Origin of the sequence: Chromohalobacter sp. 48-RD10 (assembly GCF_029889785.1) — a bacterium.
Taxonomy (GTDB): Bacteria; Pseudomonadota; Gammaproteobacteria; order Pseudomonadales; family Halomonadaceae; genus Chromohalobacter.
Map to the genome: position 1 here is coordinate 1 of NZ_JARANX010000011.1, position 96,692 is coordinate 96,692.

Genomic DNA, 96,692 nt, shown 5'->3' on the forward strand with positions numbered 1-96,692 from the left:
GGCGGCAATGTCGATCGCGCTCAAGGATAACCGTCTGATGCGTCAGGCCGGAAAGGATGGGCAGGTTCCCACCCCTATCGCTGAACAGGTTCATGATCTGCTTCATGATGCAAGTGAGGGAACCGATGAGGGAGGTTAATCGGCGGCGCCCGCACTATGGTTTGCCGTTAGTACACTACCACAGTTCCAAAAACCGCAAAGTCTGTCTACAGTCGTAGAACAATTTGCATAACAACGCGCTGCACCTGACCGCTATTCCGCTAGCGCTCCATAGCGGCAGGTGAGCTAAGGCGTTAGGCAACGGAATTGAGTATGGATCTGACCAGTACCGAGCGAGAAGCCATAGGGTTATGCATCTGCACAGAGGTGGTTAACGAGATAATTAATCATGCCTTGCTAGACGTTAGAAAAAACTCGAGATCAGCTGGCGAAGCGCTTGTTTGTTTCAAGGATTTTGTTCATCGGTCGTTGTTCATTATTCGATTCCTTGATTTCGCCAAAGAAGCTGGAGACAGTCGATTGACCGGCGTTTCTGGATCTTGTGTTGATATACTCGATACGGTTTGCACCAATAAGAACCTTGGCATTGATGGCAGTAGTTGCAAACTTTAAGGTGCGATTCAGGAATTGAAAGATTGGTTAAATCAAAAGGCCCCTGTGAAACTTTGGTTGCCCACACTGGATGTTAATGCAGAAATAGGAGTATCAAGAATTGAGTTTTTGAAAATTTCCGGAAATAGTTCAAAGCACAATATTTAAAGATTAACTGGTGTTTCCAAAGGCATTCATAGAATTTTCTCTGAGCACGGCTACAATGTTCCTGTTGAGTTGATTCCTGTCGCGTTAGAAGATTTTTAGGAGTATCTGGAGAAAAACTATTTCATTTACTATGCAACCTGGATGGCGGAATTGTTAAACGAGGTGCGCTGGGGTGTTCAGAGATACTTGGAGCCCTTGTTCGCAGTTTCATACAAACCCGAAAATGATGGGTTGTCCTATCGGGTCGATTATCCAGATGGGATCACTCAGGAGATTGCTAAGCAATGGTTTTGGCGCTTGATGAATCATATCAGGTCTGGCCCATATGTGGATCGTTTTCACACACCCTATAGTCTTAAAGAACAGAGCTCGCCTGAGTGGGACTTATGAGTCCAGTGCCTAACAATCGCAGGCACGGCGACGTCTGTTCCATTGCGGTTTCGCCTCCATTCCAAAGCCGTGCATGCTGCGGGCGTTGGCCTGTAGAGAATCCCACTGACGGCGAAGTTTTGATAGGATCGGGTAAATAGACACGGAGTGGCTGTCATGCCCCGCTTCACGCCTTCAACCACGATCAGAGCGCCACGCTGGCGACCTTCGTTCGCCGCCATGCCGAGGTGACGTTGGCCTCTATAGCTTTTGGTCCCTATGGTTTTTGGCCTCCCACAGTATTTTCACCGGCTCAGAAAGCCTTTCCGGTCGGCGAGGTATTGCCTCGGCAAAGCCTTCGTAAAGCTTCTGCATGTCCGCTTCGATATCTTCGGTAGGCTGCAGGATGATAGGGAAAGTGAGCTGCTTTTTACGATAATCGGCCACTGCCAGAACTATCGGTACGCCGGCTTGTCGTGCAATGTGGTGAAAACCGGTTTTCCACTTCTTGGCGCTCTTCCGTGTTCCCTCTGGGGTAACCACAATTGCCATATGGTCATCTGTTTTGAACTGCTCAACGGCTTGTTCGACGACACCGCCAGCTTGCGTACGATCTACCGGAATGGCTCCAAGTTTACGCAAAAGCCAACCGAAGGGCCCTTTGAACAGGGTGTGCTTGATCATGAAGCGGGCATCAAGTCCTAGCGCAATGCCACAGGCTAGCCCCAGAACACCGTCCCAGTTCGATGTGTGCGGCCCGGCGACGACCATGGCTTTTGGAGTGTCCGGAAAAGGGTGAATATTCCAGCCCGCCATGCGTAGCAATCGTGAAGCTAATCGTTGCATTAGCGAAGGTTTGACATCGACGTTGTTGGGTTGTTTGTTAGCTGTCATTCGTGATTGACCCTTTTGATTCTGATTTTAATTCATACCGCGCCGCTGATTTTCGGGGTTGAGGCCGTAGAAAGCCGCTGACGAGCTGGTGCTGGCGTAAGCACCGTACCACCTGCCCGATTGTGCCACGACATCAAGCCCTTACGTACGCCTCCCGGATACATGCAACCAAAGTCGTGCCTCTACCGAGCGAAAAGAGAGTGATTGGGGGTTGAAAGTCTTTATGCGAATCATTTACATTCCCTATCAGAGTGATCAGCGAGGTGATGGAATGTACGTGTGCATATGCCGAGGCGTGACCGATAATGCCATTCGCGAGGCCGTTGAAGACGGCGCGCGTAGTTGGGATGAAGTGCGCGAGCGCACCGAGTGTGCGACTCAGTGCGGTCGTTGTGCCTGTACGGCCAAGGCCATCACGCGTGATGCCATCACTCAGGAAATGATGCCGAGTGCGGATCTGGCCTACGCTGTCTAGGATGGCATCGCTTAACCACGCGCCGCTGCGTCGCGTCGCTGCATATCGAACATCATCGCCAAACGCCGCTATCCCATTGGATAGCGGCGTTTTAGTATCTGGCGCTTGGCGCAGGCGGAGTGGCAATCGTTCTCGCCTGTTATTTCCAATCCTTCACAAATGCGGCCTTTTCACGGCAAGATCTTGTCTTAATTCGACTTTTTCGGCGAAATAGTCGATACTCCCTATATTCCATGGCAGGGGTGGCTGGGTTACGATTGGTTGGTCATCATTGCTTTAAAACTAAATGGATCTTCAGGGAGACGTGACGATGAAAGGTGATACCAAGGTCGTTCAGTACCTCAATACCGCATTGGGCAACGAGTTGGTGGCGATCAACCAGTACTTCTTGCATGCCAAGATGTACAAGGATTGGGGGCTGGCCAAGCTCGGCAAGTGGGAATACGACGAATCCATCGAAGAGATGCGTCATGCCGATGAGTTGATCGAGCGCATCCTGTTCCTCGAGGGCATTCCCAACCTGCAGGATCTGGGCAAGCTGCACATCGGCGAGAACACCAAGGAAATGCTCGAGTGCGACCTCGCCATCGAGAAGACGGGCTGGCAGGACCTGGTCGATGCCATCGCCTATTGTGAAGAAGTGCGCGACTACGTCAGCCGTGATCTGTTCCGTCGTATCCTCAATGACGAGGAAGAGCACATCGACACGATCGAGACCGAACTCGGCCTGATCGACAAGGTGGGTATCCAGAATTACCTGCAGCAGCAGATGAACGCCGACGACGAGTGATCGCGTCGCTGCCATGCCGATACCTGATGCCCGCCGATTGGCGGGCATCTTACGTTACGGCGGATGGCGCGAGGTGGGGGCTCAGCCCAGGTCGTTGACCAGTAGCGCTTCGACGTCGGCGGTGCGTTCGGCTAGCGTGGCCGCGTCTGGGGCGAGGACCGTGACATGGCCGATCTTGCGGCCGGGGCGGGGCGCCTTGTGGTAGTCGTGCAGGTGCGCACCGGCGACGCTGAGCACGGCGTTGCGATCGGGCAAGGCGCCGATGATATTGAGCATGGCGCAGGGCACGAGTCGTGTAGCCTCGCCCAGTGGCAAACCAGAGATGGCGCGCAGGTGGTTCTCGAACTGGCTGGTCGTCGCGCCTTCGATGCTCCAGTGCCCGGAGTTGTGCACGCGCGGGGCGATTTCATTGGCCAGTAGTTCGCCGTCGCGGGTGACGAAGAACTCGAAGGCCATGACGCCGACGTAATCCAGCGCCTCGAGCACACGCGTGGCGTAATCGGTGGCTTTGGCCTGCAGCGGGTGGTCGGGCTGCGGCTCGGTGCGATGCAGAATGCCCTGGCGATGCTCGTTGCGCGACAGCGGCCAGACCCGCACCTCGCCGTCGCGGCCGCGCACGGCGATGGCCGAGACTTCATGATCGAAGTCGACGAAGCCTTCCATGATCAGCGGCACATCGCCTAGTGCGGCGACGCTACCGGGCACGTCCTCGGCATTGCGCAATACCTTCTGGCCCTTGCCGTCGTAGCCGAGCGTGCGGGTCTTGAGCACCGCCGGCAGGCCGATCTCGGCCACCGCACGGTCCAGGTCGGTCTGGTTCTCGATCAACGCGATGGGCGCGATGGCGATATCCAGTGACTGGAACAGCGATTTCTCGGCGCCACGGTCACGCGCCGTTTCCAGCGCCTTGGCCGGGGGAAAGGCAGGGCGCTGCTCGGCGAGCTGCGTCAGCGCCATCGTCGAGACGTTCTCGAACTCGAAGGTGATGACGTCGCTGGCTTCGATCAGCGCCTGATGCGCCTCATCGTCTTCCCACTCAGCGCAGATATGGACGCCGTGGATGGCGGCGCAGGCTTGGGTCGACGGATCGAGAAAGGTGAAGCGCATGTCCAGCGGTGCGCCCGCTTGTGCCAGCATTCGACCCAGTTGGCCGCCGCCCACGATACCGATATTCATTCATGCCTCCTGCGTGTCGTCGGTGGGACGCGGATCGGGCGCGTCGAGCACCTTTTGTGTCTGTGCGTCGCGATAAGTCTCAAGCGCCTGACGAATATCCGGATACTTGTTGCCCAGCATGGCGGCGGCCAGTAGTGCCGCGTTGATAGCGCCGGCACGGCCGATGGCCAGGGTACCGGTGGGAATGCCGGCAGGCATCTGGACGATAGAGAGCAGCGAGTCGACGCCGCTGAGCATGCTCGACTGCACGGGCACGCCAAGCACCGGCAGGGGCGTCTTGGCGGCGGCCATGCCGGGAAGATGCGCGGCACCGCCGGCCCCGGCGATGATGACTTCCAGCCCGCGCTCGGCGGCACCGGCGGCGTAGTCGAACAGCAAATCCGGCGTGCGGTGGGCAGAGACGACCTTGACCTCGTGCTCAATGCCCAGTGCCTCGAGCGTGTCGACGGTGTGGCACAGGGTCGCCCAGTCGGACTCCGAGCCCATGATGACACCAACCAGTGCGCTCATGCGTTCTCTCCTTCGGATGTGTGGCAACGTCATGGCGTCGCGAAACGAGAAGCGCGGCATTGTAGCATCGCAGGCCGCGTGGGGCAGCGACGTGCTTATTTCAACGTACGTATCTCGAGGTGCTCATTTTGCTCGGCGTACGCCGCTCAACGGAAGGCAGCCTCGAGCTCGAAGCGCGGCACTGGCTCGCCGGCGACCTCGACGGTCTCGCAGAACATCGTCAAGGGGCGCACCCAGAGGCCGTAGTCACCGTATAGCGCGCGATAAACCACCAGCGATTCCTCGGTTTCGCTGTGCTGCGCGACGCCCAGCACTTCATAGCTGGCGCCCTTGTAGTGACGATAGATGCCGGGAACCGGGCGTGTCTCGTGGCTCATGTGGATGTCTCCGTGACGTGAGGATCGGCCGGTTCGTGCTCGGCCTTGGCGGCGAGGCGCGCGAGCGTGCGCGAGGCGGCCACGAAGCCGAAGGTGCCGGTGACGAAGGTGGCGGCGCCGACGCCGCTGGCGCAGTCGAGGCGCGTGGACTCGCCATTGCCGGGTTTTTGCTGGCAGACTTCGCCATCGGCGTCGGGATAGACGAGCTGCTCGTCGGAGTAGACGCATTCGACGCTGAAGCGTCGCTTGGGATTGCGCGAGAAGCCGAAATCCCGCCGCAGGCGCGCGCGTACCTTGGCCAGTAGCGGGTCGTGTTCGGTGCGCGTCAGGTCGGCGACGCGGATCCGCGTAGGGTCGGTTTGGCCGCCCGCCGCGCCGGTGACGCTCAGGCCGATTTTGCGGCGCTTGCACCAGGCGATCAACGCGCTCTTGGCGATGACGCTGTCGATGGCGTCGATGACGTGGTCGGCGTCCTCGGGCAGGCGCTCGGCGAGATTGGTCGGCGTTACGAAGGCGGTGTCCGCGTGCACCTTGATGCCCGGCTGAATGGCGCGGCAGCGCTCTGCCATCACCTCGACCTTGGGGCGCCCGATGGTGCCGTCCAGCGCGTGCAACTGGCGGTTGACGTTGGACACGCAGACATCGTCGAGATCGATGAACGTCAGGGTACCGATGCCGGCGCGGGCTAGCGCCTCGGCAGCCCAACTGCCCACGCCGCCCACGCCGATGACGACCACATGAGCGTGGCGGAAAAAGATCGCGGCGCGGGTGCCGTAGAGGCGGCGAATGCCCCCGAAGCGGAAATCGTAATCGTCGTGCATGTGATCTTTCCTCGTTACCGGGCGTTACCGGTCGTGGCCGGCGGGCCATAGCGAAACAGGGCGTGTCTCGTGCCAGTCGACACGCGTCGCCGGGGCGTGGCCCTGCCAGCCGAAGCGCGCGAACAACGTGCGCATGTCATCGGCCAGGGGCGCGTCGATGTGTAGCGTGCGCTGGTGCTCGGGGTGCCAGAGCGTCATGCCTACGGCCGCCAGCAACAGGCGCGGGCTTTCCAGATGATCGCGGAAGAAGCGATTGTGGGCGCCCTTGCCATGCTTGGCGTCACCGATGATCGGGTAGCCGCGCCGTGAAAGGTGGCGGCGAATCTGATGCCGCCGGCCGGTCCAGGGCTGGGCCTCCATCAAGGAATAGCGCACTTGGGGATAACGGTCGATGCGTACCGGCAATTCGACGCTGTCCAGGCGGCGCACGGCGGTCCAGGCGGCCAGTTCGGGCATTTCCGACTTGGGACGTTTGCCATCTTCCTCGCGCAGGCCGTAATCGAGCACGTCTTGCTCCGGGCCGACGCCGCGGACCACCGCCAGGTAGCGCTTGTGCACGCGGTGTGTGGTGAATTCCTCGCCCAGCGCCTTGGCCATTTCCGGGTCCAGCGCGAAGAGCAAAAGCCCCGAGGTCGGTCGGTCGAGCCGGTGTACCGGATAGACATGGCGCCCGAGCTGATTGCGCAGAGTTTGCAGGGCGAATACCTGCGCATCGGCGGCGATCGCGCTGCGGTGGACGAGCATGCCCGAGGGCTTATGCACGGCAACCATGCGCTCGTCCTGATAGAGTACGGGCAATTCCAACGTCATGAAGGGGCCTTCGGCTCGCTCGAAGGGCGCCTATTGTCGACGTTGCCACGTAGGATGTACAGCCGATGACGAAGTCGACGCAACCACATCAGGAGGCAGGCATGAGCGAGCATCAGGCACCGCATCTCGTCGTCCTCACCGGGGCGGGCATCAGCGCCGAGAGCGGCCTCAAGACGTTCCGCGACGGCGATGGCCTGTGGGAAAACCACCGCGTGCAGGATGTCGCCACGCCCGAGGCCTTTGAGCGTGATCCCGAAAGCGTCCTGCGCTTCTACGACGAGCGCCGCGAGCAGACCCGCCAGGCATCGCCCAACGCCGCGCATCACGCGCTGGCCGAACTCGAACGGGCCGGATTTCGCGTCAGCGTCATCACCCAGAATATCGACGATCTGCACGAGCGGGCGGGGTCGCGCGATGTATTGCACCTGCATGGCGAGATCCTCATGGCGCGCTCGAGTGCCGATGCCAGCTTGCGCTACCCGGTGGGGCGGCAGGGCATCCGGATGGGAGAGTTATGCGACAAGGGCAGCCAATTGCGCCCGGACGTGGTGTGGTTCGGCGAGCCGGTGCCGGGTTACGCCCAGGCCTGCGATGTCGTTGCCGAAGCGGATTTCGTGCTGGTGGTGGGCACCTCGTTGGCGGTGATGCCGGCGGCGATGCTGCTCGATCAAGCGCCAATCGAGGCGCCGTGCCTGCTCGTCGACCCTCAGGCCGAGTCGCTCGCGCCCCGCGGCGTACGCGCCATTGCGCAACCGGCAAGCCAAGGCGTGCCGACGCTGGTCGAACACTGGCGACAAGTGGATAGCCTATGGGTGCCGGACTGGGCCTGAAGTCGATGCACTTCGCCTGTGCCACGTTTTACGGCACACTACGTGCTTCATCTTTCATACATAAAAAGGTGCATAAAGTACCGACGCGACACGCTAGGACACGCACATGCCAATCTTCGAACGTATCAATCGTCTATTTCCCGTCTGGGCCATCTTGCTGGCCGCCATTGCCGCCTTCGTGCCGGAGCTTTTCACTGGCCTGGCCGATTATATCAAGACGCTGCTGGTGATCATCATGTTCGCCATGGGGCTGACGCTCGCCAAGGGTGATTTCGCGCGCGTGGTGAAGTCGCCCAAGCCCATCGCCGTGGGCGTCATACTGCAGTTTCTGGTCATGCCGCTGGCGGCGCTACTGGTGTCGCGGGTCCTCGGCCTGTCGCCGGAATTGACCATCGGCATGGTGCTGGTGGGCGCCACGGCGGGCGGGACTTCGTCCAATGTGATGACCTGGCTGGCCGGCGGACATGTGGCGCTTTCGGTGTCGATGACCATGGTCTCGACGCTGATCTCGGTGGTCGCCACACCGCTGATCACGCTATTGCTGCTGGGCCAGAGTATCGACGTGCCAGTGCTGGGCATGTTGATCAGCATTGCCCAGTTGGTAGTCGCGCCCATCGTGGTGGGTGTGGTGATCCATCACCTGCTGGGGACGCATATTCAGCGCGTGGAACCGGCCCTGGCCACTCTGGCCATGGCGGCCATCGTCTTGATCATCGCTATCGTGGTCGCACTGAATGCCGGGCGGCTGAGCACGCTGGGGCCGATCGTGGCGCTGGCGGTTATTGCGCATAACGGCATCGGCCTCGCGGCGGGGTACGGCCTGTCGCGAGCGCTGCGCTTCGATACACGCACCGCGCGCACTATCGCCTTCGAGGTCGGCCTGCAGAACTCCGGGCTGGCGGTGACCCTGGCCAATCAGTTCTTCACTGCGAGTTCGGCGCTGCCCGGGGCGCTGTTCTCGGTATGGCACAACGTCTCCGGCTCGCTGCTGGCGGGTTATTGGAAGCGCCGCCACATTTCGAATGCGCCGCCTGCGGCCTCGACGACGCGTGGATAAACGCCCGGCCGGGCATGCTAGAATGCCCGGCCTTTTCGACCCAGCCTGATACCTCATGCATGAATCCCACGATACGCCGACCGATTCAGCCACGGTGGCGACCGGTTATGACCCCGAAGCGCCGCGCAAGCCGTTCAATGCGCGCGGTAGCTTCGTCTCGCGTTGCCCGGACTGCCGGCTACCGGCGCTCAACTGCTTGTGTCCGTATCGTGTGGTGGCTGAGAGTCGCGCCCACTTCTGGCTGCTGACGCATCCCATAGAGCACTACAAGCCGACCAATACCGGTCGTCTGATCAGCCATATCCTGCCCGAGACCGAGGTTTTTACTTGGTATCGCACCGAGCCTGACCCGCGGCTCCTGGCGCTGCTCGACGACGACCGCTTCGCGCCGTTCGTCGTCTTTCCCGACGATCAGGCGGACTACACCGAGCGCGTGGTAGGGCCCGACGCGGTCGATGAGGTGCTGGCCACGCCGCGCATACCGGTGTTCATCCTTCTCGATGGTACCTGGCGTCAGGCGCGGCGGATCTTCCGGCGTAGCGAGTACCTGGCCTCGCTGCCGGTGCTACCACTCAAGACGTCGCGACAGACGCGCTACCGGCTGCGCAAGTCGGCCTCCAGCGAGCATCTGTGTACTGCCGAAGTCGCCGCCGAGCTGTTGAGCCTCAGTGGTGACGTTGAGGCCTCAGCGATCCTCGACGACTACTTCGAGGTGTTCAACGAGAACTACGCCTCCAGTCGGCGTGATCGCCAGGTCGAAGCGCCTTCCGGCGCGATGCGGCGTTTGCTCGAGCGGCGTGGCAACGCGGATGGCGCGAGTGATGTGAGTTACACATGATCGGCGACCTTGTCTGCTTTTACGGCGCCGGACGCGCGTGATCTTGAAGTTTCGATTTGCCGTGTTCGATGAAGGTCGGTAGGGTGCGCCCTTCACGCGACTATCGGAACCGAAAACAGATGACTCAACACGACGCGAGCGCCACGCGCTCGGGCACGCGTTTTGGCGACCCGACGGTGATGGGGCTGACGATTGGCTTCATCGTGCTGTTTGTGGCGCTTTCGCTGATCGATGCCGACGCCATGACGGCGGTGATCGGCGCCGGGTTTGCCTGGACGGCGAAAACCCTGGGGGCTTATTTCCAGCTGCTGTTGCTGCTGACCTTCCTGATCGCCGTGGGCGTGGCTGCATCGCCTGCGGGACGTGCGCGTATCGGCAATCGAGAACATCCGGACATAGGCACCTTCAAGTGGGTGTCGCTCATCCTGTGCACGCTGTTGGCTGGTGGTGGCGTCTTCTTTGCTGCCGGGGGACCGGTTTATCACTTCGTGGTCACACCGCCGGCGTTTTCCAGCGAGCCGGAGACTGCGGCAGCCATTCCCAATGCGTTGGCGCAGTCCTTCATGCACTGGGGCTTTCTGGCCTGGGCGGTGCTCGGCACTCTGGCGGCCATCGTGCTCTCGCATCATCACTATGATCGTGGCTTGCCGCTGCAACCGCGCACGCTGTTGGCACCGTTGTTGGGTGAGACGCGCATGCGTGGCGTCTTCGGTGGCGTGGTAGACGCCGTCTGCGTCATCGCCGTGGTGGCTGGCACCGTGGGGCCCATCGGCTTTTTGGCCACGCAGATGAGCTTCGGCTTGCATACGCTGTTCGGCGTGGCCGAGGGCTATAGCACGCAGTTGATGATCCTCATCGTGCTGGGCGGGGTCTATGTGAGTTCGGCGATCACCGGCATTGACCGAGGCATCCAACTGATGAGCCGTTTCAACGTCATGCTGGCGTTGGCGATCGGCGCTGTCATCCTGCTCTTCGGGCCGACGCAGTTCCTGTTCGATAGTTGGTTCCAGGGCTTCGGCACCTATGTGGGATCATTCTTCGAGATGGCCACCATGACCTCGCAGACCGCACCGGATTGGTGGATGAAATGGTGGACGGTGTTCTTTTTCGCCTGGTTCATTGGCTATGCGCCGTTGATGGCGATCTTCGTGGCGCGTATCTCACGGGGTCGCACCATCCGTCAGATGGTCGTCGCCGTGGCCGTGCTCGCCCCCGTGGCCACGTCGGTGTGGTTCACTCTGCTGGGCGGTTCGGGCATCTTCTACCAGATGAGCGGCGCTATCGATCTGAGCGAAGCGCTCCAAAACTTCCAGTTTGATGTCGCTACGTTGACGGTGGCTCAGGCGCTACCGGGTGGCAAGTTGATGGCACTCGCGGTACTGATACTGACCACGATTTTCGTGGCCACCACCGGCGACTCCATGAGCTACGCGATTTCCGTGGTCAATGCCGGCCATGACGATCCCCAGCCGGCGTTGCGCGCGTTCTGGGGCTTGGCCATGGCGTTGATGGCGGCGATTCTGCTGTACATGGGCGCGGGGCAGATCAGCGTCTTGCAGCAGTTCATCGTGATCACCGCGATCCCCGTATCGCTGGTGCTGCTGCCTTCGCTGTGGCTGGGGCCGCGCGCCGCGCAGGCCATGGCCAAGCGTCAGGGAGTCGTCGCGTCATAACCGACGTTCGATGCCTTGCATGAAAAAGCGCCCCGGCATATCGCATGTCGGGGCGCTTGTCGTTATCGGCGGGGTGTCATGGCTCGGATGAAATACACGGTGTGCATTGCATATGATTGGTGACCTTGTCTTCTTTTACGGCGCTCGGCGCGCTCGATGTTGAAATTTCGATTTGCCGTGTTTGACGAAGGTCGGTAGGGTGCGTCCCTCACGCGATGACCGGAACCGGAAACAGATGACTCAATATGAAGCGAGCGCCACGCGCTCGGGCACGCGTTTTGGCGACCCGACGGTGATGGGGCTAACTATCGGCTTCATCATTCTGTTTGTGGTGTTGTCGTTGACCGATGCCGCCGCCATGACAGCGGTGATCGGCATCGGATTCGCCTGGACGGCGAAGAATCTGGGAGCCTATTTCCAGCTACTATTACTGCTGACCTTCCTGATTGCCGTGTGCGTGGCCGTATCACCTGCGGGTCGCGCGCGCATCGGCAATCGACAACAGCCGGATATGGGCACCTTCAAGTGGGTGTCGATCATTCTGTGCACGCTGCTGGGCGGCGGCGGTGTATTCTTTGCTGCCGGCGAACCTATCTACCATTTCGTGGTGACGCCACCGGCGTTTTCCAGTGAGCCGGGCACGCCGGCAGCGGTGCCCAATGCGCTGGCACAGGCCTTCATGCACTGGGGATTTCAGGCTTGGTCGGTGCTGGGTACTTTGGCGGCTATCGTATTGTCGTATCATCACTACGATCGCGGTTTGCCGCTGCAACCGCGCACGCTGTTGGCGCCGCTACTGGGCGAGGCACGCATGCACGGTGCCTTGGGTGGCGTGGTGGATGCCGTCTGCGTCATCGCCGTGGTGGCCGGTACCGTAGGCCCCATTGGCTTTTTGGCCACGCAGATGAATTTCGGTCTGCATACCCTGTTTGGCGTGACCGAGGGCTATGGCACCCAGTTAATGATCCTCGTCGTACTGGGCGGGCTCTATGTGAGTTCGGCGATCACCGGTATCGACCGAGGCATCCAGTTTCTGAGCCGTTTCAACGTCATGCTGGCGTTGGGTATCGGTGCCGTGATCTTGCTGTTCGGATCGACCCAGTTCTTGTTCGATAGCTGGCTTCAGGGCTTCGGCACCTATCTGGGGTCGTTCTTCGAGATGTCCACCATGACCTCGCAGACTGCGCCGGACTGGTGGATGAAATGGTGGACGGTATTCTTCTTCGCCTGGTTCATCGGCTACGCGCCGCTGATGGCGATCTTCGTGGCGCGTATCTCACGGGGCCGTACCATCCGTCAAATGGTCGTCGCCGTGGCCGTGCTCGCCCCCGTGGCCACTTCGGTTTGGTTCACGCTGCTGGGTGGCTCGGGCATCTTCTACCAGATGAGCGGTGCCATCGATCTGAGCGACGCGCTCCAAAACTTCCAGTTCGATGTTGCCACGCTGGCGGTGGCCCAAGCGCTGCCGGGCGGCAAGCTGATGGCGCTGGCGATTCTGCTGCTGACCACGATCTTCGTGGCGACCACCGGCGATTCCATGAGTTATGCGGTTTCCGTGGTCAATGCCGGTCATGACGATCCCCAGCCGGCGTTGCGAGCGTTCTGGGGCTTGGCCATGGCGTTGATGGCGGCGATTCTGCTGTACATGGGGGCGGGACAGATCAGCGTCTTGCAGCAGTTCATCGTGATCACCGCGTTCCCCGTGTCGCTGGTGCTGCTGCCTACGCTGTGGCTGGGGCCGCGCGCCGCGCATGCCATGGCCAAGCGTCAGAGAATCGTTACGTCGTAATCGACGTTCGATGCCGTGCATGAAAAAGCGCCCCGGCATATTGGATGCCGGGGCGCTTGTCGTTGTGGGATGCTGGAGAAAGGCGGTTAAGAATTATCTGATATTTCGACAGGCGATCAGAAGTTCTAACGTCTAGTCTCCCCATGTTCGACCAGGCGTTGTGCCTGTTGATGTCGCGAGGCCTGTATCTCGGCCATGTCGGCGACGACATGGTCGTGGATGGTGGCCGGGGCCGTCTCCGGGCGTCCGGCATCAAACGGCGGCGCGGGCGCATATTCGAGAGTCAGTTGAGAGCGCTGAGCGGTCTCGTCATCGAACAGTACTGCGATGACGGTCAGCGCGAAATCGATCCCGGCGGTGACACCGCCGCCCGTGATGATCTCATCATCGCGCACGACACGCGCCGGGTCCGGGGTGGCGCCGAACAATGGCAGCATGTCGCGCCACGCCCAGTGACAGGCGGCTCGTCTTCCGTGGAGCAGGCCCGCCGCTCCCAGAATCAATGAGCCGGTGCAGACCGAGGTCACGAACTGTGCGGTACTGGCCAGATGTCGAATGGCGTTGAGAAAACGGCTGTCCTCGGCTGCATCGAGGCAGCCCAGGCCACCGGGAACGCAGAGAACGTCGCAAGAAGCGATGTCTATCAGGTCGTCCAGGTTGGAAAATGTCAATCCCTGGGCGTCGACGGGCTCCCCGCCGATGGAGGCGACCACCACGTCGACCTGCGGCGTACGCGAGAAGAATTGATGAGGACCGGTGAAATCCAGGTGCGTTACACCGGGGTAGATCGGTATGACAATACGTAGCTTTGAGTCCACGATAGTTTCCTCTGTAGAACGAGTTGGAGGTTTAGATTAGCCTGTACCGTGATAGTCTCAAATGACCTATAACCCTCGTTTTCCGCCATGACGCTATCGATCGGTTTTTTCGTTTATCCGAATCATCAAACGCTGGACCTAGCCGGGCCGATGTCGGCGTTTGGTCTTGCCGGACGGGTGGATGAAATATCGCCCTACGAATTGCACGTATTCTCGGAGCAGGGTGGTCGGTTGGAAAATAGTGTCGGCGTGGAGATCACCACTCGTGCGCTGAATGAATGCTCGGTGGATACGCTGATCGTGGTGGGCGGTGGTCACCCCGAAAAACTACCGGATAGTAGCTTCGAGGCTGTGAAGCAGGCAGCGTATCGCGCTCGGCGTGTGGCCAGTGTTTGCACAGGGGCTTTTGTTCTCGCTGGCGCCGGGCTCTTGAGTGGTCGGCGTGTGACCACGCATTGGCGCGGTGCTTTACGATTGCAGCAGTCTTATCCCGATATTCACGTCGAGGCGGATCGGATCTATGTTCGCGATGGGCACATCTGGACGTCGGCCGGCACTAGTGCCGGTATCGATCTCGCGTTAGCCTTGATCGAGGAAGACTGTGGTCATGATATCAGCCAGGCCGTCGCCCGTGAGCTGGTAGTCTATTATCGTCGCCCAGGCGGGCAATCACAGTTTTCCACGCTCTCCGATCTCGAGCCCGATTCCGATGGGACTCGACTCGTGCTCGACTACATACGTCGTCACTTGGATGCTTCGCTGACAGTGGATGTTCTGTCTAGCGTTGCTTGCCAGAGTCCGCGCCAGTTCACACGAATATTCAAGCGCGAAACCGGCGAGACGCCTGCACGCGCCGTTGAAAGGCTGCGGGCTGAAGCCGCCCGCTGGCGTGTCGAGCAGACTCTAAAGCCTGTGGAGACGATCGCTTGCCTCGTCGGGTTCAATGACCCGGAACGCATGCGTCGTGCCTTCCTGCGTTGCTTTGGCCAGACACCACAGGCGCTGCGCCGTATAGCGTCGGATCATCGGCATCCCTGATGACTGTTCTGCAGTGCTAGCCTTGCATCGAGCGACCATCCCTGCTTAAACCCGGCGTTGGCTAGCGCTTTGGAACATAACAGCGTCCAGGCTTACCCAAACAACTGCCCCGCGATACGCAGCCCGGCGATCCAGGTGCCGGCGGCGGAGCCCAGCGTGGCGAGCAGGAACACCAGCAGCGTGCGGGCGACGCGGTTTTTCCACCAGCCGCGCGGTGTGCTGACGTCATGGCGTAGGCGTGAAAAGTCGCCCACCGTGGGGCGGCGTATGGCGAGTTCCACGCCAGCGGCGACGAAACCGGCACCGATGGTGGGGTTGAGTGAGGTCAGCGGCGCGGCGATGAAGGTCGCGATGATGGTCAGTGGATGGGCCAGCGCAATGGCGGTACCCAGCGCCGAGAGTGCGCCGTTGATCAGAAACCATTCGCCGACCAGCGACCAGCCGAGTCCTGAATCACGGGAGAAGCCGATGGCGAAGCCGGTCAGTACCAGTGCGACGATGACCCATGGTAGCGCTTTCCAAAGTTTGGAGCGGGCCGGGGTGACTTCCAATGAGCGCCGCTCCTCGTCGACTTCCTCGGCGCTGGGCGGTTGTTGCCCTAGCGTTTGAAGATGCTTTCCCAGACCTTTCATGTGGCCGGCGCCGACGACCACCAGGATATTCCGTGGCGCTTGCCCGGCGACTTCCTCGCGCAGGCGTAGTGCCATGTAACGATCGCGCTCACGGATCAGTGGCGCGTAAAGCGACTCCGACTGTTCGGCGAACTCGGCGAAGGTCGACTCGAGCACATCGCCTTCCTTGAGGCGTTCGATCTCCTCGCTGGAGACTTTCTTGCGCGAGACCACGCTGCCCAGAAGCCCTGAAACCAGGCTCATACGTTGCCACCAGGGCACATTGTGATAGATGCGCTTGAGGGTCACGCCAATGTCGCGATCGACGAGATACAACGGCAAGTCCGCACGCTGAGTTTCCTTGATTGCCATCTGCATCTCGGCACCCGGCGTCACGCCGGACTGCTCGGCGACGCGCTGCTGGAAGGCGCCTAGCGCAAGGCTGGCGGCGACCATGCCGGCCTTGCCTTGGCGCAAGACCTGGAAGAGATCCATCTTGGCCATGGCGTCTGGCTGCGTGGCGCTTTGGTGGCGTGTGGGGCACAACTCGATGGCCACGGCGTCGAAGTCGCCAGAGCGGATCAGCTCGCGAACCTCGTCGGCGCTGGCGCGCGAGACGTGGGCGGTCCCCAGGAGGGTATAACGGGTCTCACCCTGATCGATGACCTGGCGAGGGCCGGCGTGAGTATCGGGCATGCGGCGTTTCGCTTCGGTGGCAGAAAAGCTCGATTATCCACGATGGCAGGGGGCGGGCCAAACCCGGCCCCGCTCGATGATACGGTGAGCGGGGCGTCGAATGTACGAATCAGCGCTTGGCGCGGCACGCCGCAGCAGTGAACAACACATCGGTGGACGAGTTCAGCGCGGTCTCCGTGGCATCCTGCACGACGCTGATGACGAAGCCGATGGCGACGACCTGCATGGCTACGTCATTGGAAATGCCGAATAGGCTGGCGGCCATCGGGATGAGCAGCAGAGACCCGCCGGCCACGCCGGAAACGCCGCAGGCAGCGAGCGAGGCGACGATGCACAGCAGCAGCGCCGAGGCGAAGTCCACGCCGATCCCCAGGGTATGGGCGGCTGCCAAGGTGATCACCGAGATGGTGATGGCGGCACCGGCCATGTTGATGGTGGCGCCCAGCGGAATCGAGATCGAATAGGTGTCGGAGTCCAGATCGAGGCGCTCGCAAAGCTCCATGTTGACGGGAATGTTGGCGGCGCTGCTGCGTGTGAAAAACGCGGTGATGGCACTGCCGCGCAGGCAGGCGAAGACCAGTGGGTACGGGTTGCGCCGGGTGGCCAGGAATACGATCAAGGGATTCGTGACCAGTGCCACGAACACCATGCAGCCGACGATGACGGCGAGCAGATGGGCGTAGTCGAGGAGAGCATTCATACCGGTATCCGCGAGCGTGCCTGCGACCAGCCCGAAGATGCCCAGCGGTGCGCAGCGGATCACCAAGCGTACGATGTTGGAGACGGCATCGGAGAAGGCGTTGAGCATCCCGAGCGTCGTCTCCGAGGAGCCGCGCAGCATCATGCCCAGCCCGATCGCCCAAGCCAGAATACCCACGAAGTTGGCGTTCATCAGCGCATGAACGGGATTGTCCACGACGTTGAGCAGCAGGTTGCGCAGGATCTCGGCGATGCCGCCCGGCGGCTCGCCGCTCGCCTGGGGTGCATCGATGATCAGCGTGGTGGGAATTGCGAAACTGGCGACGACGGCCACCAAAGCGGCGCACAGGGTGCCGACAACGTACAGCACCAGTACACCGCGAATATGCGTGCGCTGGCCGCGACGGTGGTTGGCGATGGCTGCCATGACCAGCAGGAAGACCAGCACCGGTGCCACCGCTTTCAGGGCTGAGATGAACACCTCACCCAGAAGCGATATCGAGGCGGCAGCATCGGGCCAGGCGGTGGCCACGACGATGCCAAGCACGATGCCGATGACGATTTGCGGGATGAGCCCTAGGCGGGTTACCGCGCGTAGAGGGCTTGCGAGGCTGGTGGACATGACGCTTTCTCGATGCTGAATAACGGATAAAGGCCCGTCGCGGTGGGCCGGGAAGCGCGCATGGTAGCATTGCCGCCATCGCGATACCCGACGAATCGACCTCGCTGGTTTTATCCTTTAGTTAAAAGAGAGTGTGAAGTTCCGCTCATATAGCATGAATCGGAGAGATTTCGCTATTTCATGGTGAATAGTGCCGTGTTGGATCAGCGTCGCCAGAAGGCGGGTGTAAACAGCACCAAGATAGTGAAGATTTCCAGGCGCCCGAACATCATTGCCATTACCAGGGTCCACTTGGCGAGATCCGGCATGTCGCCGTAATGCGTGGCCACGCTGCCCAGTCCCGGACCCAGGTTGTTGAGGGCCGAGCCCACCGCCGACCAGGCCGTCACCTGATCCAGCCCGGTGGCAAGCAGGATCAACAACATCAGCACGAAAAGCAGCATATAAGCGGAGAAGAATCCCCACACAGCTTCGGCCACGCCCCCGGAGATGCGCATCTTGCCGACCTTGACCGAAAACACCGCATTGGGGTGAATCAGGCGGTGAATCTCGCGCAGGCCTTGCTTGAGGATCAACAGGATGCGAATCACCTTCATGCCCCCGCCGGCGGAACCCGAGCAGGCGCCGACGAAAGCGGCGATGAATAGCATGAACGGCAAAACCCCCGGCCAAGCGGTGAAGTCGGCGACGCCGAACCCGGTGGTGGTGGCTATCGAGACCGTCTCGAACAAGCCGTGGCGCAATCCTAGAGTATCGTCGTAGGTGCCGCTCAACATGAGCGTGGCGATGGTGACGCTGACCAGCAGCGCCAGGAAGATCACGAAAAAGCGAAATTCGGGGTCGAGCAAATAATGGCTCAGGCGCTTTTCGCGCCACACCGCGAAGTGGAGCCCGAAGCTCAGCGACGAGACGATCATGAAGAACGCGCAAATCAGTTCGATGGTCGCGCTGTCAAAATAGCCGATGCTGGCGTCGTGGGTCGAGAAGCCACCGACGGCGACGGTCGAGAAGCTGTGACCGATGGCGTCGAACCAGCTCATGCCCGCCAGCCAATACGCCAGGAAACACGTCAGGGTCAGGGCGGCATAGATGTACCACAGGGCCTTGGCGGTTTCAGTGATACGCGGCGTCAGCTTGGAGTCCTTGAGCGGACCGGGAATCTCGGTGCGGTAGAGCTGCATGCCACCGATGCCCAGCGTCGGCAGGATCGCCACCGCCAGCACCACGATCCCCATGCCGCCTAGCCATTGCAGTTGCTGGCGATAGAAGCGGATCGACTCGGGCAGCAGGTCGATGCCGGTGAGAATGGTAGCACCGGTGGTAGTGAGGCCGGAAAACGACTCGAATACGGCATCGGTGAACGATAGTGACGGGTCTGCGGCAAGCATCAGCGGCAGCGAACCGAACAGCCCCAGTACGCTCCAGAACATCACGGTGATCAAAAAACCATCGCGAGTACGCAGTTCGCGTCGAGCATGACGTGCGGGCCAGTAAAGCAGCGCCCCGGTGATGAAAGTGATGCCCAACCCAATGACGAAGGCATCCCAGGTGGCGTCGTCGAAAATCAACGAAATCACCACCGGTGGCACCATGGTCAGGCTGAACAGCATGAGCAACAGCCCGACGATCCTCAGGATCACCAGAAAGCTCATGGTAGTCGCCTTGTAGAAACGGGAGTCGTGGGTAACCGATTACTCATCAGAAGAACGTCAGCCCTACCTGGAAAAGGCGTTCGACGTCGCGGATGCGGCGCTTATCGATGACGAAGAGAATCACATGGTCGCCGCTTTCCACCATGATATCGTCGTGGGCGATGAGAACCTCCTTGCCGCGCACGATGGCACCGATAGTGGTGCCGTTGGGCAAGTCGATCTCGTCGATGGTGCGTCCCACCACCTTCGAGGAGCGCGAATCGCCGTGGGCGATGGCCTCGATGGCCTCTGCCGCGCCACGTCTCAGCGAGTGTACGTTGACGATGTCGCCGCGCCGTACATGCGTGAGCAAACCACCGATGGTGGCTTGCTGCGGCGAGATGGCGATATCGATCTCGCCGCCCTGGACGAGATCCACATAGGCGGCGTTGTTGATCAACGTCAGAACTTTCTTGGCCCCCAGGCGTTTGGCCAGCATCGACGACATGATGTTGACCTCGTCGTCGTTGGTCAGCGCGCAGAAGATATCGCAGTCCTCGATGTTCTCTTCCAGCAGCAAGCGCTTGCTGGTCGCGCTGCCGTGCAGCACCACGGTGCGGTCGAGGCGCTCCGAGAGTACCGTGCAGCGTTCCAGCTCATGCTCAATGATCTTCACCTGGTGGCTGTGCTCGAGTGTCTCGGCGAGGCGCTCGCCAATGTTGCCGCCACCGGCGATGATCACTCGGCGGAAGTCACGGTCGACCTTGCGCAACTCGCTCATCACTGCACGGATATCCTTGCGCGCAGCGATGAAAAAGACTTCGTCGTCGGCTTCGATGACGGTGTCGCCGTGAGGGATGAGTGCTCGGTTGCGGCGATAGATCGCTGCCACGCGGGTATCCACATTGGGCATGTGGCGCCGCAGGAAGCCGAGTTCCTGACCCACCAGCGGGCCGCCGTAGTAGGCCTTGACCGCCACCAGTTGGGCCAGGCTGCCGGCGAAATCGAGCACCTGCAGCGCGCCGGGATATTCGATCAGGCGGCGAATATGGTCGGTGACTACCTGCTCGGGGCTGATCAGCACATCGACGGGAATCGCATCGTGGGAAAACAGCCCCTTGCGCGTCAGATAGGCGGTGGCGCGGACGCGGGCGATCTTGGTCGGCGTGCGAAAAAGCGTATGCGCGACCTGGCAGGCGATCATGTTGACTTCGTCGGAGTTGGTCACCGCGATCAGCATGTCGGCGTCCTCGCCCCCGGCCTGGCGCAGCACCATGGGGTAGGACGCCGTGCCGACGACCGTGCGGATATCCAGACGGTTGTGCAGTTCGCGCAGACGCTTGGTATCGACATCGACGACGGTGATGTCGTTTTCTTCGCTGGCCAGATGTTCGGCCAGTGTGCCGCCGACCTGGCCGGCGCCGAGGATGATGATCTTCATGCGAGGGAATCCGCGCTCAGTGACTGGCGCGTAGCATAAACCAGGCGGCGCCCCCAATGACAGGGGCGCCACGGCGCGTGGGCACGAGCCCGGTCAGTCGAGGGAGAGGCCGACCTTGAGGGTGACTTGCCAGTGGCCCACGCGGCCGTCCTCGAGATGGCCGCGAGTGTCGATGATCTCGAACCAACGCATGCCGTGCAGGCTCTCGCGGGCCTTTTCCAGCGCCTTGTTCACGGCATCCTCGATACCGTGCGGCGAGCTACCGGTCAGTTCGATGTGCTTGTAGACGTGATCGCTCATGGCGTTCTCCTTGCGCTTCAAGTGCGATGGGTTGGCTCAAGCGCCGATGATCTCGATACCGAGCCGAGTGAGACGCTGCCGCGTGGCGGCGTCCGTGTCGTGGGTGACCGGGCGTGTCAGCGGCCACAGAAAGCGTGTCTTGAAACCCGCGGCGACGGCGTCCTCGGCGCTCCATAACGCACATACGTCACGCGCCAGGCCGCAGAGATAGACGCTGTCGACACCACGTTCGCGTAGCCAGCCGGCCAACCCCGTAGTGGGACGTGTGCCATCGGGCCCCAGGTTGTTGCGAAAGGCGCTGTAGGAATCGACGCGAGGATCGCATCCCTTGCGCACGATCAGATCCACCGGCGCCCAGTCGAGCTCGGGATGCAGGCGGGCACCAGGCGTGTTTTGCACGCAGTGATCGGGCCATAGAGTCTGCGGCTCGCCGTACAGGTCGAGGGTGTCGAAGGGTTGATAATCTGCATACTCACTGGCGAAGGAGACGTGCCGAGCGGGATGCCAGTCTTGGGTCGCCACGACATGCGCGAAACGTCGCTCGCCGAGCAACTGGCTCAATCCCGGCAGGATGGCGTCGCCGTCGGCACAGGCCAGGGGGCCGCCGGGCATGAAGTCGGGCTGTACGTCGATGACGAGCAGGGCACAGCGCGTATCGATGATCTCGAGGGCATCCTGCAACACGAGGGCTCCACTTAGGGGTGCGATACCTACAGTATCGAAGCCGCGTACGCCGCTGGCAAGGCGGAAGCGGCGTAGGCCGGCGGTGACGCCTCAGTGTTGCGCAGACGTGCTTTTGTGCAGACGCGCGTAGAAGAAGCCATCGTGACCTTCGATGTGCGGCAGGAGCTGGCGCCCGGCACCGGCGGAGCGGCCCCAGGCGACGTCGAGTTCGTCGGCGCTGGCGTCCGGGGTACGGGCGAGGAAGGCTGCGATCTGGTCCTGGTTCTCTTCGGGCATCACCGAGCAGGTGGCGTAGAGCAGCGTGCCGCCGGGGGCGAGGGTCGTCCACAGGGTGTCGAGCAGACGCGCCTGTAGGGCGGCGAGTTCACGAATATCGCGGGGGCGGCGCAAGCGCTTGATATCCGGGTGGCGGCGAATGACACCAGTGCCCGAGCAGGGCGCGTCGAGCAGCACGGCATCGAAGGCTTGGTCGTCCCACCAGTCGAGGCGGCTGGCGTCGGCGGCCACTGTGGTAGCCTCGAGCCCGAGGCGTGCCAGGGTGGCGTCGACGCGGTCGAGCCGCTCGGCGTCGCTGTCCAGGGCGGTGAGTTCGAGATCGAAGGTTTCGAGCAGGTGGGCGGTCTTGCCGCCGGGGGCGCTGCATGCATCCAGCACGCGGGCTTTGGATGTCGTGGCCAGGGCCGGCTCGAGCAGTGATGCGGTCAGTTGCGCGGCCTCGTCCTGCACGCTGACTGCGCCTTCTTCGAAACCGGGCAGGGCGCGCACGTCGCAGGCCTCGTGCAAGGTCACGCCATCCGCCGCGTACGGCGTGAGCTCGGCGGCCAGTCCGGCGTCCCGCAAGCGGGCCAGGTAGCCTTCGCGGTCTGCATGGCGACGATTGACGCGCAGCGTCATGGGACCGGGCTGGTTGTTGGCCTCGGCCAATGTGCGCCAGTCGTCGGGCCAAGCCTCGCGCCAACGCGTGAGCATCCATTCGGGATGCAGCAGCGCGATGCTGGGATCGCGATCGACCTGCGCTTGAAGTGTCTGGGTATCGCGCTGAAAGCGGCGCAGGCAGCCATTGAGAACGCGCGTGGCCCAGCCCTTGCCCAGCGTGCGGGCGGCGCCAGCGGTTTCACCCACGGCGGCGTGCTCGGGGACACGCATATACAAGAGCTGATAGAGGCCGAGCAGCAGCAGCGCTTGGACGTCCTGGTCGCGGCGCTTGAATGACTGGCGCAGCAGGATTTTGGAGAGTGCCTCGAGACGCGGCAGCGTGCGACAGACCCCGAAGCACAGCGCCTTGGCCAGGCCGCGATCGCGACCTTCGACACCCGCGGATTCCAAGGTGCTATCGAGGGCGTTCAGCGATCCCTTGCCGTCGAGTACGGGAGACAGGGCGGAGGCGCAGACGGCGCGAATGTCCGGTGTACTCATGAGTTGGTCTCCTGACCCAGTCGCTGTCCCGGAGCGAAGCGCTCGCCACGGGCATTGAGCAGATCGCGCACCGCGAGCGGCTTGCCGCCGGGAAGCTGGGCGCGAGTGATGTGCAGCACCTGGGTGCCGTCGGGACCGCAGGCAATGCGCAGGGCGTCCGGGGTACTTTCCAGCAGCGTGCCGGGGACCTCGGCGGCGCCGGTTTCGGGGGCAGGGTCGGCCAACCACAGACGCAGTGCGTCGCCTGCGAGGCGCGTCCAGGCCACCGGCCAGGGATTGAAGGCACGCACACGGGCGGCGAGTTCGGCGGCAGGGCGCGTGAAGTCGAGTTCGGCCTCGGCCTTGCTCAGCTTGGTGGCGTAGGTGACGCCCTCCGCCGGTTGAGGCGTCGCGGTCAGGCCCGTGTCCGCCAGGGCGTCGAGCGCCTCGACGATGGCCTTTCCACCCAATGTGGCAAGACGGTCGTGCAGCTCGCCGCTGGTCGTCGTCGCGGTGATAGGCGTGTCGCGTACCAGCAGCATGTCGCCGGTATCGAGGCCGGCGTCCATCTGCATGATGGTCACCCCGCTTTGCGTGTCGCCGGCTTCGATGGCGCGCTGAATGGGCGCCGCACCGCGCCAACGGGGCAACAGCGAGGCATGCACGTTGAGGCAGCCCAGATGCGGGATATCGAGTACCGCTTGCGGGAGTATCAATCCATAGGCGACGACGACCAGCACGTCGGCATTACAGTCGGCGAGTGTTTGCCGGGCATCGGTGTCCTTGAGCGTGGTGGGCTGATGGACGGGCAGCGCGTGTTCGAGCGCCAGCGCCTTGACCGGGCTGGGCGTGAGCTTGCGTCCGCGTCCTGCACCACGGTCGGGTTGAGTGTGCACCGAGACCACCTCGTGGCGGCTTTCGAGCAGCGCCGCGAGGCTGGCGGCGGCGAAATCGGGCGTGCCGGCGAATGCGACGCGCAGAGATTGGGACATCGGGCGGACTTCCGTAACGGCTTGCGGGATCTGGATGATAGCGGATACGGCGGCGATGGCAGAAGCCGCATTGCGCTGGCGGGCATGTTCGTTCAATGCCACGGGCCGGCAAGTGCCGGCCCGTTTGGCGAGTGCGAGGCGAGAGGTTTGCGTGGCCTCAGGCGTCCTGCATGGCCTTGTGGCGTTTCTGCATCTTTTTCATGATTCGGTCGCGCTTGAGCGGCGAGAGATAGTCGACGAACAGCGTGCCCTCGAGGTGATCGCACTCATGCTGGATGCAGTGAGCGAGCAGGCCATCGGCCTCCAGCTCGTAGGGCGTGCCATCGCGATCCAGCGCCTTGAGCGATACCCGCAACGCACGCGGCACCTCGGCGTAATGGTCGGGGATCGACAGGCAGCCTTCCTGCATGGGCTCGCGTTCTTCACCCAGCGGCGTGTATTCGGGATTGATCAGTACGCGGGGCTGTGAGCGATCGTCGCTGACATCCATGACGATGACGCGGCGATGCACGTCGACCTGGGTCGCGGCCAGGCCGATGCCCTGGGCGTCGTACATGGTGTCGAGCATGTCGTCGACCAGCGTACGGATCTCGTCGTCGACGGTCTCGACGGGCGCCGCCTTCTTGCGCAGGCGTCCATCGGGAAATTCGAGAATGGTCAGCTTGGCCATGGCGTTAAGAAAACCGTTATGCTGTCACGTGAAATTTGTCCGCTAGTGTAATGCGCCGTCGGCGGGAACGGAACCGAAAGGACGCCGATGCCCCCGAGAGCGAATGACTAGGCGATGCGCCGCCAGCAGCGGTGAAGCAGGGCGACGGAATATGGGAATAGTATAGCAGTGCGTCCTGACGCATGCCGAGGGCCCAAAGCCTCGGTGCGGTGCAGGTTGACGTGCTGGCAATCAGAAGAAGAGACGATCATGTGGGCAGGATATGGCGGGAGCGCTGCTGGACGGTGGTGTGGCGGCATGCGAGTGGGACTCGGCTTGGCATTGGTCGCTATTTTCGGCACGGCCTACGCTGCCGAGGGACGCGATGAACCGCGTGAGGTCGTGCATCTGTCCCCACGTGTGCGTGAAGTGCCGCTGAGCGAGGCGGTCCCCACCATCGAGCGTCAGACGGTGGCGCCCTTCCTGCACGAATATCGTCTTGTCGACTCGCAGGCCACGTTGGACGCTACGCCCTACGTCGTTGCGGGCGAGGAGGGGCATCAACTGATCGGCAACGGCGACCGTTTTTATGTCCGTGCAGCCGAGGAGGCCGCGCGCTCGCGTGATGCGCGGCGTGTCATCTATCGCCCCGGCACGATCTACCATGATCCGGAAAGTGACGCGCTACTGGGCATTGAGCTGCGCGCAGTGGGCGAGGCCGGCTGGGTGAAGCGCGACGGCGACCTGGATGTCTTCGAGGTGCGCAAGGCACGTCAGGAAATACGCCCCGGCGATCGCCTGCTGCCGTATCGCGAAGAGCGTCTCTCACTGACGTTTTCTCCCCATGTTCCAGACCATGTCGTCGATGGTGAGATTCTGGGCGTGCCCGAAGGCGTGAACTATGTCGGCCGACACACCATCGTGGCGCTCGATCTGGGACGTACGAATGGCATCGCGCCGGGCACTGTGCTGACCCTGGATGCCGCGCCGGCGCAGGTAAGCGACCCCCTCGAGGATGACACCCTGCACGTGGCGGGCGAACCCGGCGGTGTGGCGATGGTGTTCGAGAGCTTCGAGCGGGTCAGCTACGCGCTGGTCATGGAGGCCTCGCGGCCACTGGAAGTGGGCGATGGCGTGAGCACGCCCGAACGGCGTGTGTTGACGTCATTGGAAGCACGGTGAGGAAGGCGCGCATGATGACAGCGAAAGAGTGGTGTGCCCTGGCGCATTTACCCAAACTCGGCGCGCGGCGTCTGGCGGTCATCCGCCGAGAGCTGGCCGCGCAAGGTTTGGCGGATGATTGGCCCGAGGCCTGGCTAGCGGCGATGCCCGCTGAGCCACGCGACACGCTGCGGCACTGGCTCGACCACCCCGCGAAGAGCCCTCTGGAGGCGCCGGTTACGGCGGCTCTGGCGTGGGAGTCGAGCCAGCCATCGCATCATCTCTTGTATCCTGGTCATCCGGCCTGGCCTGCCTTGCTCGATGAAATCGTCGACCCGCCGGCGCTGCTATGGGCCAAGGGCGACCTGGCTGCGCTCGATCTGCCGGGTTTGGCTATGGTCGGCACGCGGCGACCGACCCGTGAAGGCCGCGACAACGCGGCTTTCTTCGCCCGAGAACTCGTAGATGCTGGCTTCGGCATCGTCAGCGGCATGGCACTGGGTGTCGACGGCGTGGCCCAACGCACGGCGCTGGAGGCTGGCGGACGCAGCGTCGCGGTGCTCGGCTGCGGCGTAGACGTGATCTATCCGCCGCGTCATGCCGATTTGTATCGCCGTCTGCTCGACGAAGGCGGCCTGCTGCTCTCCGAACATCCCGCCGAGACGCGGGCCCATGCGCGCTATTTTCCACGCCGCAATCGCATCATCACTGGGTTGTCACTGGGCGTGCTGGTCGTCGAGGCGGCCGAGAAGAGCGGTTCGCTGGTCAGCGCACGGCTGGCGATGGAACAGAACCGCGAAGTCTTCGCGATTCCCGGCTCGCTGCACAACGTGCAGGCACGCGGCAATCTGGGGCTGATCCGCGACGGGGCCTGCCTGGTACGTGGACGCGACGATATTCTCGAGCAGTTCGGCCATTGGCAGGCGTTGAACGCGGCATCGTCTGAGGCCGATACGGCGACGCCACCGATGGATGAAGACGCTCCGGCGCCCCTCGATGTGCCCCAAGACCCGTTACTGGCGCTGTTGGATACGGCCCCTACGCCGCTGGACGTGCTCGTCGAGCGCAGCGAGCTGGATGTCGGCGGATGCCAGATGCGCCTGCTGGAACTGGAGCTCGCCGGCCAGGCCGCGCAGGTGAGTGGGGGTTGGGTACGCCGCGCCACACGCTAGGCCTGCGACAGCGTGGCACGGCGTCTCGCCCTGCGTGCGTGATAAGATGACTGCATCTTGTATCGCCGTGAAGTGAAATCCTTCGTCATGTCAGAGACGTCCGACACTCTTAGTCACGCCGTGGCGGCATTGCGCCGCGGCGCCATCGTGGCTTATCCCACCGAGGCAGTGTGGGGGCTGGGCTGCGACCCTGATGACGATGCCGCCTTGGCGCGGTTGATCGAACTCAAGCAACGCGATCCTGCCAAGGGGCTGATCCTGATCGCTGGGTCGGTGTCGCAACTGGCGCCTTGGCTGGAAGGGCTCGACGAGGCGCAACGCGCGCGTCTGGCGACCAGCCAAGCGGCGCCCACTACCTGGCTGGTGCCGGACAACGGCCGGGCACGCCCGTTGTTGCGCGGCGAGCACGCCACCCTGGCGGTGCGCGTCAGCGATCATTCCTTGGTACAGGCCTTGTGCAACGCCTTCGGCGGCCCGCTGGTCTCGACCTCGGCCAATCGTGCCGGTGAGCCGCCCGCGATGAGCGCCGATGACATACGCGCGGCCTTCGGCGAGGCGGTGACGCGTGTCGATGGCGCGCTGGGTGGGTACGCGCGGCCGAGCACGATCCGCGATCTGGCAAACGGCGAGGTCCTGCGCGATTGAGGCGTGTCGGTGTGTCGTATGCCTGGCGTCATGGCCGGGCGCTACATGAGTCAAACCAACCGAAAATCCGAGGAGCGTGACGTGGCACACCCACATCTCGACAAGGTGAAGGAGTATCTACTCGACTTGCAGGAACGTCTCTGTGAAGGCCTGGCCGCCGAGGATGGCGAGGCCTTTCGCGAAGATAGCTGGACACGCGAGTCGGGTGGTGGCGGTCGCTCGCGGGTGATCGAGAACGGTAACGTGTTCGAGAAGGGCGGGGTCAATTTCTCGCATGTCTTTGGCGAACAACTGCCGGCCTCGGCATCGGCTGCGCGGCCCGAACTGGCCGGACGCAGCTTTCATGCCGTGGGTGTGTCCTGGGTGCTGCATCCGCATAACCCGCATGTGCCCACTGCGCATGGCAATGTGCGCTTCTTCATTGCCGAAAAAGAGGGGGCAGAACCCGTCTGGTGGTTCGGCGGTGGTTTCGACCTGACGCCCTTTTACCCGGTATTCGAGGACGTGGTCCACTGGCACCGTGTGGCCCGCGATGCCTGCACACCGTTCGGCGATGATGTCTATCCGCGCTTCAAGCAGTGGTGCGACGACTACTTTGTCCTCCATCATCGCGGCGAAACGCGTGGCGTCGGCGGGCTGTTCTTCGATGATCTCAACGAATGGAACTTCGAGCATTGCTTCGCGTTCCAGCAGGCGGTGGGCGATGCCTTCCTCGACGCCTATCTGCCCATCGTGCGGCGGCGGCGCGAGACGCCTTATGGTGAGCGCGAACGCGACTTCCAGGCGTTCCGGCGCGGCCGTTACGTCGAGTTCAATCTGGTCTGGGATCGCGGCACCCTGTTCGGGCTGCAAAGCGGTGGGCGTACCGAATCGATCCTGATGTCGATGCCGCCGCTGGCCCAGTGGCAGTATTGCTGGTCGCCTGAGCCGGGCAGCGACGAGGCGCGCCTGGGCGATGAGTTTCTGCACCCACGCGAGTGGCTCGAGGAGGCCGAGGCATGAGCGATCGTTATTGTGTCTTCGGGCATCCCATCGGGCATTCGCGCTCGCCGCGCATTCATGCACTGTTCGCCGAGCAGTGCGGGCAGACCATGACCTACGAGGCCATCGAGGCGCCGCGCGAGGACTTCGTCGGCGCCTGGCGCGCCTTCGTGGCGGCGGGCGGTCTGGGTGCCAATGTCACCGTGCCGTTCAAGGAAGAGGCGTATCGCGTGGCGGACGTGCTCAGCCAGCGTGCGCGTAGAGCGGGAGCCGTCAATACGCTGGTACACGGCCGCGATGGGCGCACCTATGCCGATACCACCGATGGCGTGGGCCTGGTACGTGATCTCGAGGCGCACGGCGTGACGCTCGACGATGCGCGTGTTCTCGTGCTTGGTGCGGGCGGCGCCGTGCGCGGCGTGCTCGATCCATTGCTGGCGGCGGGGCCACGAGCATTGCATATTGCCAACCGTACCGCCGAGAAGGCGGTTGGCCTGGCCGCTGACTTCCAGCAGGAGGGGGACGTGACGGGCAGCGGCCATGATGCCCTGGAAGGCCCTTTCGAGGTGGTTATCAATGGCACCAGCGCCTCATTGAGCGGTGAGCTGCCGCCCTTGCCGGAGACGCTATTGGCGGCTGATGGCGTGGCCTACGACATGATGTACGCCGCCGATCCGACCGTCTTTCTGCAATGGGCGAGCGCGCGTGGCGCGCGCACGATCGATGGCCTGGGCATGTTGGTCGAGCAGGCGGCCGAGTCGTTCTTCCTGTGGCGGCACGTGCGCCCAGACACTGGGGCGGTACGCGATACGCTACGCCACGAGCTTTGACGGCCGTGCGCCGGTCCGTTCGCAGACGCCGGCCTGCCAGAGGCGGCGTCTCGATTTTCAGAGCGCGGTCAGCGTTGGCAGTTGGGGCGCTTGCCGTTGGCCCGGGCCTGCTCGTAAAGCGGCGTGGCTTCGTCCAGACGATCTTGCAAGCCTTGAATGCGTGACTGGTTGCTGGGGTGGGTGGAGAGCCATTCCGGGGGCGCGCCCTGGCTTTGTGAGGCCATGTTCTGCCATAGATCGATGCTGGCGCTGGGGTTGAAGCCGGCTTCCGCCATCAAGTCCAGGCCGAGCTTGTCGGCTTCCGATTCGTGCTTGCGCGAGAAGGGCAGGATCACGCCGTATTGGGCGCCCGCGCCGAGAAGCCCCATGAGCTGTTCGCCAGTGGCGCCTTCCAGCCCCGCGGCCGACTGCAGGATCGAGAGTCCGGTCTGTGTGGCGGCTTGCGTCGACACGCGCTCGTTGGCGTGATGCGCGAGGACGTGTGCTACCTCGTGGCCGATGACGGCGGCCAGTTGGTCCTGGCCCTCGGCAATATCCAGTAAGCCGCTATTGACCCCGATGTAACCCCCCGGCAGTGCAAAGGCGTTGGCCGAGTCGTCCTTGAAGACCTTGACTTCCCAGTCTTCGACCTGCGCATCGGCGGGCACCTCGGCAGTAATGGCATTGGCGACGCACTGCACGTAATCGTGCGTAGCGCCACCGACCTCGGGCAATTCTTCCTGATATTGGGTGAAGCTTTGCTGCCCCATCTGCTCGAGTTCATCGTTGGAAAACAGCGCCAACTGGTTGCGTCCCAGGGGCGAAGTACTGCAGGCGGCAAGCATGAGGCCGACCATGGCGATGGCGAGCGGCGTGCGCAGGCGAGACGGCAACGTCCTTTGCATGAGAATCTCCTGATGGGCTCTGGACCCGGCAACCAAACGGCTCCAAGATACCCCGATGCTCCGTTGGGTCAACCAGCGATATATAGGCAGGATTCTGAAATCAACAGTGAAGGAGGTAAAGATGGACGCCGACCTAGCGCAACGTTTGCACAAGGTGCTGGACCGGGTCGAGGCATGGTTGCCGCCGGAGCCGGAAGCTGTCGATTGGTCGCGTGATGTGGCGGCAATCTGGCAGCGTAACGCGCTTGGCGGCCAACTGGTTCCGGTGGCCGCGCGCGATAGCGTCAGCATAGATGACCTGGTCGGCATCGAGCGTCAGAAGACGGCGCTTTTGAACAACACGCGCGCTTTCTTGCATGGGCGTTCGGCGAATCATGCGCTGCTCTGGGGCGCACGCGGTAGCGGCAAATCGTCGATGGTTAGAGCCTTGCTTAACACGCTGGCATCGGAAGGACTGCGTTTGATTCAGGTCGACCGCCACGACCTGGTTGGCTTGCCAGCGTTGGTGCAGCGGCTGCGCGGCTCGACGCATCGTTTCATCGTGTATTGCGACGACCTATCCTTCGAAGGCCACGACGACGCCTATAAAGCGCTCAAGAGCGTGCTCGATGGAACCTTGACCGGCCCGCCCGAAAACGTGTTGTTGTATGCCACATCCAACCGGCGCCACCTGTTGCCTGAGTCGCTCGCCGACAATCAGGACTCGCGGCTGGTCGACGGCGAGCTCCATCATGGCGACGCGGTGGAGGAGCGCATCTCGCTCTCGGACCGCTTCGGGCTGTGGCTGGCCTTCCATCCTTTCAATCAGGATGCGTACCTGACGGCATGTCAGCATTGGGTACACTATCTGGGCGGTGAAGACGCCTGGAGCGATGCGGCCCGCGAGGACGCGGTACGCTTTGCCACCTTGCGCGGGGTGAGAAGCGGGCGTGCCGCCTGGCAGTTTGCCTGCCAATGGGTAGGTGCGGAGCAAGAGGCGCAAGAGTCGTGATATTCAGTGCTGCGAGGCGGACTTACGGTCAGGGGGTGGGCGGATATGCAAGAGAGCGGACGCAGTCGGCGCCTCGAGGCATTATGCGTGCAATACGTCGAGAGGTTGCATGACGACTTGCAGGCGGTAATGGCGCAAGTCGAGGAGATGAGTACCCGCGATAATGCTGCATCGGGGGTGGAACTGGAGGCAGTCTGCGAGGCCCTGCAACGTATCGCGGATTCCGCCGGTCGCTTCGGCTATGACACCTTGAGCGAAATATGCGGCGAAGTGGCACGCCAGACCCGTCAGTGGCTCGATGGAGACGTGTTGCCCGCTCCCTACACGTTGGCGGCGCTACAATCGCGTCTGCAATACGGGGCGGAGCAACTGCCCAATCTCGACGATCTACTGCCTGCACACGCCACGACGGCCCAGCGAGAGATCGCGTCGGTGCGTGTCGCCTTGCTGGGTGACGAGCCACTACGGCGACGCGCGCTGGGTGAGGCATTGAGCGCGTTGGGGTATGTATGTCGCGCGTATGCCATGCATGATGTCGACGCCCTCACGGCATGGCAACCCACCGCCGTGCTGATCGATGAGAGCAGCGTGCCGCGTTCGCGCTGGAGCGCCTGGTGGAGCGGATGGCAGTCTCCGCCGCATCTTCTGGTATTCGCCGATGAGGACGATTTTGCGGCGCGACTCTCGGCGATTCGCCATGGTGCGGCGGGTTATTTCGTGCCGCCGTTGGACGCCTCGCTGATCGACAGGTGCCTGGATCGTTTGGTGTCGGGGCCTATGCCGGAACCACTGCGTGTGCTGATCGTCGATGACGATGTCGAACTGGCCGAACATTATCACCGAGTGCTGGACGGCGCGGGGATCGGTTCATGGGTGGTCAACGTGCCGGCCGAGACCCTGCTCGCACTACGCGATTACCGCCCTGACCTGGCCTTGATAGACACGCGCTTGTCCATGTGCACAGGACGCGAGATGGCCCGCGTGATGCGCCTTGATGGCGCTTGGCGGGACTTGCCCGTGGTGTATCTGGCGGCCGGTGATGACGTGCGTGAGCAGGCCCTGACGCGTAGCGGCGATGCTTTTCTCGGCAAGCCGGTGGATGACGATGCCCTGGTGGCCACGGTCTTGTCACACGTCCACCGAGCGCGTGGCTCCCGGCGCTCGGTGGCGCGCGATGGCTTGACCGGCGTGCTCACCTATGCCGCCTTGCAAGAGCTGTTGGAAGTCGAATTCGCCCGCACGCAGCGTAGTGATACGCCGACGAGCCTGGCGCTGATCGATATCGATCATGTGGGGGCCTTGAATGCTCATCATGGGCATGCCAGCGGCGACTACGTGATCCGTCTCCTGGCGGAGCACTTGACGCAGAAGCTGCGTTTCATCGACCAAGTGGGACGTTACGCGGGGGGAGCATTTTGTGTCGTGTTGCCGCACTGCAACCCCGAGGACGCGCAACGCGCGATCGAGCGCATACGCTTGCAGTTCCAATCGCAGATGCAGACGAACAACGAGCGTTGCGATGTCGACGTGACGTTTTCCGCCGGGGTGGCGGGCCTGCATGATGCGTCCAGCGTCGAGGCAGGGCTCGACATCGTCGATCAAAGGCTCTACCGCGCCAAGCTGGCGGGACGCAATCGTGTGCTTGGTAATGGCGACGAGTGAGACGCCTCAGCGACGGTTCTTGCGCGCCTCGCGCGTGCGGTTCAGCTCGCGTTTCTTGGCCTTCTCGCGGTCGCTGGCGCCGGCATTTTCGTCGTAAGGGTTGTTGCCCGAGCGGAATTCGAAGCGCATCGGCGTGCCGCGCACCTTGAGCACCTTGCGGAAGGTGTTGATCAGATAGCGCTTGTACGACTCTGGCAGTGAGCTGGTCTGATTGCCGTGGACCACGATGATGGGCGGGTTGCTGCCGCCCTGGTGGGCCATGCGCAACTTGATACGGCGACCGTGGACCAGCGGCGGCTGATGCTCGCTTACCGCATCCTGCAAGAGGGTGGTCAGGCGGTTGGTCGACCAGTGACTATTGGCCGAGTCGAAGGCCCGCGTGATGGACGGATAGAGATCGCCCACCGCCGTGCCGTGCAGCGCGGAGATGAAGTGCATTTCGGCGTAATCGGCGAAGCCCAGACGGCGCTTGATCTCCGTGCGCATCTTGTCCTTGGCTTCTTGCTCGAGGCCGTCCCATTTGTTGACCGCCAGTACCAGCGCGCGCCCGCTGCTCAGGGCATAGTCGAGCAGGTGCAGATCCTGTTCGACCAGGCCGCTGCGTGCGTCGAGCACCATGACCGCCACATGGCAGTCCTTGATGGCTTCGAGTGTCTTGACGATCGAGAACTTCTCGGTGGTTTCCTTGACGTTCTTGCGTCGCCTCACGCCGGCGGTGTCGACCAGCACATAGGGCTTGCCGCGGCGTTCGAAGGGGATCTCGATGGCATCGCGCGTGGTGCCGGCCTCATCGAAGACGACGACGCGCTCTTCACCCAGCAGGCGGTTGACCAGTGTCGACTTGCCGACATTGGGACGACCGATGACCCCGATGCGAATGCCGTTGCTGATATCCGGCGGTGCGGCGTTGGCCTCGCGCGGAGGAAAGGGCGCCAGCACCTCGTCGATCAAGGCGGTCACGTTGCGTCCATGCTCAGCGGCGACCGGGCGCGGATCGCCCAGGCCGAGTTGCCAGAAGTCCGCTGCAGCCGAGTGTTCTTCGAGCCCATCGGTCTTGTTGACCACCAGCCAGGTTTTCTTCTGATTGACGCGCAAGTGATTGGCGATGGCTTCGTCGGTGGCGCTGAGGCCGCTACGCCCGTCGACCATGAACAGCACGATGTCGGCTTCGTCGATGGCCAGCAGCGACTGCTCGGCCATGGCGGCGTCGATGCCTTCTTCATTGCCGCTGATGCCGCCGGTGTCGATGACCGTGTAGGTCTTGTCGCCGAGTGCACCGTTGCCGTACTTGCGGTCACGGGTCAGGCCGGCAAAGTCGGCGACCAGTGCGTCACGCGTACGAGTCAGGCGATTGAATAGGGTCGATTTGCCGACATTGGGTCGGCCTACCAGGGCGATGACAGGATTCATGTTATCTCGTAAACCGGCGCACAAAAGCGTTGAGTGAGGCTGGGCATGCGACGAGGTCGCTTCAAAGGAGACATGACGCAAGCGTCACGTTGTCGTGGCGTGATTCTAGCATTGCTGATCGTTAAGGGCCCACAAATGACGCGGGCACCTCATCGCGAGGTGCCCGCTCATGAGCTCAATTGATGTCTCTCAATCGTTGCTTGCGTCGATATCGTAGGCCGCCAGTTCGCCGTCGTTGGTGAGGGTGTAGACTCGTTGGTCGTTAGCCAGCAAGGGCAGGCTGATGCCATCGCCGCCGAGTTCTGTGCGACCCACGAGTTCACCATCGCTAGCGTTGAGCAGGTGGACATAACCCTGATAGTCGCCCAGCGCCAGCTTGCCGTCGACGAAAGTGGGCGCGGTCAAGTCACGTCCTTCGAGGGCGTCGGATTCCCACAGTACATTGCCACTATCGACGTCGAGCGCCAGGACATGGCTGGCTTCGTTGACGGTAAAGAGGTAGTTGCCGACGCGTAGCGGGGTCAGATAACTGGATTCGTCGCGCGACCAGAGTACTTCGCCGCTGGTGGCTTCCAGCGCCATGACGCGGCCGTTGTAGCTGGTCACGAACAGGCGACCGTCTTGAGACAGCACCGGCTGGCCATTGAGATCGACGAGCTGCTCCACTTCGGTACGCCCTTGCGGCACGGCGACGCGCATGTCCCAAAGCGGTTGTCCGCTACGGTTATCGAGCGTCACCAGGCGGCCATTGGAGAAGCCGACAAACGAGACGGGCTCAATGACACGCGGCGTACCCGTACCGCGCAGAGTCAGCGAAGGTCGGTTGCTGCTGTAGGTCCATTCTTCCTGCCCGGAGGTGCGATCCAGGGCTGTCACCGTGCCGTCGACACTCTGCACCACGACCAGTTTGCTGTTGACCTGAGGGGCGGCCAACACTTCGCTGGAGACCTTGGAGCGCCAGGCTTCGCTGCCGTCCTCGCGGTCGATGGCGACGACGGAACCGTTGCGCGTACCGGCATATAAACGCGCACTATCGCGGGACATGCCACTGGAAAGCGGCGTGTCGAAGCGTACTTCCCATTGGGTGTCGCCATTATCGGCGTCGAGCGCGCGTAACAGGCCGCTTGCGTCGGCGGCATAAAGGGTGCCGTCGGTGAGTAGGGGCATCAAGGGGTAACGTGCCCGCCCTAGACCGTCGCCGACCGAGGTGGACCACCGCTCGTCGAGGGTCACCGAGGCCGAGAAGTCCTGGAGTTCCTTGGGCGGATATTGCGGCTCGACGTCGCCGGCACAGCCCACCAGCAAGGTGGACAAGGTAAGCGCGGCCGGTAACAGTAGGTGGTTCAATTTCATCAGCTGGCGTCCTCTACACCGAGATTGTCGAGCTTGAGTCGTACGCCGGAAAGCGGTTGATCCTGCTCTTCGGCGCGGGCGAGCGCGTCCTGATAAGCTTGGCGTGCCTCACCGGGTTGATCTAGCGCGGCGTGGGCATCGCCGCTGATCTCGGCGGCTTGCGCCTCTAGCGCGGTGGGAATATCGCCCTCGAGCGTGGTCAGGGCGCCTTCGACGTTGTCCAGGGCAAGCTGCACGCGTGCCAAATTGAGGCGTGCGAGGCCGTTGAGATAGGCATGTTCGCTACCATCGATGAAGGACGACAGTGTATCGCGTGCACCCTCCAGGTCATCGGCGTCGACGGCCAGGCGGGCACGCATCAGCTCGGCAAGCTCGGCGTATAGGGTGCCACCGTGCTCGCTTTCCAGACCATCGATCATGGTCGTGGCTTGTTCGCGTTGCTCGGCACTCATCTGCGGTTGCTGCATCAGCATCGTGAGCTGTTGGTAGCGTTGCGACGCCGCTTCCGCTTGAGAAGTTTGGTAATCCTGCCAGGCGTTCCAGGCGAAAACGCCAGCGCCAGCCAGTACGATGCCGGCGATAATCGCCTTGCCGTACTCTTTCCACCAGCGCTTGAGCGTCTCAAGCTGTTCATCTTCGCTAGTAATAAGCTCCGCCACGGGCGGTCTCCTTCAATGGCTATGCGTATAAAACGGCGCCTTGTTTTTCAAGTCCGTTCTTCAAGTCCGCTCTTCAAGCCTCCGCGAGAAGCGTCTGGAGACGCGCCGCGAGCGCATCGAGGGCCACGCTTTCTTGATCGCGATCTTCACGCAGGAATTTGATCCCCACCTGACCGCTGGCCAGCTCATCCTCGCCGAGTAACAGTGCCATGCGAGCCCCGCTCTTGTCGGCTTTCTTGATCTGGCTCTTGAAGCTGCCGCCGCCGCAATGGAGTTGCAGGTGCATGCCGGGCAGGTCGCTACGCAGACGCTCGCCCAGCAGCATCGCTTCGCGGCTGGCGGCATCGCCCATGGCCGTCAGATAGACGTCGGTGCGCGGTCGCGCGGCCTCGGGGATCAGGTCGAGCGTTTCGAGTAGCAGGATCAGCCGCTCGACGCCCATGGCAAACCCTACGCCAGGCGTGGGCTTGCCACCGAGCTGTTCGACCAGGCCATCGTAGCGACCGCCGGCACATACCGTGCCCTGGCTGCCCAGCACTTGGGTGGTCCACTCGAACACGGTTCGACTGTAATAGTCTAGCCCCCGCACCAGGCGCGGATTGATGACGTAGTCGATACCGGCCGCCTCGAGCATGGCGGTGAGCTCGGCGAAGTGCGTCCGCGATTCTTCGTCGAGATGATCCATCAAGCGCGGCGCGTCGGCGAGCACCGGCGCCATGTCGGGATTCTTGGAGTCCAGGATGCGCAGCGGGTTGGTGCTTAGACGGTGCCGGGAATCCTCGTCGAGGACATCGGCATGCGCCTCGAAGTGAGCGACCAACGCATCGCGGTAGGCGCCGCGCGCCGCGTTGGAGCCCAGCGAGTTGAGCTCCAACTGGACGTGGGGCATCAGCCCGAGCGCTTCCCAAAGCCGGGCACTGAGCAGGATCATCTCGACGTCGATGTCCGGCCCGTACATGCCATAGGCTTCCACACCGACCTGGTGGAACTGGCGATAGCGTCCCTTTTGCGGACGCTCGTGGCGAAACATCGGGCCTTGATACCACAGGCGTTGCGTCTGGTTGTAAAGCAGACCATTCTCCAGCGCCGCGCGCACGCAGCTGGCGGTACCTTCGGGCCGCAGTGTGAGGCTATCGCTGTTGCGATCCTCGAAGGTGTACATCTCCTTCTCGACGATATCGGTCACTTCGCCGATCGAGCGCTTGAACAGTGCGGTCTGCTCGATGATGGGCGTGCGGATTTCGCTATACCCATAGCGCTGCATGAGATGCTGGATCTGACGCTCGAAGTATTGCCAAACAGGCGACTGCTCCGGTAGCAGATCGTTCATGCCACGGATGGCCTGGATCTTGTTGCTCAATGCTGACTCCTGAACCGGTACGGGGCGCGCGAGCGGCGCTTTATGCCTCGCGGGCGATGGTATCGCGTTCGCGGGCCTCTTTTTCGCGGACCTTATCGCGGATCAGCGCTTCCAGGTCGTCGACCAGATGGTCGTTGCGAAGCTTGTTGGCCGGCTTGCCGTCGACATAAACGAGGTTGGCCGGGTCGCCGCCGGTGAGGCCGATATCGCTTTCCTTGGCCTCGCCGGGGCCATTGACCACGCAGCCGATGACCGACACATCGAGCGGCGTCATGATGTCGTCGAGGCGTTCCTCGAGGGCATTCATGGTGCCGATGACGTCGAAGTTCTGGCGTGAGCAACTCGGACAGGCGACGAAGTTGATGCCTTTGGAGCGCAGGCGCATGCTCTTGAGCATGTCGTAGCCGACCTTGATCTCTTCGACGGGGTCGGCGGCCAGCGAGACACGAATGGTGTCGCCGATGCCTTCCATCAGCAGCATGCCAAGCCCAATCGAGGACTTCACGGTCCCCGAACGCAAGCCACCGGCTTCGGTAATGCCCAGATGCAGGGGCTGGTCGATGCGTTGCGCGAGTTGGCGATAGGCAGCCACCGCCATGAACACGTCGGAGGCCTTGACGCTGACCTTGAAATCTTTGAAATCGAGGCGGTCGAGGTGCTCGATATGCCGCATGGCGGATTCGACCAGAGCTTCTGGCGTCGGTTCGCCGTATTTCTTCTGCAGATCCTTTTCCAGCGAGCCGGCGTTGACGCCGATGCGAATCGGGATGCCGTTTTCGCGGGCGGCATCGACCACCGCGCGCACGCGGTCTTCACGGCCGATATTGCCGGGGTTGATGCGCAGACAGTCGACACCCAGTTCCGCCACGCGCAGGGCGATCTTGTAGTCGAAGTGGATGTCGGCGACCAGCGGGACCGTGACTTCGCGCTTGATCTGGCCGAAGGTCTCGGCGGCTTCCATGGTGGGCACCGAAACGCGCACGATATCCGCGCCTGCGGCCTCGAGCTGGCGGATCTGTGCCACGGTGGCGGCGACGTCCAGGGTGTCGGTGTTGGTCATGCTTTGAACGGCGATGGGCGCGCCACCACCGACGGGTACATTCCCGACATGAATCTGGCGAGATTGACGGCGTTGAATCGGAGATTGCATATGCATGGACGTATCACTCTCCCAAGGTGAAGCGGGCGACATTGTTGCCGCCGGTATGCTGGCTCAGGTCGATATCCTCGTCCTGATAGCGGAGCTCGACGCCGGTGGCGTTGCCAATGGTCAGGCGAAACGGCGGCGTTCCTTCTAGCTGGGTGTTGGTTCCGGGGTCTTGAAGCCCTGCCAACAAGCGTTGATCGTCGGCATCATAGATCTCGGTCCATGATTGTTCGTTGAAGGTCAGTGTCAAGCTATTGGCGCCGTTAGCGCTGGCATCGTTACTAGCGCCATCGCGGTCGTCGTCTTGCGTGGCGGATGCGGCATCCGCCGAGGTGCCGCTGGCGGCGACGTTCGTGCCCTGCGCGTCGACATCGTCGCGGCTGGTGGCATCATTATTCGAGGTGCCATCAGCGCTCGCGTCGTCGCTACCGACCAGCCCCAAGCTGTCATCTTCGTCGGGTAGCGGCGGCAGGTTGTCCTGTTCGCCCACGTTATCTGGTTCGTCCGTACCGGCCTGCGATGCGACATTGTCGCGTTGTGCCTCGTCGTCCGGGGAAACGTCATCGTTGGAGGCCGTTTCGTTCGCCATGGCGTCGTTCCCCGCGCTGCCCTCAGGAGCGCTAGCGCCATCCGCACTTTCCATGGCGGCAGGGTCGTCGCCGAGGCCGAAGAATTCGTTGCCTTCGCGGCTTTGCCACCAGAGCAGCGTCAAGCCGATCAAGCCGACGATGATGACTAGCGTGACCAGCTTGAAGATCCAGGCACCGATCCGTGAGGGCGGTTGCGAGCGGTACGATGGCGGCGTGACTTTGCGGTCGAGATCATCACGACCATGCAGAGCGTCGTAGTCTAGCGCCACACGATTGTCGTCGAGCCCCAGCAGCTTGGCGTAGGCACGCAGATAACCTCGACGATAGGTGGCGATGGGCACCTGATCAAAACGGTCTTCTTCCAGGCCGGTGACCACGGCGGGCCGGAGGTTGAGCTGCTCGGCGACTTCTTCCAGCGACAGCCCCTGTTGCTCGCGCTCGCGCTGCAGACGAGTGCCCGGAGGTTCATGACCCTCGGTGGCAGCGGGGGAAGTGTGTTGTTCGTGAGTGTCGCTCATACCAGAGCATCCTTCTCGAATTCGTGTGGTCGGATCATGCCTCAGGAATCGTCATGCTGCCGATGATAAAAGGCTGCGGCTTCCTCGTCGCCCCGTGCGCGAGCGATCTCGCTCGCCAATTCGAGACTTTCTGGGGTCGCCTCGGCCAAGGTAAAGAAACGCTGCAAGCGTTCCCAGGCACGTTCATCATGACCCTGCGTATGGTCGAGTCTTGCCAGCAGGAGCAGGCTCTGTGCAGCGCGTGAGTCGGACGCGATGGCCTGTTCCAGCGGGCGTCGCGCGGCATCGAGATCGCCTTGCTCGAACCGGCATCGGCCCAGATTGGCAAGCAACTGGGCGCGATTATTATACGTGGTGTCTTGTGTTGCTTGCTGCAGTTGCGTACAGGCGGCGTCGAGCTTGCCTTCATCGTACAGGAAAGCAGCGTAGTTGTTGCGCGCGCGAGTATAATTGCCGTCGGCATCCAGCGCACGCTTGAAATATTCCTCGGCGAGTCCCGGCTCATCCTGACGTTGATAGAGAAGAGCCATGCCTTCCAGCGCCCGTGGGTCGTCGGGCCCCAGTTCCAAGGCGTGTTCCAGCGCATCGCGGGCGCGCGTCAAGTTATCGCGTTTGAGGTAGGCCAGCCCCAGCTCGGTATATGCCGACACCGCTTGACCGTTGTCCGGCGATGCGTAAGAGGAGTTGCTTTCGACCTGGATGGCGCAACCGCTCAATAGCCAGACGAGCGACATCGCGGCACTCAACGAGCGGATCGAAGGTGGTCGATGGCGGCGCGTCATGGAGCCCTCTCGAAACAATGGCATCAATCGGTGCGATGAGACGGAATTCGTCGTCTGGAAGTGTCCCATCAAAGCGCCGCACCTTAGTGAAGTCAAGGCAAGGCTCAATCAGCGTCGATCTGAATGGATTGAATGTAACGCTCGTGACGCCTGGTGCGGTCCTTGACGCGCCCCACCAGCTGGCCGCAGGCGGCATCGATGTCATCGCCGCGCGTCATGCGAACGGGGGCGGTATGGCCCAGCTCTTCGAGCCAATGCTGAAAACGCATGACCTGATTGCGTGAAGGCTTCTCGTAGCCCGAGTGCGGGAACGGATTGAAAGGAATCAGATTGATCTTGCTCGGCAGCCCTTCGAGTAGCGTTGCCAGCTCTTGGGCATGGTGCTGCTGATCGTTGACGTCTTTCATCAGCGTATACTCGATGGTCAGCATGCGCGTGGCATCGCATTTATCGAGATAGCGACGGCAGGCATCTAGCAGCGTAGCGATGTTGTACTTGCGATTCAGCGGTACCAGCTCATTGCGCAGCTCATCGTTGGCAGCATGCAGCGAAATCGCCAGGCTCACGTCGAGTTCGTCGGCGAGCTTGTCGATCATCGGGACTACGCCGGAAGTAGAGAGTGTGACGCGGCGCTTGGAAAGACTGTAACCGTTGTCGTCGAGCATGAGCTTCATGGCCGGCACGACAGCGTTGTAGTTCATCAGCGGCTCGCCCATGCCCATCATCACGACGTTAGTGACCGGGCGGTTGGTGTCTCGCCGCGCGTCGAAGCTGTTGCTGGCCACCCACACCTGACCGATGACCTCGGCACTGGTGAGGTTGCGCTGAAAACCTTGCTTACCGGTAGAGCAGAAGCTGCAATCCAACGAACAGCCTACCTGAGACGACACACAGAGCGTGCGGCGCTTGCCGCCCTCGGCGGGAATCAGCACGGTTTCCACGTGACTGCCGTCCTCCACTTCGAGGACCCACTTGCGCGTGCCATCTTTCGAGGCGCCTTCGTAGACCACGCGTGGACCACGCACTTCGGCGACCTCCTCCAGGCGCGTACGCAGTGCCTTCGAGAGATTAGTCATCGACTCGAAGTCGTCGCAGCCTTCGTGGTGAATCCACTTCATTACTTGGGCGGCGCGAAATTTCTTCTCGCCCAATGAGACGAAGAAGTTTTCCATCTCCTCGCGCGTTAGGCCGAGAAGGTTGGTACGGGGCGTGGTGGTCTCGAGGGTCATGGTGGGTCGTACGCTCGGTGGATGGCGGTGCGGGGGCCTTGCGGCCCCCGCGGGAAGCGATCAGCGTGCGCAGATCTCTTCGCTGCCGAAGAAGTAAGCGATCTCGCGCTCGGCGGATTCCGGCGAGTCGGAGCCGTGCACGGCATTGGCATCGATGGACTGCGCGAAGTCGGCGCGGATGGTGCTGGCTTCGGCTTCCTTGGGATTGGTCGCGCCCATCAGGTCACGGTTGGTAGCGATGGCGTCATCGCCTTCCAGTACCTGCACGATCACCGGGCCGGAAGTCATGAAGCCCACCAGATCGCCGAAGAAGGAACGTTCCTTATGCTCAGCGTAGAAGCCTTCGGCCTGGACCTGAGAAAGCTGGAGCATCTTGGCGGCGACGATCTTGAGGCCGGCCTTCTCGAAGCGGCTTTCGATCTCACCGATGACGTTCTTGGCGACGGCGTCGGGTTTGATGATGGACAGGGTGCGTTCGTTGGCCATGAGGTCAATGTCTCCGTGACTGAAATCGAGGGTCTTGATCGATACGCTAACGCGCCGCTCGAGGCGACGCGTTGCATTAAACTCGACGGATGTCGAAAAAAGCGCGCCATTGTAGCGTGTCGCCGAACGTGGCGCACGCTTGATGGAGGGACGCCTTTAGACGCTGAAGCTCTCCCCGCAGCCGCATTCGTCTGTAGTATTAGGGTTGTTGAAGCGAAAGTAACGGTTAAGCCCTTCGTTGACGTAGTCCACCTCGGTGCCGTCGAGCATGGTCAAGGCCTCCTTGTCGACGAGCACCTTGACGCCGTGATCCTCGAAGGGTACGTCGTTGGTGCCCACTTCATCGGCGATGTTGAGCACGTAGCTGTAGCCGGAGCAGCCACTGGGCTTGACCGCCACGCGCAGGCCGAGGCCATTGCCGCGCTCGGCGAGCACATGCTGGATCTGTTCGGCAGCAGCGGAACTGATACTTATATTAGCCATGTTGACCTCCTTGCTTGGGTCGCGATGCGCAGTGCGGCGACCTCGAATCATTGGCGTAGGGCGCCGAGTGCATGTCTGAGCTCGGCGCTTGCGGTGTCGATGTCCGCCTCGGTAGTGAAGCGGCCGAAACTGAAGCGAATGGACGCCAAGGCGCGAATGCGATCGGTGCCGATGGCCTTCAATACATAGGATGGCTCGACACTGGCCGAATTGCACGCCGAGCCGGTCGATACCGCCAGCGCGCGCAGCGCCATCAGCAGCGACTCACCGTCGACGTCGTCGAAAGCCAGGTTGACGATCATGGGGACCGAGACGTCGAGCGTTGTGTTGCAGTGCACGCCTTCACATGCCTCGAGGCCGTCGAGAAAGCGCTGGCGCATGGCTAGGCCATGGGCGTGATCGGCTTCCCGTGCGTCGACCGCCAGGGCGAAGGCTTCGCCCATGCCCGCGATCTGATGCGTGGGCAAGGTGCCCGAGCGCATGCCACGTTCGTGACCACCGCCATGGATCAGTGCGTCGAGGCGAATGTCGGGGCTGCGGCGTACATAGAGCGCGCCGACGCCTTTGGGACCGTAGGTCTTGTGCGCTGACATCGACAACAGGTCGATGCCCATGGCGTTGACATCCAGCGCGATTTTTCCAGTGGCCTGGGCGGCATCGACATGGAAGACCGCGCCGGCCGCGTGGACGACCCCGGCCAATGCCGCCAGCTCGTGGATGCTGCCCAGCTCGTTGTTGACGGCCATCAACGAGACCAGAACGGTATCTTCACGTATGGCGTCGTTGAGCTGCGTGGGCGTCACGCGGCCATCCGCACCGGGCGTCAACCAAGTCACGTCGAAACCTTCGGCCTCGAGCGCGATAGCGGTATCGACAACAGCCTTATGTTCGATACGCGAGGTGACTAGATGTCGACCGCGCGTGCGGTTGGCGCGCATGAAGCCGATCAACGCAAGGTTGTCGGCCTCGGTAGCGCCACTGGTCCAGACAATCTCTCGCGGATCGGCGGCGATCAAGTCGGCGACTTGGCGACGGGCACTTTCCACCGCCTGTTCGGCAAGCCAGCCTGGCATATGGCTACGCGACGCCGGATTTGCGTAGACGCCATCGAGTGTCAGGTGACGCGCCATCACCTCGGCGACGCGTGGGTCGACGGGGGTGGTGGCGGCATAGTCAAGATACACGGGTGAGGTCATGACGGCTCGTATCGATGATGGCGCTGGCGTCTACTGCCCTGCACAATCATTGCTGGGCAATGCTGATGGTATCAGTGCTGATCGTCTCCGGCGCGACGCGCTGCTGGCGAGCGGCGATATCGCGGACCTCCTGGCGTTCCACCAGCTCGGCGAGCGTGATGGCGTCGAGGAAGCCATGGATCTTGTCCGACAGATCGCACCACAAATGGTGCGTCAGGCAGGTGTCGCCCTGCTGGCAGTCCGAGAGTCCCTGGCAGCGCGTTGCGTCCACGGACTCATCTACCGCGCCGATGACCGCAGCCACCGAAATGGCGCTGGACGCATGCGCGAGCATATAACCGCCGCCCGGGCCGCGTACGCTCTTGACCAGCTCGGCACGCTTGAGCCGCGCGAATAGCTGTTCCAGATAGGACAGCGAGATCGTCTGGCGTTTGGAAATGTCGGCGAGGCTGATGGGGCCGGCATCGGCATGTAACGCCAAGTCCAGCATCGCGGTGACGGCATAGCGTCCCTTGGTCGTCAAGCGCATAAGTCGAGGTGATCGGGCGTCGGTGATGAAGCGATTGACCAGGCAGGACATACAATCCGTATGGAATGCTTGCCTGAAATGTGTTCGTATTATGGGAAAACCCAGTAACGCGGTCAACCATTCCCGTCGTGGCTCTCCTGGCGTGCCAATGCCCGGCTTTGCTTGTTCACGGCCCCGAGAATGCCGCGCAAGATATTCATTTCCATGCTGTCGATGTGGCTGCGCATGAAGAGTCGGCGCAGACGCGCCATCAGTTGACGCGGATTGTCGGGATCGTGGAAGTCGATGTCGATCAGCGTTCGTTCGAGATGGTCGAAGAAGCGCTCCATGTCGTCATGGCTGGCCGGCGGGTTGTCCCACTCGACACCGAACGGCGTCTCCGGGGCATCGTCCGCGCCCAGCGCTGCCAGTCGACATTCATAGGTTAGCACCTGGACCGCAGCGGCCAAGTTGAGCGAGCTGAAGTCAGGATTGGTGGGGATGTGCACATGGGCATGGCAGCGCTGCAGTTCGCCGTTGGTCATGCCGCTGTCCTCGCGCCCAAAAACCAGCGCCGCCTGGGCGGCCTCGGGTGCGCACTCGCCGGGAAGGCGTTCGCCCAGCGCGCGCGGGGTGAGCATGGGCCAGGGGAGGTGGCGTACGCGGGCGCTGGCGCCGACCACGAAGGTGCAGTCACCGACAGCCTCCTCGAGCGTGGCATACACCGTGGCATTGCTCACCAGGGCATCGGCACCGGACGCACGAGCGTGGGATTCGGAGCCGTATACTTCGCAACGCGGCGCGACGAGGGCCAGATCTGCAAGACCCATATTGTGCATGGCGCGGGCGGTGCCGCCGATGTTGCCAGGGTGGCTGGTGCCAATGAGAACGATACGCAGTTTGTCGAGCATGATGATAGGCGCGCGGCTGAGAAACGAGTGGCGAGTCTATCATGGCTTGAGGCCGTGAAACTTCCCGTCGTGGGCGCTTTCTGCTAGGATGCGCGACGTTCTTTAACAGTTTCCGAGATTCAGGCCCGTATCATGCATCCCATGGTTCAATTCGCACTGCGCGCCGCGCGTAGTGCCGCCGAGCAGTTCGTGCGTGCTCGCGACCGCATCGAAGTCGCGCGTGGCGACCGGCAGCTCGATCAGCTGCTGGAAGATACTGCGCGTAACGCAGAAACACTCATCGACGCGCAGTTTCGTCGCAGTTACCCCCAGCATGGCCTTTCCGGTCGCTATACGGCGCACCGTGACGGCGAAGGTGAGGGCGCTGATTTCCACTGGCGTATCGAGCCGTTCCACGGCTATTCCAACCTGGCCGTGGCATCGCCCAGCTTTGCCATTTCCGTTGTCTGTTTGGTCAAGGGCAAGCCCGAGCATGCGGTGATTGTTTGCCCCTTCAGCGACGATGAATATCTCGTCAGCCGTGGGCGTGGTGCGCAGCTCAATGGACGCCGCATTCGCGTGCCCAATCATATCGCGGTCGAGGGTGCGCGCATTGCTGTCGGTTTGCCGGAGCCCTGGCTGCGTTCGCGCCATCTCCCGACGTATTTAGCCTTGGTTCAAGGCCTCGGGCCGCAGGTCGAAAACTTCCTCAGCAGCGGTAGTGGCCTTCTGGATCTCGCGCAACTCGCTGCTGGCCGTGTCGATGTCGCCTTCGTGCTGGGGCTCGAAGAACAGGATCAAATGGTTGGCAGCCTCCTCCTCAAGGAGGCCGGTGCACTGCTGGGCGGTCCAGACGGTAGTCCCACGGTCAGCATCGAACAGAATCTCATGGCCGCTACGCCACGCCTTTACAAGACACTGGTACAGCAGCTCAAGCCGCGGATGTAAGCTCTTTGGGCTTGTCCGCATGAAATACCCCGCCGACATCGCGTTGACGGGGTATTTTTCATTGTGCGGCTCGTGTCGGTCAGTCCGTCGGGCCGATCAGATGCTTGACCTCGAGATAGGCAGCTAACCCCCAAGGTCCGAGCTCGCGGCCGATGCCGCTATGCCCGAAGCCGCCCCAGCTGGCTTCCGGCATAACGATTTGCTCGCTGTTGTACCAGATGTTGCCGGCACGCAAGGCCCGTCCGACGCGCTTGGCGCGTTGAGGGTCGCCGCTGATCACCGTGGCGGCCAGGCCGAAGTCGCTGGCGTTGGCCAGCGTGATGGCGTCTTCGTCGGAGGCGACACTGCGTGCGCACAGCACCGGGCCGAAAACCTCCTCGCACCACAGGCGGCTATCGGTGGGCACGTCGCGATACAGCGTTGGGGCGATGAAATAGCCTTGATCCGGCAACTGCCGATGACGGGCGTCGCGTACTGGCTGAAGCTCTTCGCGCTCGGCGATGGCTAGGTAGTCGTGGACCCGGTCGCGCTGACGCTGGCTGGTCATCGGTCCCATATCGGTGTCCGCGCCCAGCGGATTGCCCAGGCGGATCGCGTCGATGCGTGTCGCTAGCGCCTCATAAAGCGCCTCGGCAAGCGATTGATGCACGATCAAGCGTGAGGTCGCCGAGCAAATCTGCCCGCTGTTGAAGTATATGCCAGCCATGACCCAGTCGGCGGCTTGTTCGACTTCGGCATCGTCGAGCACCAGGATCGGCGATTTGCCGCCGAGCTCCAGCGACACCCCGCGACTACCCTCGGCGGCGGCCTGCATCACGCGTTCGCCCACGGCGTTACTGCCGGTGAACGACAGCTTGTCGATGCCGCGGTGATGCGTCAGCGGTATGCCGATGCCATCACCATCGCCATGCAACAGGTTGAGCACGCCCGGCGGCAACGCGATCTCCAGGGCGATCTCGGCGAGGACCTGTTCCGGCAACGGTGTGACCTCGGAAGGCTTGAAGACCACCGTGCAGCCCGCTGCCAGGGCAGATGCGATCTTCCAGGCGCTGGTCACCAGCGGGAAGTTCCACGGCGTGATCAGGCCCACCACGCCGGCGGGGTCTTCATAGCAATAGGCGTCGACACCTTCGATGTCATGCGTGATACGGCGACCCTGCCGGGCTTCCAGCTCGCGTGCCTGGCGTGCGTAGTAACGATAGCAGGCGATGGCGTCGTCGAGATCGATGCCGGCCTCGGCGAGGGCCTTGCCATTGTTGGTCGCAGAAATCTCCATCAGCGCTTCACGACGCGCCGTCAGGGTATCGGCCAGCGCCTCCAGATACGCTCCGCGCGCCTCGCCGCCCAAGGCGTTCCAACCGGGAAAGGCGCGACGTGCGGCGTCCACTGCCGCGTCGACGTCTGCGGCGTCGCCAGCCGTGACCTCGGCGACCTGGCGCTCATGATACGGGTCCATCACCGCCAGGCGCCGTGTGCCCTGGCTGGCTACCCAGCGATTGTCGATGAACTGATGATCGAGTTGTTGCATGAGGACTCCTTCAAAGGGCGTGCTCACGGCGCCAATCATCGATCATGGCGTGCAAGCGTGACCCGGAAAAACTGGGAAAATGGCCGCCGTGAACGATGCGCGTCTGCATAGGATTTGGTGGCCATGTTATCTCTATGGGTGGAAGCGTGTCTCGGCAGAGCGCTCATCCGAGTGCCGCCTGCCAGCGTTCGGCATCGATCTCGATCAGCGTGGGTGCGTTGCGCGAGACGTTACTGAGGACGAGATCGAATTCGATGGGGGATTCGACGCGATGCGAAGCGAGACCGAATCCTTCCGCCAGGCGCTGGAAATCGGGCGGCGTGGGATCGACGCCGATGCGAGCGACGCCATGCGCGTCCATGTAGTGACGGATTTCCTCGTAGCCGGCATTGTTCCAGAGTACCACGACGACCGGCAGTCCTTCGTCGACGGCGGTGGCCAGCTCGCTCAGGGTGAACATTGCGCCGCCATCGCCGATCAGGGCCACGACCGGCGTGCCGGGCTGGGCCAGCTGGGCACCAAGCGCCGCCGGCAGGCCGTATCCCAAGGTCCCGTAACCGGTCGAGGCGTTGAAGTAGTGCCGTGGCGCTGCACGCTCGACGAGATGATTACCGGCGTAGACCGGGGCGGTAGAGTCGCCGACGATGATGGCCTCGGGCAAGGCGTGATCGAGCGCGGCATAAAGCGGCACGAACGGCGCCATGTCGGGACGCGTCTTCAGCGCCAACGCTGCATGGATGGCGCGGGTGCGCTCCGCGCCCTGACGCTCTAGCGGGGTGGGGAAGTGCGCTAGCAGAGCCGAAAGCGCGGTGCCGGCGCCGCTGACAAGTCCCAGCGCCGTGGCCTGATTGCGTACCAGCTGCTCCGCTTCCAGGTCGATGCGAATCAAGCGTCCCGTCAGGGTGAACCCGTCGTCGAACACCACGTCGTAATCGGTTTCGCCAAGCTCGGTGCCCACGGCGAGGATGACGTCGGCGTCGCGAGCCAGTGCACGCACCTCGGGCCAGGTGGCGTTAGCGCCCAGGTTGAGTGGATGCCCGCGCCCAAGTACCCCCTTGGCGTTGATGGTGGTCACGGTCGGCGCGTCGAGGTGCTCGACCAGCGCCCTAGCCGATTCTGATGCATCCGCACAGCCGCCTCCCAACAACACTAGCGGGGCACGAGCCTCGCGTAACCACTCGGCGGCGAGTGTCACGCCGTCGGGATGCGGCGCGGGGCGATACAGCCGCGCTGGCGAGCGATTATCGGGTAGGGAGATAGGCGCATCGAAAAGATCGATGGGGATCTCTATATGTACCGGCCCCGGCCGTGCGGAACGAAAGACCGCAAAAGCGCGCGCCAGGACTTCCGGCAAGGCGCTTGGGTCGAGCAGTGTATGGCTAAAACGACTCACGCCCGCCAGCACGTTCTGCTGGCTGGGCAACTCGTGTAGCCGCCCCTGGCCGCGTCCCAGAGTATCGCGGCGGTTGACGCTGGAGATCACCAGCATGGGCACGGAGTCGGCCAGCGCCTGTCCCATGGCGGTGGCGATATTGGTCATTCCCGGCCCGGTGATGATGAAACAGACCCCGGGCTTGCCGCTGGCACGGGCATAGCCGTCTGCCATGAACCCCGCGCCCTGTTCGTGGCGCGGCGTGACATGGCGCAGGCCGCCCGCTTCCAAGCCACGATACAGCGGCACGGTATGCACGCCGGGAATGCCGAAGACGGTATCCACGGCGTAATTGTCACGTAGCAGGCGAACCAGCGCCTCGGCGCAGCTGATCGAGCGAGGAGAAGGTGCGTTCGTGTCGTTGGTCATGGGGAGCTCCTTAAGCCACCAGCCAGTGGCCCATCACGACGATGATCGGCAACGTGATGGCGGTACGCAGCAAGAATATGACGACCAGTTCCCAGAGCTTGAGCGGAATCTTGGACTTGAGCAGCAAGGCGCCGATTTCCGACATATAGATCAACTGTGTCAGCGACAGGCAGGCAATCACGAAGCGGGTCAGTTCGCTCTCGATATCGCTGGCCAGCACGGCGGGCAGGAACATGTCAGCGAAGCCCACCAGCGTGGCCGGCGCGGCGGCCGCCGCCTCGGGCACGTTCATCCACTCGAGGATCGGCACCATCGGGTAGGACAGCCAGGTGAACAGTGAGGTGAACTCGGCGAGGATCAATGCCACGGTGCCGATGGCGATGACCAGCGGCAGCAGTCCGAAGAAGATATCGGCTACGTTAAGCAATGCGTGGCGCAATAATTGACGCGGTCCCGGCGCCTTGTCAGCACGTTCCACAGCCATGTCCAGGCTATAGCGAAACAGGCCTTGAGTGCCGGTGCGTTCCTCGGCAAGGCGGCAACCCACCGGCTCATGGTAGGTGTTCGGCTTGCGAGAGAGTGGCGGTAGGCGCGGGACGACCACCGCAGCCACCAATCCCGCCACAACCACGGTGAGATAAAACGGCACGAAGAGGTGATTGATGCCGATGAAGTTGGTCACCAGAAGTGCAAAGGCAATCGAAACGATGGAGAAATTGGTGGCAATGGCCGAGGCCTCGCGCCGATTGTAGTAGCCCTGCTCGTATTGCTGCGTGGTGATCAGCACCCCCACGGTGCCCGAGCCCATCCACGAAGCGGTGGCGTCGATGGCGCTGCGTCCGGGCAGACCGAACATCCTGCGGAATGGAGTGCGGACCAGGCTGCCGATGAATTCCATGAAACCGAAGTCGACCAGGAAAGGCAGCAGAATGGCGGCGAAGAAGAAAAAGGTCAGCAGTACTGGCGCCAAGTCGTTGAGCATTACCCCGCCGGTGGAAGAAACGGTCACGAACTCGGGGCCGACCTGGAAATAGGTCATGATCGCGAAGGCAGCACCCAGCAAGCGCATCGCCATCCACAGCGGCTCGACGTCGAACAGTTCACCCAAGGCATTCTCGCGGGCCCAGTGGGGTTTGGCGAACTTGACGTAGGTGGTGACGAATGCCGAGAGGCACAGTACCAGCGTGGCAATGGCGGGCAATGCGTCGCCGAGCACGTCCTGAAGACCGTCAGCGAGCATGCCCATGCCGATGTTGATGGTGTCGCCCGTCGAGAAGGGCACCAGAAACATGCCGATGCCGATCAGTGAGGGGACGAGAAACTTGAGAAGCCCGCGCGGCGTCAGCCGTGCGTTGTGGGGAGCGCCACCGCCAGGTGCGGTGGAATCGAGGGATGCGGACATAGATGTCACCACTTGTTGTTGTAGAGCCCCAAGCATGGGGCATGGCTTAGCGGCGCTTGACGCCGGGGAGCACGCAGAGCATTTCATAGAGCAACGTGGCGCCCATCAGCGCAGTGTTGCCGCTGGTGTCGTAGGGCGGTGCGACTTCGACCAGATCGCCGCCGACGATATTCAGCCCCCAGGTGCCACGGACGATCTCTAGACCTTGCGACATGGCCAGGCCGGCTGCTTCGGCGGTGCCGGTACCGGGCGCCACCGAGGGATCGAGAGCGTCGATATCGAAGGTGATGTACACGGGGCGATCGCCCATCTGCTCACGCACCTCGGCCATCAGCGGTTCCAGCGACTTGTACCAGCACTGCTCGGCGGTGACGACACGGAAGCCTTGTTCGCGGCACCAGTCGAAGTCATCGGCGGCATAACCTGTTCCGCGCAGCCCGATCTGGATCACGCGCTGGCTGTCCAGCAGGCCTTCTTCTTGGGCGCGACGAATCGGGCAGCCATGAGCGACTTCTTCGCCGAACATGTGTGGATTGATATCGGCATGGGCGTCGATATGGATCAGCCCTACTGGGCCGTGTTTCTCGGCGATGGCCTGCAGCACCGGCCATGTCAGGGTGTGGTCGCCACCGAGTGTCAGTGGCACGGCGTCGTGGCCGAGCAGCTCACGATAGTGCTGGCGGATGATCTCGACGCTTTTCTTCAGGTCGAAGGTGTTGATCGCTACGTCGCCAGTGTCCGCCACTTGCAGGCTGTCGAACGGCGCCGCGCGGGTGGCCATGTTGTAGGGCCGCAGCATGCGCGACTCGTCGCGGATCTGGCGCGGTCCCAGGCGGGTTCCCGGGCGATTCGAGGTGCCGATGTCCATGGGAATGCCGACGAAAGCAGCATCAAGCCCGTCGGCGCTCGCCTGGGTGGGCAGACGCATCATGCTCGCGATGCCGCCGAAGCGCGGCATCTCGTTACCGCCCAAGGGTTGATTGAAAATCGGGGTGTCGTGATCGCTCATGCTGGGCTCCTGGTAGAAGCGGTGGATCGTTGTTGGTGCCTCCTTGTTATTAGCATGAACCATGCCAGGTGGTAGTCTTCCTGTAATCAAGGACTTAGCTTCATGAGTGATGCAGTCTTGTATTGCTCGACGGCTTTAGTTGATCCAATATTGCATCGTGATACAAAAATGAATCGAGGACGGCATGCGAGATCACGATATCGACGCACAAACGCTCGAAGCACTGGTGCATACCGGGCACGATCATGTCTTCATCGTCGATGTCGATGGTCAGGTATTGGATGTCAGCCCGGGAAGTGCTGCCGTCTATGGCTTGAGCCGCGAGGCGCTGTGCGCGACCACTGTTTACGAACTGGAGGCACGCGGCGTGCTGTCGCCCTCGGTTTCGCTGGAGGTCATTCGCACTGGCCAGCCGGCGCAGGTCATGCAGCGAACCGGTACGGGGCGTCAGGTCATCGCTGAGGCATATCCGGTGTACGCATCCGGGCGCTTGGTGCGCGTCATCAGTCGCTCCATGGACATGACCGATCTGCGCCTGCTGCAGGATGAATACGCACTTCTACAGCGTCGCTTCAATGAGCACCTCAAGCGTGGCGGCGCGCCGGCATCGGGGGATGCATTGGAGCTGGAGTCGCTGGAGGTGCGTAGCCAGGTCATGCATGAGGTGGCGCAGCTCATCAAGCGGGTGGCACCGACCGACGCCACGGTACTGATGCTCGGCGAGTCGGGAGTCGGCAAGACGGCCTTCGCGCGCCAGCTGCATCGCTGGAGCCAGCGGTGCGATGGCGCTTTCGTGGACGTCAACTGCGCCTCGATCCCCGAGTCGCTGTTCGAATCCGAGATGTTCGGCTATCAACCCGGTGCGTTCAGCGGCGCCGCACGGATGGGCAAGGCCGGGCTTCTGGAGCAGGCCCACAAGGGCACGTTGTTTCTCGACGAGATCGGCGAGCTGCCCCTGGCCATGCAGAGCAAGCTGCTGAAGGTGATTCAGGACGGTTACCTGACACGGCTGGGCGATACGCGCTCGCGGCGGGTCGATTTTCGCTTGGTGGTCGCCACCAACCAGGACCTGGCGCAACGCGTGGAGGAGGGGCGTTTTCGCCTCGACCTATACTATCGGCTCAACGTGATCCCCGTCACGCTGCCGCCCTTGCGCGAGCGCCGTGAAGATATCCCCGGCCTCGCGGAACGTCAGCTCGCCTGGCTCAACGAGCGCTATGGCATGGACAAGGTACTGCATCCTCGCGTGTGGCCGGAGTTGATGGGGGGTGACTGGCTGGGGAATGTCCGTGAGCTGGAAAACTGGCTCGAACGCGCCTGGTTGTCCGCCGAGGGTGGCGTCATCGGGGCGCCAATGGAGGAGCGAGACGTGGCCCCAGCGCGTGTGAGCACAGCGGCAAGTGGAGGCAGTCCGCTGGCGACGCTAGAAGAGGGGCACACCCTGCGCGAGACGCTTGAGGCCGTCGAGGCCGAGATTCTCGGCGAGTTGGCGATGCGGTTGTCGAGCACTTATGCCATGGCCGAGCGTCTGGGGATCAGTCAGCCCGGCGTGGTGCGCAAGCTGCGCCGTCATGGATTGAAGATCGTGTCGCGCGACTAGCTCTCAGCGCAATGCAAGCCCCAACGCAATACGCCTCCCAGGAGGGGAGGCGTATCGGATACCGAACGGCTAGGCCGCTGAAGTCTCAGGGCAGTTCTTCTTCCTCGTCGTTTTCCTTCTTGGTCCGGATCAGATCCTGGCGCTGTAGTTTAATGGCCAGCAACAACGCGGCAGCCACGTACACCGACGAGAAGGTGCCCGCGACGACGCCCAGTATCAAGGCGATCGAGAAGTTGTGGATCATGTCCCCGCCGAGGAAGAACAGTGCCAATAGTACTAGCAATGTGGTCCCCGACGTCGCCATGGTGCGCGCCAAGGTCTGGTTGATCGACTCGTTGAATATCTGCGCCATGTCGTCGATTTGCGACTTGCGGATATTCTCGCGTATTCGGTCGTAGACGATGATGGTGTCGTTGAGCGAGTAACCGATTACCGCCAATATGGCGGCCAGTACCGTCAAATCGAAGTCCAGTCCGAACAACGCAAAGATGCCTAGTATGATCACCACGTCATGACCGAGGGAGATCAGGGCGCCGAGTGCGAACTTGTACTGGAAGCGGAACGCCACATACACCATGACCACCGCCAGGGCCAGCAGCATGCCCATGCCGCTTTGATCGCGTAGCTGATCGCCGACCTGCGCACCGACGAACTCGGCGCGGACCAGGTCTACCGGATTCGCTTCGCTGTCCAGAATACCCACGACGCTTTGCCCGACGTCGTTGTCGAACGTCTGCTGCAGGCGTACGAGGATGTCGTTGGAGGTGCCGAAGGTTTGTACCTGGGCATCCTCAAAGCCCTCGTCGCTCAATTTGCTGCGTAGGTCGTCCAGGGCTGGAGCTTGCTCATAGCGGACTTCCACCAGCGTGCCGCCGGTGAAGTCCAGGCCCAGGTTGAGGCCTTTGAATGCCAGGGCGCCGATCGCAATGACCGCGAGCAGCACGGAAATGACGAAGGCTATGCGGCGTTTGCCCATGAAGTCTAACTGTCGCATCGCTCGCTCTCCTCAGATCCAGATTTTCTTCAGCGGGCGTCCGCCGATGGTGAGGTTGATCAGGGCACGTGAGACCAGGATGGCGGTAAACATCGAGGTCAGAATGCCCAGCGACAGCGTGACGGCGAAGCCTTTGACCGGCCCGGTGCCGATCGAGAACAGGATGACCGCCACCAGCAGGGTGGTGATGTTGGCGTCGACGATCGAAGTGAAGGCGCGCTCGAAGCCAGTGTGTATGGCTTGCTGGGCCGGCATCTTGCCTCTGATCTCTTCACGTATTCGTTCGAATATCAATACGTTGGCATCCACCGCCATGCCTAGTGTCAGCACGATACCGGCAATCCCGGGGAGCGTCAGGGTGGCGCCGAGCATCGACATCAACGCGACCAGCATCACCAGGTTTAGTCCTAGCGAGATGTTGGCGACCACGCCGAAGGCTTTGTAGCGCGCCAGCATGAACAGCACCACGAGCAACAAGCCGAGTTCTACCGAGAGAATGCCCTGGTGGATGTTCTGCGCGCCCAGGCTAGGCCCAATGGTGCGCTCTTGGGCGAAATAAATGGGGGCCGCCAGCGAGCCGGAGCGCAGTAGCAAGGCCAGGTCTGCCGCTTCGCTCGAGGAATCGAGACCGGTGATGCGGAAACGGTTGCTCAAGGCGCTTTGTATGGTCGCTAGACTGATGATGCCGCGCTCGGTATAGCCTTCGCGCTTTTCGACTTCTTTACCGTCTTCCATCACCGTGCGTGTACGGGTCTTGTGCTCGATGAAGACCACCGCCATGTTGCGCCCGATGTTGGAGCGCGTGGCGCGGCTCATCATCGAACCGCCGGTGCCATCGAGGTTGATGTTGACCTGCGGACGGTTGTTTTGATCGAAGCTGCGGCTGGCACTGGAGACATGATCGCCGGTGACGATGACGTCACGCATCAACTCAGCGTTGCGATTTTCGTCATTGCGAAAGTTGAGCGTTTCGATCTCGCGGTCGGGCGTATCCGGGCGCGCTTCCAGGCGGAACTCCAGGTTCGCCGTGGCCCCCACGATACGCTTGGCGGCGGCGGTGTCCTGCACGCCGGGCAGCTCGACGACGATGCGGCTGGGGCCCTGGCGCTGCACGAGTGGCTCCGAGACGCCCAGCTCGTTGACGCGGTTGCGGATCGTCGTCAGGTTTTGGTTGACGGCGTAGTCCTGCAGATCCTGCACGGCCTGTTCGGTGAAGGTCATCGTCAGGGCCGTACCGCTATCACTGTCTGCGTTCTCGTAATCGAAGTCAGGGAACTGATCGGCGATCAAGCCGCGCGCAGCGTTGCGGTCATCCTCGTTGGCGAACTGGAACGTGATCGTGCGGTCGCCGATCTCGGTGTCACGATAACGTATCCGCTCGTCACGCAGGATATCGCGGACGGCGCTGGCATTCGCTTCCAGACGTTGCTGGACGGCGGCGTCCATGTCGACTTCCAACAGGAAGTGTACCCCGCCCTGGAGGTCGAGGCCGAGCTTCATGGGGGTGGCGGAAAGGCCGGCCAACCAGTCGGGCGTCGCATCGGCGAGATTGAGCGCTACGGTATAGGCGTCGCCCAGACGGTCGTCGAGAATGTCGCGGGCAGCGATTTGCTGATCGGCCTGGTCGAGGCGAATCAGTGCACTGTTGCCATCCAGCTCGCTTTGTTTGATGTCGATACCTTCATCCTCGAGCGCTTGAGTCAAGCGGTCGAGACGCTCTTGATCGAGTGCGGTGCCGCTGGCAGTGCTGCTGATCTGAACGGCAGGGTCGGCGGGGTAAAGATTGGGTAACGCGTAGATGATGCCGACGAGAAGTACGATGAGTATCAGCAGATACTTCCACAGGGGATAACGGTTGAGCATGGAAGCCCTGTCCTTGTTGCTGACGCAGAAGACAACCACCGACCATAAAGCATGGCCGGTGGCGTTGAGGAGTGCGGTTTCGCGCCTCCTGATAGGAGATCAGATGGACTTCAGGGTGCCCTTGGGCAATACCGCGGCGACGGAGTTCTTCTGAACGTTCACCTCGGTGCCCTCGGCGATTTCCAAGCTGATGAAATCGTCGCCGACATTGGTGACACGTCCCATCAGGCCGCCGCCGATGACGATCTCATCGCCCTTGGCCAGATTGCTGATCAGCTGTTTGTGCTGCTTCGCACGCTTGGACTGCGGGCGCCATAGCAGAAAGTAGAAGATCAGCACGAAGCCGACCAGCATGACGATCTGGGCAATGCCGCCGCCCGCGGGTGAGGCATCCTGCGCGTGAGCTGCGGGAATGAAAAACTCCAGCATGGATTATTATCTCCGGATGGTAGTGAGGGTGAATCTGGGCCCGAGAGCGTGTCCCGGATGGCCTTCGATCACGCTGATAGCGGCGGCACCGGCATGCCGCGCCGTGCGTAGAAGTCCTCGACAAAGGCAGTCAATGTACCCGCTTCAATGGCAGTGCGCAAACCAGCCATTACACGCTGGTAATAGCGTAGATTGTGGACGGTATTGAGCATCGCGCCGAGCATTTCGCCACAACGGTCCAGATGGTGCAGATAGCTGCGCGTGAAGTACTGGCACGTATGACAATCGCAATCCTCTTCGAGTGCCTGTGTGGAGTGGCGATGCTGGGCATTACGGATCTTGACGGGACCGTCAGCAGTGAAGAGATGGCCATTGCGCGCGTTACGCGTGGGCATCACGCAGTCGAACATATCCACCCCGCGCCGCACGCCTTCGACCAGGTCCTCAGGCTTGCCGACACCCATCAGGTAGCGCGGCTTGTCGTCTGGCATCCAGCCCGGCAAATAGTCGAGTACCTTGAGCATCTCTTCCTTGGATTCGCCCACCGACAAACCGCCGATGGCGAGTCCGTCGAAGTCGATGTCCAGAAGGCCTTTCAATGAGCGCTCGCGAAGCTCGGGGTACATGCCGCCCTGAATGATGCCGAACAGCGCCGAAGGTGAATCGCCATGCGCGGCGCGCGAACGCTGAGCCCAGCGTAGCGACATCTCCATCGAACGCCTGGCTTCTTCCTCGGTGGCTGGATAGGGCGTGCATTCATCGAAGATCATCACGATGTCCGAGCCCAGCGATCGCTGCACGGCCATCGACTCCTCGGGCCCCATGAAGACCTTGGCGCCATCCACGGGCGAGCGGAAGTGCACACCTTCCTCGGTGATCTTGCGCGTTTCGCCCAGTGAGAAGACCTGGAAGCCACCCGAATCGGTGAGGATCGGCTTTTGCCACTGGGCGAAGTCGTGGAGGCCGCCGTGGGTTTCGATGACCTCGGTGCCCGGTCGCAACCAGAGGTGAAAGGTGTTGCCGAGGATGATCTCGGCGCCGATCTGCTCGACCGATTCGGGCGTCATGCCCTTGACCGTGCCGTAGGTGCCGACGGGCATGAAGGCGGGCGTTTCCACGGTTCCGCGCGGGAAGCTCAAACGGCCGCGTCGCGCCATGCCATCTTCGGCGAGGCGCTCGAAACGCATGAAGCTCTCGTTACGCATGGGGAACCTCGTTGGGCATGGTGGCCTTGTTAGGCATGGGCAGTCTCGGGAAAAGGATGGGACGTCTCGGCTCGGCTGAGGAACATGGCATCGCCATAACTGAAGAAGGCGTAGCGCTCGGCGACGGCTGCGTGGTAGGCATGCATCACCTGGTGGTAGCCGGCAAACGCTGAGACCAGCATCAACAGCGTCGACTCGGGCAAGTGGAAGTTGGTGATCAGTGCATCGACGCAGCGCCAGGCGTAACCGGGATAGATGAAGATATCGGTGTCGCCCCGGTAAGGCGTGATGCGACCGTCGTCGCGTCCTTGGCTAGCGGTTTCCAGGCAGCGCACGCTGGTCGTGCCCACGGCGATTACACGCTTGCCGCGCGCTCGGGTGGTCTCGACCTGACGACATAGGGTCTCGTCGACTTCCAGCCATTCGCTGTGCATATGGTGCTCGCGAATATCGTCCACGCGGACCGGCTGAAAGGTCCCCGCACCCACATGCAGGGTGACATAGCCCATCTCCACGCCACGCTCACGCAGCGCGGCCATCAGCGCTGCGTCGAAATGCAGGCCGGCGGTAGGCGCCGCCACCGCGCCCTCGCGACGGGCATAGACGGTCTGATAGCGCTCGCGGTCATCGAGTTCGTCTTCGCGGTCGATATAAGGCGGCAACGGCATGTGCCCGTGGCGTTCGAGCAACTCGATCAGCGGTGTCTCGCCCAAAAAGCGCAGCTCGAACAAGGCTTCGTGGCGTTCCTCGACCACTGCGCGGATGTCGCCCTCGAAAATCAGCTCGGTACCGGGCTTGGGTGTCTTGCTTGCGCGCAGGTGTGCCAGACCGCGATGCGCATCCAGCGGGCGTTCGAGGAGCATCTCCACGCGTCCGCCACTAGTCTTTTGCCCGAAAAGCCGCGCGGGAATCACGCGGGTATCGTTGAACACCAGCAGGTCGCCGGGCTCGAGCTGCGTCAGCAGATCGGTGAAACGGCGGTGCTGGACCTCGCCGCTTTCATCATCCAGGCAGAGTAGACGGCAATCGCTGCGCGTCTCGGACGGGTAACGAGCGATCAGCTCATCGGGGAGATCGAAATGGAAATCGGCGCGCTGCATGGAATTGAAGAAAACGACCTGGAATCGAAAAACTGAAATCGGAGATGAGGCACGTGCGGTGTGCGCTCGACGAAGGCGGCCCATGATAGTCGAGACAGACGACGAAGTCAGGCCCGAATGATTGACGTCACCAATCTTCTCCGTATAATACGTCCTCGTTGCCCGGGTGGCGAAATTGGTAGACGCAGCGGATTCAAAATCCGCCGGTGGCGACACCGTGTCGGTTCGAGTCCGACCTCGGGCACCAACCTTTCTTCATGACCTCTGGTCATTTCGGCAAGTTCCAGCTATCTCCTTTCTCTGATGATGTCGATGGGACATGCGTCCATTTTCGTGCGCGCATGCCAAGCGTCCTGCCTGTCTTTCGTTCCTTATATCTTTTATTAATCAATTATGTAGAAGGCTTGAAATGACCTATCCTTAGGGCGAGCCATCAAGGTGATGGGGCGCGTCGGACACGCGCTTCAAGCCGCATGGCGTGTCGCTTTCACCGGCGATACAAGGGGTCACTGTCATTCAAGGAGAAATGTTTTGGCTACTACATCTTCCCGCAGAGTTGGCGGTCCGTTTGCCAAGCTCGTGGGTATCATCGTTGCGCTCGTCGGCCTCGCGCTGGGCGGCGGCGGGCTTTATCTAGCGTCATTGGGCGGTTCCTGGTATTACGCTATCGCGGGCATCCTGATGCTCGTCTCCGGTATTCAGTTGGTGCGCGGTCGCATGTCCGGCGCCTGGCTCTACGGCCTTGCGTTCGTGGGGACGCTGATCTGGGCTGCATGGGAGTCTGGGCTGAATTACTGGCGCTGGATTCCACGTCTCGATGTCGCGTTGATCCTGGCTATTCTGGTCGCGCTGGTCATGCCGAGTCTCAAGGGCGGCCCCTCGCGCAAGGTGGGTTTCTCGGTCGCGGGCGTATTGTGCCTGGGCCTGATCGTCGCCGGTGCCTTGGCGTTCGTGCCGCGCGGTTATCAGCATATCGAGGACGTACCGGAGGTCGCCGAGAGTTCATTGGCGACCAATGTCGGCGATGCTCAGCCGGCGGATACGCCCGACGATGAAGACTGGGTTGCCTACGGGCGCGACAGCGCCGCAACGCGTTACTCGCCGCTCGATCAAGTCACCCCGGATAACGTCGGCGATCTCGAAGTGGCGTGGCAGTACCGCACCGGCGACTTGCTCGATCACCGCTGGGGCGCCGAGACAACGCCGCTCAAGGTCGGCGACGATGTGTTCTTGTGTACGTCGCGCAATATCCTGATCTCGCTCGACGCCGATAGTGGCGAAGAGAACTGGCGCTATGATCCGCAGGTATCCGAAGACGCCATTCCTTATACAGCTGCCTGCCGTGGCGTGACGTATTATGAAGTACCGGATGACCGCGTCGATGATATGGCCAGCGGCGATGATGGCGATTCGCAGAGCTGCCGTGCACGTATCATTTCTGGGACGCTCGATGGCCGCATGCTCGAAGTCGATGCCGCGACTGGCGAGCCGTGTACCGGTTTCGGGAATAACGGCCAGGTCGATATCAAACAGAATATGGGTGAGACGCCCGAGGGCTATGTCTCCATCAACTCCGCACCCGTGGTGGTGCGTGATGTCGTCGTAACGGGACACCAGGTGCTCGATGGGCAGCGTCGTTATCCGCCCTCCGGTGTCATCAAGGGCTTCGACGCCGTGACTGGCGAACTCGAGTGGGCCTGGGACGCAGGGCGCCCCGAGCAGAGCGAACCGCTCAGCGGTGATGACACCTACGTGCGTGGCTCGCCCAATATGTGGACTACCGCCACCGGCGATAGCCAGCTAGGCCTGGTGTATCTGCCGATGGCCAATAGCGCCGCCGACTACTGGAGCAGTTCGCGCACGTCGGCAGAAAATGAGTGGGCCAGCTCGATGGTGGCGCTCAACGTCGAGACCGGGCTGCCCGAGTGGCACTTCCAGACTGCGCACAAGGATGTCTGGGATTACGATCCCGGTTCGCAGCCGACATTGATCGATTTCCCCACCGACGATGGGGAGGTGCCGGCCTTGGTGATGCCCACCAAGCAGGGTGAGATCTACGTCTTCAACCGTGAAACCGGCGGGTTGCTGGGCGGTGGTGCCGAAGAGCGTCCTGTACCGCAAGGCGGCGCTGAACCGGAAGAACGCAGTAAGACCCAGCCCTTCTCGAACTACGCCACGCTGCGTCAGCCCGACATCAATGAGAAGGATATGTGGGGCATGTCACCTTTCGATCAGCTGTTCTGCCGTATCCAGTACCAGCAAGCCAGTTGGAAGGGCATGTACACGCCGCCCACCGCCGACCAGCCTTGGATTCAGTACACCGGCTATAACGGAGGCTCCGACTGGGGCAGTGTCTCCATCGACCCGCGGCGCGGCGTGATGATCGCCAACTACAATGACATGCCCAACTATAATGAGCTTGTGCCGCGCGAGGAGGCGGACGCCAAGGGCTGGAAACCTCGCGAGGAACTCGATAGCGATAGCGGCGGTGCCGAAGGCGCGGGCGATCCGCAGGCCAACACGCCGTACGCGATCAATGTCAACGCCGGTTGGCGTGTGCCCTACACCGGCATGCTGTGCAAGCAGCCGCCGTATGGTCATATCCGTGCCATCGAGCTGGCCAGCGGCGATACGCTGTGGGACCGTCCGTTGGGCACAGCGCGCGCCAACGGGCCGTGGGGAATTCGTTCCGGTTTGCCCATCGATATCGGTACGCCCAATAACGGCGGTTCGGTGGTCACGGCTGGAGGGCTGATCTTCATTGCTGCGGCGACCGATGATCTGATCCGTGCGATCGACATCGAGAGCGGCGAGACCGTGTGGCAAGCGCCGCTGCCGGCGGGCGGTCAGGCCAACCCGATGGTCTACGAGGCGAATGGTCGTCAGTATCTGGTGATCGTCGCCACGGGGCACCACTTCATGGAAACCCCCAGCGGCGACTATGTGATCGCCTATGCGTTGCCCGACGATGCCTGACGGCTCGATAAGGTAGGAGAAGCACAGCGACCCCGGCATGCGTGTCGGGGTCGCTTTGTTCAGCGTTTCCTTAGGATGTCTTCGATATTATTGTACGATCATGAATTAGCTGCGATACGCTTTTGAGAACGTCGCGTCGTATCGCGCTTCCATCATGATATGCCTGGATAAGGAGTTCCAATGAAATCTGTCAGTCTTACTCTATTGGCGCTAGCGATCTTGATGACGGGGTGCGCCATGCAAGGTGGCGATGCTGATCGCGTCGATCAGCATACCCAGATTTACCAATGTGAGGGAGATACATCGCTGTCGGTGACCTATTTCCAATATGGATCCGATACCGACCGCGCCATGCTGAGCTATGGTCACGACTCCATCCCCATGCACCAAATTGCCTCGGGCTCCGGCGCGCGCTATGCCAGCGACGACGAACAGCTCGCCTACGTATGGCACACCAAAGGCGACAACGGCATGTTGTATCGTGACAACGACGAAGGTGAGCGCAACGTCATCGAGCGCGATTGCCAGGGCCGGGTGAAAGACGCCGACCGCTAAGCTGCGCGCTCATTTCATGACGGGGCCTGTGCAATGTCTCTGAGTTTGTGGCTGTCGCTGGCGGCGGTCTGTGCCATGGGAGCGATGTCGCCGGGGCCGAGCCTGGCGATGGTGCTGCGCCATACGCTAGGTGGCGGGCGCATACCGGGTGTTGTCGCCAGTGTCTGCCATGCGGCGGGCGTGGGCCTATACGCGGCGTTGACCGTGTGGGGACTGGGCGCGGTCATCGTTCATCAGCCGGTGTTGTTCCAGGCGATCACCTGGGGCGGGGCGGCGTATCTGGCCTGGCTGGGCGTGAAGGCGTTGCGTGCTGGTCGGGGCGGCACCCTGGAGACAGGCCGCGTGGCGAGCCGGCCTGGGGTGGCCGCGCGAGACGGTGTGCTGGTGGCGTTGGCCAACCCCAAGCTGATTCTCTTCTTCGTGGCCCTGTTGAGCCAGTTCGTAAGCGCCGACATGGGGGCGGGGGCCAAGACGACGATCGTGGCGACCGCGTCACTGATCGATGCCGGCTGGTACGTGCTAGTGGCGCTGGCGCTCTCGCATTCGAGGGTTTTGCCCTGGCTTCAAGCGCGTGGGCACTGGATCAACCGGGCGACGGGCGTCGTGCTGTTGGGCCTGGCGCTGCGCATCGTCATTGGTTGAGGGGAGCGTGACCAACCGCTCTCAGGACGCGATTCGCTCGAGGATGGCGTCCAGCGGTGCGTGTGACGGTAAGACGCCGAACAGCGGTGAGGTCTCCTCGCCGAGGCGCGCCGCACAGAAGGTCTCGCCGATGGCAGTGGGCGCATGACGCAACAGCAGCGCGGCCTGCAGGCATTGCGCGAGGCGCTGGGTTAGCCAGCGCGCCTGCGCTTCCAGCACGTCCGGCGTGGCCTTGAGGCGTCGCTCGAGGGCCTCAAACGCCCGGTCAAAATCGGGGTGAGCGCCGCGCGCCAAGGCGAGCTCCTGGCGCAGGGCGGCGATGCTTTCCGGGTGTCGGGTCATTACGCGCATCACGTCCAGGCACATGACATTGCCCGAACCTTCCCAGATCGAATTCACTGGCGCCTCGCGGTAAAGCCGTGCCAGCGGCGCCTCCTCGACGTAACCGATGCCGCCGAGACACTCCATGGCCTCGGCCATGAACGCTGGGCCACGCTTGTTGTGCCAGAACTTGGCCAGCGTAGGCAGCAGGCGCGCAAGGGCGTGCTCATGTGAGTCCCGGGCGGCACCATCGAAGGCGCGTGCGGTGCGCAGGCATAAGGCCAGGCTGGCCTCGGTTTCCAGAGCCAGGTCGGCGATCACGCGGCGCATCAAGGGCTGCTCGGCGAGGCGTTTGCCGAACGCTTCGCGCCCCTGGACGTGGCGCCAGGCCTCGAGCGTTGCCTGGCGCATCATGCTGGCGGGCGCAGTGGCGGCATCGAGCCGAGTCTGCTGGACCATCTCGAGAATGGTGGCGACGCCGCGCCCCGGTTCGCCGATGGGGTGTGCCCAGGCATCGACATACTCGATTTCCGCCGAGGCGTTGGCGCGGTTGCCGCACTTGTCCTTGAGGCGCTGAAGCTGAATGCCGTTGCGCTCGCTGTCGGGGCGAAAGCGTGGCACCAGGAAACAGCCGAGGCCGGCATCGTCTTGGGCCAGGGTAAGGAAGGCATCCGACATCGGCGCGCTGCAGAACCACTTGTGGCCGGTGAGATGCGCGCTGCCATCCGGCTGGCGTGTCGCCTGAGTGGTGTTGCGGCGCACGTCGCTGCCGCCTTGCTTCTCGGTCATCGCCATACCGAAGGTCGCCGCACGCTTGTCATCGGCGGGCAGGGCGCGGGGGTCGTAATCGTTTGCCAGCAGGCGTGGTCCCCATGTCTCGAGCACGGTTCTGTCGTGGCGTAGCACTGGATAGGCGGCGTGGGTCATGGTGATCGGGCAGCAGAACCCTGGCTCGACCTGGGTCAAGAGATAAAGCGCGGCGACATGCGCCTGGTGGCCGCCGTTACCTTCCTGTTCCCAGGCCACGGCCTGCCAGCCGCCATCGCAGGCGAGATGCATCAAGCGGTGATAGGCCTCGGTGTAGTGCACCTCGTCGAGCCGGCGCCCGTGGCGATCGAACAAGTGCAATTCGGGAGGGTGCCGGTTGGCCTCGTCGGCGATGGTTTGCCAGGTGTCGCGCCCGGCCTCGCGGGCGAGCGGGGCAATACGCGCCGCGACCCAAGCCGGAGCCTCGCGGGCCAGTGCCTCGCGCAGGGCCGTGTCCTCTTCCAGGAGGTCACGATCACCGCCGAGCGAAGGTTGGTTGGTGACGTCGTGCGTGGCGAGATGAGTGCGAGCGGCATGATCGGCCATGGAAGCGACTCCTGAAGACGGCAATGGGATGCGCCGTGCTTCGAGCATGGTCAGACATGATGCCGGGGTCAATGCGACCCTGGTGGGATTAGCTGGGCGCGTTGGTATTCGGCAGCGTCTGCGCGATCCAGCGACGGAGCCGCTCGGGCGTCGCCGTGTCGAGGTCATAAAGCAGTCGGTAGGTCATCGGCGCGATCACGCCATCCATCAAGTCCTCGACCGATGGCGTGGTGTCGCCGCGTTTCACGGCGCGTTCACGCAGGCATGCCATGATCTGCTCGGCATAACGGCGGCAGCGTTCGCGTCGTTCGCGCTCGGCGCTAGCCATGATATCGCCGAGCATGCACTGGCCGGTTGGTGAGGTCATCTCATCGAGATATTGCTCGCCCCAGGCCTGAAGATCGCCCGCCAAGGAACCGGTATGCGGCGGTTCGTCGTCGGGGCGCAGGCGCTCGAGCGACACGTCCGCCAGCAACTCGGCGATGTTTCCCCAGCGGCGATAGATCGTCGACGGCGTCACGCCGGCCTTGCTGGCGATCTGTGGCACGCTGAGTTCCTCGCGGGACTTGGCGGTCTGCAGCTCGCGAACCGCTTGATGCACAGCTTCTTGCACCCGTGCGCTGCGCCCCCCGGGGCGAACGGCTTCTTTGATGGCCATAGTCACCTAACGCAAAATATTTGCTTTATGAGCCTGCTAAGTTCAGACTGCTCTTAACGCACAATCTTAGCATTAATGGGTTTTATCATGACACCGCCTTCATCCCCGGGTACGCCGGGTGCCTACCCGACGCCGCGCCTCGGGCAACTGACGTATTATGCCATCCTGATGATCACCTTCCTGGCGGCATCCAGTGCTCCGACGCCGTTGTACCGGCTCTATCAGCAGACGTGGGGGTTCTCCGCCACGATGCTCACGCTGGTATTTGCTAGCTACGTATTTGCCTTGCTGGTGGCGCTACTGGTGTCTGGGTCACTGTCGGACCATATCGGTCGGCGGCCCGTAGTGGCCGGCGCCATCCTGGGTGAAATCCTGTCGTTGGGAGTGTTCTTCTGGGCCGATAGTCTGGCGTGGCTCATGGTGGCGCGTATTCTGCAGGGCCTCGCCACTGGTGTCGTGACCAGCGCACTGGCGGCGGCCATGCTCGATAGCGACCACCAGCGTGGGCCCGTCATGGCGAGTATCGCACCGCTATTCGGCATGGGCATCGGCGCCCTGTTTGCGGGTATCTTGGTAACGTATGCGCCCGCGCCGCTGCATCTAGTGTACGCACTCTTGGCCATCACTCTGGTGGTTCAAGGCCTGCTGCTGGGCCGCATCCGCGAAAGCGTGACGCCGCGCCCGGGCGCCTGGGCTTCTCTGCGGCCACGCGCCTATGTACCACAGCCTGTCCGGGGGCCGCTGATGCGCGTGGTGTCAGCGGTGATCTCGTCCTGGGCGCTGGGCGGTTTCTCGCTGTCGCTGGGCCCCACGCTGGTAGAGACCGTCAGTGGTATTCATAACCCGCTGGTCGGTTGCCTGATCACGTTCCTGTTGCCCTGCGTGGGCGCCATCAGTGTGTTGACGCTGCGCGCCAAGCCGCCTCGTGTGGCCGTGCTCATCGGCACGGGCTGCTTGATCGTCGGCATGAGCGTGCTGTTGTTGGGGGTGTATTGGCGCAGTGTGGCGGTGCTGCTGAGCGGTACTGCCTTGGCCGGGATCGGTTTCGGCGCGGCTTTCATGGGCGCCATGCGTACGGTGATGCCATTGGCACCGCCCACCGAGCGCTCAGCGTTGATGGCAGCGTTCTATGTCATTTGCTATTTGTCCGCTAGCCTTTTGGCCATGGCCGGTGGCGTGGCGACGCAACACATGGGCTTGCTGCCGACGACGTACGTGTATGGCAGTGTCGTAGCGGCGTTGTCGCTCGCCGCCTTCATCGGGGCGCTGACGCAGCGCGCGACCCCACGGCGTTGGCAAGCCTGCGATAGCCCGGCTTGAGACGTGACTTGGCCCACGCTTCTGGGGATAGGCCTTCTGCATGTCCAGTAGTATCTTCGACATGACGTGATGCCCGGGCTCTGGCATGCTGAAGCTTTCCCGCACCGACACGTCACAGGACACGCCATGGTCACGCCGTCGTCTTCCGCAACGCTTGAGTCGCTGCCCGAGCCGGTCATCAAGGATGAGCGGATCCAGCTGGTCGACGCTCATAATCGTCCTTGCGGCAGTGCCTCGCGCAGACTGATGCGGCGCTTTCGCTTCTGGCACCGCGCGACGTACGTGTTCGTGCGCAATGGTCGGGGTGAGTTATGCGTGCAGCGCCGCACACTGACCAAGGAAGTCTTTCCTGGCTGTCATGATCTGGCCACCGGTGGCGTAGTCGGCGCGGGGGAAGCGGAACATGTCGCCGCGCGTCGCGAGCTGGCAGAAGAACTTGGCATCGAGGGCGTGTCGTTGACGCCGTGTTTCACGTTTCGTTATACCGATGTCGGAAACTTCATTCATGGCAGTGCTTTCATGGCCGACTATGAGGGATCGTTGGTCTTGCAACCGGATGAAGTCGCCGACGCTACCTGGTTAACGGTGGAGGCTGCGCTGGCACTTGAAGACGCCACACCGGACAGCCGCGTCGCGCTGGAACATATGCTCGCCCAAGGCTGGTTGATGGCACGGGACGATTGAAGCCCTGCCGCAGGCGGACGACAATGAAGAGGTATCCCCATGATGAACGCGATGCGCGACCGCCATGACGCTATATAGCCAGGATTGCCATACCAACCGGATGGAGCCCTTCAATCTGCGCGCGCTGCGCGGGCAGGTGCTGTTGATCGTCAATGTCGCCAGCCGCTGCGGTTATACGCCGCAACTCAAAGAGCTCGAATGGCTGTATCGCCGTTATCACGATCAAGGCTTTACCGTGTTGGCGTTCCCCTGCAATCAGTTCGGCCGTCAGACACCGGAGTCAGCCGAGGGGTTCGGCGCTTTCTGCATGCGTGAATATCGGGTCAGTTTTCCGGTGATGGAGAAGATCCACGTCAACGGACGCGATGCCCATCCGCTGTTCGTGCTGCTGCGCCGCCAGGCGCCGGGCGTACTGGGAAGCACTCCCATCAAGTGGAATTTCACCAAGTTCCTGGTGGGGCGTGATGGCCATGTTATCCGACGTTTCGCGCCGCGCGTCTCGCCGCGCCGCATGGCGAGGGATATCGAGCAGGCACTGGACATTCCGTTCTCGGCATGACGCGCGTCCGGCTCATGGCGCAGCCGTTTGCAGACGTTCGATCAAGATGTCGAAGCGTGGCCGACTCATCATCGTGGTCAATCCGGAAAACAGCAGCCAAAAGCCCCTGCGCCAGCCATGCAGGCGACGCGTGTGGCGTGCCAGGTCGAGCAGCAGGCGGTCCTCGTCGAAGTCACGCCATTCGCCGGCCACCGACATCTGGCGACGCGACATGACCGGCGCCATCTCCAGCCGATAGATCATTTCCAGCTCCTGAGGGGTATGGCCTTGTGTCTCGACCACCTCGAGCATGCGGGTATATTCGCGTTCCCGGGGCTCGCGCTCGAGCCAGAGGGGCGAGAGTGCCAGCCATAGGGCGCCACGGCGTTCCAGTAGGGTTTCAAGCTCGTTGGGGTCGTGCATGTTTTGGCTCTTCGCTGTGAAGGGGCATCTTCGGCCACACGGCCATAGCGAACAAGGGGTGCGGACATGGACGCCATCACCCGCTAGAATGCCCCTCAATAAAGAAACCGTGCATTGGCGCGCGTTTCCCCGTGGCGGTTCCGACCGCGATCAACGAATGACGTCAGCAAAGAGGTTCCCTCTGTGATCATCAAACCCAAGGTTCGTGGTTTCATCTGCACGACGACGCACCCCAAAGGCTGCGAGCGCAATGTCGCCGAGCAGATCGCCACCACGCGTGCGAACATTCCGCAAAGCGAGCAGCAAAATGGTCCGAAGAAGGTGTTGGTGATCGGCGCCTCCAGCGGCTATGGCCTGGCCGCGCGTGTCACCGCGGCCTTCGGTTACGGGGCGTCGACCCTCGGGGTCTTCTTCGAGAAGCCGGGCACCGAGAAGAAGCCGGGCACGGCGGGGTGGTACAACTCGGCGGCGTTTGACAAGTTCGCCAAGGAAGAAGGCCTTTACAGCAAGGCGATCAATGGCGATGCCTTCTCGCACGAAGCTCGCACCCAGGCCATCGAGTTGATCAAACAGGACCTGGGCCAGGTCGACCTGGTGGTGTACTCGCTGGCCTCGCCGGTACGCAAGATGCCCGATAGCGGCGAGCTCAAGCGTTCTGCCCTCAAGCCCATCGGCGAGACTTATACCGCCACGGCTATCGATACCAACAAGGATGCCATCACCGAGGCCTCCGTGGAGCCGGCCACCGAGCAGGAAATCGCCGATACCACCACCGTCATGGGCGGCGAGGACTGGGAGCTTTGGATCGACGCGCTGGATGAGGCGGGCGTTTTGGCGCCGGGCGCGCGCAGCGTGGCGTTCAGCTATATCGGCACCGAGATTACCTGGCCGATCTACTGGCATGGTGCGCTGGGCAAGGCCAAGGAAGATCTCGACCGCGCCGCTGGCGAGATCGACGCGCGTCTTTCCAAGGAGGGCGGCAGCGCCAACGTGGCGGTGCTCAAGTCGGTAGTGACTCAGGCCAGCGCGGCGATTCCGGTGATGCCGCTTTATATCTCGATGGTCTACAAGGTCATGAAGGAGAAGGGCCTGCACGAGGGCACCATCGATCAGCTCAACCGCCTGTATGCCGAGCGTCTGTATTCATCACAAGAGCAGGATACCGACGAAGCAGGGCGCCTGCGTCTCGACGATTGGGAGCTACGTGATGACGTGCAGCAGCCATGCAAGGAGCTATGGCCGCAGGTGACCACCGATAACCTCTTCACGCTGACCGATTATGCCGGTTACAAGCACGACTTTCTCAAGCTGTTCGGCTTCGAGCGCGAGGATGTCGATTATGAGGCGGACGTCGACCCCGTGGCGGAGTTCGACGTCGTGCAGCTGTGATCGTCGCGTCCAAGCGTATGCCCCGGGGCCGCTCTGAAAAGACGTGCCAGACGTTTGCCGTTACGCGGGCCGCGCAGATCGACCGCGAGACGGACACGCTGGTGGAGGCGCTGCTTGATGCCAGAGAGTGAAGAGCGCCGCGATGCCCCGCGCCAGGTGGGATTTCTGCTGTTGCCGGGGTTTTCGATGCTGGCGCAGGCCTGCGCCATGGAGCCGTTACACGTCGCTAATTTGCTGGCCGAGCGTCGACTCTATGTGCCACGAACTTTCGGGCTCGATGGGCGCGCGGTGAAAAGTGCTGCGGAGCTGGCGTTGACGCCGGAAAGCGTGGCGGGCAGCGATGTCCAGCCTTTGGACATGCTCATGGTGTGCGGCGTGAGTCCGTCGCCAGAGAGCGAATCTTTGAACTTGCATGGTTGGCTGCAACGGCTGGCTTCACGCGGGGTCATGCTGGGCGGCATCGCCGGTGGCACCCAAATGCTGGCACGTGCCGGTGTGCTGGAGGGCTATCGCGTCACGCTGCACGTCGCCGGGGCCGATGCGTTCACGCGGGATTTTCCTGGCGTACATGTCTCGCATCAGTTGTTCGAGATCGATCGTGGTCGCTTGACCTGCGGGGGCGGCACGGCGGCGATGGATATGATGATGACGTTGATCGCGCAGCAGCATGGCGCGCGGCTGGCCGAGCGCGTCTCCGAGCATTTCGTCTGCGAGCGCATCCGCATGGCGGACGAGCCCCAGCATGTACCACTGCGCGCGCGTCTCTCGCACGCACCGCAGAGCCTGGTTGACGCAGTGACGCTGATGGATTCCAACATCGAGGAGCCGCTGACTACCCACGAACTGGCGGAACACTTGGGAATTTCCCGGCGGCAGCTCGAGCGGCTGTTCAAGAAGTATCTGCAGGCGGTGCCCAGCCGTTACTATCTGGAGCTGCGTCTTCAGAAGGCCCGCCAGCTGCTGCGTGACGGTGAACAGGCGGTCGGCGACATCGCCCTGTCCACAGGCTTTTCCTCCGGGGCGCATTTCTCCACGGCGTACCGTAACCATTTCGGCATCAGCCCGCGCGATGAACGCACCCCCCGTCATTGACCGCAGTTTTCGTATAAAGCCTAGAAGTCCTGCAGCGTTTGCCGATACCCCAGATACGCCTTGCGGCGTTCAACCAAGCGGCTGGCCATGGCGAAGTCGCCTTGGTCGCGTGCCGTTTCTTCGGCGATATCGAGCTGTTTGATGGCGCGGTCGATATGACCGGTCAGCTGCAATTGCTCGGCGCGGGCGAGCATGCCCCACAGATTGCGGTCGCTACGTCCGGCGGCTTCCGCGAGCAGAGAGAAGACCTGCGGGTCCTCGGGATATTGATCGCTCATGCGGCGCAGGATGTCGTATGCCTGGCGTGGGGCCTGCTGCAGCAGCACCTCCGCCTCGATGAGCTGCGCCGGGCGGTAGTCCGGTTGCAAACGCAGGATCCGCCGGGCGCGGGTCAATGCAACATCGCGCTGGTCGGCATCGAGCGCCACCTGGGCTGCGCTGGCCGGTAGCATCGAGAGATTCGGCTGCGCTGCGCTTAACTGGTCGATCGTATCGAGTGCCTGTGCGGTATGACCGTTGTGGGCCTCGATCAGCGCTTGCAGGTAACGTATCGCGGCGTCGGGAGGGTCGTCCTGACGTAGCTGAGTCATGGCCTGGTCGGGATTGTCGCGATTGAGCGCGAGCAGGGCGCGAGCGCGAATCAGGCTGAAGGCCGTGCTATCGTGCGGTGCGGGCGAGGGCATCTGGTCAGCGCGGGCCTGGGTGTCGGCGATGCGGGCTTTGGTGACCGGGTGTGTGAGCAGGAATTCCGGCGGGTTGCCGCCCTGTAGGCTGGACAAGCGTTGCATGGCGCGGAAAAGTTCAGGCATGGCCTGCGGGTCGAAGCCGGCATCGGCCAGGGCCTCCAGTCCGACGCGATCGGCTTCCTCTTCGAAACGCCGGGAATAGGCGAGCTGGTCCTGGATGAACGCCGCTTGCGTGCCGACCATGGTGGCCAGCCCTGCATCGCCTGCGCCACCCGCAGCAAGGACCATGCCGACCAGCATGGCGCCCATGGTGGGCAACTGCGTCTCTTCCACGCGCTGCATGCGGCGCGCGAAATGATGCTGTGATAGGTGGCCGAGCTCGTGGGCGATCACCGAGGCCAGGGCGTCCTCGCTCTCGGTGAAGGTGAACAGACCGCTGTTGACGCCGACCACGCCGCCCGGCACGGCGAAGGCATTGAGCAGTCGGCTGTCGACTATGGTGATGACGGTGTCGTCATGGACTCCGGCATGTGTTAATAGGCGCGCCACCAGGCCATGAATGTAATCCTGGGCGATAGGGTCTTGCCACTTGTCGGTCTGAGCGCGGAACTGGCGTAGCCAGGCGCGTCCCAGGCGGTGTTCCTCTGCGCTTGAGACGGTGGCGCTCGAGCCACCCAACTCGGGAAGGCCGTAATCGTCTTGCGCCAGGGCATTCGGCGCGAAAGCGCAAAATGTCACGGCGAGGCATAGGGCAGGAAGCAGCGTCCAGCGACGTGGCATGGGTATCCTCTTGAATGGCGCGACGGGGCGGGTAGACCGACGGCATGATGCACGCCATGCTACCGTTGTCTTCGACATTGAACTGACTGGCAAAGTGCCTTTAAATCGTTGCGTTTTCAACTACCGAACCGCTGGGGGCGCAGATGGCGTTGCAACCCGATCATATGCTTGACGCACGTGGCCTGCATTGTCCGTTGCCGCTACTCAAGGCCAAGCAGGCCCTATCGACGCTCGAAGTGGGCGCGTTGCTCGAGATTCAGGCGACCGATGTGGGGTCGTGGCAGGATTTCGAGACCTTTGCTGCGCAGGGGACGCACCGCCTCGAGGCGCGCGAAGAAAGGGACGGCGTCTACTTTTATTGGCTGCGCAAGGGCGAACGAGGAAGCACAGCATGACCATGAAAGGCCTCTTCAAGGGGTGGATGGAGCGCTATTTCTCGGATGAGGAAGCGGTCGTCTTGCTCATCGTGCTGGTGTTGGGTTTTGCCGCCGTCATCTGCCTGGGTCGGATGCTGGCGCCGTTCTTCACCGCCCTGGTGCTGGCCTTCCTCCTGGAAGGCGTGGTCGCGTGGCTAGAGCGGCGCGGCTTGCCACGTCTGCTGTCGGTATTGGTCGTGTTTCTGATCTTTCTGGGGGCATTATTGGCGCTGGCCTTGGTGATCATGCCGCTGGTCTGGAACCAGATGGTGGAGCTGGTGCAGGAGGCGCCGCGTATGTTCGCCAGTGGCCAGGCATGGCTGGATACCTTGCAGTCGCACTATCCGACCTTGATCACTCCCGATCAGATCGAACAGTGGATCGCCACCGCCGGACGCGAGGCGACCCAGCTCGGGCAACGGGCGCTGACGCTTTCGCTGGCGTCGTTGGGCAATCTATTAGGTGTGCTTGTCTATCTAGTACTGGTGCCGATTCTGGTGTTCTTCCTGCTCAAGGACCGCGAGCGCCTGACGCTGTTCCTGCTGTCCCTGCTGCCCAAGAAGCGTGTCCTGATGACGCGCATCTGGCATGAAATGGACGATCAGATTGCCAACTACATTCGCGGCAAGGCGATCGAGATCCTGATCGTGGGCGTGGTAGCCTTCATTACCTTCTGGACGTTCGGGTTGCCTTATTCCACCTTGCTGGCACTGATCGTCGGCTTGTCGGTGCTGGTACCGTACATCGGCGCGGCGGTGGCGACCTTGCCGGTGGCGGCTGTCGCGGGTTTCCACTTCGGCATCGGCAATCAACTCGTCTACGTACTGCTGGCCTATGCCGTTATTCAGGCGCTGGATGGCAATGTGCTGGTGCCCATCCTGTTTTCCGAGGCGGTCAACCTGCATCCGGTGTCGATCATTCTGGCGGTGCTGTTTTTCGGCGGTATCTGGGGCTTTTGGGGCGTATTTTTTGCGATTCCGCTGGCGACCTTGATCAAGGCGCTGGTATATGCCTGGCCGCGCGGTGTGCGCGATCCAGGCCTGCGGTCTCCCCCGGCGGAGCAGTGATCAGGAGGCCGTATTGAGTTCGCGGGCGGCGTCGAGTACCTCCTCGACGTGGCCCTTGACCTTTACCTTGCGCCATTCGCGCGCCAGTTTGCCGTCGGTGTCGACCAGGAAGGTGCTGCGCTCTATTCCCAGATGCTCCTTGCCATAGAGTTTCTTGAGCTTGATGACATCGAAGAGTTGGCATAGTGCCTCGTCCTTGTCGGAAATCAGCTCAAAATTGAACCCTTGCTTGGTCTTGAAGTTCTCATGGGCACGCAGTCCGTCTCGCGAGACACCGAGAATCACGGTGTTGGCGGCCTCGAAGTCGGCCTTATGGTCGCGGAAGTCGCCCCCTTCGGTGGTGCAGCCCGGGGTACTATCCTTGGGGTAGAAATAGATCACGACCTGCTGGCCACGGTAGTCGGAAAGTGTGATCTGCGTATCGCCCGTTGCCGGGGCACTGAAATCGGGTACGTGCTGGCCGATGCTGACGCTCATGGAGAGTTCCTCGAATACTGACGTGAAAGATGTCGTTGCCTGAACGTGGGCAGTTAAGATTACATTGCAGCCAGGCGCACGTGTCAAAGCACGCCGCTTCTGTACAGGATGAAGCTGGCTGAGTACCATTTGACGTTGATCGACATCATGACAGGAAAAACCGGTCCGGCGCTGGAAACGCCCGGTTGGCGATACGTGCCTTTTTTATCGCCCGCGCATGCCGGTGGCACGCTGGCCCGATTCACAGGAGAGCACTGCAGAATGATCACAGGCAGCATCGTCGCGTTGGCGACACCGATGAAGGCCAGTGGCGATATCGACTGGGAGGCGCTGCGTCGCCTGGTGGAGTTCCATCTCGACAATGGCACCGATGCCATCGTCGCGGCGGGCACCACCGGTGAGCCGACCACCATGTCGTTCGCCGAACATTTTGACGTCATTCGCTGCGTCGTCGAAGAAGTCGACGGCCGCATTCCGGTCATCGCCGGTACCGGCGCCAACGCGACCTCGGAAGCGGTCGAGCTGGCACGTTACGCACGCGAAGTAGGCGCGGATCTCTGCTTGTCGGTGGCCCCTTACTACAACAAGCCGACTCAGGAAGGGCTTTACCAGCATTTCAAGGCCGTCGCCGAGGGTGGTGGACTGCCGGTCATTCTCTATAACGTGCCCGGTCGCACCTGCTCGGATATCTACAACGAGACCGTGTTCCGTCTTGCCGAGATCGAGAACATCGTCGGACTCAAGGACGCCACCGGTAACCTCGAACGCGCCGAGGAGCTTGTCGAGCGTCTCAAGGATACCGGCTTCGCGCTTTATTCCGGCGACGACCCCACGGCGTGTGATTTCATGTTGATGGGCGGCCACGGCGATATCTCGGTATGCGCCAACGTCGCGCCGTGTGCCGTGCACGACCTCTGCGTCGCCGCCGTGGCCGGCGATGAAGAGCGGGCGCATCAAATCAACTCACGCCTCATGTCGCTGCACACCGCACTGGGCGTCGAGGCCAATCCGATTCCCGTGAAATGGGCGCTCAACCGCATGGGGTTGGCGGAGCAGGGCATTCGTCTACCGATGACATGGCTATCCGATAAGTATCACTCCACGGTGAGCGAGGCATTGCAGCTTGCCGAGGTGGTCGAAGACTGACATACCGTCGTGAGCGGGAGTCAGACGTTTACCTGCGTTAGCGATGCTCCTCGACGCCGACCAACGCATAAAGAAGGTGGATGCATGAAACCCGTCCTTAAATGGATGCCGCTGATCATCGGCGCCACACTGATCGTAAGTGGCTGTAGCCGTTCCGGTTTTTATTATGATCGTAACGCTGAATACGCCGATGCCGAGATGGTCGAGCCCGTGACGCTGCCGGATTCGCGCGACTCGTCACAGTACCAGAACGCCATGCCGGTGCCTGATGCCGAGAGTGATTTCGTGGCCACGGATGAAGACTTCGATGTGCCGCGCCCACGTCCGCTGGCCTCTAGCCAGGAAGCCGAGGCGGCATTCGTCGAATCTCGCGAGGCCGGCGACGAACGTTGGTTGGTCGTCAATGCTGCCCCGGACGGTGTCTGGCCGATGTTGCAGGGATTCGCATCCGCGCAAGGCGCCAGTGTCGATCGTGTCGATGCCGATAGCGGGCGCCTCGAGACTGGCCTGGGGACGTTGAGTGTCCGTCAGGGGTTGCGTGAAGGCTCCAGCGAAGTGCGTTGTGAAAACAGCGGCAACGAAGCCCGGTGCCTCGATGCGCTGCAGCGCTACCTGAGCGACAATGTCGGTGACCAGGAAGGCGTGTCTCTGGCGGCACAACCGCTGGCGAGCAATGACCGCGTAAACTTGTCGAACCACGATGGTGAGTGGCAGCTCGAGCTGGCGCTGAATCTTGAACGTGCCTGGCCGGAACTGCGTTATCAGCTCGAGAACAACTTCGAGGATCAACGGGGCGCCTTGGTCGATCAGAACCGTAGCACTGGTCAGTTCGTGATCGACTACACCGCCCGCGATGACGATTCCGGCTGGTTTGACTGGTTCGGCGGCGACGATGCGACCCAACGCTACCGTCTCGATGTCAGCGCCAATGCGCGTGACACCACGCAGGTGAACGTCAGCGGCGAAGACGGCGGCCCGGTGGATTCGGGCGATGCCCGTGAAGTGCTCGACGCCGTGGCAGCGACCTTGCGCTGAGATGCCGGACGGCATGATAGATCAGCCCCAGGCGACCCTGCGTTTCGCATCGCTGGGTAGTGGTAGCAAGGGCAACGCCACCTTGGTCAGCGACGGTGAAACGCACGTGCTGGTGGATTGCGGCTTTGGCATGCGCGAGGCGGAACGCCGTCTCGCGCAGTTCGGTCTGCATCCCCGCCAGCTCGACGCCGTGCTTCTCACCCATGAGCATGGCGATCACATACATGGTGTGGGGCCCCTGGCGCGTCGTTACGTGCTCCCGGTCTATTTGACCGCAGGCACTTGGCTATCGGGGCGCCTGGGCGAGGTGCCGCACCATGAGTGGGTGGTGCCTCAGTCACGCTTCGCGATCAAGGGACTGGAGATCGATCCGGTGACGGTGCCGCACGATGCACGCGAGCCGGTGCAGTTTCGGTTTCGCGCGCATGGTCGCCATCTGGGCGTACTCACCGACCTCGGCCATCCCAGTGAACACGTCCTCGATGCGTTCCGGGGCTGTGATGCGCTGATTCTCGAGTGCAATCACGATCGCCACATGCTCGATGTCGGCCCTTACCCACGCAACCTCAAGCGGCGGGTCGGCGGTCACTGGGGGCACTTGGCCAATGTCCAGGCCGCCGAGCTCTTGACGCGGCTGGGGTTGGATCGCCTACAGCGTATCGTGTGTTCGCATATCTCGGAAGAGAACAATCGCCCCGAACTGGCGCTGGAAGCGCTGACGCCGTTGTTGTCCGGCGATGAGTCACGGTTGCTGGTATCGGCGCAGGAATATGGCTTCGCCTGGCAGAGTATCGCGTGAGTCGAGGTCGTGCGTCGTTGGCATCCTGGAAACGCCTTGAATAGTCTTTGAATACGTCGCGGGTCGTGCGATCCGCGCTCAGACAAGAGCCAGTCGGCCCCGTGAGGGCCATTGTGGAGACCCCATGGAAAAACGTGACGAGCTGTACGCGGGCAAGGCCAAGTCCGTCTACCGCACCGATGACCCGCAGCGTTTGATCCTGCACTTCCGCGACGACACCAGCGCCTTCGACGGCAAGAAGAAGGAATTGCTGGCGCGCAAGGGCATGGTCAATAACAAGTTCAATGCCTTCATCATGGAAAAGCTCCAGGCGGCGGGCATCCCGACGCATTTCGAGACGCTGCTCTCCGATGATGAGTGCGTGGTCAAGAACCTCGAGATGATGCCCGTCGAGTGCGTGGTGCGCAATGTCGCCGCGGGTGGGCTGGTACGCCGTCTCGGCGTCGAGGAAGGTCAGACGCTGATGCCGCCGACCTTCGAATTGTTCCTCAAGGACGACGCCAATGGCGACCCGATGATCAACGAGTCGCTGGCCGAGACGTTCGGCTGGGCGACGCCCGAGCAACTGGCGACCATGAAAACGCTGACCTTCCAGGTCAACGATGTCCTCAAGCAGTTGTTCCTCGACGGTGACATGCTGCTGGTCGATTACAAGCTCGAGTTCGGCCTGTTCGACGGCCAGGTGACTCTGGGCGACGAATTCTCGCCGGACGGTTGCCGTCTGTGGGACGCCAACACCCGCGAGAAGATGGACAAGGACCGCTTTCGCCAGGGGCTGGGCGGCGTCATCGAAGCCTATGAAGAAGTCGGACGGCGGATCGGCATCACGTTCTGATCGCCGCGCGTTTTCGGCTTATGCCATCGGGGCGCCCACGGGCGCCCCGATGTCGTTCATGCAGGAGAAGACGCCACGATGATATCTTCCACATGCATCGCGTCGAGGCCGTTGGTCGTGATCGGGTAGCAGCGTACGTCCACATCGCGCAGGCGCACGCCATAGCGGCGTTCGGACGTATTCTGCGCGTTTTTGTGGTACGCGGGGCGTGGATCCTGGGCCAGCACCTGGCGTATCAATTCACGCAATGAGTCGCCGTCACGACGCATCAGTAAAGCCGCTTCGGCGGCGGCCGAAAACGTCACCGGCAGCGACGGCGGTGGCGTGGGGGCGAAGCCACTGCGTGCCGCCGGGAGCGCTTCGGCCCAGGCCAGATATGGCTTGATATCGAGCACCGGCGTGCCGTCGACGAGATCGTGCCCGCGCAGGTGCAGCGTCACGCCGTGGTGCGTGTCGATCTTCACTAACTCGACCAGCGACAGCCCCAGACGGTTGGGGCGGTGGGTGCTGCGCGTGGCGAAAACGCCGTGTTTGGCATTGCCCCCCAGACGCGGCGGGCGCACTAACGGCGTCCAGCGCGTGGGGCTTTGGTGGAAGACGAAGGTCAGCCACAGATGGCTGAACTCGTCCAGGCCGCGCACAGTGAGGGGATCGGCGAACGCTGGCGCAAGCGTTAGCGTCGCCCGTGCGGCACTGGCCAGCCCCGGTTGGCGCGGAATGCCGAACTTGTCTGGGTAGTCGCTGGCGATACGTCCGATAGGCGTGAGCGTAAACGTGTCCGAGGTCTCGGCAGCGGGGAAGTCGCAATCGATCATCATGGTATTATGCCCAATGCGCGCCCGTGCGGCGAGACATGCCATTTTCAGGAGGCAACGGTGACCGAACGAATCGTCTATCGCGAGGCTACGCCGCGTGATGCCGCTGATCAGGCGGAAGTGTTTCACCATGCCGTGATGCAGGGTGCCGCCGGTTATTACACGCTGGCGCAACGCGAGGCGTGGACCATGGCCCTACCGCGCGATGCCGAGGCCTGGGCGGCGCGCCAGGTGCTCTATCCTACGCTGGTGGCGGTCTGCGACGGACGCTGCGTGGGATTCTGCGAGATCGACCCCGGCGAAGGGCGTATCGAAACGCTTTACGTGTGGCCCGCGCTGGCCAGGCGGGGCGTGGGTGGTCGCTTGCTGGAGCTCGCCGAAGGCGAGATGTACCAGCGCGGCGTGATGTGCATGCGGATCGAGGCCAGCCTGGTGCTGGCGGAGGCCCTGGTACGTCGCGATTGGGCGCACCAGGGCGAGGCCTGGGTGGAGCGAGGTGGCGAGCGTCTACCCCGCGTCAGGCTCAGCAAGGCGCTCTAGGTTTTTGTTAAAAGCCGGCGTGTCTTTTGAAAAGTCGGCATGTCGCTGCGGTTACGCCATGCTGTCGACGATGCCGCCTTCCACTCGCAAGGGGGCGCCGGTGGTGGCGCTGGCTTGCGGTGATACCGCGTAGACGCACATGTTGGCGACTTCCTCGGGCGTGGCGAGACGGCCGATGATCGAGCTGGGCCGATTCTCCTTGACGAAACGCGCTTCCATTTCCTCCTGGGAAACGCCTTCCTGATCTGCTATCTGGGCGATCATGCCGACCACGCCTTCGGAGCGCGTCGGCCCGGGCAGCACCGCGTTGACGGTGACGCCGGTACCGGCCAGCACCTTGGCGAGCCCGCGCGAGATCGACTGCACGGCGGACTTGGTCATGCCGTAGTGAACCATTTCGGAAGGAATATTCAGCGCCGATTCGCTGGACAGGAACTGGATGCGTCCCCAGCCGCGCGATTTCATGCCTTGAGCGTAATGGCGCGATAGCCGCACGCCACTCATGATATTGACCTGGAAGAACTGCTCCCAGGTTTCGTCATCGGTCTCGAAGAAGTCCTGCGGGCCGAAGAGCCCCACGTTGTTGATCAGAATATCGGTATCCGCGCGTGCGTCGATCAGCGTCTGACAGCCTTCGGCGCTACCCAAATCGGCGGCGACGCCGGACACCCGCGCGCCCGAGACCGCCGCTTTCAGGTCGCTCACCGCTGCGTCGACCCGCGCTTGGGTGCGGCCGGTGAGCGTGACCTCGGCACCGGCTTCGGCCAACCCCTGGGCGATGGCGAAGCCGATACCGGCGGTAGAGCCGGTGACGATGGCGGATTTGCCGCTGAGATCGATCTGCATGGTGCGTCTCCTTGTAGCGCCTCGTGTGTCTAGGTGGCTCTTCGTGTCGTGATGACACGACCATGAGCCTGCAAACAAGTGAGTCGGGGCGTAGACGACAAAACTCAACCTCTTTTCATAATTCGTCGTCACATTGCTGAAAGACCCGATACCTCCCCTCCTCGTATACTCAATGGCAACCTACCGTATTCGTTGACCCACCCAGGAGGACCGACACGATGTCCCAGTCACCGACCCGCGACGATTTCGACCGCTACATGGTGCCCAACTATTCCCCGCAGCGGACGATTCCGGTGCGCGGCGAAGGCAGCCGTCTGTGGGATCAGGACGGGCGCGAATACATCGATTTCGCCGGCGGGATCGCGGTCAACGCGCTGGGGCATTGTCATCCCGCGCTGGTATCGGCGCTCAAGGCGCAGGCCGACACGCTCTGGCATCTGTCCAACGTCTACACCAACGAGCCGGCGCTGGCCCTGGCCAAGTCGCTCGTCGAGCGCACCTTCGCCGACAAGGCGTACTTCTGTTCGTCCGGCGGTGAAGCCAACGAGGCGGCCTTTAAACTGGCTCGGCGCTGGGCGTACGACAATGTCGGTGCGCACAAGGACAAGATCGTCTCCTTCCGCCAGTCGTTCCACGGTCGCACCCTGTTTACGGTCAGCGTCGGTGGCCAGCCCAAGTATTCCGAAGGCTTCGGGCCGATCCCCGGGCGTATCGAACATGCCGTGTACAACGACCTCGACAGCGTCCGCGCGCTGATCGACGACGAGACCTGCGCCGTGGTGGTCGAGCCGATGCAAGGCGAGGGCGGCGTGGTGCCGGCCGATCCCGACTTCCTGAGCGGTCTGCGCATGCTATGCGATGAGCATCAGGCGCTGCTGGTATTCGACGAAGTACAATCGGGTGTGGGCCGCAGCGGGCATCTCTATGCATACATGCATTACGGCGTGACGCCCGACATCCTGACCAGTGCCAAGGCATTGGGTGGTGGTTTCCCGGTCGGTGCCATGTTGACCACCGATCGTGTGGCACCGTCGTTGGCGGTGGGCACCCATGGTTCTACTTACGGTGGCAACCCGTTGGCCTGCGCGGTGGCGCTGGCGGCAGTGGAAACCATCGATACCGCCGAGGTGCTGGAAGGCGTCATGCATCGCCATGCGCTATTCAAGGAGCACCTCGAGGCAATCAATCGCGAATACGGCATCTTCAAGGAAGTGCGCGGCCTGGGTCTGTTGCTCGGGGCCGAGATGGCGCCGGCCTACGAAGGGCGCGCCAAGGAAATCCTGCCGCTGGCCATGGAAGAAGGGCTGATGGCGCTGGTCGCTGGACCCAACGTGCTGCGGATGGCGCCGTCGCTGGTGATCTCCGAGGCGGAGGTTCGTGAAGGGATGGCCCGCCTGGAACGCGCCGTGGCGCGACTCGTGCAGGACGCATGAATCCGAAACCAAGAGACATTGCCATGCTTGTCGTTCGCCCCGTTCAACCCCGCGACTTGCCGGCACTGGAGCGCTTGGCGGGCAGTGCCACGCCGCGCCTGACCAATCTGCCGGCGCATCGCGACCGCCTCGAGGAGCGTATTGCACGCTCGACGCGGGCCTTGGCACGTGAGGTCGATTTTCCCGACGACGAGGCCTATACCTTCGTGCTCGAGGATCTCGAGCTTGACGAAGTAGTGGGGACCGCCAGCATTCGTGCCCAGGCGGGCGCCATGGATGCCTACTACACCTACCGTCAGGAAACGCTGATCCACGCCTCGCAGCAACTCAACGTGCGCCGCGAGGTGCAGACCCTGTCGCTGTCGCACGAGACCTCCGAGACCACGCTGCTGTGTGCGCTGTCGCTGGACGCCCGTTACAAGGGGACCAGCGCCGAGAGCCTGTTGCGGCGCGCGCGGTTGATGTTCATCGCGCAGTATCCCGAGCGCTTCGCGTCGATTCTGGCCGTGGCCTTTCCGGGCTATCTCGATGCCGAGGGAGAATCGCCGTTCTGGAATAGCGTCGGGCGGCACTTTTTCGCGCGTGGCTTTCAGGAGATCAACCTGCTGGCCGGGGTACGCTCGAAGAGTTTCATCGCCGAGGTGATGCCGCAATTCCCGCTCTACTTGCCCTTGCTTACGCCCCAGGCGCGTGCCGCCATCGGCCGTGAGCATCCCGATCATGAGAGGGCGCTTGAGGAAATGCTCGGCGAAGGCTTCGTGCGCTCGCGGCACGTGGATATCTTCGATGGTGGGCCCGTGGTGCGCGGCGAGCGCGATCGTCTGCAGAGCGTGCGCCAGGCCAGTTGGCATCCGGTACGTGTGCGTCCCGGTAACGTGCTGCCGGATGCCGAGCCGGCGTTGATCGCCAATCAGCAACTGGGCGGCTTTCGCTGCCTGGTGGCGCGCTATGCGCTGTCGCCCACCGGGCAGTTGATGCTCACGCCCGAGCATGCCGAATTGCTGGGCGTTGAGGAAGGCCGCGCGGTCCTGGCTGCGCCATTGGCATTGCCCAACGTCCTGGATGAGTTCGACGAGGGAGACACCTGATGCGCATTCGACCCATCGAACGCCGCGATATCGACAGTCTGCAAGCGCTGGCTTGGCAGACCGGCGTGGGGTTCACCTCGTTGCCCGACAATCACGACTTCCTCGCCGCCAAGATCGAACACGCGGTCAGCGCCTTCGAGGAGCGCAGCGCCATCGACGACCGGCTGTATTTCTTCGTGCTCGAGGACGATACCAACGGCGAGTTGGCCGGATGCTGCGCCATCGAGGCACAGGTTGGCCACGACGTCCCATTTTACCACTATCGCCTGGGGACCCTGGCACATTCGTCGGTGCAGCTCGACTTGCATCGCACCATCGATACGCTGTTTCTCAGCTCCGATCATACCGGCGACGCCGAGGTCTGCTCGCTGTATCTGCGCCCCGAATACCGGCGCGATCGCAACGGCGCCTTGCTGTCCAAGGCCCGCTGGCTGTTCATCGCCGAGTTTCGCGACCGCTTCCCCGACAAGGTGCTCGCCGAAATGCGCGGGCGCTTCGATGAGAACGGCACCAGTGCCTTCTGGGAATGTCTGGGCAGTCACTTCTTTCCCATGAACTTCAACGAAGCCGACCGTCTGACCGGCCTCGGGCAGAAGAGCTTCATTGGCGAGCTGATGCCCAAGTTCCCGATTTACACGCCGTTTCTTTCCGAAGAAGCGCGGGCCTGTATCGGCGCGGTTCACGAACACACCCGCCCGGCGCTGGAAATGCTCAGGAAGGAAGGGCTGCGTTGGGAAGGCTACATCGACATCTTCGATGGCGGCCCCACGGTGGAGGCGTATATCGATGATGTAAGCGCGGTGCGCGACTCGGCGTCCTATCCCGTGGAAATCGTGGACGAAGCCGCCAGTGTCGAACGCCCGACCTGGTTGGTAGCGACGGCGAACATTAGCGACTTTCGGGCTGCCTGGGTCGGACGCGGGCCCAACGCGGACGGCGTGCTCACGCTCACCGGCGCCGAAGCCGAACGCTTGGCGGTGACCAGCGGCGATACGCTGCGGGTGCTGGAGACCTGAGCTACGGGCTACGGGCTACGAGCTACGAGCTACGAGCTACGAGCAAAGAGATTGTGAACTCTGTGCTTTGGTTGAGGCTTGCTTTCGCGGCTCGCGGCTCGCGGCTCGCGGCTCGCGGCTCGCGGCTCGCGGCTCGCGGCTTACCAATGAATCATCAGGAGCGACATATGCAAGCCAAACAGCAGTTGCTGATCGATGGCGCCTGGGTCGCGGGTGACGCAGCGCGTTTCGACAAGACCGATCCCGTCTCCGGCGAGACGCTATGGCGTGCCAGCGCGGCCAGCGCGACCCAGGTCGAAGCGGCGGTAGCCGGCGCACGGCGGGCGTTCCCCGCCTGGGCGCGTCAAAGCTTCGAGGAGCGTCAGGCCATGGTCGAGCGCTTCCGCGAGCGTCTGGAAGCCAATCGCGAGGCGCTGGCGACGAGCATCGCGCATGAAACCGGCAAGCCATTGTGGGAAGCGCGTACCGAGATCGGCGCGATGATCGGCAAGGTGGCAATCTCGATCACCGCCTATCACGAGCGTACCGGCGAACGCGCGCGGGATGTCGGCGGCAGCCGCGCGGTGTTGCGCCATCGCCCGCATGGCGTGCTGGCGGTATACGGTCCTTACAACTTCCCCGGGCATCTGCCCAACGGGCATATCGTCCCGGCGCTGTTGGCCGGTAATGCGGTGGTCTTCAAGCCCAGCGAGCAGACGCCGATGACCGCCGATCTGACGCTGCAATGCTGGCTCGAGGCGGGCCTGCCCGCCGGCGTGATCAATCTGGTGCAGGGCGCGGCCGAGGTCGGCCAGGCATTAGCCGGCAGCGCCGACATCGACGGCCTGCTGTTCACCGGCAGTGCCAAGATCGGCGGGCTTCTGCATCGCCAGTTCGGCGGCCAGGTCGACAAGATTCTGGCGCTGGAGCTGGGCGGGAACAACCCGCTGGTGGTCAAGGACGTGCCGGACCAAGAAGCGGCGGTATTGTCGATCCTGCAGTCGGCGTTCGCCTCCGGCGGCCAGCGTTGCACCTGCGCGCGACGCTTGATCGTGCCCCACGGCGCGGCGGGCGATGCGCTGCTCGAAGCGCTGGTGCGTGCCATTGGCGCGCTGCGCGTGGCGGGGCCATTCAGCGAACCGGCGCCGTTCTATGCGGGGCTGGCCAGCGTCGAGGCAGCGGATGGCCTGCTGGCAGCCCAGGACGATTTCGTCGCACGCGGCGGCCGGGTATTGAGCAGCATGCGACGCCTGGAAGAGGGCACCAGCCTGTTGTCGCCGGGTTTGATCGATGTCACCGGTTGCGAGGTGCCCGACGAGGAACACTTCGGACCGCTGCTCAAGGTGCATCGTTACCACGACTGGGACGAGGCCATTGCCCTGGCCAACGATACCCGTTATGGCCTGTCGGCGGGCCTGATCGGCGGTGGGCAAGCCGACTGGGACGACTTCCTGCTGCGCATCCGTGCCGGCATCGTCAACTGGAATCGCCAGACCACCGGCGCCTCCAGCGACGCTCCGTTTGGTGGCATCGGCGATAGCGGCAACCACCGCCCGAGTGCCTATTACGCTGCCGACTACTGTGCGTATCCGGTCGCCTCGATGGAAACCGAAACGCTCAGCCTGCCCGATACCTTGCCGCCGGGGGTGGTGCTATGAGCGAAGGTTCTATGAGTGAAGGTTCTATGAGTGAAGAGGTACGCGAGGTCAATTTCGACGGCCTGGTGGGACCGACCCACAACTACGCCGGACTGGCGCATGGCAACGTGGCCTCGATGCGCCACGGCGGCCTCACAGCCAACCCGCGTGAGGCGGCGTTGCAGGGGCTCGACAAGATGAAGTCGCTGATGGAGGCTGGCTACGCGCAAGGCGTGTTGCCGCCCCAGCAACGCCCCGACCTAGGGGCGCTGCGCGATCTTGGCTTCACCGGCGACGATGCGAACGTGCTGGCGCGAGCGGCCCAAGAAGCCCCACAACTGCTGCGCGCGGTGTGCTCGGCCTCGTCGATGTGGACGGCCAATGCGGCAACCGTGACGCCGAGCGCGGATGCCCCGGATGGCCGCGTTCATTTCACCGCCGCGAACCTGCAGTCGAGCTTTCATCGCTATCTCGAACCGCGCACCACCGCGCGCGTGTTGGCGGCGATGTTCCACGACGAGACGCACTTCGCGCACCATCCGGTGCTGCCGGCGACGCCGGCCTTCTCCGACGAGGGCGCGGCCAATCACACCCGGCTGTGCGCTGGGTCTGGAAATAATGGTCATGGCGAGCCCGGCGTGCACATGTTCGTCTACGGTCGCCAGGCCTTCGGTGGCGAGCACGGCCCCACGCGCTACCCCGCGCGCCAGACGTTAGAGGCGAGTCAGGCGATCGCACGTCAGCATGGCTTGAGCGACGCGCAGACGGTGTTCGCCCAGCAAAACCCCGAGGCCATCGACGCCGGTGTCTTCCATAACGACGTCATCGCCGTCGGCAATGGCCCGGTGCTTCTCTATCACGACATGGCGTTTAGAGATGAAGACGCCACGCTGGACGCATTGCGCGCGCGGATGTCGACGCCACTGATCCCTGTACGGGTGCCTAGCGAGGCGGTCAGCCTCGAGGATGCGGTGTCGACGTATCTGTTCAACTCGCAGTTGCTCTCCAACCCCGACGGCAGCATGACACTGGTCGTGCCCGGCGAGTGTCAGGAGAACGAGACCGTGTGGCGTACGATTCAGGACCTGCTGCTGGCGGGATACAACCCAATCAGCGAGGTACTGGTCAAGGACGTCAAGCAGAGCATGCGCAACGGCGGCGGCCCGGCGTGTCTGCGCCTGCGCGTCGCGCTCTCGTCAGCCGAACGTCAAGCGCTGGGTGGCCGGGTTTTGCTCGACGAGGCCCTGCATGGCGATCTCTCCGCCTGGGTCGAGCGGCATTATCGTGATCGGCTGACACCCGACGACCTTGCCGACCCGCAACTCGCTCAGGAATCGCTGACCGCCCTGGACGAACTGACGCAGCTACTGGGTATCGGCGCGGTGTATCCGTTTCAGTTGGGGTGAGATCATGCAGGCGATGCCAAATAGGGCTGAGTCTCGCTGACAGTGATCAGGAGCATGCTTGTGATCGAGAGTATCGCTATCGTCAGACTGCAGGCCGACTCGCCCCACGCCAGGACCGTGGCGGGTTGGACCCATGACGCCTGGGGGCATCTGCATCCCGATACTTCGGCCGAGGACTATTGCCGGGAATTTATCGCGCAGTGCGGCGAGGGTGGCGTTCCTTCGGTGTTCGTGGCAATGCACGAGGCGTCGCCGGTGGGCACGGCGAGCCTGGTCGCCGACGACATGAGCATCCGCCGCGAACTGACGCCCTGGCTTGCCTCGGTATTCGTGCCGCCCGGATGGCGCGGCTACGGTATCGCTTCGCGTCTGGTGCAACGGGTCGAGGCGGAAGCGCTGGCCCACGGCATCCGCCAATTCCATCTCTACACGCCCGATCAACAGGCGCTGTATCGCCGACTGGGATGGGAGGATCGCGAGGCGCTGACCTATCGTGGCGAGTCTGTGACCGTCATGAGCCGGCGGTTCAGCCTTCTTGCACCGTGACCAGCTTGGGCCGGCCGATCATCACCCCGGCGACGGTTTGCACGCTGAGCAGGCCCATCAGCAGCCACAGCGAGAGGCGCCAGTCGCCGGTGATGCCGTGCAGGGCGCCGAATACCAGCGGGCCGCCGGCGGCCATGAGATAGCCGAGGCTCTGGGCCATGCCGGAAAGCATGGCGGCGTGGTTGGCACGCCGGGTGCGCATGACGATCATGGTCAGAGCGAAGCTGAAACAGCCCCCCTGGCCGGCGCCGAGCAGGATCGCCCATAGCGTGGGCGACGCCGTGGGCGCCAGCCACAACCCTACCAGCCCCAGCGCGATCAACAGGCAAAGCCCCAGCACCAGTAGGCTATGGTGATGCAGGCGTGCAGCGAGACGCGCGATCACGTAACTCGCGGGGATGGTGGTCAGGTTGATGACCGACAGCATGCCGCCCGCAGCGGCGTCCGGGACGCCGGCGGCCGAGGCCACGGAGGGTACCCAGGTCTGCAGGGTGTAGAAGCCCAGCGATTGCATGCCCATGAATAGCGTCAAGGTCCAGGCGGTGCGGCTCTTGAACAGCCGCGTGATGCGCGTCGATTGGCCGTCGTCGCTTGCCTTGGGCCGCCGCCAGGCCATCCAGATCCATAGTGCTGTGGTGGCCACGCCGACGCCCGCCCACAGCAGGATGGGCACCGACCAGGAGCCGCTGAGGTTCATCAACGGTACGGCGGTCCCCGCGCCGAGAGTAGCACCGATTCCCATCACCACCGTGTAGAGCCCCATGGTCTGGCCGATGCGCTCGGGGCGGTCGCGCTTGACCAGGCTGGGCATGAAGACGTTGCCGAAGGCGATGCCAAGGCCGGCGAAGAAGGTCCCGACGAGCATTACCGGCAGGCTTTCGATGCCACGTAGCAGTCCACCCAGCGCGATGGCGCCGAGTGCCAGAGCGATGGCGCGGTCCAGCCCCAGGCGTGCGGCGACGCCGGGCGCCAGCGGCGAGAGCACGCCGAAGCACAGGATCATGCCGGTGGTGAACAAACTGGCGACGCCGGCGCCGATGGCCAGTGTCTGCATGATCGATTCGAGTACCGGCCCTACCACCACGATGGGTGCGCGCAAATTGATGGCCGCCAGCGCGAAGGCGACGAGCCATAGCGCAGCAGGCATGGAAGCGGCTGGGGAAGCGGAACGCGCAGACATGGACAAAGCCTTCCTCTCGAACGGGCGCGCTATCTTAGCATCTCGTTGAAAAGCTTGCCGTGGGCTGAAAGGTGAAAAGCGCAGGAGAACGAGGTAGGCAAGAGAAGAGCAAGCCGACGCCGTGAGGCGCCGGCTCGGTGTGCCGAATCAGGCTTAGCGTTCAGGCGTTGGAAAAGTGCTCGCGCAGATGTGTGCGATAGGCGTCGACATGGCCTTCGATGTCGGGTGCCTTGATGACATCGTTGGCAATGTAAGTCGGCATGGCGTCCAGGCCAATGAATGCCTGTGACTTGTGGAACGGGAAGTAGACACCGTCGACGCCGCGCGCCTCGAAGAAGTTGCCGGCTTCGTCGAAGGCCTCGACGGGCGCGTTCCAGGTCAGCGAGAGCATATAGCGCCGCCCTTGCAGCAAGCCGCCGCTACCGTACTGAAGGCTGGGGTCCTTGCGTGAGCGACCGTCGCTGGCGTAGAGCGATCCGTGGCCGGCGGTGAAGACCTCGTCGATATAGCGCTTGACCGTCCAAGGCGTGCCCATCCACCAGCCGGGCATCTGATAGACGATGACATCGGCCCACAGGAATTTCTCGACTTCGGCGTCGGTATCGTAGCCGTCGTCGACGCGAGTCTCGCGGATCTCATGGCCCATTTCGGCGAGTTCGCCGCGTGCCACATCGTGCAGGGTGTCGTTGTAACGGCCGCCGGAATGGGCGAAGGCCTTGGCGCCGTTGATCAGCAGAAACTTCATGGTGTCTTTCCCACTTCGAGTGCAGGTGAATGCAAAAGGTGGGGCAGTCTGCCGAGTCGTGGTCTTGCGATAAAGATGCCTAATTGCAAAACATTCTTGCATTAAACGTAAAGATGGCTGCGCGCATGTTCCGACGTGATGGAATCAGAGTGTCAGACGGTCGACGAAGAAATCGAGGAACGCATTGATGCGGCCGTGGAGCGCCGTATTGCGGTAGTAAACCGCTTGAATGGGCTCGTGGCGCTCGTGGGTGGTGTGGTCGAGCACTACCGTCAGGCGTCCGGCCTGGCGAGCGCCACGCGTCAGGAAATCCGCTAGGCAAGCGATGCCCACGTCGGCTTCCGCCATTTGCAGCAACGCTTCGCCGCTGCTCGAGGCGAGGGTGGGCTGGATGGTACGGCCGTCGCCGATGGGCCAACGGTTGAGCTGGGTCAAATGCGTGAAGCCCAGTAGTACATGATGCGCCAGATCCTCGACATGGCGCGGCGTACCGTAGCGTTCCAGGTAGGCGGGACTCGCCACCAGGCGTCGCCGGCTATGGCCGAGCGGACGCGCATGCAGGGTGGAGTCTTCCAGGCGCCCGATACGAATGGCGACATCAGTGCGTTGTTCGATCAGGTCGATATTGGTCTCGTGGGTGGTCAATTCCAGGCGCATCTTGGGGTAGGCCGCATGGAATTCGGCGAGATGGGGCACGATCTGATGCAGCAGAAACGGCGTAGCGGCGTCGACGCGTAGGCGTCCGGCGGGCTCGCGACGGCGCACGGTGAGTGCTTCCTCGGCGGTTTCCAAGGTACCCAGCGCCTGGCGGGCCTGGGCGATGAATGCTTCGCCTTCCTCGGTAATGTCCAGGCGTCGTGTGGTGCGGTGCACGAGGGTCGTCTCGAGCCGCTTCTCCAGGCGCGAGACGGCCCGCGAGAGCCGCGCGGTGCTAGTGCTCAGGCGCTCGGCGGCGGCAGTGAAGCCACCGGCGTCGACCACGGCGAGCAGCGCTTCCAGATCGTCCCAGCGGCTTTTCATGCCACCTCGCGATGTGCAGGGGCAGCGACCGGGATGAGCATCTTTCGGCGCGGCGCGTTACAGCTTGGGGGCGTCGAAATCGGCCGGCTCATCGGTGTACACGCAAACGTTGGCGTCTTCGACATCGCCGTCTTCGGCTTCGACGTAGTCGGCGAAGAAGGCCTGCACTTCGCGGCGCTGGCAATGGGCTTCGAAGGAGGCACGGTCGGCCCAGATCTCGTGAAAGACGATGGGATAGCTGGTGCCATCGGCGAACGGGTTGTCGATCTTCCGGGTCACGGTGTACTGGATGCAGGCGTCTTCGCGATGCGCGTTGGGCTCGAGCGCCTGGAGTGCCTGGAAAACGCTTTCTTCCTTGCCGGGCTTGGGCTTGAACTGGGCAGTGCAATAGACCTTGCTGGACATGATGACCTCTCGAATGGATACGGATGAACGTGCAGACGATACCATCCTGGTGTCTGGTATCGGTAGCTGGAAGACGCATCGCGGGCTGTCCGGCATGGCGTCTTAATCCAAAGGCGTATTGAGCACGTCGGCGCAATTGCTTATCAAGAGGGTTCGAGTCACTGTCACGCGAGGTCGCCCCCATGCGCATCGTAAAACTGGATACTCTGCGCCATGCCCTCATCGTCTCCGCGATGGGCTCTGCCACCTTGCTGGTATCGGCGTTGAGCTACCAACTGCTGATCTGATGGCGATGGCGCTCTGGCCGCCAAACGATTACGCTCTGTCGGAAAAATGCCTGCGCTCACCCATACGGCGTTAAAAATCGACTCAAAATGCTCATTTACCCTGTGTAAACTCTGCTTTTTCGCCAATTTTTGCCTTGTCTGGCCATCGCTCGCCGATTTTTCAGACAGAGCTTAGGGTCTGGGCATTGTCCCGGGAGCTTTCGTCATGTCGCTGTCTTCTCGCATGCCCCATTGCCGCTGGGCGATGGCGGCGTTACTCATCTTGGCGCTGGTGTCGTGGCTCGGCGTCACGCACGACGTGGCGATGGCCACGCTGGATGATGCTCTCTCCACGGCGTTCAAGAGCTTTGCTCTGGCCAAGGCGCTCAATGCGGCGATTTCGGTGATGCAGAGCGTCACCGCCGACGCCATGGTCTTCCAGGTGCAGTTCGGCCAGGCGCTGGACCCCGCCAACGATCTCGTCGAACGTTTCTCGTGGATCATGTTCGCCTCCACGGCCTCGCTGGCCATGCAGAAGGTCTTGATCCAGATGGCAGGCCACGCGGTCATCAAGGCGCTTTTCTCGTTGAGTTGTCTGCTGCTTGCGGTGTCGCTCGTCTGGGAGCGTGGCGTCTGGCACGAATGGGCGCGGCGAGCGTTCCTGCTGATGGCGTTCTTGCGTTTCGCGGTGCTCATCGCGGCGTTGGGCAGTACCTGGATGGGCGATGCGCTGATCGGCGACCAGCGCGAGGGGCTTTACATGGCGCTGGACCAGGATCGCGTGGTGTTTCAGGACGTCGCCGAGACGCAGGCCGGCATGCGCGAAGAAGACGACGGCATGTGGCAGCAGCTCAAGGATAAATGGGAAAGCGCCGTGGGCCATCCGGTGCGCGATCTGCTGACACGTCTGGATAGCATGACCGAGAACGTGGTGGCCTTGTCGGCGATATTCATCGTTCAGACGATTCTGTTCCCGCTGGGTTTTCTCTACCTGAGCTGGCGCCTGCTCGGCACGCTGACGGCCCCGCTGGCAGGGCGCAATCTCGTTGCTCGCGGCGCCTGATCGCAGGTACCGCTTACCTAAGTTTAAAAGGACGAGCCCGGCTGGCGTAAAAAGTCCCGTTCTTCCGGCGTCGACTCTCGGCCGAGTACCGCATTGCGATGCGGATAACGGCCAAAGCGCTCGATAATCGCCCAATGGCGCCGCTCGAAGTCCAGGTTGCGCTCCAGGCCCGGCTGATCGAAAAGCCGCAGGGCCTCCTGGTGGATCACGGGCGACTCGCTGTGCATATACGGCATATACACAAATGCGCGCTGTTCCGGTGGCAGCGTTTCATCGTCCCCACGCGCGACCAGGCGCTGGGCGAGGCTCAGTGCTAGTGGGTCCTGGGCGAAGGCCTGGGCCTGATCGCGATAGATATTGCGCGAGAACTGATCGAGCAGCAGTATTTCCGCCAAGGCGCCGCGGCTACTTTGCCGCCAGGCGTAAAGCTCGCAGCGACACGCCGCGGCGTGCAGTGCCCCGAAGCGCTCGGTGAGTACCTGATCGAACGACGTGCTCTTGTTGAACCACTGTTTGGGGCCCGCCTCCACGAACCAGAAGTCCAGTACTTGCCGCGCCTGTTCCACATCTTGCGTCATGGCTCATCTCCATTGATTGATGTACGTGCGCTCGAGCTCGAGTAACCAGGCCTTGCGCTCGAGCCCGCCAGCATAGCCGGTGAGCGTACCATCACGCCCGATCACGCGGTGACAAGGCACGACGATGGGCAACGGATTGCGCCCGTTGGCGGCGCCGACCGCGCGCATTGCCTTGAGGTTGTCGATGTCCCGGGCGATTTCCGCGTAGCTGCGCGTTTCCCCGAAAGGAATGCGTGCCAGCGCTTCCCATACGCGTTGCTGAAAGGGCGTGCCTTGAGGATCGAGCGGCACGTCGAAGTCGCGCAATTCTCCCTTGAGATAGGCGCTTAGTTGCTTGCGGCAGGCCTCGGTGAGCGACGAGGGTGCCGTCGGTGTCTCGGTGCTTTCGACGAAGGTGATCTCGCGAATTCCGTGCTCACTGGCGAGGATGCGTAGCGTGCCCAGCGGCGAGGTCGATTCGGGCGTGACGTAATCGATAGCGTAAGCGGGGGATGCCATATCAGCGACTCCAGAGTTGCAGGGTAAGATAACTGCGCCCATCGAAGCGAGCATCCCGCGATAGACGGGCTATGCGGCAGCGGTCGGGATCGAGCATGACGAGATTCCTTGAGCGGAGTAACGCTACCAGTGTAACGCGCTGGCGGTACCGGACTCGCCAGATTCGGTAGTGATATGCGCGGCGGTGGTCTCGCGGAAAATACTTAGCTTGCTATAATGCGTCCCTTTTGTGGAGCATTCTCTTGGCCCCGTCCCCTGCGCCTTCTCGACCGTCATCTCCCCGCATGCGCCGTGCCGGACTGTGGCTGGGCTTATTCGTGGCGTGCTGCGTGGCGAGTGGCGTGCTCAATTACTGGCACATGCCGGCGGGTGGCTTCATCGGCCCGATGTTGGTAGGGATCGCCTTTGGTATCGGCGGCAGCGGTCTGCGTCTGCCGAGACGCTGCTTCAAGCTCGGCCAGGGCACTATCGGCGTATTGATCGCGCACACCATGACCATGAGCGTGCTGATGACGATCCTCGATGGCTGGCTGGTGATGCTGCTGGCCACGGCCATTACGTTACTGCTCAGCCTATTGGTGGGGATCGTTCTGGTGCGTTACGGCGGTCTCCCTGGCAGCACGGCGGCCTGGGGCACTACACCCGGCGCGGCGGCGGCGATGGTGGCGATGGCCGAGGAGCGTGAAGATACCGACCCGCGGATCGTCGCGGCGATGCAATACGTGCGGGTGGTTTGCGTGGTGCTCGTGGGCGCCCTGGTGAGCCATTGGTTAGGTGTGAGCGATACGCCATCGCGTGGCGGGGGCGACTTTCCCGACGACTTGGCTGGAACGATCGATCTGCTAATCACCTTGGCGGTCGTCGGCGGTGGGGTCTGGTTGTGTGATCGCCGCTTGCCGGCGGGCGCCTTGCTGGGACCGATGCTCATCGGCACCGTGCTGCATCTCGGCGGCTGGGCGACGCTATCGATGCCCGCGCCCTTGCTGATGCTGGCGTACGGCTTCATCGGTGTCTATGTGGGATTGCGCTTCGACCGCGATGCACTGGCGACCGTGGCTCGTTCGCTGGGCAAGATGGTCATGGCCTCGATAGTGCTGATTGGGCTGTGTGCGCTTTCCGCGTTGCTGATGGTGGGGCTGATGAATACGAGTTTCATCACCGCCTACCTGGCGACTAGCCCTGGTGGACTCGACTCGATGACCATCATCGCCATCGACACGCATGCCGATGTTGGGCTAGTGGTGGCACTGCAGACGTTACGGCTTTTCACGGTAGTGCTGGTGGGGCCGGCGATGGCGCGCTTCATCGCGCGCTTCGCCCCGTCCGTGAAAGGTACGTCTTGAGCGTTTGCCTTAACGCAAAAGGGCGGCCCGAAGGCCGCCCCCATGGCGTCTAGCAACGGTTATCCAACGTCGTCTTACTTGGATCCCTTAGCGAAATACTTGTTGTAAATTTCCTGATAAGTGCCGTTGTCCTTCAGGGTTGCCAGCGCCTCGTTGAACTGGTCCGCCAGTTCTTGATCACGCTTGCGAAATGCCACGCCGAAGCCTTCGCCGAAGTACTTCTTGGGCTCGGTGATCATGTCGCCGACGACTTTATAATTGCCTTCATCGCTATCCAGCAGGGTGGACTTGCCTACCGGGAAGTCCAGGAAGGCGATGTCGACACGACCGGCATCCATGTCGAGAACAAGATCGTCGGCGGTGGAGTAACGGCTGATCTCGGCTGCGTCGCCGAACATGTCGGTGGCGTAGTTATCCTGCAGCGTGCCGCGCTGAACCCCGATGGTCTTGCCTTCGAGCGTCTTCTTGGCCGGGAAGTCGATGCCGCTGTCTTGCGGCGCAAACCAGGCGGAGGGCGGCTGGAAGTACGCATCGGAGAAGAGCACGGTCTTCTTGCGTGAATCGTTGATGGTCATCGAGGACATGATGGCATCGTACTTACGCGCCATCAGGCCCGGAATGATGCCGTCCCACGCTTGCACGACCCACTCGCACTTCCGGTCGATCTCTTCGCAGATGGCGTTGCCGAGCTCGATATCGAAGCCAGTGAGGTCACCGTCGGCCGTGCGGAATTCCATCGGCTCGTAAGGCACATCGACGCCGATACGCAAGGTATCCTGAGCGAAAGCGCTACCGGCCAGCAGGGCGCTACCGAGAAGGGTGATGGTTAGCAATTTTTTCATGGAAAGCTCTCTACGGAATTTGCAGTGTGTTGTTATGGAGCCGCCTCGTGAGCAGCCCTGAGTTTCACGTCTCGCAGCATATCGAAGCGCCGCTTTGATGCCTAGCGTCGCGTGGCTGGTTGAGGGGCAGGGTGTCAGCAGGTAGTTGCTGATCATCTTCTGCCAACGCCACGTCCCCCTCTGTGTTAACACCATAGGGTGACGGGGTTCATGGATCTGCTTTACAAATGAGGCAACGTCCGCCCGCAACTCAGACAGCGGCCGGATATCTTCATCGACGCGAACTCTTGCCATGAGAATTACCTGTGTTTGAATACAGGTGTGTAACGTTGGTGCTCATGGCGCTCCCTCCTATGCACTCATCATAGGCTAGAAGTGTCCACTAGAGTGGGGGAAGCCCAAGGAGTTATCGATGCGTGTCCACTAAACCGGGGGAAGTCCACGGTCAGGTGCAGCGCGTTGTTATGCAAATTGTTCTACGACTGTAGACAGACTTTGCGGTTTTTGGAACCGTGGTAGTGCACTAACGGCAAACCATAGTGCGGACACCGCCGATTAACCTCCCTCATCGGTTCCCTCACTTGCATCATGAAGCAGGTCATGAACCTGTTCAGCGATAGGGGTGGGAACCTGCCCATCCTTTCCGGCCTGACGCATCAGACGGTTATCCTTGAGCGCGATCGACATTGCCGCT

General features: G+C 62.4%; 93 protein-coding genes and 1 tRNA gene. 41 read left to right on the forward strand and 53 right to left on the reverse strand.

Translation table 11 applies throughout. From position 1 onward, the window contains the following. Positions 1 to 1,389: 1,389 nt before the first annotated feature. Positions 1,390 to 2,022 carry a lysophospholipid acyltransferase family protein gene (locus tag OP496_RS11925; RefSeq protein WP_280563860.1) on the reverse strand — a complete coding sequence of 211 codons (633 nt, stop codon included), beginning with the start codon at positions 2,020 to 2,022 and terminating at the stop codon, positions 1,390 to 1,392. Positions 2,023 to 2,293: 271 nt separating this feature from the next. Between OP496_RS11925 and OP496_RS11930 the strand changes: the two genes are divergently transcribed. Both OP496_RS11930 and bfr read left to right on the forward strand, forming a co-directional pair. After that, positions 2,294 to 2,497, forward strand: a complete 204-nt coding sequence (locus OP496_RS11930) for a (2Fe-2S)-binding protein (protein ID WP_280563861.1) — start codon at positions 2,294 to 2,296, stop codon at positions 2,495 to 2,497. A 310-nt stretch (positions 2,498 to 2,807) separates the two neighbouring features. Beyond that, positions 2,808 to 3,287: a bacterioferritin gene (bfr, locus tag OP496_RS11935; RefSeq protein ID WP_280563862.1), complete on the forward strand. Its 480-nt coding sequence runs from the start codon at positions 2,808 to 2,810 to the stop codon at positions 3,285 to 3,287. Positions 3,288 to 3,368: 81 nt separating this feature from the next. On the opposite strand, the gene OP496_RS11940 is transcribed toward bfr, so the two are convergent. From OP496_RS11940 to OP496_RS11960, 5 genes are all read right to left on the reverse strand, one after another. Further along, positions 3,369 to 4,463 (reverse strand): 5-(carboxyamino)imidazole ribonucleotide synthase, encoded by a 1,095-nt coding sequence (locus OP496_RS11940; protein WP_280563863.1) that lies wholly within the window; start codon positions 4,461 to 4,463, stop codon positions 3,369 to 3,371. After that, entirely contained in the window at positions 4,464 to 4,973 is a 510-nt protein-coding gene (purE, locus tag OP496_RS11945; protein WP_280563864.1) for a 5-(carboxyamino)imidazole ribonucleotide mutase, read from the reverse strand. A 146-nt stretch (positions 4,974 to 5,119) separates the two neighbouring features. Further along, positions 5,120 to 5,350 carry a DUF1653 domain-containing protein gene (locus OP496_RS11950; protein WP_280563865.1) on the reverse strand — a complete coding sequence of 77 codons (231 nt, stop codon included), beginning with the start codon at positions 5,348 to 5,350 and terminating at the stop codon, positions 5,120 to 5,122. Then, on the reverse strand, positions 5,347 to 6,171 hold the full coding sequence (gene tcdA, locus OP496_RS11955) for a tRNA cyclic N6-threonylcarbamoyladenosine(37) synthase TcdA (RefSeq protein WP_280563866.1): 825 nt from the start codon (positions 6,169 to 6,171) through the stop codon (positions 5,347 to 5,349). The genes OP496_RS11950 and tcdA overlap by 4 nt, the downstream gene beginning before the upstream one ends. Positions 6,172 to 6,195: 24 nt before the next feature. Continuing rightward, positions 6,196 to 6,981 carry a pseudouridine synthase gene (locus tag OP496_RS11960; RefSeq protein WP_280563867.1) on the reverse strand — a complete coding sequence of 262 codons (786 nt, stop codon included), beginning with the start codon at positions 6,979 to 6,981 and terminating at the stop codon, positions 6,196 to 6,198. 101 nt (positions 6,982 to 7,082) lie between these two features. On the opposite strand from OP496_RS11960, the gene OP496_RS11965 reads away from it, so the two are divergent. The 5 genes from OP496_RS11965 (at position 7,083) to OP496_RS11985 (ending at position 13,168) form a co-directional block, all read left to right on the forward strand. Next, positions 7,083 to 7,811, forward strand: a complete 729-nt coding sequence (locus OP496_RS11965; RefSeq protein WP_280563868.1) for a Sir2 family NAD-dependent protein deacetylase — start codon at positions 7,083 to 7,085, stop codon at positions 7,809 to 7,811. Positions 7,812 to 7,917: 106 nt separating this feature from the next. Next, positions 7,918 to 8,868 (forward strand): bile acid:sodium symporter family protein, encoded by a 951-nt coding sequence (locus OP496_RS11970; protein WP_280563869.1) that lies wholly within the window; start codon positions 7,918 to 7,920, stop codon positions 8,866 to 8,868. 55 nt (positions 8,869 to 8,923) lie between these two features. Beyond that, positions 8,924 to 9,706, forward strand: coding sequence for a DTW domain-containing protein (locus tag OP496_RS11975; protein ID WP_280563870.1), 783 nt, complete (start codon positions 8,924 to 8,926; stop codon positions 9,704 to 9,706). A 119-nt stretch (positions 9,707 to 9,825) separates the two neighbouring features. Beyond that, the gene (locus OP496_RS11980) at positions 9,826 to 11,379 is read left to right on the forward strand and encodes a BCCT family transporter (protein WP_280563871.1); all 1,554 of its coding nucleotides are present in this window, start codon (positions 9,826 to 9,828) and stop codon (positions 11,377 to 11,379) included. A 235-nt stretch (positions 11,380 to 11,614) separates the two neighbouring features. Next, complete coding sequence (locus OP496_RS11985; protein ID WP_280563872.1) at positions 11,615 to 13,168, forward strand: BCCT family transporter; 1,554 nt, start codon at positions 11,615 to 11,617, stop codon at positions 13,166 to 13,168. A gap of 125 nt (positions 13,169 to 13,293) precedes the next feature. Here the strand turns inward: OP496_RS11985 and OP496_RS11990 are convergent, their stop codons facing one another. Further along, positions 13,294 to 13,986 (reverse strand): DJ-1/PfpI family protein, encoded by a 693-nt coding sequence (locus OP496_RS11990; protein WP_280563873.1) that lies wholly within the window; start codon positions 13,984 to 13,986, stop codon positions 13,294 to 13,296. Between the two features lie 87 nt (positions 13,987 to 14,073). Here OP496_RS11990 and OP496_RS11995 point away from each other — a divergent pair, with 87 nt between their 5' ends. Then, positions 14,074 to 15,024: a GlxA family transcriptional regulator gene (locus tag OP496_RS11995; protein ID WP_280563874.1), complete on the forward strand. Its 951-nt coding sequence runs from the start codon at positions 14,074 to 14,076 to the stop codon at positions 15,022 to 15,024. Between the two features lie 92 nt (positions 15,025 to 15,116). Here OP496_RS11995 and OP496_RS12000 read toward each other — a convergent pair whose 3' ends face one another. The 9 genes from OP496_RS12000 to def form a co-directional block, all read right to left on the reverse strand. Beyond that, positions 15,117 to 16,331: a TraB/GumN family protein gene (locus tag OP496_RS12000; protein WP_280563875.1), complete on the reverse strand. Its 1,215-nt coding sequence runs from the start codon at positions 16,329 to 16,331 to the stop codon at positions 15,117 to 15,119. A gap of 109 nt (positions 16,332 to 16,440) precedes the next feature. After that, complete coding sequence (gene sstT / locus OP496_RS12005; protein ID WP_280563876.1) at positions 16,441 to 17,652, reverse strand: serine/threonine transporter SstT; 1,212 nt, start codon at positions 17,650 to 17,652, stop codon at positions 16,441 to 16,443. A 203-nt stretch (positions 17,653 to 17,855) separates the two neighbouring features. Next, on the reverse strand, positions 17,856 to 19,304 hold the full coding sequence (locus tag OP496_RS12010) for a TrkH family potassium uptake protein (RefSeq protein ID WP_280563877.1): 1,449 nt from the start codon (positions 19,302 to 19,304) through the stop codon (positions 17,856 to 17,858). Between the two features lie 46 nt (positions 19,305 to 19,350). Further along, positions 19,351 to 20,724, reverse strand: a complete 1,374-nt coding sequence (trkA, locus tag OP496_RS12015) for a Trk system potassium transporter TrkA (protein ID WP_280563878.1) — start codon at positions 20,722 to 20,724, stop codon at positions 19,351 to 19,353. Positions 20,725 to 20,817: 93 nt separating this feature from the next. Beyond that, positions 20,818 to 21,024, reverse strand: a complete 207-nt coding sequence (locus tag OP496_RS12020; protein ID WP_280563879.1) for a dodecin — start codon at positions 21,022 to 21,024, stop codon at positions 20,818 to 20,820. Positions 21,025 to 21,060: 36 nt separating this feature from the next. Further along, a complete protein-coding gene (locus tag OP496_RS12025; RefSeq protein WP_280563880.1) occupies positions 21,061 to 21,708 on the reverse strand; it encodes a nicotinamidase in 648 nt (215 codons plus the stop codon). A 90-nt stretch (positions 21,709 to 21,798) separates the two neighbouring features. Then, entirely contained in the window at positions 21,799 to 23,124 is a 1,326-nt protein-coding gene (gene rsmB / locus OP496_RS12030) for a 16S rRNA (cytosine(967)-C(5))-methyltransferase RsmB (RefSeq protein ID WP_280563881.1), read from the reverse strand. Further along, complete coding sequence (gene fmt, locus OP496_RS12035) at positions 23,121 to 24,095, reverse strand: methionyl-tRNA formyltransferase (RefSeq protein ID WP_280563882.1); 975 nt, start codon at positions 24,093 to 24,095, stop codon at positions 23,121 to 23,123. The genes rsmB and fmt overlap by 4 nt, the downstream gene beginning before the upstream one ends. 157 nt (positions 24,096 to 24,252) lie before the next feature. Next, positions 24,253 to 24,765: a peptide deformylase gene (gene def, locus OP496_RS12040; protein ID WP_280563883.1), complete on the reverse strand. Its 513-nt coding sequence runs from the start codon at positions 24,763 to 24,765 to the stop codon at positions 24,253 to 24,255. 249 nt (positions 24,766 to 25,014) lie between these two features. Here def and OP496_RS12045 point away from each other — a divergent pair, with 249 nt between their 5' ends. The 5 genes from OP496_RS12045 (at position 25,015) to aroE (ending at position 29,533) form a co-directional block, all read left to right on the forward strand. Then, positions 25,015 to 25,926: a peptidoglycan-binding protein gene (locus OP496_RS12045; RefSeq protein WP_280563884.1), complete on the forward strand. Its 912-nt coding sequence runs from the start codon at positions 25,015 to 25,017 to the stop codon at positions 25,924 to 25,926. Between the two features lie 11 nt (positions 25,927 to 25,937). Continuing rightward, positions 25,938 to 27,077, forward strand: a complete 1,140-nt coding sequence (gene dprA, locus OP496_RS12050) for a DNA-processing protein DprA (RefSeq protein ID WP_280563885.1) — start codon at positions 25,938 to 25,940, stop codon at positions 27,075 to 27,077. Positions 27,078 to 27,164: 87 nt separating this feature from the next. Continuing rightward, positions 27,165 to 27,722, forward strand: coding sequence for a Sua5/YciO/YrdC/YwlC family protein (locus OP496_RS12055; protein WP_280563886.1), 558 nt, complete (start codon positions 27,165 to 27,167; stop codon positions 27,720 to 27,722). A gap of 81 nt (positions 27,723 to 27,803) precedes the next feature. After that, the gene (gene hemF / locus OP496_RS12060) at positions 27,804 to 28,724 is read left to right on the forward strand and encodes an oxygen-dependent coproporphyrinogen oxidase (protein WP_280563887.1); all 921 of its coding nucleotides are present in this window, start codon (positions 27,804 to 27,806) and stop codon (positions 28,722 to 28,724) included. Then, positions 28,721 to 29,533 (forward strand): shikimate dehydrogenase, encoded by an 813-nt coding sequence (gene aroE / locus OP496_RS12065; RefSeq protein ID WP_280563888.1) that lies wholly within the window; start codon positions 28,721 to 28,723, stop codon positions 29,531 to 29,533. Before hemF ends, aroE begins: the two co-directional genes overlap by 4 nt. A gap of 68 nt (positions 29,534 to 29,601) precedes the next feature. On the opposite strand, the gene OP496_RS12070 is transcribed toward aroE, so the two are convergent. Next, a complete protein-coding gene (locus OP496_RS12070; protein WP_280563889.1) occupies positions 29,602 to 30,417 on the reverse strand; it encodes a M48 family metallopeptidase in 816 nt (271 codons plus the stop codon). A 121-nt stretch (positions 30,418 to 30,538) separates the two neighbouring features. Between OP496_RS12070 and OP496_RS12075 the strand changes: the two genes are divergently transcribed. Then, positions 30,539 to 31,408: an ATP-binding protein gene (locus tag OP496_RS12075; protein WP_280563890.1), complete on the forward strand. Its 870-nt coding sequence runs from the start codon at positions 30,539 to 30,541 to the stop codon at positions 31,406 to 31,408. A gap of 45 nt (positions 31,409 to 31,453) precedes the next feature. After that, positions 31,454 to 33,070 (forward strand): diguanylate cyclase, encoded by a 1,617-nt coding sequence (locus tag OP496_RS12080; protein ID WP_280563891.1) that lies wholly within the window; start codon positions 31,454 to 31,456, stop codon positions 33,068 to 33,070. A 6-nt stretch (positions 33,071 to 33,076) separates the two neighbouring features. Here the strand turns inward: OP496_RS12080 and der are convergent, their stop codons facing one another. The 13 genes from der to OP496_RS12145 form a co-directional block, all read right to left on the reverse strand. Continuing rightward, complete coding sequence (gene der, locus OP496_RS12085) at positions 33,077 to 34,480, reverse strand: ribosome biogenesis GTPase Der (RefSeq protein WP_280563892.1); 1,404 nt, start codon at positions 34,478 to 34,480, stop codon at positions 33,077 to 33,079. Positions 34,481 to 34,669: 189 nt separating this feature from the next. Then, the gene (bamB, locus tag OP496_RS12090) at positions 34,670 to 35,833 is read right to left on the reverse strand and encodes an outer membrane protein assembly factor BamB (protein WP_280563893.1); all 1,164 of its coding nucleotides are present in this window, start codon (positions 35,831 to 35,833) and stop codon (positions 34,670 to 34,672) included. Further along, positions 35,833 to 36,492 (reverse strand): tetratricopeptide repeat protein, encoded by a 660-nt coding sequence (locus tag OP496_RS12095; RefSeq protein ID WP_280563894.1) that lies wholly within the window; start codon positions 36,490 to 36,492, stop codon positions 35,833 to 35,835. The genes bamB and OP496_RS12095 overlap by 1 nt, the downstream gene beginning before the upstream one ends. Before the next feature lie 73 nt (positions 36,493 to 36,565). Further along, the gene (gene hisS, locus OP496_RS12100; protein ID WP_280563895.1) at positions 36,566 to 37,852 is read right to left on the reverse strand and encodes a histidine--tRNA ligase; all 1,287 of its coding nucleotides are present in this window, start codon (positions 37,850 to 37,852) and stop codon (positions 36,566 to 36,568) included. Positions 37,853 to 37,892: 40 nt separating this feature from the next. Continuing rightward, positions 37,893 to 39,008 carry a flavodoxin-dependent (E)-4-hydroxy-3-methylbut-2-enyl-diphosphate synthase gene (gene ispG / locus OP496_RS12105; RefSeq protein ID WP_280563896.1) on the reverse strand — a complete coding sequence of 372 codons (1,116 nt, stop codon included), beginning with the start codon at positions 39,006 to 39,008 and terminating at the stop codon, positions 37,893 to 37,895. A gap of 7 nt (positions 39,009 to 39,015) precedes the next feature. Next, positions 39,016 to 40,107 carry a RodZ domain-containing protein gene (locus OP496_RS12110; RefSeq protein WP_280563897.1) on the reverse strand — a complete coding sequence of 364 codons (1,092 nt, stop codon included), beginning with the start codon at positions 40,105 to 40,107 and terminating at the stop codon, positions 39,016 to 39,018. A 41-nt stretch (positions 40,108 to 40,148) separates the two neighbouring features. Then, the gene (gene pilW, locus OP496_RS12115) at positions 40,149 to 40,889 is read right to left on the reverse strand and encodes a type IV pilus biogenesis/stability protein PilW (protein WP_280563898.1); all 741 of its coding nucleotides are present in this window, start codon (positions 40,887 to 40,889) and stop codon (positions 40,149 to 40,151) included. Positions 40,890 to 40,993: 104 nt separating this feature from the next. After that, entirely contained in the window at positions 40,994 to 42,118 is a 1,125-nt protein-coding gene (gene rlmN / locus OP496_RS12120; RefSeq protein WP_280563899.1) for a 23S rRNA (adenine(2503)-C(2))-methyltransferase RlmN, read from the reverse strand. Between the two features lie 60 nt (positions 42,119 to 42,178). After that, on the reverse strand, positions 42,179 to 42,604 hold the full coding sequence (ndk, locus tag OP496_RS12125; protein WP_280563900.1) for a nucleoside-diphosphate kinase: 426 nt from the start codon (positions 42,602 to 42,604) through the stop codon (positions 42,179 to 42,181). Positions 42,605 to 42,760: 156 nt separating this feature from the next. Beyond that, positions 42,761 to 43,087 (reverse strand): iron-sulfur cluster assembly accessory protein, encoded by a 327-nt coding sequence (locus OP496_RS12130; protein ID WP_280563901.1) that lies wholly within the window; start codon positions 43,085 to 43,087, stop codon positions 42,761 to 42,763. Positions 43,088 to 43,134: 47 nt separating this feature from the next. Next, positions 43,135 to 44,283, reverse strand: coding sequence for an aminotransferase class V-fold PLP-dependent enzyme (locus OP496_RS12135; RefSeq protein ID WP_280563902.1), 1,149 nt, complete (start codon positions 44,281 to 44,283; stop codon positions 43,135 to 43,137). A 46-nt stretch (positions 44,284 to 44,329) separates the two neighbouring features. Next, positions 44,330 to 44,812 (reverse strand): Fe-S cluster assembly transcriptional regulator IscR, encoded by a 483-nt coding sequence (gene iscR / locus OP496_RS12140; protein WP_280563903.1) that lies wholly within the window; start codon positions 44,810 to 44,812, stop codon positions 44,330 to 44,332. A 113-nt stretch (positions 44,813 to 44,925) separates the two neighbouring features. Further along, positions 44,926 to 45,702, reverse strand: coding sequence for an RNA methyltransferase (locus OP496_RS12145; RefSeq protein ID WP_280563904.1), 777 nt, complete (start codon positions 45,700 to 45,702; stop codon positions 44,926 to 44,928). Between the two features lie 132 nt (positions 45,703 to 45,834). Here OP496_RS12145 and OP496_RS12150 point away from each other — a divergent pair, with 132 nt between their 5' ends. Then, the gene (locus tag OP496_RS12150) at positions 45,835 to 46,629 is read left to right on the forward strand and encodes an inositol monophosphatase family protein (RefSeq protein ID WP_280563905.1); all 795 of its coding nucleotides are present in this window, start codon (positions 45,835 to 45,837) and stop codon (positions 46,627 to 46,629) included. A 79-nt stretch (positions 46,630 to 46,708) separates the two neighbouring features. On the opposite strand, the gene OP496_RS12155 is transcribed toward OP496_RS12150, so the two are convergent. From OP496_RS12155 to speB, 4 genes are all read right to left on the reverse strand, one after another. Continuing rightward, a complete protein-coding gene (locus tag OP496_RS12155) occupies positions 46,709 to 48,157 on the reverse strand; it encodes an aldehyde dehydrogenase family protein (RefSeq protein WP_280563906.1) in 1,449 nt (482 codons plus the stop codon). A 163-nt stretch (positions 48,158 to 48,320) separates the two neighbouring features. After that, positions 48,321 to 49,958: a 5-guanidino-2-oxopentanoate decarboxylase gene (locus OP496_RS12160; protein ID WP_280563907.1), complete on the reverse strand. Its 1,638-nt coding sequence runs from the start codon at positions 49,956 to 49,958 to the stop codon at positions 48,321 to 48,323. 10 nt (positions 49,959 to 49,968) lie between these two features. Further along, positions 49,969 to 51,360, reverse strand: coding sequence for a YjiH family protein (locus OP496_RS12165; RefSeq protein ID WP_280563908.1), 1,392 nt, complete (start codon positions 51,358 to 51,360; stop codon positions 49,969 to 49,971). Positions 51,361 to 51,406: 46 nt separating this feature from the next. Continuing rightward, a complete protein-coding gene (gene speB, locus OP496_RS12170; protein ID WP_280563909.1) occupies positions 51,407 to 52,369 on the reverse strand; it encodes an agmatinase in 963 nt (320 codons plus the stop codon). A gap of 184 nt (positions 52,370 to 52,553) precedes the next feature. Here speB and OP496_RS12175 point away from each other — a divergent pair, with 184 nt between their 5' ends. Continuing rightward, the gene (locus OP496_RS12175) at positions 52,554 to 53,969 is read left to right on the forward strand and encodes a sigma 54-interacting transcriptional regulator (protein WP_280563910.1); all 1,416 of its coding nucleotides are present in this window, start codon (positions 52,554 to 52,556) and stop codon (positions 53,967 to 53,969) included. Between the two features lie 85 nt (positions 53,970 to 54,054). On the opposite strand, the gene secF is transcribed toward OP496_RS12175, so the two are convergent. From secF to queA, 5 genes are all read right to left on the reverse strand, one after another. Continuing rightward, positions 54,055 to 54,963 carry a protein translocase subunit SecF gene (gene secF / locus OP496_RS12180; RefSeq protein ID WP_280563911.1) on the reverse strand — a complete coding sequence of 303 codons (909 nt, stop codon included), beginning with the start codon at positions 54,961 to 54,963 and terminating at the stop codon, positions 54,055 to 54,057. 12 nt (positions 54,964 to 54,975) lie between these two features. Further along, the gene (gene secD, locus OP496_RS12185; protein WP_280563912.1) at positions 54,976 to 56,826 is read right to left on the reverse strand and encodes a protein translocase subunit SecD; all 1,851 of its coding nucleotides are present in this window, start codon (positions 56,824 to 56,826) and stop codon (positions 54,976 to 54,978) included. A 99-nt stretch (positions 56,827 to 56,925) separates the two neighbouring features. Further along, positions 56,926 to 57,255, reverse strand: a complete 330-nt coding sequence (gene yajC, locus OP496_RS12190) for a preprotein translocase subunit YajC (protein WP_040242920.1) — start codon at positions 57,253 to 57,255, stop codon at positions 56,926 to 56,928. 68 nt (positions 57,256 to 57,323) lie between these two features. Next, positions 57,324 to 58,442 (reverse strand): tRNA guanosine(34) transglycosylase Tgt, encoded by a 1,119-nt coding sequence (gene tgt / locus OP496_RS12195; protein WP_280563952.1) that lies wholly within the window; start codon positions 58,440 to 58,442, stop codon positions 57,324 to 57,326. Between the two features lie 47 nt (positions 58,443 to 58,489). Further along, entirely contained in the window at positions 58,490 to 59,560 is a 1,071-nt protein-coding gene (gene queA, locus OP496_RS12200; protein WP_280563913.1) for a tRNA preQ1(34) S-adenosylmethionine ribosyltransferase-isomerase QueA, read from the reverse strand. A gap of 160 nt (positions 59,561 to 59,720) precedes the next feature. Here queA and OP496_RS12205 point away from each other — a divergent pair. The 4 genes from OP496_RS12205 (at position 59,721) to OP496_RS12220 (ending at position 63,733) form a co-directional block, all read left to right on the forward strand. Further along, positions 59,721 to 59,807: transfer RNA gene (locus OP496_RS12205), tRNA-Leu, on the forward strand. 284 nt (positions 59,808 to 60,091) lie between these two features. After that, on the forward strand, positions 60,092 to 62,536 hold the full coding sequence (locus OP496_RS12210) for a membrane-bound PQQ-dependent dehydrogenase, glucose/quinate/shikimate family (protein WP_348522006.1): 2,445 nt from the start codon (positions 60,092 to 60,094) through the stop codon (positions 62,534 to 62,536). A gap of 180 nt (positions 62,537 to 62,716) precedes the next feature. Continuing rightward, entirely contained in the window at positions 62,717 to 63,091 is a 375-nt protein-coding gene (locus tag OP496_RS12215; RefSeq protein ID WP_280563914.1) for an MliC family protein, read from the forward strand. A gap of 33 nt (positions 63,092 to 63,124) precedes the next feature. After that, positions 63,125 to 63,733, forward strand: coding sequence for a LysE family translocator (locus tag OP496_RS12220; RefSeq protein WP_280563916.1), 609 nt, complete (start codon positions 63,125 to 63,127; stop codon positions 63,731 to 63,733). Positions 63,734 to 63,754: 21 nt separating this feature from the next. Here OP496_RS12220 and OP496_RS12225 read toward each other — a convergent pair whose 3' ends face one another. Together OP496_RS12225 and OP496_RS12230 are read right to left on the reverse strand one after the other, a co-directional pair. After that, positions 63,755 to 65,407 (reverse strand): acyl-CoA dehydrogenase family protein, encoded by a 1,653-nt coding sequence (locus OP496_RS12225; RefSeq protein ID WP_280563917.1) that lies wholly within the window; start codon positions 65,405 to 65,407, stop codon positions 63,755 to 63,757. A gap of 88 nt (positions 65,408 to 65,495) precedes the next feature. After that, positions 65,496 to 66,065: a TetR/AcrR family transcriptional regulator gene (locus tag OP496_RS12230; RefSeq protein WP_280563918.1), complete on the reverse strand. Its 570-nt coding sequence runs from the start codon at positions 66,063 to 66,065 to the stop codon at positions 65,496 to 65,498. Positions 66,066 to 66,152: 87 nt separating this feature from the next. Here OP496_RS12230 and OP496_RS12235 point away from each other — a divergent pair, with 87 nt between their 5' ends. From OP496_RS12235 to OP496_RS12245, 3 genes are all read left to right on the forward strand, one after another. After that, positions 66,153 to 67,385, forward strand: coding sequence for an MFS transporter (locus OP496_RS12235; protein WP_280563919.1), 1,233 nt, complete (start codon positions 66,153 to 66,155; stop codon positions 67,383 to 67,385). Positions 67,386 to 67,511: 126 nt separating this feature from the next. Continuing rightward, positions 67,512 to 68,069 carry an NUDIX hydrolase gene (locus OP496_RS12240; protein WP_280563920.1) on the forward strand — a complete coding sequence of 186 codons (558 nt, stop codon included), beginning with the start codon at positions 67,512 to 67,514 and terminating at the stop codon, positions 68,067 to 68,069. Between the two features lie 64 nt (positions 68,070 to 68,133). After that, on the forward strand, positions 68,134 to 68,628 hold the full coding sequence (locus OP496_RS12245) for a glutathione peroxidase (RefSeq protein WP_280563921.1): 495 nt from the start codon (positions 68,134 to 68,136) through the stop codon (positions 68,626 to 68,628). A 12-nt stretch (positions 68,629 to 68,640) separates the two neighbouring features. Here the strand turns inward: OP496_RS12245 and OP496_RS12250 are convergent, their stop codons facing one another. Next, positions 68,641 to 69,030 (reverse strand): hypothetical protein, encoded by a 390-nt coding sequence (locus OP496_RS12250; protein ID WP_280563922.1) that lies wholly within the window; start codon positions 69,028 to 69,030, stop codon positions 68,641 to 68,643. A gap of 183 nt (positions 69,031 to 69,213) precedes the next feature. On the opposite strand from OP496_RS12250, the gene fabV reads away from it, so the two are divergent. Continuing rightward, on the forward strand, positions 69,214 to 70,419 hold the full coding sequence (gene fabV / locus OP496_RS12255; RefSeq protein ID WP_280563923.1) for an enoyl-ACP reductase FabV: 1,206 nt from the start codon (positions 69,214 to 69,216) through the stop codon (positions 70,417 to 70,419). Positions 70,420 to 70,536: 117 nt separating this feature from the next. Continuing rightward, on the forward strand, positions 70,537 to 71,511 hold the full coding sequence (locus OP496_RS12260) for a GlxA family transcriptional regulator (RefSeq protein WP_280563924.1): 975 nt from the start codon (positions 70,537 to 70,539) through the stop codon (positions 71,509 to 71,511). A 20-nt stretch (positions 71,512 to 71,531) separates the two neighbouring features. Here the strand turns inward: OP496_RS12260 and OP496_RS12265 are convergent, their stop codons facing one another. Further along, positions 71,532 to 72,977, reverse strand: coding sequence for a M48 family metalloprotease (locus tag OP496_RS12265; RefSeq protein WP_280563926.1), 1,446 nt, complete (start codon positions 72,975 to 72,977; stop codon positions 71,532 to 71,534). A gap of 143 nt (positions 72,978 to 73,120) precedes the next feature. On the opposite strand from OP496_RS12265, the gene OP496_RS12270 reads away from it, so the two are divergent. Together OP496_RS12270 and OP496_RS12275 are read left to right on the forward strand one after the other, a co-directional pair. Beyond that, the gene (locus OP496_RS12270) at positions 73,121 to 73,372 is read left to right on the forward strand and encodes a sulfurtransferase TusA family protein (protein WP_280563927.1); all 252 of its coding nucleotides are present in this window, start codon (positions 73,121 to 73,123) and stop codon (positions 73,370 to 73,372) included. After that, complete coding sequence (locus OP496_RS12275; RefSeq protein WP_280563928.1) at positions 73,369 to 74,460, forward strand: AI-2E family transporter; 1,092 nt, start codon at positions 73,369 to 73,371, stop codon at positions 74,458 to 74,460. Before OP496_RS12270 ends, OP496_RS12275 begins: the two co-directional genes overlap by 4 nt. On the opposite strand, the gene OP496_RS12280 is transcribed toward OP496_RS12275, so the two are convergent. Next, entirely contained in the window at positions 74,461 to 74,937 is a 477-nt protein-coding gene (locus OP496_RS12280; RefSeq protein ID WP_280563930.1) for a peroxiredoxin, read from the reverse strand. A gap of 261 nt (positions 74,938 to 75,198) precedes the next feature. Between OP496_RS12280 and dapA the strand changes: the two genes are divergently transcribed. The 4 genes from dapA to purC all read left to right on the forward strand — a co-directional run bounded on the left by dapA (position 75,199) and on the right by purC (position 78,752). Next, on the forward strand, positions 75,199 to 76,083 hold the full coding sequence (dapA, locus tag OP496_RS12285; RefSeq protein ID WP_280563931.1) for a 4-hydroxy-tetrahydrodipicolinate synthase: 885 nt from the start codon (positions 75,199 to 75,201) through the stop codon (positions 76,081 to 76,083). A gap of 84 nt (positions 76,084 to 76,167) precedes the next feature. After that, positions 76,168 to 77,118: an outer membrane protein assembly factor BamC gene (locus OP496_RS12290; protein WP_280563932.1), complete on the forward strand. Its 951-nt coding sequence runs from the start codon at positions 76,168 to 76,170 to the stop codon at positions 77,116 to 77,118. Positions 77,119 to 77,131: 13 nt separating this feature from the next. Next, complete coding sequence (locus tag OP496_RS12295; protein WP_280563933.1) at positions 77,132 to 77,917, forward strand: MBL fold metallo-hydrolase; 786 nt, start codon at positions 77,132 to 77,134, stop codon at positions 77,915 to 77,917. A 124-nt stretch (positions 77,918 to 78,041) separates the two neighbouring features. Then, positions 78,042 to 78,752 carry a phosphoribosylaminoimidazolesuccinocarboxamide synthase gene (gene purC, locus OP496_RS12300; RefSeq protein WP_280563934.1) on the forward strand — a complete coding sequence of 237 codons (711 nt, stop codon included), beginning with the start codon at positions 78,042 to 78,044 and terminating at the stop codon, positions 78,750 to 78,752. 56 nt (positions 78,753 to 78,808) lie between these two features. On the opposite strand, the gene tsaA is transcribed toward purC, so the two are convergent. Next, positions 78,809 to 79,570 (reverse strand): tRNA (N6-threonylcarbamoyladenosine(37)-N6)-methyltransferase TrmO, encoded by a 762-nt coding sequence (tsaA, locus tag OP496_RS12305; RefSeq protein ID WP_280563935.1) that lies wholly within the window; start codon positions 79,568 to 79,570, stop codon positions 78,809 to 78,811. A 6-nt stretch (positions 79,571 to 79,576) separates the two neighbouring features. Between tsaA and OP496_RS12310 the strand changes: the two genes are divergently transcribed. Next, complete coding sequence (locus OP496_RS12310; RefSeq protein ID WP_280563936.1) at positions 79,577 to 80,107, forward strand: GNAT family N-acetyltransferase; 531 nt, start codon at positions 79,577 to 79,579, stop codon at positions 80,105 to 80,107. Between the two features lie 51 nt (positions 80,108 to 80,158). Here OP496_RS12310 and OP496_RS12315 read toward each other — a convergent pair whose 3' ends face one another. Then, positions 80,159 to 80,953: an SDR family oxidoreductase gene (locus tag OP496_RS12315; protein ID WP_280563937.1), complete on the reverse strand. Its 795-nt coding sequence runs from the start codon at positions 80,951 to 80,953 to the stop codon at positions 80,159 to 80,161. 218 nt (positions 80,954 to 81,171) lie between these two features. On the opposite strand from OP496_RS12315, the gene OP496_RS12320 reads away from it, so the two are divergent. From OP496_RS12320 to OP496_RS12345, 6 genes are all read left to right on the forward strand, one after another. Continuing rightward, positions 81,172 to 82,386, forward strand: a complete 1,215-nt coding sequence (locus OP496_RS12320; RefSeq protein WP_280563938.1) for an aspartate aminotransferase family protein — start codon at positions 81,172 to 81,174, stop codon at positions 82,384 to 82,386. A 23-nt stretch (positions 82,387 to 82,409) separates the two neighbouring features. Further along, positions 82,410 to 83,474 (forward strand): arginine N-succinyltransferase, encoded by a 1,065-nt coding sequence (locus tag OP496_RS12325; protein ID WP_280563939.1) that lies wholly within the window; start codon positions 82,410 to 82,412, stop codon positions 83,472 to 83,474. Beyond that, positions 83,474 to 84,490 carry an arginine N-succinyltransferase gene (astA, locus tag OP496_RS12330; RefSeq protein ID WP_280563940.1) on the forward strand — a complete coding sequence of 339 codons (1,017 nt, stop codon included), beginning with the start codon at positions 83,474 to 83,476 and terminating at the stop codon, positions 84,488 to 84,490. The genes OP496_RS12325 and astA overlap by 1 nt, the downstream gene beginning before the upstream one ends. A 167-nt stretch (positions 84,491 to 84,657) precedes the next feature. Then, on the forward strand, positions 84,658 to 86,127 hold the full coding sequence (gene astD / locus OP496_RS12335; protein ID WP_280563941.1) for a succinylglutamate-semialdehyde dehydrogenase: 1,470 nt from the start codon (positions 84,658 to 84,660) through the stop codon (positions 86,125 to 86,127). Positions 86,128 to 86,153: 26 nt separating this feature from the next. Beyond that, entirely contained in the window at positions 86,154 to 87,512 is a 1,359-nt protein-coding gene (gene astB / locus OP496_RS12340) for an N-succinylarginine dihydrolase (RefSeq protein ID WP_280563954.1), read from the forward strand. Between the two features lie 54 nt (positions 87,513 to 87,566). Next, on the forward strand, positions 87,567 to 88,058 hold the full coding sequence (locus tag OP496_RS12345; RefSeq protein ID WP_348522007.1) for a GNAT family N-acetyltransferase: 492 nt from the start codon (positions 87,567 to 87,569) through the stop codon (positions 88,056 to 88,058). On the opposite strand, the gene OP496_RS12350 is transcribed toward OP496_RS12345, so the two are convergent. From OP496_RS12350 to OP496_RS12365, 4 genes are all read right to left on the reverse strand, one after another. Continuing rightward, positions 88,039 to 89,238 (reverse strand): MFS transporter, encoded by a 1,200-nt coding sequence (locus OP496_RS12350; protein ID WP_280563943.1) that lies wholly within the window; start codon positions 89,236 to 89,238, stop codon positions 88,039 to 88,041. The genes OP496_RS12345 and OP496_RS12350 overlap by 20 nt on opposite strands. A gap of 160 nt (positions 89,239 to 89,398) precedes the next feature. Next, positions 89,399 to 89,983 (reverse strand): NAD(P)H-dependent oxidoreductase, encoded by a 585-nt coding sequence (locus tag OP496_RS12355; RefSeq protein WP_280563944.1) that lies wholly within the window; start codon positions 89,981 to 89,983, stop codon positions 89,399 to 89,401. A gap of 144 nt (positions 89,984 to 90,127) precedes the next feature. Continuing rightward, complete coding sequence (locus OP496_RS12360; RefSeq protein WP_280563945.1) at positions 90,128 to 91,003, reverse strand: LysR family transcriptional regulator; 876 nt, start codon at positions 91,001 to 91,003, stop codon at positions 90,128 to 90,130. A gap of 57 nt (positions 91,004 to 91,060) precedes the next feature. Next, a complete protein-coding gene (locus tag OP496_RS12365; protein WP_280563946.1) occupies positions 91,061 to 91,408 on the reverse strand; it encodes a putative quinol monooxygenase in 348 nt (115 codons plus the stop codon). A gap of 492 nt (positions 91,409 to 91,900) precedes the next feature. On the opposite strand from OP496_RS12365, the gene OP496_RS12370 reads away from it, so the two are divergent. Then, on the forward strand, positions 91,901 to 92,737 hold the full coding sequence (locus tag OP496_RS12370) for a hypothetical protein (RefSeq protein WP_280563947.1): 837 nt from the start codon (positions 91,901 to 91,903) through the stop codon (positions 92,735 to 92,737). A gap of 23 nt (positions 92,738 to 92,760) precedes the next feature. Here OP496_RS12370 and OP496_RS12375 read toward each other — a convergent pair whose 3' ends face one another. Both OP496_RS12375 and OP496_RS12380 read right to left on the reverse strand, forming a co-directional pair. Next, positions 92,761 to 93,315, reverse strand: a complete 555-nt coding sequence (locus OP496_RS12375) for a DUF924 family protein (protein ID WP_280563948.1) — start codon at positions 93,313 to 93,315, stop codon at positions 92,761 to 92,763. A 3-nt stretch (positions 93,316 to 93,318) separates the two neighbouring features. Further along, a complete protein-coding gene (locus OP496_RS12380) occupies positions 93,319 to 93,813 on the reverse strand; it encodes a methylated-DNA--[protein]-cysteine S-methyltransferase (RefSeq protein WP_280563949.1) in 495 nt (164 codons plus the stop codon). 242 nt (positions 93,814 to 94,055) lie between these two features. Between OP496_RS12380 and OP496_RS12385 the strand changes: the two genes are divergently transcribed. After that, the gene (locus tag OP496_RS12385; protein ID WP_280563950.1) at positions 94,056 to 95,156 is read left to right on the forward strand and encodes an AbrB family transcriptional regulator; all 1,101 of its coding nucleotides are present in this window, start codon (positions 94,056 to 94,058) and stop codon (positions 95,154 to 95,156) included. A 74-nt stretch (positions 95,157 to 95,230) separates the two neighbouring features. Here the strand turns inward: OP496_RS12385 and OP496_RS12390 are convergent, their stop codons facing one another. Beyond that, on the reverse strand, positions 95,231 to 95,998 hold the full coding sequence (locus tag OP496_RS12390; RefSeq protein WP_280563951.1) for a transporter substrate-binding domain-containing protein: 768 nt from the start codon (positions 95,996 to 95,998) through the stop codon (positions 95,231 to 95,233). Positions 95,999 to 96,692: the final 694 nt, after the last annotated feature.

Coding starts and splice junctions, on each gene's coding strand:
- OP496_RS11925 (WP_280563860.1), bottom strand. CDS start 2,022: ATGACAGCTAACAAACAACCCAACAACGTCGATGTCAAACCTTCGCTA.
- OP496_RS11930 (WP_280563861.1), top strand. CDS start 2,294: ATGTACGTGTGCATATGCCGAGGCGTGACCGATAATGCCATTCGCGAG.
- bfr (WP_280563862.1), top strand. CDS start 2,808: ATGAAAGGTGATACCAAGGTCGTTCAGTACCTCAATACCGCATTGGGC.
- OP496_RS11940 (WP_280563863.1), bottom strand. CDS start 4,463: ATGAATATCGGTATCGTGGGCGGCGGCCAACTGGGTCGAATGCTGGCA.
- purE (WP_280563864.1), bottom strand. CDS start 4,973: ATGAGCGCACTGGTTGGTGTCATCATGGGCTCGGAGTCCGACTGGGCG.
- OP496_RS11950 (WP_280563865.1), bottom strand. CDS start 5,350: ATGAGCCACGAGACACGCCCGGTTCCCGGCATCTATCGTCACTACAAG.
- tcdA (WP_280563866.1), bottom strand. CDS start 6,171: ATGCACGACGATTACGATTTCCGCTTCGGGGGCATTCGCCGCCTCTAC.
- OP496_RS11960 (WP_280563867.1), bottom strand. CDS start 6,981: ATGACGTTGGAATTGCCCGTACTCTATCAGGACGAGCGCATGGTTGCC.
- OP496_RS11965 (WP_280563868.1), top strand. CDS start 7,083: ATGAGCGAGCATCAGGCACCGCATCTCGTCGTCCTCACCGGGGCGGGC.
- OP496_RS11970 (WP_280563869.1), top strand. CDS start 7,918: ATGCCAATCTTCGAACGTATCAATCGTCTATTTCCCGTCTGGGCCATC.
- OP496_RS11975 (WP_280563870.1), top strand. CDS start 8,924: ATGCATGAATCCCACGATACGCCGACCGATTCAGCCACGGTGGCGACC.
- OP496_RS11980 (WP_280563871.1), top strand. CDS start 9,826: ATGACTCAACACGACGCGAGCGCCACGCGCTCGGGCACGCGTTTTGGC.
- OP496_RS11985 (WP_280563872.1), top strand. CDS start 11,615: ATGACTCAATATGAAGCGAGCGCCACGCGCTCGGGCACGCGTTTTGGC.
- OP496_RS11995 (WP_280563874.1), top strand. CDS start 14,074: ATGACGCTATCGATCGGTTTTTTCGTTTATCCGAATCATCAAACGCTG.
- OP496_RS12000 (WP_280563875.1), bottom strand. CDS start 16,331: ATGCCCGATACTCACGCCGGCCCTCGCCAGGTCATCGATCAGGGTGAG.
- sstT (WP_280563876.1), bottom strand. CDS start 17,652: ATGTCCACCAGCCTCGCAAGCCCTCTACGCGCGGTAACCCGCCTAGGG.
- OP496_RS12010 (WP_280563877.1), bottom strand. CDS start 19,304: ATGAGCTTTCTGGTGATCCTGAGGATCGTCGGGCTGTTGCTCATGCTG.
- trkA (WP_280563878.1), bottom strand. CDS start 20,724: ATGAAGATCATCATCCTCGGCGCCGGCCAGGTCGGCGGCACACTGGCC.
- OP496_RS12020 (WP_280563879.1), bottom strand. CDS start 21,024: ATGAGCGATCACGTCTACAAGCACATCGAACTGACCGGTAGCTCGCCG.
- rsmB (WP_280563881.1), bottom strand. CDS start 23,124: ATGAGTACACCGGACATTCGCGCCGTCTGCGCCTCCGCCCTGTCTCCC.
- fmt (WP_280563882.1), bottom strand. CDS start 24,095: ATGTCCCAATCTCTGCGCGTCGCATTCGCCGGCACGCCCGATTTCGCC.
- def (WP_280563883.1), bottom strand. CDS start 24,765: ATGGCCAAGCTGACCATTCTCGAATTTCCCGATGGACGCCTGCGCAAG.
- OP496_RS12045 (WP_280563884.1), top strand. CDS start 25,015: ATGTGGGCAGGATATGGCGGGAGCGCTGCTGGACGGTGGTGTGGCGGC.
- dprA (WP_280563885.1), top strand. CDS start 25,938: ATGATGACAGCGAAAGAGTGGTGTGCCCTGGCGCATTTACCCAAACTC.
- OP496_RS12055 (WP_280563886.1), top strand. CDS start 27,165: ATGTCAGAGACGTCCGACACTCTTAGTCACGCCGTGGCGGCATTGCGC.
- aroE (WP_280563888.1), top strand. CDS start 28,721: ATGAGCGATCGTTATTGTGTCTTCGGGCATCCCATCGGGCATTCGCGC.
- OP496_RS12070 (WP_280563889.1), bottom strand. CDS start 30,417: ATGCAAAGGACGTTGCCGTCTCGCCTGCGCACGCCGCTCGCCATCGCC.
- OP496_RS12075 (WP_280563890.1), top strand. CDS start 30,539: ATGGACGCCGACCTAGCGCAACGTTTGCACAAGGTGCTGGACCGGGTC.
- OP496_RS12080 (WP_280563891.1), top strand. CDS start 31,454: ATGCAAGAGAGCGGACGCAGTCGGCGCCTCGAGGCATTATGCGTGCAA.
- der (WP_280563892.1), bottom strand. CDS start 34,480: ATGAATCCTGTCATCGCCCTGGTAGGCCGACCCAATGTCGGCAAATCG.
- bamB (WP_280563893.1), bottom strand. CDS start 35,833: ATGAAATTGAACCACCTACTGTTACCGGCCGCGCTTACCTTGTCCACC.
- ispG (WP_280563896.1), bottom strand. CDS start 39,008: ATGCATATGCAATCTCCGATTCAACGCCGTCAATCTCGCCAGATTCAT.
- OP496_RS12110 (WP_280563897.1), bottom strand. CDS start 40,107: ATGAGCGACACTCACGAACAACACACTTCCCCCGCTGCCACCGAGGGT.
- pilW (WP_280563898.1), bottom strand. CDS start 40,889: ATGACGCGCCGCCATCGACCACCTTCGATCCGCTCGTTGAGTGCCGCG.
- rlmN (WP_280563899.1), bottom strand. CDS start 42,118: ATGACCCTCGAGACCACCACGCCCCGTACCAACCTTCTCGGCCTAACG.
- ndk (WP_280563900.1), bottom strand. CDS start 42,604: ATGGCCAACGAACGCACCCTGTCCATCATCAAACCCGACGCCGTCGCC.
- OP496_RS12130 (WP_280563901.1), bottom strand. CDS start 43,087: ATGGCTAATATAAGTATCAGTTCCGCTGCTGCCGAACAGATCCAGCAT.
- OP496_RS12135 (WP_280563902.1), bottom strand. CDS start 44,283: ATGACCTCACCCGTGTATCTTGACTATGCCGCCACCACCCCCGTCGAC.
- iscR (WP_280563903.1), bottom strand. CDS start 44,812: ATGCGCTTGACGACCAAGGGACGCTATGCCGTCACCGCGATGCTGGAC.
- OP496_RS12145 (WP_280563904.1), bottom strand. CDS start 45,702: ATGCTCGACAAACTGCGTATCGTTCTCATTGGCACCAGCCACCCTGGC.
- OP496_RS12150 (WP_280563905.1), top strand. CDS start 45,835: ATGCATCCCATGGTTCAATTCGCACTGCGCGCCGCGCGTAGTGCCGCC.
- OP496_RS12155 (WP_280563906.1), bottom strand. CDS start 48,157: ATGCAACAACTCGATCATCAGTTCATCGACAATCGCTGGGTAGCCAGC.
- OP496_RS12160 (WP_280563907.1), bottom strand. CDS start 49,958: ATGACCAACGACACGAACGCACCTTCTCCTCGCTCGATCAGCTGCGCC.
- OP496_RS12165 (WP_280563908.1), bottom strand. CDS start 51,360: ATGTCCGCATCCCTCGATTCCACCGCACCTGGCGGTGGCGCTCCCCAC.
- speB (WP_280563909.1), bottom strand. CDS start 52,369: ATGAGCGATCACGACACCCCGATTTTCAATCAACCCTTGGGCGGTAAC.
- OP496_RS12175 (WP_280563910.1), top strand. CDS start 52,554: ATGCGAGATCACGATATCGACGCACAAACGCTCGAAGCACTGGTGCAT.
- secF (WP_280563911.1), bottom strand. CDS start 54,963: ATGCGACAGTTAGACTTCATGGGCAAACGCCGCATAGCCTTCGTCATT.
- secD (WP_280563912.1), bottom strand. CDS start 56,826: ATGCTCAACCGTTATCCCCTGTGGAAGTATCTGCTGATACTCATCGTA.
- yajC (WP_040242920.1), bottom strand. CDS start 57,255: ATGCTGGAGTTTTTCATTCCCGCAGCTCACGCGCAGGATGCCTCACCC.
- tgt (WP_280563952.1), bottom strand. CDS start 58,442: ATGCGTTTCGAGCGCCTCGCCGAAGATGGCATGGCGCGACGCGGCCGT.
- queA (WP_280563913.1), bottom strand. CDS start 59,560: ATGCAGCGCGCCGATTTCCATTTCGATCTCCCCGATGAGCTGATCGCT.
- OP496_RS12215 (WP_280563914.1), top strand. CDS start 62,717: ATGAAATCTGTCAGTCTTACTCTATTGGCGCTAGCGATCTTGATGACG.
- OP496_RS12220 (WP_280563916.1), top strand. CDS start 63,125: ATGTCTCTGAGTTTGTGGCTGTCGCTGGCGGCGGTCTGTGCCATGGGA.
- OP496_RS12225 (WP_280563917.1), bottom strand. CDS start 65,407: ATGGCCGATCATGCCGCTCGCACTCATCTCGCCACGCACGACGTCACC.
- OP496_RS12230 (WP_280563918.1), bottom strand. CDS start 66,065: ATGGCCATCAAAGAAGCCGTTCGCCCCGGGGGGCGCAGCGCACGGGTG.
- OP496_RS12235 (WP_280563919.1), top strand. CDS start 66,153: ATGACACCGCCTTCATCCCCGGGTACGCCGGGTGCCTACCCGACGCCG.
- OP496_RS12240 (WP_280563920.1), top strand. CDS start 67,512: ATGGTCACGCCGTCGTCTTCCGCAACGCTTGAGTCGCTGCCCGAGCCG.
- OP496_RS12245 (WP_280563921.1), top strand. CDS start 68,134: ATGACGCTATATAGCCAGGATTGCCATACCAACCGGATGGAGCCCTTC.
- OP496_RS12250 (WP_280563922.1), bottom strand. CDS start 69,030: ATGCACGACCCCAACGAGCTTGAAACCCTACTGGAACGCCGTGGCGCC.
- OP496_RS12260 (WP_280563924.1), top strand. CDS start 70,537: ATGCCAGAGAGTGAAGAGCGCCGCGATGCCCCGCGCCAGGTGGGATTT.
- OP496_RS12265 (WP_280563926.1), bottom strand. CDS start 72,977: ATGCCACGTCGCTGGACGCTGCTTCCTGCCCTATGCCTCGCCGTGACA.
- OP496_RS12270 (WP_280563927.1), top strand. CDS start 73,121: ATGGCGTTGCAACCCGATCATATGCTTGACGCACGTGGCCTGCATTGT.
- OP496_RS12275 (WP_280563928.1), top strand. CDS start 73,369: ATGACCATGAAAGGCCTCTTCAAGGGGTGGATGGAGCGCTATTTCTCG.
- OP496_RS12280 (WP_280563930.1), bottom strand. CDS start 74,937: ATGAGCGTCAGCATCGGCCAGCACGTACCCGATTTCAGTGCCCCGGCA.
- dapA (WP_280563931.1), top strand. CDS start 75,199: ATGATCACAGGCAGCATCGTCGCGTTGGCGACACCGATGAAGGCCAGT.
- OP496_RS12290 (WP_280563932.1), top strand. CDS start 76,168: ATGAAACCCGTCCTTAAATGGATGCCGCTGATCATCGGCGCCACACTG.
- OP496_RS12295 (WP_280563933.1), top strand. CDS start 77,132: ATGATAGATCAGCCCCAGGCGACCCTGCGTTTCGCATCGCTGGGTAGT.
- purC (WP_280563934.1), top strand. CDS start 78,042: ATGGAAAAACGTGACGAGCTGTACGCGGGCAAGGCCAAGTCCGTCTAC.
- tsaA (WP_280563935.1), bottom strand. CDS start 79,570: ATGATGATCGATTGCGACTTCCCCGCTGCCGAGACCTCGGACACGTTT.
- OP496_RS12310 (WP_280563936.1), top strand. CDS start 79,577: ATGCCCAATGCGCGCCCGTGCGGCGAGACATGCCATTTTCAGGAGGCA.
- OP496_RS12315 (WP_280563937.1), bottom strand. CDS start 80,953: ATGCAGATCGATCTCAGCGGCAAATCCGCCATCGTCACCGGCTCTACC.
- OP496_RS12320 (WP_280563938.1), top strand. CDS start 81,172: ATGTCCCAGTCACCGACCCGCGACGATTTCGACCGCTACATGGTGCCC.
- OP496_RS12325 (WP_280563939.1), top strand. CDS start 82,410: ATGCTTGTCGTTCGCCCCGTTCAACCCCGCGACTTGCCGGCACTGGAG.
- astA (WP_280563940.1), top strand. CDS start 83,474: ATGCGCATTCGACCCATCGAACGCCGCGATATCGACAGTCTGCAAGCG.
- astD (WP_280563941.1), top strand. CDS start 84,658: ATGCAAGCCAAACAGCAGTTGCTGATCGATGGCGCCTGGGTCGCGGGT.
- astB (WP_280563954.1), top strand. CDS start 86,154: ATGAGTGAAGAGGTACGCGAGGTCAATTTCGACGGCCTGGTGGGACCG.
- OP496_RS12345 (WP_348522007.1), top strand. CDS start 87,567: ATGCTTGTGATCGAGAGTATCGCTATCGTCAGACTGCAGGCCGACTCG.
- OP496_RS12350 (WP_280563943.1), bottom strand. CDS start 89,238: ATGTCTGCGCGTTCCGCTTCCCCAGCCGCTTCCATGCCTGCTGCGCTA.
- OP496_RS12355 (WP_280563944.1), bottom strand. CDS start 89,983: ATGAAGTTTCTGCTGATCAACGGCGCCAAGGCCTTCGCCCATTCCGGC.
- OP496_RS12360 (WP_280563945.1), bottom strand. CDS start 91,003: ATGAAAAGCCGCTGGGACGATCTGGAAGCGCTGCTCGCCGTGGTCGAC.
- OP496_RS12365 (WP_280563946.1), bottom strand. CDS start 91,408: ATGTCCAGCAAGGTCTATTGCACTGCCCAGTTCAAGCCCAAGCCCGGC.
- OP496_RS12370 (WP_280563947.1), top strand. CDS start 91,901: ATGTCGCTGTCTTCTCGCATGCCCCATTGCCGCTGGGCGATGGCGGCG.
- OP496_RS12375 (WP_280563948.1), bottom strand. CDS start 93,315: ATGACGCAAGATGTGGAACAGGCGCGGCAAGTACTGGACTTCTGGTTC.
- OP496_RS12380 (WP_280563949.1), bottom strand. CDS start 93,813: ATGGCATCCCCCGCTTACGCTATCGATTACGTCACGCCCGAATCGACC.
- OP496_RS12390 (WP_280563951.1), bottom strand. CDS start 95,998: ATGAAAAAATTGCTAACCATCACCCTTCTCGGTAGCGCCCTGCTGGCC.